Annotated in this window: 109 protein-coding genes, 6 pseudogenes, 1 riboswitch and 1 other annotated feature (1 of these 117 running past the window's edge); of the genes and pseudogenes, 26 read left to right on the plus strand and 89 right to left on the minus strand. The window is 34.5% G+C overall.

What is annotated here, in order from left to right:
* On the minus strand, positions 1-818 hold an 818-nt coding region (locus tag JFT89_RS04540), incomplete at its 3' end, for a D-alanyl-D-alanine carboxypeptidase family protein (RefSeq protein ID WP_201039530.1).
* A 219-nt stretch (positions 819-1,037) separates the two neighbouring features.
* Here JFT89_RS04540 and JFT89_RS04545 point away from each other — a divergent pair.
* The 3 genes from JFT89_RS04545 to JFT89_RS04555 all read left to right on the plus strand — a co-directional run bounded on the left by JFT89_RS04545 (position 1,038) and on the right by JFT89_RS04555 (position 2,914).
* Positions 1,038-2,039 (plus strand): S66 family peptidase, encoded by a 1,002-nt coding sequence (locus JFT89_RS04545; protein ID WP_016094248.1) that lies wholly within the window; start codon positions 1,038-1,040, stop codon positions 2,037-2,039.
* Between the two features lie 202 nt (positions 2,040-2,241).
* Positions 2,242-2,583: an EamA family transporter gene (locus JFT89_RS04550; protein ID WP_002086172.1), complete on the plus strand. Its 342-nt coding sequence runs from the start codon at positions 2,242-2,244 to the stop codon at positions 2,581-2,583.
* Positions 2,576-2,914 carry an EamA family transporter gene (locus tag JFT89_RS04555; RefSeq protein WP_002135751.1) on the plus strand — a complete coding sequence of 113 codons (339 nt, stop codon included), beginning with the start codon at positions 2,576-2,578 and terminating at the stop codon, positions 2,912-2,914. The genes JFT89_RS04550 and JFT89_RS04555 overlap by 8 nt, the downstream gene beginning before the upstream one ends.
* 35 nt (positions 2,915-2,949) lie before the next feature.
* On the opposite strand, the gene JFT89_RS04560 is transcribed toward JFT89_RS04555, so the two are convergent.
* The 12 genes from JFT89_RS04560 to JFT89_RS04615 all read right to left on the minus strand — a co-directional run bounded on the left by JFT89_RS04560 (position 2,950) and on the right by JFT89_RS04615 (position 14,466).
* Positions 2,950-3,399: a DUF6376 family protein gene (locus JFT89_RS04560; RefSeq protein ID WP_002064899.1), complete on the minus strand. Its 450-nt coding sequence runs from the start codon at positions 3,397-3,399 to the stop codon at positions 2,950-2,952.
* Between the two features lie 243 nt (positions 3,400-3,642).
* Positions 3,643-3,864: a hypothetical protein gene (locus JFT89_RS04565; RefSeq protein ID WP_002031341.1), complete on the minus strand. Its 222-nt coding sequence runs from the start codon at positions 3,862-3,864 to the stop codon at positions 3,643-3,645.
* A 195-nt stretch (positions 3,865-4,059) separates the two neighbouring features.
* A complete protein-coding gene (gene cydC / locus JFT89_RS04570) occupies positions 4,060-5,784 on the minus strand; it encodes a thiol reductant ABC exporter subunit CydC (protein WP_016094249.1) in 1,725 nt (574 codons plus the stop codon).
* On the minus strand, positions 5,781-7,502 hold the full coding sequence (cydD, locus tag JFT89_RS04575) for a thiol reductant ABC exporter subunit CydD (protein WP_016094250.1): 1,722 nt from the start codon (positions 7,500-7,502) through the stop codon (positions 5,781-5,783). The genes cydC and cydD overlap by 4 nt, the downstream gene beginning before the upstream one ends.
* Positions 7,502-8,518 carry a cytochrome d ubiquinol oxidase subunit II gene (cydB, locus tag JFT89_RS04580; protein ID WP_002141342.1) on the minus strand — a complete coding sequence of 339 codons (1,017 nt, stop codon included), beginning with the start codon at positions 8,516-8,518 and terminating at the stop codon, positions 7,502-7,504. The genes cydD and cydB overlap by 1 nt, the downstream gene beginning before the upstream one ends.
* Positions 8,505-9,908 carry a cytochrome ubiquinol oxidase subunit I gene (gene cydA / locus JFT89_RS04585; RefSeq protein WP_002012335.1) on the minus strand — a complete coding sequence of 468 codons (1,404 nt, stop codon included), beginning with the start codon at positions 9,906-9,908 and terminating at the stop codon, positions 8,505-8,507. Before cydA ends, cydB begins: the two co-directional genes overlap by 14 nt.
* A gap of 625 nt (positions 9,909-10,533) precedes the next feature.
* Positions 10,534-11,589: an LLM class flavin-dependent oxidoreductase gene (locus tag JFT89_RS04590; RefSeq protein WP_016094252.1), complete on the minus strand. Its 1,056-nt coding sequence runs from the start codon at positions 11,587-11,589 to the stop codon at positions 10,534-10,536.
* Between the two features lie 16 nt (positions 11,590-11,605).
* Complete coding sequence (locus JFT89_RS04595; protein ID WP_002064895.1) at positions 11,606-12,547, minus strand: ring-cleaving dioxygenase; 942 nt, start codon at positions 12,545-12,547, stop codon at positions 11,606-11,608.
* A 52-nt stretch (positions 12,548-12,599) separates the two neighbouring features.
* A complete protein-coding gene (locus tag JFT89_RS04600; protein ID WP_002012331.1) occupies positions 12,600-13,043 on the minus strand; it encodes a MarR family winged helix-turn-helix transcriptional regulator in 444 nt (147 codons plus the stop codon).
* A 101-nt stretch (positions 13,044-13,144) separates the two neighbouring features.
* Positions 13,145-13,468 (minus strand): carboxymuconolactone decarboxylase family protein, encoded by a 324-nt coding sequence (locus JFT89_RS04605; protein ID WP_002135743.1) that lies wholly within the window; start codon positions 13,466-13,468, stop codon positions 13,145-13,147.
* On the minus strand, positions 13,465-13,875 hold the full coding sequence (locus JFT89_RS04610) for a tautomerase family protein (RefSeq protein ID WP_002064889.1): 411 nt from the start codon (positions 13,873-13,875) through the stop codon (positions 13,465-13,467). Before JFT89_RS04610 ends, JFT89_RS04605 begins: the two co-directional genes overlap by 4 nt.
* A 24-nt stretch (positions 13,876-13,899) precedes the next feature.
* Complete coding sequence (locus tag JFT89_RS04615; RefSeq protein WP_002064888.1) at positions 13,900-14,466, minus strand: DUF4865 family protein; 567 nt, start codon at positions 14,464-14,466, stop codon at positions 13,900-13,902.
* 120 nt (positions 14,467-14,586) lie between these two features.
* On the opposite strand from JFT89_RS04615, the gene JFT89_RS04620 reads away from it, so the two are divergent.
* Positions 14,587-15,375, plus strand: a complete 789-nt coding sequence (locus tag JFT89_RS04620) for a LysR family transcriptional regulator (RefSeq protein WP_002064887.1) — start codon at positions 14,587-14,589, stop codon at positions 15,373-15,375.
* Positions 15,376-15,539: 164 nt separating this feature from the next.
* On the opposite strand, the gene JFT89_RS04625 is transcribed toward JFT89_RS04620, so the two are convergent.
* The 12 genes from JFT89_RS04625 to JFT89_RS04680 form a co-directional block, all read right to left on the minus strand.
* Positions 15,540-16,493, minus strand: coding sequence for a branched-chain amino acid ABC transporter permease (locus JFT89_RS04625; RefSeq protein WP_016094253.1), 954 nt, complete (start codon positions 16,491-16,493; stop codon positions 15,540-15,542).
* A 49-nt stretch (positions 16,494-16,542) separates the two neighbouring features.
* On the minus strand, positions 16,543-17,403 hold the full coding sequence (locus JFT89_RS04630; RefSeq protein WP_002064884.1) for a branched-chain amino acid ABC transporter permease: 861 nt from the start codon (positions 17,401-17,403) through the stop codon (positions 16,543-16,545).
* Between the two features lie 21 nt (positions 17,404-17,424).
* Positions 17,425-18,126, minus strand: a complete 702-nt coding sequence (locus tag JFT89_RS04635) for a branched-chain amino acid ABC transporter ATP-binding protein (protein WP_002165955.1) — start codon at positions 18,124-18,126, stop codon at positions 17,425-17,427.
* A complete protein-coding gene (locus tag JFT89_RS04640; RefSeq protein ID WP_016094254.1) occupies positions 18,104-18,877 on the minus strand; it encodes an ABC transporter ATP-binding protein in 774 nt (257 codons plus the stop codon). Before JFT89_RS04640 ends, JFT89_RS04635 begins: the two co-directional genes overlap by 23 nt.
* 91 nt (positions 18,878-18,968) lie before the next feature.
* Positions 18,969-20,186, minus strand: coding sequence for a substrate-binding domain-containing protein (locus JFT89_RS04645; RefSeq protein ID WP_000061988.1), 1,218 nt, complete (start codon positions 20,184-20,186; stop codon positions 18,969-18,971).
* Between the two features lie 234 nt (positions 20,187-20,420).
* Positions 20,421-22,217 carry a 6-bladed beta-propeller gene (locus JFT89_RS04650; protein ID WP_201040010.1) on the minus strand — a complete coding sequence of 599 codons (1,797 nt, stop codon included), beginning with the start codon at positions 22,215-22,217 and terminating at the stop codon, positions 20,421-20,423.
* 62 nt (positions 22,218-22,279) lie between these two features.
* Complete coding sequence (locus JFT89_RS04655) at positions 22,280-23,275, minus strand: 3-oxoacyl-ACP synthase (protein WP_002064881.1); 996 nt, start codon at positions 23,273-23,275, stop codon at positions 22,280-22,282.
* Positions 23,275-23,691, minus strand: coding sequence for a MaoC family dehydratase (locus JFT89_RS04660; protein WP_002064880.1), 417 nt, complete (start codon positions 23,689-23,691; stop codon positions 23,275-23,277). Before JFT89_RS04660 ends, JFT89_RS04655 begins: the two co-directional genes overlap by 1 nt.
* Positions 23,692-23,695: 4 nt before the next feature.
* Positions 23,696-25,186: an o-succinylbenzoate--CoA ligase gene (locus JFT89_RS04665; RefSeq protein WP_002064879.1), complete on the minus strand. Its 1,491-nt coding sequence runs from the start codon at positions 25,184-25,186 to the stop codon at positions 23,696-23,698.
* Between the two features lie 15 nt (positions 25,187-25,201).
* The gene (locus tag JFT89_RS04670) at positions 25,202-25,807 is read right to left on the minus strand and encodes a TetR/AcrR family transcriptional regulator (RefSeq protein ID WP_080001750.1); all 606 of its coding nucleotides are present in this window, start codon (positions 25,805-25,807) and stop codon (positions 25,202-25,204) included.
* Between the two features lie 130 nt (positions 25,808-25,937).
* A complete protein-coding gene (locus JFT89_RS04675) occupies positions 25,938-26,861 on the minus strand; it encodes a CobW family GTP-binding protein (protein WP_041868035.1) in 924 nt (307 codons plus the stop codon).
* Between the two features lie 117 nt (positions 26,862-26,978).
* Complete coding sequence (locus JFT89_RS04680; RefSeq protein WP_002064876.1) at positions 26,979-28,415, minus strand: flavin monoamine oxidase family protein; 1,437 nt, start codon at positions 28,413-28,415, stop codon at positions 26,979-26,981.
* 200 nt (positions 28,416-28,615) lie between these two features.
* Here JFT89_RS04680 and JFT89_RS04685 point away from each other — a divergent pair, with 200 nt between their 5' ends.
* Positions 28,616-29,560: an L-lactate dehydrogenase gene (locus JFT89_RS04685; protein ID WP_002064875.1), complete on the plus strand. Its 945-nt coding sequence runs from the start codon at positions 28,616-28,618 to the stop codon at positions 29,558-29,560.
* A gap of 110 nt (positions 29,561-29,670) precedes the next feature.
* Positions 29,671-29,955, plus strand: coding sequence for a YesK family protein (locus tag JFT89_RS04690; RefSeq protein WP_016094259.1), 285 nt, complete (start codon positions 29,671-29,673; stop codon positions 29,953-29,955).
* A gap of 46 nt (positions 29,956-30,001) precedes the next feature.
* Here the strand turns inward: JFT89_RS04690 and JFT89_RS04695 are convergent, their stop codons facing one another.
* Positions 30,002-31,021, minus strand: a complete 1,020-nt coding sequence (locus JFT89_RS04695; RefSeq protein ID WP_002064872.1) for an AI-2E family transporter — start codon at positions 31,019-31,021, stop codon at positions 30,002-30,004.
* A 284-nt stretch (positions 31,022-31,305) separates the two neighbouring features.
* Positions 31,306-31,440: a hypothetical protein gene (locus JFT89_RS30435; RefSeq protein WP_002064871.1), complete on the minus strand. Its 135-nt coding sequence runs from the start codon at positions 31,438-31,440 to the stop codon at positions 31,306-31,308.
* Positions 31,441-31,647: 207 nt separating this feature from the next.
* On the opposite strand from JFT89_RS30435, the gene JFT89_RS04700 reads away from it, so the two are divergent.
* The gene (locus JFT89_RS04700) at positions 31,648-32,064 is read left to right on the plus strand and encodes a GNAT family N-acetyltransferase (RefSeq protein ID WP_016094260.1); all 417 of its coding nucleotides are present in this window, start codon (positions 31,648-31,650) and stop codon (positions 32,062-32,064) included.
* A gap of 211 nt (positions 32,065-32,275) precedes the next feature.
* Here JFT89_RS04700 and JFT89_RS04705 read toward each other — a convergent pair whose 3' ends face one another.
* The 4 genes from JFT89_RS04705 to JFT89_RS04720 all read right to left on the minus strand — a co-directional run bounded on the left by JFT89_RS04705 (position 32,276) and on the right by JFT89_RS04720 (position 35,126).
* The gene (locus tag JFT89_RS04705) at positions 32,276-32,878 is read right to left on the minus strand and encodes a nitroreductase family protein (RefSeq protein ID WP_016094261.1); all 603 of its coding nucleotides are present in this window, start codon (positions 32,876-32,878) and stop codon (positions 32,276-32,278) included.
* Between the two features lie 73 nt (positions 32,879-32,951).
* A complete protein-coding gene (locus JFT89_RS04710; protein WP_002064866.1) occupies positions 32,952-33,602 on the minus strand; it encodes a DsbA family oxidoreductase in 651 nt (216 codons plus the stop codon).
* Positions 33,603-33,705: 103 nt separating this feature from the next.
* The gene (locus tag JFT89_RS04715) at positions 33,706-34,137 is read right to left on the minus strand and encodes an Rrf2 family transcriptional regulator (RefSeq protein WP_002148752.1); all 432 of its coding nucleotides are present in this window, start codon (positions 34,135-34,137) and stop codon (positions 33,706-33,708) included.
* Between the two features lie 119 nt (positions 34,138-34,256).
* Complete coding sequence (locus tag JFT89_RS04720; RefSeq protein WP_002168625.1) at positions 34,257-35,126, minus strand: LysR family transcriptional regulator; 870 nt, start codon at positions 35,124-35,126, stop codon at positions 34,257-34,259.
* 97 nt (positions 35,127-35,223) lie between these two features.
* Between JFT89_RS04720 and JFT89_RS04725 the strand changes: the two genes are divergently transcribed.
* Both JFT89_RS04725 and JFT89_RS04730 read left to right on the plus strand, forming a co-directional pair.
* On the plus strand, positions 35,224-36,129 hold the full coding sequence (locus JFT89_RS04725; RefSeq protein ID WP_016094262.1) for a DMT family transporter: 906 nt from the start codon (positions 35,224-35,226) through the stop codon (positions 36,127-36,129).
* 185 nt (positions 36,130-36,314) lie between these two features.
* Positions 36,315-37,091, plus strand: coding sequence for an alpha/beta fold hydrolase (locus JFT89_RS04730; protein WP_201039532.1), 777 nt, complete (start codon positions 36,315-36,317; stop codon positions 37,089-37,091).
* Between the two features lie 119 nt (positions 37,092-37,210).
* Here the strand turns inward: JFT89_RS04730 and JFT89_RS04735 are convergent, their stop codons facing one another.
* The 8 genes and pseudogenes from JFT89_RS04735 to JFT89_RS04770 all read right to left on the minus strand — a co-directional run bounded on the left by JFT89_RS04735 (position 37,211) and on the right by JFT89_RS04770 (position 45,712).
* The gene (locus tag JFT89_RS04735; protein ID WP_016094264.1) at positions 37,211-37,831 is read right to left on the minus strand and encodes a YcnI family copper-binding membrane protein; all 621 of its coding nucleotides are present in this window, start codon (positions 37,829-37,831) and stop codon (positions 37,211-37,213) included.
* 35 nt (positions 37,832-37,866) lie between these two features.
* Positions 37,867-39,516 (minus strand): copper resistance CopC/CopD family protein, encoded by a 1,650-nt coding sequence (locus JFT89_RS04740; protein ID WP_002064860.1) that lies wholly within the window; start codon positions 39,514-39,516, stop codon positions 37,867-37,869.
* A gap of 444 nt (positions 39,517-39,960) precedes the next feature.
* Positions 39,961-40,068 (minus strand): annotated as a pseudogene (locus JFT89_RS04745) (glyoxalase); the annotation flags it as partial.
* 60 nt (positions 40,069-40,128) lie between these two features.
* Positions 40,129-41,142: a CgeB family protein gene (locus JFT89_RS04750; protein ID WP_201039534.1), complete on the minus strand. Its 1,014-nt coding sequence runs from the start codon at positions 41,140-41,142 to the stop codon at positions 40,129-40,131.
* Between the two features lie 307 nt (positions 41,143-41,449).
* Positions 41,450-41,869, minus strand: a complete 420-nt coding sequence (locus JFT89_RS04755) for a VOC family protein (RefSeq protein WP_002012283.1) — start codon at positions 41,867-41,869, stop codon at positions 41,450-41,452.
* A 105-nt stretch (positions 41,870-41,974) separates the two neighbouring features.
* Positions 41,975-43,305 (minus strand): IS3 family transposase gene (locus JFT89_RS04760; protein WP_201039536.1). Its coding sequence is split into 2 segments (ribosomal slippage): positions 41,975-42,921 and positions 42,921-43,305, totalling 1,332 coding nucleotides; the frame shifts between segments, so codons are not numbered across the junction.
* A 117-nt stretch (positions 43,306-43,422) separates the two neighbouring features.
* Positions 43,423-44,781 (minus strand): branched-chain amino acid transport system II carrier protein, encoded by a 1,359-nt coding sequence (gene brnQ / locus JFT89_RS04765; RefSeq protein ID WP_016094266.1) that lies wholly within the window; start codon positions 44,779-44,781, stop codon positions 43,423-43,425.
* A 238-nt stretch (positions 44,782-45,019) separates the two neighbouring features.
* Positions 45,020-45,712 (minus strand): FMN-dependent NADH-azoreductase, encoded by a 693-nt coding sequence (locus tag JFT89_RS04770; RefSeq protein WP_201039538.1) that lies wholly within the window; start codon positions 45,710-45,712, stop codon positions 45,020-45,022.
* Between the two features lie 312 nt (positions 45,713-46,024).
* Here JFT89_RS04770 and JFT89_RS04775 point away from each other — a divergent pair, with 312 nt between their 5' ends.
* A complete protein-coding gene (locus JFT89_RS04775; RefSeq protein ID WP_016094269.1) occupies positions 46,025-46,990 on the plus strand; it encodes an arsenic resistance protein in 966 nt (321 codons plus the stop codon).
* Between the two features lie 122 nt (positions 46,991-47,112).
* Here JFT89_RS04775 and JFT89_RS04780 read toward each other — a convergent pair whose 3' ends face one another.
* Positions 47,113-48,360 carry a DUF4153 domain-containing protein gene (locus JFT89_RS04780; RefSeq protein ID WP_016094270.1) on the minus strand — a complete coding sequence of 416 codons (1,248 nt, stop codon included), beginning with the start codon at positions 48,358-48,360 and terminating at the stop codon, positions 47,113-47,115.
* A gap of 504 nt (positions 48,361-48,864) precedes the next feature.
* Entirely contained in the window at positions 48,865-51,009 is a 2,145-nt protein-coding gene (gene topB, locus JFT89_RS04785) for a DNA topoisomerase III (protein ID WP_002012275.1), read from the minus strand.
* A 438-nt stretch (positions 51,010-51,447) separates the two neighbouring features.
* On the opposite strand from topB, the gene JFT89_RS04790 reads away from it, so the two are divergent.
* Positions 51,448-51,993: a hypothetical protein gene (locus JFT89_RS04790; RefSeq protein WP_016094271.1), complete on the plus strand. Its 546-nt coding sequence runs from the start codon at positions 51,448-51,450 to the stop codon at positions 51,991-51,993.
* Between the two features lie 51 nt (positions 51,994-52,044).
* Here JFT89_RS04790 and JFT89_RS04795 read toward each other — a convergent pair whose 3' ends face one another.
* Both JFT89_RS04795 and JFT89_RS04800 read right to left on the minus strand, forming a co-directional pair.
* Entirely contained in the window at positions 52,045-53,694 is a 1,650-nt protein-coding gene (locus JFT89_RS04795) for a multicopper oxidase family protein (RefSeq protein ID WP_016094272.1), read from the minus strand.
* A gap of 118 nt (positions 53,695-53,812) precedes the next feature.
* Positions 53,813-55,096, minus strand: a complete 1,284-nt coding sequence (locus JFT89_RS04800; RefSeq protein ID WP_016094273.1) for an aminopeptidase P family protein — start codon at positions 55,094-55,096, stop codon at positions 53,813-53,815.
* A 223-nt stretch (positions 55,097-55,319) separates the two neighbouring features.
* Between JFT89_RS04800 and JFT89_RS04805 the strand changes: the two genes are divergently transcribed.
* Together JFT89_RS04805 and JFT89_RS04810 are read left to right on the plus strand one after the other, a co-directional pair.
* Positions 55,320-56,312: a F510_1955 family glycosylhydrolase gene (locus JFT89_RS04805; protein ID WP_016094274.1), complete on the plus strand. Its 993-nt coding sequence runs from the start codon at positions 55,320-55,322 to the stop codon at positions 56,310-56,312.
* 41 nt (positions 56,313-56,353) lie between these two features.
* Positions 56,354-56,668, plus strand: a complete 315-nt coding sequence (locus tag JFT89_RS04810) for an urease accessory protein UreH domain-containing protein (protein ID WP_229178773.1) — start codon at positions 56,354-56,356, stop codon at positions 56,666-56,668.
* Positions 56,669-56,722: 54 nt separating this feature from the next.
* Here the strand turns inward: JFT89_RS04810 and JFT89_RS04815 are convergent, their stop codons facing one another.
* Entirely contained in the window at positions 56,723-57,595 is an 873-nt protein-coding gene (locus tag JFT89_RS04815) for a LysR family transcriptional regulator (RefSeq protein ID WP_016094275.1), read from the minus strand.
* Positions 57,596-57,738: 143 nt separating this feature from the next.
* Here JFT89_RS04815 and JFT89_RS04820 point away from each other — a divergent pair, with 143 nt between their 5' ends.
* On the plus strand, positions 57,739-58,446 hold the full coding sequence (locus JFT89_RS04820; protein ID WP_016094276.1) for an alpha/beta fold hydrolase: 708 nt from the start codon (positions 57,739-57,741) through the stop codon (positions 58,444-58,446).
* Between the two features lie 71 nt (positions 58,447-58,517).
* Here the strand turns inward: JFT89_RS04820 and JFT89_RS04825 are convergent, their stop codons facing one another.
* Positions 58,518-59,432 (minus strand): hypothetical protein, encoded by a 915-nt coding sequence (locus tag JFT89_RS04825; protein WP_201039540.1) that lies wholly within the window; start codon positions 59,430-59,432, stop codon positions 58,518-58,520.
* Positions 59,433-59,678: 246 nt separating this feature from the next.
* Here JFT89_RS04825 and JFT89_RS04830 point away from each other — a divergent pair.
* Positions 59,679-59,908: pseudogene (locus JFT89_RS04830) on the plus strand (DUF896 domain-containing protein).
* 50 nt (positions 59,909-59,958) lie between these two features.
* Here JFT89_RS04830 and JFT89_RS04835 read toward each other — a convergent pair.
* The 12 genes from JFT89_RS04835 to JFT89_RS04890 all read right to left on the minus strand — a co-directional run bounded on the left by JFT89_RS04835 (position 59,959) and on the right by JFT89_RS04890 (position 73,596).
* The gene (locus JFT89_RS04835) at positions 59,959-60,441 is read right to left on the minus strand and encodes a CcdC family protein (protein WP_201039542.1); all 483 of its coding nucleotides are present in this window, start codon (positions 60,439-60,441) and stop codon (positions 59,959-59,961) included.
* Positions 60,442-60,456: 15 nt separating this feature from the next.
* Positions 60,457-60,852 (minus strand): DUF2871 domain-containing protein, encoded by a 396-nt coding sequence (locus JFT89_RS04840; RefSeq protein ID WP_201039544.1) that lies wholly within the window; start codon positions 60,850-60,852, stop codon positions 60,457-60,459.
* 146 nt (positions 60,853-60,998) lie between these two features.
* Positions 60,999-61,394 (minus strand): cytidine deaminase, encoded by a 396-nt coding sequence (locus tag JFT89_RS04845; protein WP_201039547.1) that lies wholly within the window; start codon positions 61,392-61,394, stop codon positions 60,999-61,001.
* Positions 61,395-61,427: 33 nt separating this feature from the next.
* Positions 61,428-62,729, minus strand: a complete 1,302-nt coding sequence (locus JFT89_RS04850; protein ID WP_063217817.1) for a pyrimidine-nucleoside phosphorylase — start codon at positions 62,727-62,729, stop codon at positions 61,428-61,430.
* Between the two features lie 36 nt (positions 62,730-62,765).
* Entirely contained in the window at positions 62,766-63,947 is a 1,182-nt protein-coding gene (locus JFT89_RS04855) for a NupC/NupG family nucleoside CNT transporter (RefSeq protein ID WP_002035026.1), read from the minus strand.
* Positions 63,948-64,048: 101 nt separating this feature from the next.
* On the minus strand, positions 64,049-64,720 hold the full coding sequence (gene deoC, locus JFT89_RS04860; protein WP_002012110.1) for a deoxyribose-phosphate aldolase: 672 nt from the start codon (positions 64,718-64,720) through the stop codon (positions 64,049-64,051).
* Positions 64,721-65,037: 317 nt separating this feature from the next.
* Entirely contained in the window at positions 65,038-65,985 is a 948-nt protein-coding gene (locus JFT89_RS04865) for a DNA-binding transcriptional repressor DeoR (protein ID WP_016094282.1), read from the minus strand.
* 723 nt (positions 65,986-66,708) lie between these two features.
* Entirely contained in the window at positions 66,709-67,335 is a 627-nt protein-coding gene (locus JFT89_RS04870; protein ID WP_002064832.1) for a LysE family translocator, read from the minus strand.
* Positions 67,336-67,569: 234 nt separating this feature from the next.
* Complete coding sequence (gene nheC / locus JFT89_RS04875; RefSeq protein WP_033706662.1) at positions 67,570-68,649, minus strand: non-hemolytic enterotoxin NHE subunit C; 1,080 nt, start codon at positions 68,647-68,649, stop codon at positions 67,570-67,572.
* Positions 68,650-68,757: 108 nt separating this feature from the next.
* Positions 68,758-69,966, minus strand: coding sequence for a non-hemolytic enterotoxin NHE subunit B (gene nheB, locus JFT89_RS04880; protein WP_002064828.1), 1,209 nt, complete (start codon positions 69,964-69,966; stop codon positions 68,758-68,760).
* A gap of 37 nt (positions 69,967-70,003) precedes the next feature.
* On the minus strand, positions 70,004-71,164 hold the full coding sequence (gene nheA / locus JFT89_RS04885) for a non-hemolytic enterotoxin NHE subunit A (RefSeq protein ID WP_002064827.1): 1,161 nt from the start codon (positions 71,162-71,164) through the stop codon (positions 70,004-70,006).
* A 605-nt stretch (positions 71,165-71,769) separates the two neighbouring features.
* Positions 71,770-73,596 carry an APC family permease gene (locus JFT89_RS04890; protein WP_002012122.1) on the minus strand — a complete coding sequence of 609 codons (1,827 nt, stop codon included), beginning with the start codon at positions 73,594-73,596 and terminating at the stop codon, positions 71,770-71,772.
* Between the two features lie 144 nt (positions 73,597-73,740).
* Positions 73,741-73,887: riboswitch (cyclic di-AMP (ydaO/yuaA leader) on the minus strand.
* 139 nt (positions 73,888-74,026) lie between these two features.
* On the opposite strand from JFT89_RS04890, the gene JFT89_RS30440 reads away from it, so the two are divergent.
* The gene (locus JFT89_RS30440) at positions 74,027-74,155 is read left to right on the plus strand and encodes a hypothetical protein (protein WP_000031870.1); all 129 of its coding nucleotides are present in this window, start codon (positions 74,027-74,029) and stop codon (positions 74,153-74,155) included.
* 61 nt (positions 74,156-74,216) lie between these two features.
* On the opposite strand, the gene panE is transcribed toward JFT89_RS30440, so the two are convergent.
* Entirely contained in the window at positions 74,217-75,161 is a 945-nt protein-coding gene (panE, locus tag JFT89_RS04895) for a 2-dehydropantoate 2-reductase (RefSeq protein ID WP_033706661.1), read from the minus strand.
* A gap of 175 nt (positions 75,162-75,336) precedes the next feature.
* Between panE and JFT89_RS04900 the strand changes: the two genes are divergently transcribed.
* Complete coding sequence (locus JFT89_RS04900) at positions 75,337-76,812, plus strand: hypothetical protein (protein ID WP_002064823.1); 1,476 nt, start codon at positions 75,337-75,339, stop codon at positions 76,810-76,812.
* A gap of 58 nt (positions 76,813-76,870) precedes the next feature.
* On the opposite strand, the gene trhO is transcribed toward JFT89_RS04900, so the two are convergent.
* Entirely contained in the window at positions 76,871-77,830 is a 960-nt protein-coding gene (gene trhO, locus JFT89_RS04905; protein ID WP_201039549.1) for an oxygen-dependent tRNA uridine(34) hydroxylase TrhO, read from the minus strand.
* A 491-nt stretch (positions 77,831-78,321) separates the two neighbouring features.
* Here trhO and JFT89_RS04910 point away from each other — a divergent pair, with 491 nt between their 5' ends.
* Positions 78,322-79,617, plus strand: coding sequence for an Nramp family divalent metal transporter (locus JFT89_RS04910; RefSeq protein WP_001030684.1), 1,296 nt, complete (start codon positions 78,322-78,324; stop codon positions 79,615-79,617).
* 59 nt (positions 79,618-79,676) lie between these two features.
* Here JFT89_RS04910 and JFT89_RS04915 read toward each other — a convergent pair whose 3' ends face one another.
* From JFT89_RS04915 to JFT89_RS04925, 3 genes are all read right to left on the minus strand, one after another.
* Entirely contained in the window at positions 79,677-80,537 is an 861-nt protein-coding gene (locus JFT89_RS04915; protein ID WP_002064819.1) for a M23 family metallopeptidase, read from the minus strand.
* 82 nt (positions 80,538-80,619) lie between these two features.
* Positions 80,620-81,687, minus strand: a complete 1,068-nt coding sequence (locus JFT89_RS04920; RefSeq protein WP_002168647.1) for a sensor histidine kinase — start codon at positions 81,685-81,687, stop codon at positions 80,620-80,622.
* Complete coding sequence (locus tag JFT89_RS04925; protein WP_016094290.1) at positions 81,677-82,375, minus strand: response regulator transcription factor; 699 nt, start codon at positions 82,373-82,375, stop codon at positions 81,677-81,679. The genes JFT89_RS04920 and JFT89_RS04925 overlap by 11 nt, the downstream gene beginning before the upstream one ends.
* 142 nt (positions 82,376-82,517) lie before the next feature.
* Between JFT89_RS04925 and JFT89_RS04930 the strand changes: the two genes are divergently transcribed.
* Complete coding sequence (locus tag JFT89_RS04930; protein WP_002126807.1) at positions 82,518-83,048, plus strand: GNAT family N-acetyltransferase; 531 nt, start codon at positions 82,518-82,520, stop codon at positions 83,046-83,048.
* Between the two features lie 64 nt (positions 83,049-83,112).
* On the opposite strand, the gene JFT89_RS04935 is transcribed toward JFT89_RS04930, so the two are convergent.
* The 9 genes and pseudogenes from JFT89_RS04935 to JFT89_RS04970 form a co-directional block, all read right to left on the minus strand.
* Positions 83,113-84,741 carry a peptide ABC transporter substrate-binding protein gene (locus JFT89_RS04935; RefSeq protein WP_016094291.1) on the minus strand — a complete coding sequence of 543 codons (1,629 nt, stop codon included), beginning with the start codon at positions 84,739-84,741 and terminating at the stop codon, positions 83,113-83,115.
* A 182-nt stretch (positions 84,742-84,923) separates the two neighbouring features.
* A pseudogene (locus tag JFT89_RS04940) lies at positions 84,924-85,183 on the minus strand (replication-relaxation family protein); the annotation flags it as partial.
* Positions 85,184-85,352: 169 nt separating this feature from the next.
* Entirely contained in the window at positions 85,353-85,517 is a 165-nt protein-coding gene (locus JFT89_RS30710) for an N-acetylmuramoyl-L-alanine amidase C-terminal domain-containing protein (RefSeq protein ID WP_369811979.1), read from the minus strand.
* A 99-nt stretch (positions 85,518-85,616) separates the two neighbouring features.
* Positions 85,617-86,126: pseudogene (locus tag JFT89_RS04945) on the minus strand (N-acetylmuramoyl-L-alanine amidase); the annotation flags it as partial.
* A pseudogene (locus tag JFT89_RS04950) lies at positions 86,126-86,402 on the minus strand (phage holin family protein); the annotation flags it as partial. The pseudogenes JFT89_RS04945 and JFT89_RS04950, both read right to left, overlap by 1 nt.
* Positions 86,399-86,554: a hypothetical protein gene (locus JFT89_RS04955; RefSeq protein ID WP_016094293.1), complete on the minus strand. Its 156-nt coding sequence runs from the start codon at positions 86,552-86,554 to the stop codon at positions 86,399-86,401. The gene JFT89_RS04955 and the pseudogene JFT89_RS04950, both read right to left, overlap by 4 nt.
* Before the next feature lie 256 nt (positions 86,555-86,810).
* Positions 86,811-88,136: a bifunctional S-methyl-5'-thioadenosine deaminase/S-adenosylhomocysteine deaminase gene (locus tag JFT89_RS04960; RefSeq protein WP_016094294.1), complete on the minus strand. Its 1,326-nt coding sequence runs from the start codon at positions 88,134-88,136 to the stop codon at positions 86,811-86,813.
* Positions 88,137-88,189: 53 nt separating this feature from the next.
* The gene (locus JFT89_RS04965) at positions 88,190-88,549 is read right to left on the minus strand and encodes a YunG family protein (protein ID WP_201039551.1); all 360 of its coding nucleotides are present in this window, start codon (positions 88,547-88,549) and stop codon (positions 88,190-88,192) included.
* Between the two features lie 27 nt (positions 88,550-88,576).
* Positions 88,577-89,020, minus strand: a complete 444-nt coding sequence (locus JFT89_RS04970; protein WP_002064805.1) for a GNAT family N-acetyltransferase — start codon at positions 89,018-89,020, stop codon at positions 88,577-88,579.
* A gap of 225 nt (positions 89,021-89,245) precedes the next feature.
* Between JFT89_RS04970 and JFT89_RS04975 the strand changes: the two genes are divergently transcribed.
* Complete coding sequence (locus JFT89_RS04975) at positions 89,246-90,226, plus strand: serine hydrolase domain-containing protein (RefSeq protein WP_016094295.1); 981 nt, start codon at positions 89,246-89,248, stop codon at positions 90,224-90,226.
* Positions 90,227-90,279: 53 nt separating this feature from the next.
* On the opposite strand, the gene JFT89_RS04980 is transcribed toward JFT89_RS04975, so the two are convergent.
* Together JFT89_RS04980 and JFT89_RS04985 are read right to left on the minus strand one after the other, a co-directional pair.
* Positions 90,280-90,885: a pentapeptide repeat-containing protein gene (locus JFT89_RS04980; protein ID WP_002031189.1), complete on the minus strand. Its 606-nt coding sequence runs from the start codon at positions 90,883-90,885 to the stop codon at positions 90,280-90,282.
* Positions 90,886-90,941: 56 nt separating this feature from the next.
* On the minus strand, positions 90,942-91,865 hold the full coding sequence (locus JFT89_RS04985) for an alpha/beta fold hydrolase (RefSeq protein ID WP_016094296.1): 924 nt from the start codon (positions 91,863-91,865) through the stop codon (positions 90,942-90,944).
* A gap of 209 nt (positions 91,866-92,074) precedes the next feature.
* On the opposite strand from JFT89_RS04985, the gene JFT89_RS04990 reads away from it, so the two are divergent.
* Positions 92,075-92,836 carry a DODA-type extradiol aromatic ring-opening family dioxygenase gene (locus tag JFT89_RS04990; protein WP_002012144.1) on the plus strand — a complete coding sequence of 254 codons (762 nt, stop codon included), beginning with the start codon at positions 92,075-92,077 and terminating at the stop codon, positions 92,834-92,836.
* A 55-nt stretch (positions 92,837-92,891) separates the two neighbouring features.
* On the opposite strand, the gene JFT89_RS04995 is transcribed toward JFT89_RS04990, so the two are convergent.
* The 3 genes from JFT89_RS04995 to JFT89_RS05005 all read right to left on the minus strand — a co-directional run bounded on the left by JFT89_RS04995 (position 92,892) and on the right by JFT89_RS05005 (position 95,860).
* Positions 92,892-94,106 carry a multidrug efflux MFS transporter gene (locus JFT89_RS04995; RefSeq protein ID WP_016094297.1) on the minus strand — a complete coding sequence of 405 codons (1,215 nt, stop codon included), beginning with the start codon at positions 94,104-94,106 and terminating at the stop codon, positions 92,892-92,894.
* Between the two features lie 167 nt (positions 94,107-94,273).
* A complete protein-coding gene (locus JFT89_RS05000) occupies positions 94,274-95,125 on the minus strand; it encodes a GNAT family N-acetyltransferase (RefSeq protein WP_201039553.1) in 852 nt (283 codons plus the stop codon).
* 18 nt (positions 95,126-95,143) lie between these two features.
* Positions 95,144-95,860 carry a DUF554 domain-containing protein gene (locus tag JFT89_RS05005; protein ID WP_002064796.1) on the minus strand — a complete coding sequence of 239 codons (717 nt, stop codon included), beginning with the start codon at positions 95,858-95,860 and terminating at the stop codon, positions 95,144-95,146.
* 213 nt (positions 95,861-96,073) lie between these two features.
* Here JFT89_RS05005 and JFT89_RS05010 point away from each other — a divergent pair, with 213 nt between their 5' ends.
* Together JFT89_RS05010 and JFT89_RS05015 are read left to right on the plus strand one after the other, a co-directional pair.
* Positions 96,074-97,177, plus strand: a complete 1,104-nt coding sequence (locus JFT89_RS05010) for a CapA family protein (protein ID WP_002064795.1) — start codon at positions 96,074-96,076, stop codon at positions 97,175-97,177.
* 52 nt (positions 97,178-97,229) lie between these two features.
* Positions 97,230-97,457, plus strand: coding sequence for a hypothetical protein (locus JFT89_RS05015; protein WP_033706654.1), 228 nt, complete (start codon positions 97,230-97,232; stop codon positions 97,455-97,457).
* Positions 97,458-97,556: 99 nt separating this feature from the next.
* On the opposite strand, the gene ilvA is transcribed toward JFT89_RS05015, so the two are convergent.
* Together ilvA and ilvD are read right to left on the minus strand one after the other, a co-directional pair.
* Positions 97,557-98,819, minus strand: a complete 1,263-nt coding sequence (gene ilvA, locus JFT89_RS05020) for a threonine ammonia-lyase IlvA (RefSeq protein ID WP_002012149.1) — start codon at positions 98,817-98,819, stop codon at positions 97,557-97,559.
* A gap of 32 nt (positions 98,820-98,851) precedes the next feature.
* On the minus strand, positions 98,852-100,525 hold the full coding sequence (gene ilvD, locus JFT89_RS05025) for a dihydroxy-acid dehydratase (RefSeq protein ID WP_201039555.1): 1,674 nt from the start codon (positions 100,523-100,525) through the stop codon (positions 98,852-98,854).
* A 612-nt stretch (positions 100,526-101,137) separates the two neighbouring features.
* Between ilvD and JFT89_RS05030 the strand changes: the two genes are divergently transcribed.
* A complete protein-coding gene (locus JFT89_RS05030) occupies positions 101,138-101,896 on the plus strand; it encodes an SDR family oxidoreductase (RefSeq protein ID WP_201039557.1) in 759 nt (252 codons plus the stop codon).
* A gap of 90 nt (positions 101,897-101,986) precedes the next feature.
* Entirely contained in the window at positions 101,987-102,523 is a 537-nt protein-coding gene (msrA, locus tag JFT89_RS05035) for a peptide-methionine (S)-S-oxide reductase MsrA (RefSeq protein ID WP_201039559.1), read from the plus strand.
* Between the two features lie 90 nt (positions 102,524-102,613).
* On the opposite strand, the gene JFT89_RS05040 is transcribed toward msrA, so the two are convergent.
* From JFT89_RS05040 to JFT89_RS05060, 5 genes and pseudogenes are all read right to left on the minus strand, one after another.
* Complete coding sequence (locus JFT89_RS05040) at positions 102,614-103,510, minus strand: RCC1 domain-containing protein (RefSeq protein ID WP_201039561.1); 897 nt, start codon at positions 103,508-103,510, stop codon at positions 102,614-102,616.
* 165 nt (positions 103,511-103,675) lie between these two features.
* Positions 103,676-104,317, minus strand: a complete 642-nt coding sequence (locus JFT89_RS05045; protein ID WP_016094304.1) for a FusB/FusC family EF-G-binding protein — start codon at positions 104,315-104,317, stop codon at positions 103,676-103,678.
* 114 nt (positions 104,318-104,431) lie between these two features.
* Positions 104,432-105,051, minus strand: a pseudogene (locus JFT89_RS05050) (DUF421 domain-containing protein).
* A gap of 163 nt (positions 105,052-105,214) precedes the next feature.
* Complete coding sequence (locus JFT89_RS05055) at positions 105,215-105,478, minus strand: CD3324 family protein (protein WP_016094307.1); 264 nt, start codon at positions 105,476-105,478, stop codon at positions 105,215-105,217.
* Between the two features lie 306 nt (positions 105,479-105,784).
* On the minus strand, positions 105,785-107,122 hold the full coding sequence (locus JFT89_RS05060; protein ID WP_016094308.1) for a sodium-dependent transporter: 1,338 nt from the start codon (positions 107,120-107,122) through the stop codon (positions 105,785-105,787).
* Positions 107,123-107,424: 302 nt separating this feature from the next.
* Positions 107,425-107,647, minus strand: a binding site (T-box leader).
* A 220-nt stretch (positions 107,648-107,867) separates the two neighbouring features.
* Between JFT89_RS05060 and JFT89_RS05065 the strand changes: the two genes are divergently transcribed.
* Positions 107,868-109,502 (plus strand): putative polysaccharide biosynthesis protein, encoded by a 1,635-nt coding sequence (locus JFT89_RS05065; protein WP_201039564.1) that lies wholly within the window; start codon positions 107,868-107,870, stop codon positions 109,500-109,502.
* Between the two features lie 40 nt (positions 109,503-109,542).
* Here JFT89_RS05065 and JFT89_RS05070 read toward each other — a convergent pair whose 3' ends face one another.
* From JFT89_RS05070 to JFT89_RS05095, 6 genes are all read right to left on the minus strand, one after another.
* Complete coding sequence (locus JFT89_RS05070; RefSeq protein ID WP_201039566.1) at positions 109,543-110,367, minus strand: DUF4037 domain-containing protein; 825 nt, start codon at positions 110,365-110,367, stop codon at positions 109,543-109,545.
* A 93-nt stretch (positions 110,368-110,460) separates the two neighbouring features.
* On the minus strand, positions 110,461-110,973 hold the full coding sequence (locus JFT89_RS05075; protein ID WP_002064773.1) for a GNAT family N-acetyltransferase: 513 nt from the start codon (positions 110,971-110,973) through the stop codon (positions 110,461-110,463).
* 77 nt (positions 110,974-111,050) lie between these two features.
* Entirely contained in the window at positions 111,051-111,968 is a 918-nt protein-coding gene (cysK, locus tag JFT89_RS05080; RefSeq protein ID WP_016094312.1) for a cysteine synthase A, read from the minus strand.
* A gap of 10 nt (positions 111,969-111,978) precedes the next feature.
* On the minus strand, positions 111,979-113,190 hold the full coding sequence (locus JFT89_RS05085; protein WP_201039568.1) for an MFS transporter: 1,212 nt from the start codon (positions 113,188-113,190) through the stop codon (positions 111,979-111,981).
* Positions 113,191-113,480: 290 nt separating this feature from the next.
* On the minus strand, positions 113,481-114,740 hold the full coding sequence (hflX, locus tag JFT89_RS05090; RefSeq protein WP_002012171.1) for a GTPase HflX: 1,260 nt from the start codon (positions 114,738-114,740) through the stop codon (positions 113,481-113,483).
* Positions 114,741-115,220: 480 nt separating this feature from the next.
* Positions 115,221-115,343: the final stretch of a cobalamin biosynthesis protein CbiN gene (locus tag JFT89_RS05095; protein WP_033706646.1), read on the minus strand. It continues 429 nt past the right edge of the window; the window shows 123 of its 552 coding nt (coding positions 430-552); its start codon lies off the right edge, out of view — the gene reads right to left on this strand; it ends in the stop codon at positions 115,221-115,223.

Here is a 115,343-nt window from a genome sequence, read left to right on the forward strand (position 1 = left end):
GCGCTATCTGTAAACCCTGTTTTTAAACCGTCTATTCCTTCTATATATAAAGCTTTATTATTTTTGTTTAACATCTCATTTGTGTTTGTAACATTAATATTATTAAATGCTAACTGACTTTGACGTAAGTGAGTCACTTCTAATATCTCTGGGTAATCTTTTATAAGATGATACGCTAATTTCGATACGTCAGCTGCTGTCATTTTTGTTTCACTTCCGTCGGGCTCCTGCAATCCGGAAGCATTCGCGAATTTAGCTTTATCTGACATTTCTAACTGCTTTGCTTTTTCATTCATAAGTTGAACAAAGTTTTTTTCTGTCTTAGCTACATGTTCCGCTAAAGCGACAGCCGAATTATTAGCCGATTCAATCATTAACGCATGATATAAGTCCTTAACAGTTAATGTATCATTTGCTTGCATCGGGATTTTTGCACCCTCTGTTTGTGCCGACTTTTCACTTATTTTCACTGGATCTTCCCAGTGGACTTTCCCATTATGTATACTCTCTAAAACGAGATATGCTGTCATCATTTTTGACATACTAGCAGGGGCAACAGCTTCATTTTCATTATTTTGATAAATAACTTCTCCATTACTCGCATCGATAATAATAGCTGCTTTTGCATCAATTTCTGGTGGTATATATTTTGGTGGAACTACTTTTTCAGATAGCCCTGTTTTAGGTAGCTCTGCCACTTGTAAAGGCTGAGTATCTACTTTTGTTTCACTCTTTTGAACCCCTTGGAAAAAGAACCAACATATACCCAGAATTACTACTAATAGGATTGTTAATCTTCCCCATTTTAACCGCTTCATTCTAAAACTCCTTTAGCAAACCTTTTATACACTCATGTTTAACCATATCAACAATTACTTTATATCGTCAAGGTAAAAAGTATATTTATTCATCTACAGCAATTATAATTTCAACCTCGTTCTCTTTTTCATATATGTTACACTAAAAACAACAAAATATAAGAATATTCAATAACATCGAACCACAAAAACACTATATAATAGAAAGGATTTATACAAATGATACTTCCAAAAGCATTAAAATATGGCGATACAATTGGCATCTACTCTCCCTCTTCACCAGTAACCTATACTTCTCCAAAGAGATTTGAGCGAGCAAAATTATACTTAGAACAGAAAGGTTTTCATATATTAGAAGGTTCACTAACAGGTCAATATGATTATTATCGCTCCGGGAGCATTAAAGAGCGTGCTGATGAATTAAATGACTTGATTAGAAACCCTAACGTCTCTTGTATCATGTCGACAATTGGGGGACTGAATTCAAATTCATTACTACCTTATATTGATTATGAGACTTTTCAAAAGAATCCTAAAATAATGATTGGCTATTCAGACACAACAGCATTATTACTAGGAATTTATGCAAAAACAGGAATTCCTACATTTTATGGTCCAGCACTTGTTCCTTCTTTTGGTGAATTTGAGCCTTTCGTAGATTGCACGTACAAATATTTTACGGATACTTTATTAACTGATCAACACCTTCCTTACAACATAAACCAGCCGTTATTTTGGTCAGATGAATTTATTAATTGGGAAGAAAAAACGAAAGAAAAAGATCTTCGACCGAACAATTGGATTTCAGTAATTGGTGGGAAAGCTACTGGACGTATTATTGGTGGGAATTTAAATACTATACAAGGTATTTGGGGTAGCCCCTATATGCCACTTATTCAAGATGGTGACATTCTCTTTATTGAAGATAGCTCAAAAGATGCAGCTACTATCGAAAGAAGTTTTTCATTACTTAAAATTAACGGCGTTTTTGATAAAGTTTCAGGTATCATCCTTGGAAAACATGAGCAATTTGATGATTGTGGTACAAATAGAAAACCTTACGAAATATTATTAGAAGTATTACAAAATCAAAAACTTCCTTTTCTAGCCGATTTTGATTGTTGTCATACTCATCCAATGATTACTTTACCTATAGGTATTCAAGTAGAGATGGATGCAACAAATAAAACGATACAAATAATAGAACAGTGGAAAATCTAACTCTACTAGCTCTATTATTTTCAGCTCTAAAGCTACGCATTGCCTTCTATTGTTTTACATTAGAAGACATGATACTATATATTTTGGAATGTGAAGAAATAAACAAAAATCATTTCAATATGCCTTTTATATATAATAAGAAGCTATTGATTATATACATCGAGTTTACATACGTGTATATAAAGTAAAAGAGAGTGAATATATGAAACCAACTATTAAAAACTATGTATTTTTACATGTAGCCTTCTTGATATATTCTATCATTATGGTTTACATGAAATGGGCATCTCAATTCCCTATTGCATCAATTTCATTTTTTATTGCTTACTTCGGACTTGTTGTACTTTTATTCGGATATGCAATTCTATGGCAACAAGTCATTAAGAACTTTGAAATTTCTAGAGCATATTCACACCGTGGGATTATCATACTATGGTCAATGCTTTGGTCAGTATTCCTGTTTGGAGATACGATACAGTGGAATCACATACTTGGCGCAGCTATTATTATCGTCGGAATTGTGGTGGTGACAAAAGATGAATAGTTATATGTTATTATTGATATTTGGGATAATTTTAGCCAATTACTCACAAATATTATTAAAAAAGGCTACTTTACAACAATACGATTCTAGAATAAAAGAATATGTGAATCCTTATGTTATCATCGGCTACTTTTTATTTGTAATTAATGCCGGATTAAATGTGATCGCCTTAAAGGGCATGGCATTAAAGCAAGCATCTGCATTAGAATCATTAAGCTATATCATCATTTTAATTTTCAGTTGGTACTTCCTAGGGGAGAAAATCACGAAACGAAAAATCATTGGCAACATTATTATTGTCATTGGTGTAATCATCTATTGTATTCAATAACAAAAAGATCCGTTTATGATAAACGGATCTTTTTGTTATTGCCCTAAATTTTGAACCTTATCTTTCAAATCACGAACTTGTTCTATCGTCTGCATAAGCTCAGAGTTTTTAAACTGCTCTACATTCATTTTTCCTTCCTCTATCTTTGTCATAGATGTATCAATTAATGTATTTAACTTTTCATTATAACCGACGATTTGCTGGTGAAGATCCTTCGCTACATCTGGTGGTGTTAATTCATTAAAAGCTGGTATATCTTGTTTAATTTCAGTAAGTTTCGTTTCTAGTTCTTTCCGGGCTTCCCCATCCTTAACAGCCTTTTCAGCTAATGTTGGCGCTTCATTTGCAAATGCACTTATTTCATTTACATAGTCTGTCGCTTTTTGAGCGTAATCTATGGAGTTCTTCCCTTCCTCTACTAGCGAACATCCCATCAAACCAATTGAAACTACAATTGAAAGTAACATTGTTTTTGTAAACTTCATTTTTACCTCCTAAATAATTTCCATACTTTTATTCATTTATAAACACTTTATTTTCTTCTTATACACTTTATCACATCATGTCTTATTTTTTTAATCTTCCTCTTATACATTCTAGAAAAATCATTATTATCCTGTTCAACATGTACCTCGAAACTATCTTCATTTAAATATAAAACAGACATACTTATTTTCAGTACGTCTGTTTTCCAGGTACGTATAACTCTCACTAATTAAAGTTTCTCTTTATCCTCTCACATGCCCTATTACTGTTATAATATCTATGTCTATATGTACACTAATAATATCTTCTATAATGTCCGTATATCCTTGGCCTAAAGGTGTTCCGTAATGTAATAAAATTTCTTTTTTTTCATAAACTGACTTCGGTACTGTAAAAATAAATTTCCTCATATTCCGCTCATCAGCAGGCTCCAGAATTAAAACAATGCCATCCTCTTCAAACATATAATCACGCCTTCCAACAATCCATTCACTATGGCTCAAGTATTGCCTTGAAAGGATAGGTTTTAAACACCCTTTCTAACAATATATAACCATTTCATGATCAAATAGCTTATACGGCTTATATGATTTCACCACAAATACAAAAAAACACGAACCTTGAACTACCAAGAATTTGTGGTTTTTTGCATTTCATTCCTATATACCTTTATCAAGCTCATATAACCTACGATATTTCTCATTTTCTTTCAGTAGCTGTTCGTGACTACCTTGCATAGCGATTTGGCCACTATCAAGGAAAATAACTTCATCTACATGTTCAATTCCTACAAGATGATGTGTAATCCAAATAACAGTCTTTTCTTCTGTTGCAGAAAACATTGTTTCTATTAAGGCTAATTCCGTTTTAGGGTCTAAACCGATAGTCGGTTCATCAAGTACAATAATCGGTGTTTCTTGCATAAGAGTTCTTGCAAATGCTACCCTTTGCCTTTCTCCGCCAGAAAACCTCTTTCCCATTTCATGCATTTTTGTTTGTAATCCATCAGGAAGAGAAGCAATGTGTGGTGCTAGCTGTGCTTTCTCTAAAGCTTTCCATATCTCTTCATCATTAGCCTCTGGTTTACCGATCCGCACATTATTTCCAATTGTCGTATCGAATAAATGTGGTTTTTGGTTTAATACAGAAATATATTTTGACAAAAAATCCGTACGAGCTTGTTCACCATTCAATATAATTTGGCCATTCACCGGACGTAGTGCACCAGTTAACAATTTTAGTAAAGTAGATTTCCCTGTTCCACTTCTACCTAAAATAGCAATTTTCTTTCCTGCCTTTATTTGCAATGATACATCTTTTAATACAGGTTCATTACTATCCGGATAATTATACGACACATTACTCAGTTCGATATCTACATGTTTTGATACAACGTATTCTTTATTTACAGGTAACTCCTTACCACCATCCAAAGCGCTCTCACTTTCTACGCCATTAAGCCGATGAGCAGATTCTACATAAGATGGAATTCGATCGATAGCATCTGATATAGGGATAAGCGCATTTGTCACAGATAATGTCATTAATACGAAAGCTGCGATAACTGTAGGTGCAATCTGTTCACTTGCCGCTGCATTTCCAGTCCATATAATCATTGAAATGACTACAATACCTACTGTTAAGTGAATGAGACTGTCTCGAATATGGTACCAGCGTTTCACTCTCTTTTCTGTCTTTAACAACTGGACATTTTGCGCTACATACTCATTAATAAATTCATCTTTTCTACCACTCGCCTGCCAATCAGATAACCCAAATACAGCATCTGTCAATTGTTGATACAAACGATTTCTTCCTCGCTTCAAAGCAACATGATGTCGTTTCATCAAAAGTAGTGATACTAATGGGAGAAGAAAAACAATAACAGCTAACATACAAGCTGCGATAAGTGCAAATACTAAGTCAAATGCACCGATAACAATTACGAAAATGCTATATACAACTAACGCTAATATACTAGGGAATATTGTACGTAAATATAGATTCTGTAAATGTTCAATATCCTCAGACAATACACCTAGTACATCACCAGTTTGAAAGCGAGAGCGTAAAAATAACGCCTGTGGTTCTACAATTCTATATAGTTTCGTTCTCATTTTTTCTAATATACGTAATACAACATCATGCCCAACTAAACGCTCTAAATAATGAAAGACCGCTTGTCCTATACTAAATGCACGCGTTGCGACAATAGGAACATATACAGCCATTACATTTTCCGGTCTGAGAGCAGATTTAGAAATTAAATAACCTGAAATGAAAAGTAACATCGCACCCGAACTAACTCCAAGAAGCCCAAGGAAAATAGTCAAAGTCATTCTACCTTTATTTTGCTGTATATAAGGCTTAATCCAGTTACTCATCGCTCTCCCCTCTCTTCGCTATAAAAATGTAATGTCTCATTCGTTAAAAGTTCTTCATATGTTCCGCTTTCTATAATTTTCCCTTTATTAAAAATAAGAATATGATCCATTTGCTTCATCCAATGCAGACGATGTGTTGCAAGAAATACTAACTTACCTTCAAACAGACGTAACATCGATTGCTTTATTTCAAATTCAGTTTCAATATCAAGATGTGCTGTAGGTTCATCTAATAAAATGATTGGCTTTTTACTTAAAAGTGCACGTGCCATAGCGACACGTTGTTCTTGTCCGCCACTAAGCATACGTCCACCTTCTCCAATTCTTTCGTACATCCCATGTGGTAATGATGCAACGAGCGAACGAAGACCAACTTCATTAATAACTCTCTCAACTTCTTCATCAATTATATTCGTTTCATAGAAACAAATATTATCTTTTAATGAAAGCGGAAAAATATAAGGTTGTTGCGGAATATAAGCAATATTTTTTTGCCAATCTTCTCGAGTAGATTCACCAATTTCCACACCATTTACTAACATCTTCCCACCCGAAGGAGGTAGAAATCCTGCTAACACATCGATTAACGTTGATTTCCCTGCCCCACTTTCACCAATAATGCCTATAGCACCGTTACCTTGCCAAGTAAAATCAATTCCCTCTAATATAGCCTTTGCAGATTCATCATTATTTACTTTTACATCTTGTAATTTCAAACTACTAGAAGAATTCCATACTATATCTACATTCGAATCTTTCTTTTCTATTTCTTTTTGTTTCTGTAAAATTTCTTCTATTTGCTCCATTGCCAGTTGTCCATCTAATGTAGCATGATAATTCGCTCCAACTTGCTTAATCGGCAGAAAATATTCCGGCGCTAAAATTAAAATCGTAAGAGCTGGCAACAGTATAATTGTCCCATCTATTAACCGTATCCCTAATCCAACTGCTACAAATGCAATTGATAAACTCGTAAAGAAATCTAATGCAAAAGAAGAAAGAAAAGCAACTCGCAAAGTACGCATCGTTGCTTTTCTATATCGTTTACTTACTTTTTCAATCTTTCCTTCGTGCTGTTTACTTTTCCCTAAATACTTTAATGTTTCTAATCCTTTTAACGTATCTACAAAATGATTAGAAAGTACACGATATGTCTCATATTGGCTATCCGCCATTTTCTGCGCTGCTAATCCTAGAAGGATCATAAATATGATCACAATTGGAATCGTTACAACTAATATGATTCCCGACTCAATGTCTAGTGTAAAAACATATAGAACAATTAGCCCTGGAACGATACTACTTCTAATCATTTTAGGAATTGTCAATTCAATATATGTTTTAAATTTCTCAATACCTTCTATCGATAAAGTAACCAGATGACCAGTCCCATTCGTTTGGACAAATCTCGGCCCTAACGTAAAATATGCTTCTATTAACTGTTTACGTAATGCAAATCCTGTTTTTTCAGCGAAACGCTCAACCAATATTTGCGATGTTCGCACTAACATTTGGCGTGCTGCAAACGTGATCCCAAAATAAACAGTTTCATTTAGCACAGCTTGCACTGTTTCTCCATGAAATAAAAATGTGATTGCTCGTGCTAAAAACACTGTCTGCGCAATGATACTACACGCCTCTAAAATGCTAATAAGACTTAAAGTTACATATAAAACTCGGCTACCAGGATACGACGGAAGTCCTCTTTTTCTTTTCATTAGTACTCCAAATCTTTGTCTGACTTAACAGGTTGTCTAAATACATAGAAACTCCATATTTGACTACCGATAACAAACGGTAAAATAGCAAGAGAAAAATAGCTCATCAGTTTTAATGCATAAGGTCCTGATGCCGCATTATAAATTGTCAAATCATTTACCGCTCCTAATGAGCTAATCATGACACGCGGGAACATACCGATGAACACACTTGCACTTAACAAAATGATTGTTAAACTCGTCATAAAGAAAGCCCAACCATCTCTTCTTCTTTTATTTAATAAAGTAGAAACAAATAGCGCTACAAAAGCTCCAATTGGAACCATTAGCCACTCTGAACCATGTGCGGTGAAAATATCTGTTTTCCATAACCCTACAGCTGCAAAAACAAGAAGTGTTATTAATGCAAAAGGTGCAATCTTTGTCGCGGCAATACGTGCGCGTTCTCGTAATTTTCCTGTTGTACGTATAGTAAGGAATTGCAAACCATGAACAATACATAGAAGAAGAAACATAACTCCCCCAAGTAACGCAAATGGGTGAAGTAATTTCATAAATCCGCCTACCATATTTTTACTTCCATCAATTGGTACACCTGTCATAAAGTTTGCGATTGCAACTCCCCAAAGTATGGGAGGTAGCAAACTTCCAATAAACATGCCCCAATCCCAGAAACTCTTCCATTTATGATTTTCTATTTTCGCACGGAATTTAAAGGAAACACCTCTTATAATTAATGCAAGAAGCATAAACACAAATGGAATATAAAACCCACTAAATAAAGTTGCATACCAGTGCGGGAATGCCGCAAACATAGCGCCACCAGCACAAACAAGCCATACTTCATTTGCGTGCCAAAACGGCCCAATTGTATTTAAATATATACGTTTTTCCAAATCGTTTTTCCCTAAAAACCTTGAAACAATTCCTACACCAAAATCGAAACCTTCAAGTACAAAGAAGCCAACGAATAAGGTTGAGATAATTAGAAACCACAACTCATTAAGAGATAACATACTCTTCCTCCTTATCAAATGGATCATGGCTTTGATAATCCTTTTTCGTTTTCTTATTCGCATGTCCTTTAATGATACGAACGAATAAGTAAACAGTAATTCCTCCAACAATTAAATATAGTGATGTGAATGAAACAAGAGAGAATAATACTTCTCCAAATGAAACGTTTGGAGATACAGCATCTTCTGTTTTCATAACACCGAAGACAACCCAAGGCTGACGTCCCATTTCAGTCATGATCCATCCTACTGTATTACCGATAAACGGTAGTGCAATTGCATATACCATTATTTTTAAATACCAAGGGTTTTCAGTTAAGCGATCTTTTCTTGATAAGAACCAGCCGTACATTCCTAAAAGAAGCATGAATGTTCCACTCATTACCATCGCTCTAAAACTCCAGAACATAGTATGTACTGGCGGAATATAATCTCCAGGTCCATATTTTTCTTCATATTGTTTTTGAATTTGGTTCATCCCTTCAACTTGACCGCTAAATTTATCGTATGACAATAGACTTAGCATATAAGGGATTTGAATTTCAAACGAATTTTCTTTCTTCTCTGTATCAATTTTTGCAAATACTGTAAATGGCGCTGGATCCTCACTCGTATTCCATAATGCTTCAGCTGCTGCCATTTTCATCGGATGTGTCTTAATTAAATTTTGTGCTTGTGCATGACCGAAAAATAATACCAATGCTGTTGTAATTGTTCCAACAACGATAGAAACTCGGAACGATTTTTTAAACACCGCAGTTTCTTGACCTTTTGATATTTTCCATGCACTTACACCTGCAATAAAGAATGCACCAGTTGCAATTGCCGCTGTAATTGTATGCGGGAATTGCACCCATAATTGTGGATTTTGAATAATCGCCCAAAAATCATTCATTTGCGCACGTCCATCTGCTGCCATTTCATATCCTACTGGGGCATGCATAAATGCACTTGCAGTTAAAATCCAAAATGCTGATAACATTGTTCCTATTGAGAGGAGCCAAATACATAAAAGGTGAACTCGCTTCGGAAGTTTATCCTCACCGAATACCCATAAACCTAGGAATGTAGACTCAATGAAAAATGCTAATAAACCTTCAATTGCAAGTGATGGTCCGAAAACATCACCAACAAAACGTGAATACGTTGACCAGTTCATACCAAACTGAAATTCTTGTAAAATACCTGTTACAACACCTACCGCGAAGTTAACAAGGAATATTTGTGTCCAAAACTTTGTCATCTTCTTATAAATTTCTTGTCCCTTTACCACATACAACGTTTGCATTAACGCAATGATAAAAGCTAAACCTATAGACAGCGGAACGAAAAAGTAATGAAAAATCGTTGTTGATGCAAATTGTATTCGTGCCAATTCGAGCGTTTCCATGCTAAAGTCACTTCCTTCATATTTTTTTATATCGTAATATCGATTGAATTGTATGAATTCACTTCATAACGAACAATTCAATCATTTGGAAATACAAAAAGATAAATTCGTTTATGTACTTTCTGAAAATATAGATTGTCAGTTTTTTAGATAATTACAAAAGAACTTTCTTCATACGATTTACCTTTTCACTATTTCAGTAGTGTTTTATTCGTTAATCGAATTGTATAATATACTTACATAATAAATTCAGGTGATTTTTGACGTATTATTGACAGGATTTTGTCTGAAATATGTCTTTTGTAATTTTTTTGAATTAGATTTCTCACATTTTAAAAACGTACTTTTCAAACATACAACACACTCTTATATCAATTGTTATTATGTTTTTCTCTTCATACGCTTGACTTTCCCCTCGAAAAATGTCCTCGAATCAAACCTGAAAGCATGCTAGATTTTTGTCAAGAGAAAAATGTATTTCCAAAATTCAAATCAACAATATTGTTATTCACAAATAGAAAAAAACTCCCCTTTCTCTAGACATAAAATTCGTTTTTTTGTCATTTTTCAAACAGACTAAATAAAAAAGTACCGAGAATAAATTATATTCCCGGTACTTTAATCATTATTTCGTTGTATATTTTCTAACAGCCGGCATAATTTCGGTAGCAATTAATTCAAGGTTTTTCTCAATCTTATCAAATGGTACACCGCCAAAATCAATCTGTGCCATAAAACGTTGCTGTCCAAATAATTCATATTGATAAAGCATTTTTTCAATAATTTGTTGCGGGCTACCAATCATTAACGCATCACGGTGATCTACTGCGTTAGTAAATTGTTGTTTTGGATACCCACCACCGCGTAGCGCAAGCATACCAGCATTAATATGAGGATAATATTCACTAAGTGCATCTTGTGAATTTTCTGCTGTATAAAATAAACTTGTTGTCGCAATTGGTAATGTTGCTGGATCAAAACCACTTTGCTCAGCTGCTTCACGATATGCATCAACCGAAACTTTAAAATTAACAGCTGGGCCACCAAGTGTCGTAAGCATCATTGGTACACCTGCGCGTCCTGCCTTAATTGCACTAGCAGGCGGTCCTCCAACAGCACGCCAAATTGGCATATTGTTATTTTTAGCTCTCGGTATAATTGCCGCATGTTCAAGTGGTGTTCTAAACTGCCCTTTCCATGTTACACTTTCTTCTTTATTTATTTTTAATAAAAGATCCATCTTCTCTTCAAATAGTTCTTCATAATAATTTACATCGTAACCAAGTAAACTATATCCCCCAATACGAGAGCCGCGACCAGCAACGATTTCAGCACGACCATTAGAAATTAAATCAATTGTGGCGAAATCCTCATATACACGAACCGGATCTGACGTACTTAATACTGTTGCAGAACTCGCGATTTTAATGTTTTTCGTAGCTTGTGCAATAGCTCCTAAAATAACAGTATGAGCTTGCGTTGTAAAATGCGCTTGATGACTTTCACCGACAGCAAACACATCAATTCCAGCTTCATCTGCTAACTTAGCTGTTTCAATTAGTTCATGAATTCTTTTTTCTGCACTTATTTTCGAACCATCATGCGGATTTAAAATATGATCTCCAATTGAATATAATCCAAATTCAATTCCCTTACTTGTATCAATACGGTATTTTTCCATAGTTGCTCTCTCCCTTTTAATAAAGCGGTATTAATTTCTCTTCAATCTCTTTTCTTCTCTCTTCTAAAAATGGTGGTAAATCCAGCTCTTTTCCTAATTCTTCAACTGTTGAATCTACTGTAAATCCTGGGCCATCCGTCGCAATCTCAAATAAAATGCCATTTGACTCACGGAAATATAAACTTTTAAAATAAAAGCGATCGATAATCCCTGTTGATTGGAACCCTTTATCTTTCACCGCTTCATTCCAATAACTCAGTTCTTCATCATTTTTCACACGAATAGCTAAATGATGAATACTTCCTTTTCCTGGTCTTTCACTCTCTCCATCTTGCTGTTTCACCAAAATTTCTCCAAAAGATTGACCATCAATAGATTGATAAATCCCCTCATCGTCTGAACGAGATACTTCTTTATAACTAAACAAACCTGTTAATGTTTTTGATAATTTATTTAAACTGCGCACTGTCATTTCAACTGTTCCCATGCCTAAAATACGATGATTCTGCTCTACAGAAGATTCATCCCATGCAGTCCAATATTCAGGCACCTCTTCATCTTTATTATTTAACAGCACTAACCGTAGACCATCTGGATCTTCAAAGTGCAGTGCGTCTCTTCCGGCGTAAGTTGTAATTTCCCCATGCACCACCTGGAGTGACTCAAAACGTCTCTTCCAAAATGTAAGACTTTCTATTGAAGGTACGAGCAAGCCTATTTGTGTTATTGCATTTGTACCACGGATTGTTCTACCTACATTCGGCATTTCAAAAAATGATAATTCAGTTCCGGCACTCCCTGTTAAATCACCATAAAACAAATGATACATAAATGGATTATCTTGATTGACTGTCTTTTTCACCCGCCGTAATCCTAAGACATCTCGATAAAAATTATTATTTGTTTTCGCATTTTTAGTCACCATAGAAATGTGGTGATGTCCTGGAATTGTATACATAAAACTTCCTCCTCTTTATCACTTGATTAGTCAATTGATTGAAAAAAAAAAATTACTCATTCGGTAATTCTTTTTTTTCACTATGCTTATGAACTTTTGACATCAACTCGTATAGTATTTTCTGCTCTTCTTCATTTAATACATCATCAAAAAATGATGATTGAAATGCAAGTTGCTCTGGCAATGCTCTTTCTAAAGCCGCTTCCCCTTGCTCTGTAAGACTAATTGTTTTCGTTTTCCAATCTTGTTTTCGTATAATATATCCTTCTTTTTCAAGACGTGTTAACATTCGAGAAATACCGCCTTGTGTAACGGTAACCTTTTCTGCTAACTCCATTTGTGTTAATGGCTGATAAGTCCGTATTTGCAAAAGCACATCAAATTGGGCTGTTGTTAAATCAAAACGTTTTAAAAACTCATTTGACATTTGATTACTTTGGTTCGTAAATCGTATTAAACGTAGCCATATTAACGATCCTATCGTATTTTCACGCATGTTTCATCACTTCCTAGCGTTGATCTTACTATCACTTTACCACTCAAGTGATAGTAATGCAAGTAGAAATATGTTAAAAATACCTCCCAAAATCATTATTCTTAACTTTCCATTTCATTCATTGCTATATTTAATGCTGCCACAGCTTTTGGCCAACCAACGTAAAAAGCCATATGTGTTATTAATGCAACTAATTCATTCTCCATTATCCCATTTTGTTTAGCTAGCTTCAGATGAAATGATAATTGTTCTGTATTACCAAGACTGATTAGTGCCGACAATGTACATAAGCTTCTTTCTCTTAATGTTAAAGCGGCATCCCGCCACACTTCCTCAAATAATATCTCTTCACTATAATGAGAAAATACAGGTGCTACTTCTCTCATTTTCTTTGGAATATAGAATTCAATTGGTTCATTCATCATTTTGTTCCCTTCATTTTTACCAATTGTGCCATCCCTTGACCAAATGACCAGTTTTCAGCAGCTGTCTCATGTAATGTAATAAAAATGTCAGTAACTTTCACATTAGAACATGCTGAAATTTCAAAGGATATAGATTGATACAAACCTTTTTTCTGTTGCACTGTTCTTCCAGGTCCACATGTAATAGAAACATGAATCATATTCTCAGTTCTCATTTCTCCTCTTTCCAACAAATAATATGGATTATACAAAAATTGATTTTGTTGATAAGGTAAAAATATTTGAAAATAATCATTTTCAGGGATGTTAAAATGTTCAATTAATGAAAGATGGATACATTCACCTATCTTTTTCAACTCTTCTTTATTTAATATATCTTCATGATAATAAACGTTCACAAAAGGCATAGATTTTCATTCCTTTTTCTTAATTTAGCATTCAACAACATATCCTCGTGAAATATGTAAAATCTCATAAATAGTAACATCGTCCATTACATCTATTTCAGGCTTTTCCTTATAAAAACTGAATTGACTATATCCCCACTTATCCGGATTATAAACTATTACATTTCCTAAACATTTTTCTATGTTTTGCACATTTTCATTTACTTTATTTAATTGCGTCCCAATCAGCGATTTACTTTGAGAAATACTCCCTGCATATTCAACAGCATATCTACTTTTTCTAAAATCATTACTTAAATTAACAACTAATGGAACACCTATATTTATTTGTTGCCACCCAAACGATTGCAAAATATTATCGTAATACCCTTCAAAGATAAATTTATTCATCCCTTCATGACCATTCCAAATATATAAAGGTGCATAACAATTATGGAAATCCCCATCCTTACCTGCCTCAGCAATTAAATAAGCCTTAAAATTCAACCCTTGAAAACCATCCGTTTTATAACCATTCTTTTTCACCCTTGCTCTAATAGTCCCCATATCATAATCTTTTGGCAAAATGACCTTATATTGCATACCAATCATGTTTATCACTCACTTTCGATCTTATATACATAATGATAAACCGATGATCGGCTGACGTAAAATAGGTATAAATTATGTTTGATATCATTTATAATGATACCGTATAAGGGGCTGAAATGAATGGAAATAAATGATCTTATCATATTTAAAACTGTAGCTAACGAAGGATCTATTAGTAAAGCTGCTAAAGAGCTAGGCTATGTACAACCAAATGTAACTGAGCGAATCAAAAAATTAGAACAAGAATTAGAAACACCTTTACTACATAGAGATAACAAAGGTGTTTCCCTGTTACCTTCTGGTGACATTTTATTAGACTACACGAATAAAATATTAGCTCTTTTAGAAGAAGCGAAAGATGAAATTAAAACCAGTGCTTCTTCTTATGTAATAGCGACGTCACAATCTATTTTGACTAATTATTTAAGTATGCGTATTAAAGAAAATTTCAGGAATTATCAAATATATATAGAAAGTAGTAGCCATTTACAAAAACTACTACAGCAACAAAAAGTTGATATGGTCATAACTTATGAGGATTATCCCGACGCAGCGTTTAAAAAAGTATTCACCACTTCAATTTCTGTAGGATTATTAAAAGTGAAAGAACAGTGTAACATTGACTTTTCAAAAGAAATTTTCTTTGTTAGTAACGATAAAAAGTGCCCTTTTAGAAATATGACAATACAATTTCTAAAAGAAAACAATCTATCTCAGCATCAACTTCAACAGTTAGATTCTTATTCGCTTATTGAAGAGTTTATTGTTGAGGGAAATGGGATAGCTTTTTTACCGATTAGAAATGATAAATTAGTTCCAGTTGAAAATGTCGCGGTTGAAAAACTACCTATTAACTTCTTTACAACTCGAGACTTAGATAAAGTGATTCCAGGTGAACTATTTAATTAATAAAGAGGCTACACTTGTCGTATTTTACGGGTAAATAGATATCCCTTTTCGGATCGCTAATATAACTTCATATACTATCGTACGGCTTAATAAAATAAAAAGGGATGTTACCTAGTTAATATGTTTAACTACTAGGACATCCCTGTTCATCTTGAAGACTTATTTCACACGTTCTGTTCCACCCCTGTACTCTTCTCCTTCTTACTTCTTTTAAAATTCTTCAACTTCTTAACCGTTCCAATTAATCCTTTTGGAAAAACTAATAACACGATAATGTATAATAAACCTAGAATAATCGTCCATCTTTCAAAAATCGGATATTCTGTGGCTAGTTCTGATAAATAATATTTTAGTGATTCAATAATACCGGCTCCCGCGATTGCTCCAATTAACGTTCCAACGCCTCCAATCATTGTCATCAATAATGCATTTAATGTCATTTCAATTGAAAATACAGTCGTATTAACAAAGCGCAATGTGATAACAAATAAACCACCGCTAATCGTAGCAACTCCCCCCGCAACAACACTAGCAATAATTTTATAATGAAGAACTTTATAGCCAAGTGCTTCAACTCGTTGTTCATTTTGTGAAATCGCCTTTAACACTTTCCCAATTGAAGATTTTGTGAAAAGACGTAACAAAATGAAAATACTGATTAGACATATAAATGTTATATAATAAAATGTAAAACGATCACGGAATATATCTGGTACACGAAATGTAAATCCATCTCCTCCGTGAGTCAGTGAACGCCATTTTTCAGCAAGTACAAAAAACAGCTGGGAAATAGCGAGCGTTAACATTGCATAAAAATGACTTTTCAAACGTAATGAAAGCATACCAATTATATAACTAACGATGGCTGATACAATAATTGCGGCTGCTATTCCTATGAAAAAGTTCATTATGGATACTCCTTGCCGATCAAACAAGAGTGCCACCCCATACGCCCCTATACCAAAGAACATACAATGACCGAATGAAACAATACCTGTATATCCAAGGAGAACATCAAAACTCATAGCGAAAATAGCAAAGATGAAGATTTGAGTGAACAAAATTAACAAGCTCCGTGAATCATTTACGAATGGAAATACACTTAAACAAATGAGCATAAATACTCCGAAGTATACTTTAATTCGATTCGATGTGCTGTTCACCATTTCACCCCTTTTCACCAACAAGTCCCGTTGGCTTCACTATTAAGAAAAATAGTAACATTAACATATTAATTGCAAGTGATAAATCCGGTATAAAATATGCTGTAAAAGCACCAGCTAATCCAACAATTAAAGAAGCGAGCGCTGAACCTTGTACGCTACCTAATCCTCCAATGATAACTACTATAAAGGCTAAAATTGCATACTGCATACCCATCTCAGCGAAAATAACTCCTGAATATGGTGCTAGTAGAAAACCACCTAACGCCGCCATCCCTGCTCCTAATAAAAAAACAAACGAGAATATCGCTTTTACGTTAATTCCGAGAGCTTGAACCATCTCTTTATCCATTACACCAGCGCGAATCATAAGTCCTATCTTTGTTTTTTTCAGCAGCAATAGTAAAGCGATGTAAATTAGTATCCCAACTAAAATAACGAATAGACGATATTTAATTAATATAACGCCTTCAAATGTATAACTACCTTGTAACCATAACGGTAATTTAGCACCAATTGGATTTGGCCCCCAAAATACTTTAATACATTCACTAAGTACAAGCATTCCTCCAAGCGTCACAAGAAGCTGGCGAACATGATTTCCATATACCGGTCTAATAAGGAATCTTTCTAAAATGAATCCAAGAAACATCCCCATAGCAATTGCTCCAATTAAAGCGAGTAAATAGCTTCCAGTTGTATTAAATATCCATACACCTGTAAAAGCTCCCCATGCAAATAACCCACCATGTGCGAAGTTTAGAACGCTCATTAAACCGAAAATAAGTGAAAGACCTGACGCTAATAAAAAAATGAGCATCCCTGTTGAAATCCCATTTACAAATAAATTGATTAACACATCCATCCTTCTCACCCCGGATTCATGTTAAGAGATTCCTAAATATTTGTGACACATTTCCTTATCCTCTTTTAATTCATGCATAAAACCGTTATGAACAATTCTTCCGTTATCCATAATATAAAAGTAATCACCAATTTGACTAGCCATCATAAAGTTTTGTTCAACAAGTAAAACAGTCGTTTTTTCCTTCATTTTCAAAATTGCTACCATTAATTTTTCTATCATAATTGGAGACAGCCCTTTACTCGGCTCATCAATAAGCAATAATCCATCACTATTAATAAATGCTCTTGAAATTGCTAGCATTTGCTTTTGCCCTCCGCTTAAGAGTCCGCTTTTTTTGTGCCAAAATTGCTTTAAATCTGGAAATAATTCAAGCATCCAGTCTATTTTTTCTTCCGCTTCTTCTCCCTTCCCCCTAGCAAGAGCGAATGTTTCTTCTACTGTCAGGTCGTGAAAAATACCTTGATTTTCTGGTACATACCCTATTCCTTTCCTTGAAATTAAATGTGTAGATAATCCATTTACTTGTGTACTATCATAATAAATTTCACCATGTGCGATATGGTGAAATCCCATAACCGAACGTAATGTCGTAGTCTTCCCTGCCCCATTTCTTCCAAAAAGTACAGTAATCGTTCCTTTCTCAACAGTAAGAGATACCCCTTGTAAAATATGAAACTGATCTAAATACGTCTCTATATTATTCACTTGTAATAGTGCCACTATATAATCCCCCTAAATAAGCACTTTGTACACGCTCATCTTTCATCATTTCTTCGGGCAAACCTTCAGCCAATAACTCTCCATGGAATAAAACGATAAGATGGTCTGACAAACCTAGTACCATATCCATTTTGTGTTCAATAAGTACAATTGTACTCTCTGGATGTTTCTTAATATTTTCAATCACTTGCAAAATAGCCGGTACCTCCTCAACTGATATACCTGCCGTCGGCTCATCAAGTAGTAACACATCCGTTTTTAAAGCTAATAACATCGCAAGCTCTAACTTTCGTTTTTCCCCATGCGCTAGATCTTTCGCTAATACATGTTCTTTCTCGTGAAGTAATACTGTTTTTAAGAAACGTCTCGCCTCTCCAACTTGTTGCTTAAATTTTGCCGAAATCGGAAAAAAACTATAGTAATCTTGCACAAATGATTGAACACTTAAACGGACATTTTCAAGTACCGTTAACTCTGGGAATATATTTGTAAGTTGAAAAGAACGACCAATTCCTAATCGAGTACGATCCGAAATTGATAAATTTGTAATCTCTTGTCCTTTAAAATATACTTCACCCTTTGTTGGAGAAATTTGTCCACTTAGTAAATTGAATAGCGTTGTCTTTCCTGCACCATTTGGTCCAATAATTGAAATGAGCTTTCCTTTTTGTACTGTTAAATTCACATCCTTAATAACATGATGCTCGCCAAAAGATACGCAAAGATTTTTCGTTTCTAGCAAATGTGTCACGAAATCCCTCCCTTTAAAGCTTTAAGTATGAAAGAAATACGTATAAAGAGGGTGTACTCCCTCTTTATACAAAAACAACAGAAGATTCAGTCTATTTATTCTGGACTTGGGGTTCTGTCTCTTTCATCGTTAATTCTCGCTCTAATACTGGCACCGGATAATCAACACCATCTTGCTTTTTCAATGTGATAGAATAAAGTGTCTGCATCGCTTGGTGATCTTTTTCTCTAAACTTCATCTTTCCTTTCGGTGTATCAAATTCCATTCCTTCCATTTTCTTAATCAATGTATCTACATCTGTATCACCTTTTGTTTTCTTTAAAGCTTCTACAATTGAAATTGCCGCTGACATTCCTCCTGCTGTAAATAAATCTGGCACCGCACCATTAAATCGTTTTTTATGTTCTTCAACTAACCAATCATTCACCTTATTTTTCGGAAGTGTGTGATAATAAACAGAAAAACCTTGCATTCCTACTAACGCATCCATCGTTTTTAATGCCGGTATATCTGGTGCACCGGTAGAAATTTTAATACCCTGCGCTTCCACATTCATATCTTTTAACTGTTTCCAAGGTGAATTTGCCCCTGCCCAAACGATAAATAAATAATCCGGCTTTGAGCTAATGATATTTTGAATATTTGCAGTGAAGTCAGTCGAATTTGTATCAGCATATTGCTCGTTTACAATATTCGCACCTAATTTCTTCGCTCCAGCTTTAAATGCCGCAATTCCCTCACGGCCGTAAGCATTATCTTGTGCTAACGTTGCTATTTTTACATCTTTTTTAGCAATTGCCGCAGCACCAGCGACTGCATCTTGAGATGAATTTCTACCTGTTCTAAAAATATATTTATTCCAGTTCTTCCCGGTAATACTATCAGCTACTGCTGGTTCTACAACCATTATTTTTTCATATTCTTCAGCTAGTGGTAAAACCGCTAATGTATCACTTGAACTAGACGATCCGACTAAAAAATCGACTTTCTCTTCTTCTAATAACTTCGTAGCTTTTTTAACCGCTACATCAGCTTTCGTTTCCGTATCTTCTACAACAAACTTAATCTTCTTCCCTTCCACTTTCCCAGTTCCACCAGTTGCATAGTCTAACCCTAATTCAAATCCGTTCACTGTTTGTTTTCCATATGATTCTAATGGACCTGTTAATGAAGCAAGAACCCCTACCTTAATCGTCTTTTCATCCTCTGTACTTGTTTTCTTTCCTGAACAAGCTGCCGTTATTAATAACGAACCTAAAACACAACCAGCAGCCACCATTTTTAGCCATTTACGTTTTTTCATCGACATTGTGATCCTCCCCATACTTTACTTTCTGATAGAATCAAACACGCCAAAGTTACCCATCCGTAATTATGACTTTTCCTTTGAATAATATAAACGAGATTGTTAGTATACATGTATCTTCTCCGATTTCCATTAAACACCTTTACAATTTCATATAAATATTTTATTCCTACCTATACCGCATTCCCAAACTATTAAACTTCTATCCTTTCTAACAAGCATTTTGAGTCTCCAATATTAATTAGCTTTCTTAAAAAATTGAATTCTTTGGAGTAAACCATCTGTAATAATGATATTCCCTTGACTATCCACATCTATTCCTTGTGGTGAGAAAAACTGCCCTGACATACCATTAAAACTTCCAAAAGACTTTAAAAAATCCCCATTTTCATTGTAAATATTCACACGATTATTAGAAGTATCTGTGACATACACCGTATTATTTATATCGATTTCAATTCCTATTGGCAAAAAAAGATCCCCTGGACCCTCTCTCCAATTTTCTAGTGGATCTAAGTTTCCAGCTCCATGATTTGTACCCCATTTTGTAAGAAAATTACCCTCATTATCAAATTTTTGAACCCTATTATTAATCCGATCAACAACATAAACATTATCTTTTGAATCAATTGCTAATTGCATAGGTTGAAAAAACTCTCCCTCTCCACTTCCTTTTCTCCCCCATTCTTTCATATATACAAAGAATGGATTAAATTTTTGAATACGATGATTTTCTGAATCAGCTATAAATATGTTTCCTTTACTATCAATAGCTATTCCAGATGGAAATTGAAAAAAACCTGGTAATGCTCCAAATGAACCATATGAAGCAAGCGCTATCCCTGAATTGGTGAATTTTTGGATACGATGATTTACAGAATCAGATACATACACATTATTGTAACGATCCGTTGCAATCTGTCTTGGAACAAAAAACTGTCCTGGAAGACTTCCGAACCCAAGTGGCCCACCAGTACCAAATAAACTTCCCCACTTAGCAACAATCTTCCCAGATATATCATATTTCAAAATTCGATGATTAAAAGAATCAGATACAAAAACATTTCCATTCGTGTCTCTTTCGACATCATAAGGTCCTGCATATTGTATATTTCCAGTCCTTTCATTACCTATGGTTTTCTTCATTACCGCTGTTAGGCCTACCTCATTATATAAAAGTACACGATTATTTCCCGTATCCGTTATATAGATATTCCCTTTACCATCCGGAAGAACTTGATTAGGATAAACAAACTGAAAAAAGTTACCTACTGTATATAAAAATTGATCTTTATTTGTAAATTTCATTATTCGATTGTTATATGTATCTGCTACATATAGCGAACCAGATGTTGAGTCAAAATTTATTCCTCTTGGATGGTAGAATTGATATGGGCCTAAACCTGCAATTCCTGTTCCGATTACTCGCTGAAACTCCCCTTTTTTATCAAACACTTGAATACGATTGTTATATGTGTCTGCAATATAGACCTCGTCTTGTTTATTTATCGCGATTCCTTGTGGTAAAGCCATTTCTCCATTCGCCTTTCCATAACTCCCTATTGTTTGAATATACTGCCCATCCGGGCTATATTTTTGAATACGATGATTGTATTCATCCGTAATATAGTAATTGTTATCGCTATCTACTGCAATTTCCCTAGGAAACGAGAACTGCTCACTTCCTTTACCTTTTGTGCCCCAACTTTTAATAAATTGAAACTCCTCATTAAATTTTTGAATACGATAATTCGCTGTATCCGCAACTAAAATATTACCTTCTTTATCAACAGCAATACCAAATGGCATATTAAACTGTCCCGGACCTTCACCTAAAGTTCCTATAGCATCAACAACTTCTCCATTCTTATCTATTTTCAAAATCCTATTATTCCCCATATCAACAACATACAAAAATCCTTTTGCATCCCTTGCCATCGCCACTGGTGTCCTTAATAACTTAGAAGTATCTAGCTCACTCCCCCATGATTTCACATATTTTACAGCAGAGGCACTTCCTACAGAAGCAAACATCCCTAGACTCACAGTAACAATGAAAAAACAACATATAATTTTTTTGATAAAATCCATGCTTACTACCATCTAATCACAGTAGCTGCCCAAGTATACCCAGTACCTGCACTAACCACTACTGCAATATCTCCAGGCTGTAATTTCCCTTGCTCATTTGCAAAATGAAGACCTATACATGGGTCAAGTGCTGACATATGCCCATAATGATCTAAATATACTACTTGCTCTTCTACTAAGCCCAGCCCCTGTAACAATTCTATTAGCATAGAGCGTTTTGTATGCAGTGGTAACAATACTTTAATATCTTTAGGGGTAAATCCACTTTTTCTTAACGCCTCCCGAATAACCTTATCAAAATTAGGGGTTGAAATTGGATCTAAACGTTCTTTCATACTAATAGGATCTATTACATCAATATAATGTTGTCGATTCTCAACTGTATCATAGCTCACAACCTGCTTCGATCCACCAGCTGGAATACGAACATCGTCATGAAATGAACCATCCGTTATAATCGCACTGCCTAATATTTCACCGTTGCTAGCTCCCTTTTTTACTAAAGCTGCACTTCCGCCATCAGCAAAATTAAACATAAAACGTGAGCGTGGATTATCATAATCTACAATTTGAGATTCTTTACATCCACCTACTAATAATATATTTTCAATTGAGTTATCGGAGTAGAGCATATCTTTTGCGACTTTAAGAGCAATGGGAAAGCAAGAACTAACATTCATAATTTCAAAAGCATAAGCATTTTTCAATCCAAGTTCATGCTGAATTTTTGGGGCACTAGACCATACGTGGTAATCTTTATGTGGACTGCCAAAATAAATGACTACATCAATAGATTGAGGATCTACTTGTAATAATATTGGCTTTGCAGCAGCAATAGCTAAATCTGATGCATGCATCGTTTCGTCTGCGACATGTTTTTCATATAACCCAAACTTTTCTATAATAATATTCTCAGGAATACCTGTTTTTTTAGATAAATCTGCGGCCGTCTCTACGTCTTTTGGGAAGAAAACACCAGTTGCTTCAATCCCAATTCTCATTAGACAATTCCTCCTTCTTTTGGCACCATCATAGTCGCTACACCTGTTAACACTAAATCTCCTTTTTGGTTATGACACTCAGTTAACAATTTCAAAACTCTCTTTTCTATCATAAATTCTTGTACTGTTGCCGTAGCTGTAATCGTATCTCCTATAAAAACTGGCGCTGTAAATTTAATAGTTTGTTCCATATAAACGGAACCCTTTCCTGGTAAATGAACGCCTAACAATTGTGATAATAAACTAGAAGTTAATAAACCATGTGCGATTCTTTGATTAAATCTAGTTTGTTTCGCATACTCATGATCAATATGAATTGGATTAAAATCCCCACTTAAACCTGCAAATAGTACAAAATCTGTTTCCGTTATTGTTTTACTACATGATGCCTGTTGACCGGAACTATACATCGTCATCTTTTCACCTACTTTTCAGTTGATTTGCTAACTGTGCTTTTTGAATTTTACCAGTTGCATTTTTAGGCAATTCCTCTAGAAACACAATTTCTTTTGGAACTTTATATTTGGCTAGAAATAAACGACAATGATCAATGACTTCCTTTTCAGTTAATACACTGCAACTCTTTTTCACAATAAAGGCGATTGGAATCTCTCCCCACTTTACATGTTGTGTACCAATTACTGCTACCTCACATACTTCTGATAGTTTATTAATAACTTGCTCTACTTCAAGGGGATAAATATTTTCACCACCGGAAATTATCATTTCTTTTTTTCTACCGACAATGTATACAAAACCATCTTCATCAACTCTAGCTAAATCTCCCGTATATAACCAACCATCTTGAATCGTTTCTTCTGTTGCATCTGGCCGATTCCAATACCCTTTCATTACATTTGGCCCTCTTATTAGTAACTCTCCAACTTTACCAATCTCAACTTTATTTTTGTTTTCATCAATAAGTACATAATCACAAAACAGAACAGGTTTTCCAATTGAGCCTACTTTACGTCTTGCATCTTCTTCTGAAAGCATAAATACGGTTGGTGATGTTTCAGTCATACCAAAGCCTTGACCAAATAAAAATCCTCTATCTATAAATTCTCTCATCAACTCTTCTGAACATGGTGCACCACCGTTATAAAACCAGCGAACTGATTGTAAATTTGTAGTTTCAAACTTTGCGCAATTAATTAATGCTTGGTGAATTGTAGGTACTCCCATTACAACAGTCACCTTATATTTTTCTATCATAGAAAGAGCTATGGTTGGCTCAAATTTTCTCGGAACAATGATTATTCCACCTGCAAATAAAGTTGGAAATGCGAATAAACCAATCCCACCAATATGAAATAAAGGCAATAACACAATGGAGCGGTCATGAACAGTTAGGTCAATCGCAAATGTATTATTAAGCGCATTCCAAAACATATTCTCTTGTGTAAGTACAGCTCCTTTCGGTTGTCCTGTTGTCCCCGAGGTATAACATATAATAAAGGATGCGCTTTCATTTATCTCTTCAAAGTTGTCAATTTTTCTATCTTCTATTTCTTTTAAACTTTTAATCGAAATAACTCTTTGTACATATGTTACATTCTGCATTGACAGTGCCATATTTTGAAATGTTTCCTCTACAAATAAAACTGTAGCTCCACTATCTTTTAACTGAAATATAAGTTCATTTTCTGTTAACCGTATATTCAGTGGAACAGCAATACATTCTACCTTTGCTATAGCAAATAAAAGTACAATATATTCCAAGCTATTTTGTGATAAAATAGCTATCCTCTCTCCTTTTTGCACATTTAAGTCGTAAATTAAATATGCTGCCACTTTACTTACATACTCATGTAACTGTTTATATGTCATTTCCTCCTCTTCTGTAATAATGGCAATGCGATCTGGATGTAAATAGGCCCGTTTTTCAATCCAATAAGCAATGCCTTGCATATTTTCCCCACTCCCTTATCTCTTTCTCAATCCTTCAAATATTAATGACATCGCTGCTTCAAATACATCTTCCGGAACATCTTTCTCTTCCCAATAGCCCCATCGCATTCCTAAAAATTGACCAATTGACATAAAACAATACGCAATTGTTTCTTTATCAAGTTGTTTAAATTCTCCCGCTTCCATGCCAGCCGATAAACTTTTTAAAAATCCATTTGCGAGCTTTGCATAATACCATCTATATAAATTATCATCAACAACTACCGCCTGTTGTACAATGTTATATAGATTAGGACGATCTTTCACCCATCGAAAAAAGGCCTGAAAACCTCTTCTTTGTGCCTCTTCATAACTTGATATCCCCTTCATTTCTTCTTTAATAATTAAGCGTAACTCACGGTTCAATCTGCGAATCAATTCATCAAATATATCTTTTTTAGATGGAAAGTAATTATAGAAAGTTCCGTGTGCTACCGTTGCTTCTTGTGTAATATTCACGATAGAAGCTTCGTAATATCCTTTATTACCAAATACCTCTTCTGCAGCACACAATAATTTCTCTCTCGTTTCTAACCCTTTTGTTGTTAGGTTTTTTACATCCATTATTATTTTTTCTGACACCTGAATCACCTCTTAGATTTGATTATAAATATATTTCTGAATTTTTCAATTATTTTCATTAGACAAAATCCGCAAGCGTTTTTCTACATACAAAAAAGGACTAACTTATTTTGAAGTTAGTCCTTTAATCTTAATTAGAATTAAGTTCTACTTTCTCTAACCCCTCAACCAATTGCTTCTTATCTAATCCTTCCCCTATTACTACCAAATTTGTCGGGAAACCGAAGTCTTGTTCCAGTAAAGTCGGTACCCCGAACGAATATTGGAATAAGTGAGGGTATTTATCTCCATGGAATTTCACAAATCCTTTTACACGATAAATGCTATCTGGTAAATTCGAAAGCCATTCGTATAATTTATCTTGATCAATCGATTTCGTAAATTGATACGTCATCGTTTGTATATGTAAATGCTGTTTGACATGTAGTGTCTCATGTTCTCCATCTCTCACAAATTCAGCTTCTTCTATATCTTTTAAAGATATATTACAATACTTTGTTTCAAACAATTTCGCATGATTATTTATTGCTTTTACGTCTTCAAGTACTTTGTTCTTATCCGAATCTGTTAATAAATCTGATTTATTAATAAGAATATGACTTCCATATTTCATTTGCTCATGTAATAGCTGTTGTACATTTGCACTTAATATACTTCGGTTTAACCATCTTACTGCATCTAATACGACTACTATGGATTTCACTTCAAGGAAAGGAGCTAAAATTGGTGATACACATGCATCTAACACTTCAATTGGATGTGCGACACCTGTTGTTTCTATATAAATTACATCTGGTCTTTCTTGTTGATATAAAGAATGTAATTGTATTTCAAGCTCTTCTTTCAACGTACAACAAATACATCCTTTCAGAAGTTCCCTTAACACATTCTCTTTTCCAATAATATCTGTATCTACCGAGTATTCACCGATTTCATTCATTAACACGGCAACTTTTCGATTTTTCTTCTTTTCTGCTAATAATAAATTTTGCAGCAATGTTGATTTTCCACTACCTAAAAAACCACCTAATATATGAATTTCTACTTTACTCATTCGACCGACCATCCATTTCTCTACTTCAAATTTCTTCAAAGCGTAATTATTACGATTTATATTTATCATTTTATTAAAAGAATACCTATTTGTAAACAAAACTGCTAGATTATCGTTTCATTTTCCATTCACTTCATGAGCAACTCTAATTCCAGACTCTATTGCTCCTTGCATCCATCCATGTGTTAATGTCGTATGTTCTCCTGCAAAGTGCACTCTACCCGCTGGCGGCGTAATATATGGAAACAATTCAAGCTCTTGCCCTGGTTCAAAAGCTGTAAATGCTCCACAAGAATACGGATTTTGACTCCAGCTAAAAGATTCTCCCGCAACATACTCACTATAAACCACATTTCCATATATTTGCGCTAAATTTTTCAACGCATAACGAATACGTTCTCTATTCGAGAGACTATCCCACGTTAACGCCTCATCTGCCCACGTATAACTCACTAAAACGATAGCCGCCCCTGGTGTATGAATGCCGTAGCTCGGATAATATGTAAAGCGGATAGGTAAATCTGTAATTGACTTACCGCCATATTGTCCTGCTCTTTCCCAAAATCTACTTTTAAACTCTATCGCAATTTTAGTTGAAGCAATATAATTTAATTCACGAATTGCCCGCCTTTTATAATAAGAGAATAAATGATATGGCTGAACTTCTACAAATCGCAAAGCTGAAAATGGAATTGTGACAATAGCGATATCACCCGTTACTATAAATTGCTCTAACGTATGTTCATGGGTTACTTGCAACATTACTTTATTATCTTCCTGTATAATTTTTTCTACTTTATATGACATAAAAATATTATCCTTTAGCTGCGGCAAAAATGAATTTGGTAATGCATCCATCCCGCCCGTTATCTCGTAATATTTCGCCGTTGAAGTAAAAAAAATCATTTCTCGTAATACTTCAATTAAAGACATTCCCATATATGCTTCCATATCAAGAAGTACTCCGATCATATCTATTGCTCCATCTGAATAATACTCGGTTAAAAATGCACCGAGCGAATACGTTTTATACTTTTTTTCAACGATAAGCCAGTTTTTATTAGGGTCCTTCTTAATATAATTTAGTATTGGTTCTAATACCTCAAGCATTAGCTCTTCTGCCGTTTTTCCTCTTTCTTTATCCAAAAGCGGATATTCAAGTACACTTGGATCATTTTCAAACACATTCAATCTCGTTTTAATGTTATTCGTATAAATTATATCTGAAGAAGTTTTATTAATAAAAAGATTTAACGGTAGTTTAAATTTACGAATATAGGCTAAAGTTAAATCATGAGTATCCGGAATACGCATAGGACCTGCGTTAAAATATAATCCTGCGCTAAATGGTTCACGAATCGTATACACCCTACCACCTATTCTGTTATTTGCTTCTATAATCGTTACCTCGTGCCCAGCCTCTTTTAATAAAGATGCTGCAACTAATCCAGATATCCCTGCACCGGCAACTGTAATTTGTTTGGGGTTATTCGTTTTGGCAAGCCCTTCATGAATAATTTGAATCATTTTTTCCATCGATAATGGATTCCCCATGCCAATTCCCCTTTTACGAAGGATTTTACTGAATTATATTCGTTTAGCAGAATTCCTATGTTTCATTCAAGTAATTGAGTGGATACATTTTCAATCACTTGAATATCTTTTATAAAATGTAATAAAATAGATATGAAACTATAGAAGTAAGACGTATTATCTTACATAATAAAATTTATGAAATAGCGAGGAATTTTGAAATGAAAAAAGGTATTAACCGTGTTGTATTAGTAGGAACAGGAGCAGTTGGATGTAGTTATGCTTACTGTATGATTAACCAAGCTGTAGCTGAAGAATTTGTTTTAGTTGATGTAAATGAAGCAAAAGCTGAAGGAGAAGCAATGGACTTAAGCCATGCCGTTCCTTTCGCACCAGCTCCAACAAAGGTTTGGAAAGGTAGTTATGAAGATTGTAAAGACGCAGATCTTGTTGTAATTACAGCTGGATTACCACAAAAGCCAGGTGAAACACGTTTAGATTTAGTTGAGAAAAATGCTAAAATTTTCAAGCAAATTGTTCGTAGCATTATGGATAGCGGCTTTGACGGTATCTTCTTAATCGCAACAAACCCTGTAGATATTTTAACTTACGTAACTTGGAAAGAATCTGGATTACCGAAAGAACGCGTAATCGGTTCTGGTACAACTCTTGATTCTGCTCGTTTCCGCTATATGTTAGGTGAGTACTTCGATATTGGACCTCATAACATTCACGCTTATATTATCGGAGAGCACGGTGATACAGAACTTCCTGTTTGGAGTCACGTATCAATTGGTATTCAAAAACTACAAACGCTTCTTGAAAAAGACAACACATATAACCAAAAAGATTTAGATGATATTTTCATAAACGTGCGTGATGCAGCTTACCATATTATTGAACGAAAAGGTGCTACATACTACGGTATCGGCATGTCACTTTTACGTGTCACGAAAGCAATCTTAAACAACGAAAACAGCGTATTAACTGTATCAGCATACCTTGAAGGTCAATACGGCCAACAAGATGTTTATATTGGCGTACCTGCTGTTTTAAACCGCGGCGGTGTTCGTGAAATTTTAGAAGTTGAACTAAGTGAAGAGGAAGAATTAAAATTCGATCACTCTGTTCAAGTATTGAAAGAAACAATGGCTCCTGTTCTTTAATCATATTTTCAATCAAAAAAGCAATCCGATTTATATTGGATTGCTTTTTTATATTTTTATAGTTCCCCTCAATTTAAACTGTAATATTATCTATAAAAAGGAGTGATTTCATGAATGATTCTTGGACGATTGCAATCCTCTTGCTAGCTGTAGCATCCTTAATACTTTTCCTCTTCTTAATCATCAGAACGCTATTTCCAACTAAAAAATATGATAAGAATCTCGGATTGATTCTAATTATTTTAAGCTTGTTAGCAATACCGATAAGTATCTTCCTTATAGGAGGATGGGCAGGTATAGGAGTTGGTGTAATCGCAGTCTTTATTTTTGCTGCTGTTATTATAGCTTTAATTGCAAATAGATTCATTAAACTACCTCCTCCAAAGAAAAAATAATAAATGACCGATGTTTTCATCAAGAGAAAACATCGGTCATTTTCTATCATTTATTATCTTTAATCGGTTCATCGTTATTTACGTCAAGTACATCTAATAAAAAGATAAAGATTGGTATTCCGATAATAAGCCCCCATATTCCGAGGAAATGCTCTGAAAAGATAAGAATCATAAATGTATAAAATACTGGTAAATTCGTTTTTGCAGACATAAATTTTGGATTTAAAAAATAACTTTCAAGAGCGTGGATTACTGTAATGAACACTAGTATGTATACAACATACATAACCCCGCCGACGTTATAGGCAATGATACAAAGTGGAAACAAGGAAATAATAACACCAGCAACTGGAATCAAGCCGAGTAGAAAGACCATGACAGCCAATACAAGAAGCTGTGGAAATCCTAAAATGACAAGTGCAATTACAGTGAGCACACAATTTACAACTGCAATTAAAAACTGTGCTTCAATCACTTTTCCGAACGATCTTGCAAATCTTTCACCGAAATATGCAATCTCCTCATAAAAAATCTTTAATTTACTATCTTTAAATTTAGACGTGAATGAAATAATTCGCTCTTTTTCCAATAAGAAAAATAAGCTTAGAATAAGAGACAATAGTATTTGCAAACTTACCTTTCCTATGTTTGCTATTGATTGATAAATGACATCCACACCTTGTTCAATATATTTTGATACTTCCATTTCATTAATTGCTGAAAGTACGTATCTAATCATCTCATTATCAGGTGGATGTTGAAAAAACAATTTAAATTGATAAATTAATTGTGAAATTTGTATCGTTAGCACAGGTAAATATTTATATAATGTAGTTACAATAAACGTCACTAATACAATATATAAACAAGCAATAACCACTTTCCTATTTACTTTCAATTTTTTTGAAATAAACTTTTGAAATCGATCCATCAAAAACGTGAGAATAAACGTAATTAATATTAAATTAATCATACTTTTTAATCCATATAATACAAGCACTAATATTATTAAAACGAGAAACCGTTGAAACCCTCTACTTCGAAAGAAATTTTTCACTTCATTCATTAAAAATTAACCTCCCCTTCAATGGATGGAAATTGAATATATTACATTTTATGAACTTCTATAGACAATCTTTCTTACTAATTGGGAAGAATCCTTTTTTCTTTTTAAATGTCGGATTTTTCATCTAATACTTTTCTAAAAACTATTTTTCCACTCTATATTTTAGGAGAACGTCTATTTTTAAACTGTTGCTCCTTAGTAGATTTTTCATATTGAAAAAAGAGAGTTATCTATTACTTAACTCTCTCTAGAAAAATGCTAAATGAAAGCTTAATTATTTCAATCTAATCATTTCTTTTTTGCAATTGCTTCGCTAACAATTCCTTCACTTGGTTATACGTTAACCCTGAATTTCTGTTTAAACGTTTTACTTCCTCGACATCAGTACCTACCACTGTATATTTTTTCGCATCACTCATATTTCCACTCCCTTTTTCACCAGATCATTTCTTATATTTCTTCCCTAAACTCTTATAAATTAACACAAATAAGCTGTACTAAATTAAATAGACTAAACAGAGGGTATTATGTTCAATAGCTAAAGGGAGTTTAGTTGCATAAGAGGAATAGATAAAAAAATGTCGAATTTATTTATTTGTTGAAATTGAGAACTTGGAGGATACATTTTGAAGAAATATGAGTTTAAAAATAACATTCCAACATTGGAAGAGTACAAGTATTTGTGCAAGTCTGTTGGATGGACTAATTTTATGAATTTTGAAGTGGTGGAAACATCACTGAAGAATTCTATCCACTGCATCACAGTCAAGGATAATGAACAAATTGTGGGTATGGGGAGAATTGTTGGTGATGGGGCTATCTATTTCTATATTCAAGATATAGTGGTCCATCCAGATTATCAGAAAAATGGTATTGGGAAAGAAATAATGCATATTTTGGTTGAATACTTAAATCAGAATGCCCCTGATAAGGCGTTTGTCGGTTTGTTTGCATCACAAGGTAAAGAATCGTTCTATGAAAAATATGATTTTAAAGATTACTCACCAAACATGACTGGGATGTTTACTGTCATTTCAAAATAATACAGTGAAACTTTGATCAGTGGGACTGCATTCAAATAGTGGGATAAACACAATAGATTTTTTATTTTAAGTCATCAATCCATATTTAAAAATTTGTTCCTATAACAACTTTTTCATTATTATGCTAAAGGACAGCCCATATTATAATATGGGCTGTCCTTTAAATTGGATAAGTATGTAACAAATCCCTTCTTGTTACATATTGAATTTCTTAATAAAATTTCACTACATCTTCAGTAGGTAAGAATGTTCTTTCCCCTGGTTGTTCATTTGGCTCACCAAATGGCATTTGTCCTACTAAGCTCCACTCTGCTGGTATGTTCCAAGTTGCTTTCACTTCAGCATCTACGATTGGATTGTAATGTTGTAATGACGCTCCAATTCCTTCAGCAGATAATAGCATCCATACAGTATGTTGTAACATTGCATTTCCTTGATGAGACCAGAATGGGAACTGATCTTTATATAATGGTGCATTTTCTTGCATTTTTTCTACTGTTGCTTGATCTTCAAAGAATAGTACTGTTCCTACACCTGCATGGAAGCCTTTTAGTCTTTCTACAGTCGCTTCAAAATTTTCTGCCGGCACGCGAGCTCTTAGTGTTTCTTTTACGATATCCCAAAACTTTTCATGCTCTCCATCCATTAATACGACCATACGGCCACTTTGCATATTGAAAGAAGTTGGTGCATGTAAAGCTGTTTTTAAAACTTCTTCAATTCTTTCTTTTGTAATTGTAGCGTTTTTTGTTACTTTACGAATTGAACGACGGTTCACGATTGCTTCTTTTAAGTTTGTTGTAGTTGCTGACATGTTAATTCCTCCAAATGTATAAGTTTTATAATTTATTTAAACAAATTGATTTGATTCTTTCATGCAAGACGAATTAGCAATATCCATCCGTCTTACATTGCATACCTTCAAATGAATTTGTTTTATCCTTTTCGATTTCTTTATCAATTACTCTTTCTAGCGTTTCTTTACTAGCAAGTCCTTGAATGACTTCATCTCCAATCATGACAGTTGGAACAGCCATAATATTTGCTTCATCATATGCATGCTGAATTGCTTCTTGATGTTTTTCTTTATATTTACGATTTACTAAAGCATCTTTAAATTCAGCTTCAGGAAGCCCTACTTCTACCGCTAATTTCGTTAATACATCAATATCTTCAATGTTTTGCTCTTCTTGGAAAAACGCAGTAAATACTCGGTGATGATACTCATTTCCAAGTCCACGCTCTTTCGCGAATTGGCACCCTTCAAAAGCTAAATGTGTATATGGATGCGGAGAAACGCGGGGCAGACGCATTTCAACCCCTAATTTTTTTGCAGTAGGAAGAATGAAAGAATCCCATGAACCTAACTTATCTGGCTCGTTCCAAGGATCTATTTTAGAATATGGACTTGGACGCAATTCAAATGGCATCCATTCGATTTCTACATCTTTCTCTTTCGCTACTTCATCTAATGGGCCTTTTGCTAAAAAGCAAAACGGGCATATAAAATCTGAGTATACTTTCATTTTTACAGTCATATCTTTTACACCTTACCTTCTTTTTATTTTTAGATGTAACTAAAGTAGTTACAATTTTAAGAAAAAAATATGCATTCTCTTTTAGAGACTTGCGATTATCATATTATGCATTCATTTTTTGTTGTAAAGATTCAAATAACTGCCCCATCGTAATATTTCTCAAAACTTCTTCCATCGCGGATTGTGCTTGAATTAAAATAACTTCTAACACCGCTTGAATATTTGCTCCAATTGGACAATCTGGATTTGGTTGCTCGTGAAAATGAAATAGTTTGTCTTCTTCCACTACATTCACTGCATGATACACATCTAATAATGTGATTTCATGTAAATCCTTTAATAATCCCGCGCCACCTGGTCCGCGATTTACGTAAACAAATCCAGATTGTTTCAAGTAAGACATTATTTTACGAATGACTACCGGATTTGTATTTACACTCTCGGCCATATAGTCTGAAGTGCAAACTGAAGATGGATTGTTTTTCAAAATAGATAAAATATGAACAGCTATAGAAAAGCGGCTACTAATTTTCATCGTGATCACCACCTCGATGTAATCATTATAGTTACAACATAAAAATAAGTCAATCCTTTTTACAAATTTTTTAAAGCAAATAAAAAAGTGCCCCATTACAATATATGAGACACCTCTTCTTATTCTGCAAACAAGTCTTGGAATTCTTCAATAAATAGCTGTACAGCGAGTGAAGAATCCTTTAATGAAGGAACAGCTAAAGCGATTTCTCTCCATACTTGTGGTTCCAATTCTCTCGTTTGTATATTCTTTGGTAAACTCGTTAAAGATAACTCAGCCAAAATTGCGATTCCTAATCCTTCTTGAATCATATTTAAAGCTGTTGTAACTGTGGAAATTATATATTCAGCCCGAAGTGGTACGTTCGCTTGTTTAAACATATCGATAATGGGTGGTTCGTACCCACCCTTACATAATATGATCGGTTCATTCTCTAAATCACCTATTGTAATAGAATCGTTCTTACAAAGAGGATGATCCTCTCTTAAGACAACAACCATTTTCCCCTTCGTTAAGGGCACGATCTCCATATCTTTATTAGGCAAAATAACAATTCCTATATCAACAACCCTCGATACTAACCAATCTTCAACTTCTTTAATCGTGCCTTCACAAAGAACGACTTCTAAGTTCGGATACTTCTCCTTAAAAAGATTTATCATTTTGGGTAAGAAATGTGCAGAAGCACTCGGAAAACTCCCAATTCGAATCGTCCCAACTTCGTGCCCTTTCTCCATCGCCACTTCTTGTTCAATCTTCTCAACGCCGTTTAAGATTTCTCTAATATGTACAAGAATTCTATTTCCAACATCCGTAACGATTAGCCCTTTTCGTTTATCGCGTATAAGAATGGTAACTCCTAACTCTGACTCAATGCTTGAAATCGCATGACTTACAGCTGGCTGTGTCATATTTAACATCCCGGCAGCCTTCGTAAAACTCCCTAATTCAACCGTTTTAATTAAAACTTGAAGTTGTGTAATGGTCATAACTAATCACTTATACTCCTTATAAAAAAGATTCATTTTATTTATCATAGTCGATATCATATCATAGTGAAATGGAATACAACAAGGAGGGATTACAGTGACACAGCTTTCTCGAACTAAGACGGCCATAATCCTTACATTTCTCGTTATTATGTGGGGAATTAATTGGCCGTTATCAAAATTCGCTCTGCATTACACACCACCCGTACTCTTTGCAGGGATTAGAACATTAATAGGAGGATTTATCTTACTTACTTTCGCATTACCGAAATACAAACAATTAAATTTAAAGGCAACTTGGCATTTATACTTTATTTCATCTTTACTCAATATTATTTTGTTTTATGGACTACAAACTGTCGGACTTCAGTATATGCCCGCCGGACTCTTCTCCGCAATCGTATTTCTCCAACCTGTCTTACTCGGCATTTTCTCATGGATTTGGCTTGAAGAATCTATGTACGGCTTGAAAATTTTCGGACTTATTCTTGGATTTATTGGTGTTGGGGTTATTAGCTCTAGTAGTTTAACTGGACATATTTCTATTATCGGTGTACTACTTGCTTTAGGGTGCGCTATCGGCTGGGCACTCGGCACAGTATTTATTAAGAAAACTGGACACCGCGTTAATGCCATTTGGATGGTAACACTTCAGCTTATTATTGGCGGACTTTGCTTAATCGGATTTGGTTCAGAATTTGAGAGCTGGTCTAATATCGCTTGGAGTATACCATTTGTAAGTGTACTACTATTCATCTCGTTCTTTGTTATTGCAATGGGATGGCTCGCTTACTTTACACTTGTAGGAGCTGGTGAGGCCAGTAAAGTTGGGGCTTATACGTTCCTTATCCCACTGATCGCTATTATTGTAAGCTCTATTTTCTTACATGAGGCCATTACAATTAGCTTATTCATCGGACTTTTATTTATTATCGTAAGTATTTGTTTTGTAAATATAAAGCCGAAAACACTTGCTGTAAGGCAGCAAGTTGAAGTGAAATAAATAGATATGAGAAAGAGTCTACCACTTGTAGGCTCTTTCTTTTTTACCATTTTATGAGTACAGTCACTTAACATCTTAGCAAAAGGAAAATTTTTCTTTTTTATTGTATGATGATAATTAAGTAGAAAATATTATCTCTAATACATATGGATGGACTAACAATTCTAATCATAAGGGGGAATTATATGGCTTTACAGTATAAAGAATTTGGAGATTCAAGCTCTCCACTTATGGTTTTTATTCATGGGGGCGGAGTCAGTGGATGGATGTGGGACAAACAAATTAAACATTTCACTAACTTTCACTGCCTTGTTCCTGATTTACCCGAGCAAGGGGAAAATAGTAGTAAGGATCATTTTTCAATACACTTTAGTGCTGAAAAAATCATTGAATTAGTTGAAAAAAAAGGAAAAGGTAAAACTGTTATAGTAATCGGGTTTTCGTTAGGTGCTCAAGTATTAATTGCAATGCTCAGCATGAAACCAAACTTAATTCAATACGCTATGATAAATAGCGCATTAGTTAAACCAATTCCTTTCGCTAAAACATTAATAAGATCCCTTGGCTTAACCTACCCACTTATAAAGAGTAAGACGTTTTCCAAAATACAAGCAAAATCAATGTACATAGATGAAATACAATTTGATAACTATTATCATGACAGTTGTCAAATAAGTAAAAATACATTTGTGAGGATATTAGAAGAAAATATGTCGTTTACAATACCAAAAAGCTTCGAGAATGCTAGTAGCAATATATTAGTGACTGTTGGAGAACACGAAAAAAGAATCATGAAAGACTCGATGACTGAAATCCTTGAAGGCAATCCTAATTGCACAGGTATTATTATTCCTAAAGTCGGTCATGGAATCTCTTTAGCGAATCCCAAACTATTTAATACTTTAATTGAAAACTGGCTTAAGCACGATAACCTACCAGAAGAAGTAATGACAGTCAATTGAGTTCCTTATCTTAATAAACCATGTTGTATTTGTGGCTCTAATCCCCCCTTGAAGCTGCTTAATCTCAAAATTTTATTAACAAAGGTCTCATTACTTTCAATGAGACCTTTCAATGTTCCCTACTTTTTACGACGTACTACAAAAATACACGTACCCACCGAAGATACAATCGCTAAAATAGATAAGACAATTGCTATTGTTTGCATATTACTTGTACCTTCATTTTTTTCCACACTAGATACTTCACCATGTTCTCCTGTTAATGATGTACCTTTTGCAATCGTAGTAAGTGAATGGGGCTTCTCAGCTTTCTCATCGCCTGTCCATTCAACAATTTCTCCATCTTTATATTGTTGATATGCATTCCAAGCTATTTGTTGCTCTTTATCTGGATTTTTAGCAACGAAAGTAAATCGTTGGAACTGACCAGGTAAAATCCCTTCTCCTGTTGCTTCCCATATTACAGTTTTAACTTTTCCAGCTGCATCTTTTTGTTCTTCCACTTTCCACCCTGGCACTGGCTCGTACTGTTGAAACTCGACTCCAGACGGTATTTTCAGTGTGACTTTTGTTGTTGCCATATTCTTTTCAACAGGTACCTTTATTGTATAAGTCTCCCAAGAGCTAACGTCAGAAGTTGCTGGTTTCACAGTTACGTGAGCACTAACAGGTAACGAAAAAATCCCCATTGCAATTATTGTTGCGATCATTGTTGTTCCTAATTTTTTTATACGTTTCATTTTGTATAAACTCCTTTTCATTTATAACGTCTTTTTTATCTGCCACCTACAATAAATTTATAATCCGTATCGAAACTATCAAGAGATTTTGTTAATCCGTGAACTTGTATATTCCAGTTTCCTGTCATGTTAATATACATACCTTCCGCTTCATATTCTCCCGGTGACACTGCCGAAACTTTAAATGAACCTTTGCCCATATTCATATCTAAAGATTGAGTCGTCAATACAATTTGTTCCATATCAGTAACAGGCTGTCCATTCTCATCCTTCAAAGTAATATGAAATGTATTCTGTCCTACCTTATTAGGACTTACATGTAAAGTAAGTTCATATCCATTATCTAATTGTTTACTCTCTGTAAAAGGTCCCGTAGGAGGCATCGGCGGCGTTTGTACATTTGTCATAAAAGCTACGATTACGAAAACGATAATTCCAATGATAAACTCTACTTTCACCGTAGCTCCTAACCTTTGCTGCGCTCGCATTCTCCCTTTCACATAATGAATAATTCCCAATATCCCCATACACACGAATAAAAGTATCTTTGCTAATAAGGCCAATCCATACTTCGTATCAAATAGGGAATGGATCGTGGGAATAAAAAATGTACTGTTAAAAAGACCCGTTAATAAAATCACAATGACAGCACCTGTTGCCCATGGCGAAAAACGCTTAATCGCATCCCAATACATAGTCCACTTGTCATCCTCTTTACGTAACAGAAGAACAATCGATGATAGCCCCCCCATCCATAACGAAGCTGCGAATAAATGCAGAAAGTCCATAACGACAGCAATTTCTTTAAACTTTAATCCATATGCATGACTATTGAAGGCTTTCATAACAAGTAACCCAATAAATAATACAATTGGAATGCTCCATACTTTAAACGACGAAAGCCTCTCACTCTTCACTGCAAAATATGTAACAATCATAAGCGTACTAATAAGAGCCATTTGAGTGATCCATACATACCCAAAAACAGATAGCTGTAATGTTTCTTTTAATAATAAAGGATCGAAGGCTTCTAGCCATGAAACATCAGCATTTATTTTCGCTTGCAACGGTAAATTGAAAAGTAAACTAATGAATATCCCAAATAATGATATCCATATTATTTTCTTACTCCTCGACTGAACTTGACTTGCACTTCCTTTATAAAGGATAAGATTAAATAATAGAACACCGATAAATAGAGAAAAACTTGTATATAAAATTCCGCGTTCCATAATCATATCGATTTGGGGAACATAGCCCATCTCTTCTACTTTTATATCATCTGTTCCCGCTTCTGCTAATCCAATACGGAATGGAATAACTCCTTGAATTGGATGTCCATCAGCTGAAATAGCTTTCCACTGAATAGAGTAAAGACCATTTTTGAGATTCTCTTTTAACCCAGCTTCTAATAATTTTTTGTTTTTCGTATCAATATGAGCATCTTTTAAATCTACTCTTTGACCTGAGGTATCTCTTACGAACAATGTATTAAAACTTGAAACTTGTATGTCCTCATCGAATTCAATTTTCACAATAGATGGTGCTTTCTTCAACGTTTCATTTTCAGTAGGATTTGATTTCACAACGTACGCATGAGCGGATGTGCTTTTTGGTATGAATATAATAAACACGCACGCAATTAATAGCCATGCCCCTAACCTTCGTATTACTTTCACAATCATTTCACTTCTTTCTTTTTCGTCACTACACTTTCATCACTTTTTACTTCCCAAGTTTTATTTCTTGATAAAATATTAACCTGATTAAGTATAAGAATTTATTTAGTATCACTCTCTATTTATTCCTCACCTCTATACTTCTAATATAATAGTAGCTACCTTCATAGATATTACTAATATTTTTAAAGTTGATTATCATTATAGCATAAAATATATTTATGTAAGTTCCCTAAGAAGAAAAGTTATCGTGAATCATTTGTGAAGAAAATGTGAAATACATAAAGTGAAACTTTAATCAGTGGGACTTTTACGAGCATTCGATCTCCCACCTAACTCTCTCGCATTCTCCGACTTTTGAAGCGGGAATCTTATTGCCAACAAATAGCGGGATAAATAAAAAAGGTATTACGTTATTACGCAACACCCTTTCTCCATAATACACTTCCTTTACTTCTCTTCCGGATAATCACAATAATTAATGATCGTGCCCTCTGTATCCGCTAGGTTAAGATAAATTAATCTTCTACCATGCTTATTCATTCGAAGTGTATGCTCTTCCATTCAAATACCTTGTTCTTTAAATATGTTGTGTTTCAACACATTCTTTCCCTATTTTTAAATTTCATTTTCTTTTTTAGGGTTCATTTCAATTATTTTTAACAGCTGTTGTACCCTTTTATCATATGTATGTTCGATTAGCGTTCTCTTCAGCCCTTCCATCGCAATTTTCTTTCTTTGTGCCGGGTTCGATAAATATCTTTCAGCTTTCTCTATAAAATCAACCGCTGAGGTAAATGTCTCAATTTGTACCCCTGGAATATAACACTTTTCTAAATCTGAACGAATATCCGTCATTTGAAAAGAACCTGTACTAGCTATTTCGAATGTACGATTATTAATAGAACAAGCATTTACTTTTACTCTATTTCTATTAAATGTTAAATCCTCTATCGAGCGATGTATATTCATGTTGATTTTACTTTTTTTGTAATATCCTATACTGTTTTCGTAAACCAAAAATGGTAAAAGTAAAATTTTATCTTTCAATAACTCATAACTTTTTAGTCTATCCCAATTACAACCTATAATTAGAGTATTTTTAGTCACTAAGTACTCTGCAATTGAATCAATAAATGCGAGCCTATTATCAAAAGCAGTCCCTATGAAACTAATATCAAATATGTATTCCTCTTCCCTAAGTATCGGCGTATATGCAGGAGGTTCTGCTGCTAAAGGCAAATAATATACATTATCACAACCTAAATCTTTATAAAAATCAATACATCCTGTATCTTGCGTAAACACATAATCATAATCAAGCACTAAGTTTTTCGTCACATCTGTAAAGTAAGGGTCATCTGTAAGCCAGAGTGCAGTTTTAAAGTCATATTGTTTTAAATCTTGAATTCCCTTAATTATCCCTTCTTCAAAACCATGAAATACAATAATGAGTGCCGGTTTTATCTTTAAAGCCGTTTTCACCAAATTTTCGTATGTTACCATCGTTACATTACGAATTGCCTTTTTCAAACTATTATATATAGATTCCTCTAGCACCGGAAAATAGACAGGAACACTAGATGTAACAAATAATACGTTAAAATTTTCAGCACTATTTGAAATCTCCACAGATAACCACTCTCCAATACATGAAATTCACAATTTATATTATATGTATTACATAAAATATATAGTTGGTTATAAAGCACTCTTTTTCTTTCATATATTACTGTGCAAAATGAGGATTTCTTACCCTATAGTCAGCTCCATTTGCTCGCAAATACTAAAAAAATCATGCCCACTCCTACAGGATAGTGGATAGCTTCTCATAATATATATTCAACATTCCGAAATACTTTCATCGAAATATTGAAAAGTATACAAATAAAAAGGCGTTACATTAGTACGTAACACCTTTCACAAAAATACACTTCCTTTATTTCACTTCCGGATAATCACAATATTCAATAATTGTCCCTTCCGTATCCGCTGGGTTAAGATAAATTAACCTTCTACCATGTTTATTCATTCGAAGCGTATGTTCTAACGTTCGAATACCTTGTTCCTTTAATTCTTCTAAAGCTACATCTAAATCATCTACACGATACGCAACGTGATGGACACCTTTCCCTTTTTGCTTTATAAATCGTGCTATTGGAGAAGTTGTATTATTCGTTGGCGCAAGTAATTCGATTCTATCACCATCAACTTCAAGAATGGCTACTTCACTTTCAACACCTGGTGCTTCACTTACGTAACGGTCGATTAAAGTTCCTGACAAAACCGTTTCATAAAAACGTATCGTACTATCTATATCACGAACTGCGATGCCGATATGATCAATTGTTTTTTTCATCTTATTTCCCCTACTACTTTATTTTTTCTATTCTTATCAATAGTAACAAAAAAAGTTATAGAATCAAATAATCTGTACCCTTTGTAAAGGACATTTTGAAAAAAGTTAGGCAACATCAAGAAGATGATTTCTGTATCCAACAGGAGTCATCTTTTTTAAATTCCATTGATATCTATAGTGATTATAGTACGTCATATATTTCTTAATCTCTTGTTTCAACTCAGTAAAAGACTCGCAAGGTTTTATATGTGCTTCATCTTTCAGATGACCAAAAAATGATTCTTGTGGAGCGTTATCCCAACAGTTCCCTCTTCTTGACATAGATTGTCCGAGCTTTAGCTTTTTGACTAATTTTTGGTAGGTAGGGCTTGTGTAGTGGGCTCCTTGATCTGAATGAATATATGCACCTTCAGTCAATCGAATCCTCTTATTCCGTTTTAGTTTATGAAGAGTTGTTGTTACGAGGTCTAATGTCATCTGTTCTGAAACATGGTAAGCTAAAATTTCATTGGTTGAGCCGTCTAAAATTGTAGATAAATAAGCTCTTTTATTCTTACCGTAAACTAAATAAGTGATATCTGTAAGAAGCGTTTTTCCTGGGGTGTTTTGTTTAAATTCTCGATTTAATTGATTCGGCACTACTCGATGTTCTTTTGAAGCTTTCAGCATTCTTTTATAAGGATTTGCTTTCCGAATCGGACAGACAATCTCATATTTTTTCATGATTCTACGGATACGCTTTAAATTGTAGACAACTTGAAAATGACCCACCAATGTCATTTTTATTTGACGAGCCCCTTTCTTTCGATTTCTAAATCGAAGTGCTTTTAATATGATTTCTTTCACGATTTCATCTTGATTGTTCTTTTGTTTCCGTTGTTCTTGAGATGAAATGGAAAAATAATTATAGTATCCCGAACGGGATACACCAGCTACTTTACACAAATAACTCACCATATTTCTTAAGTTATATTTTATGATGACAGAACGAATCAGGATATATTTCTGACTAGGTGATAAAGTTATTTCCTTCTCATCCTCCCTTCCATAAGTTTGATCTTTTTTAACAATTCATTTTCTGCCTTTAGTAAGTTCCGTTCGGCTTCTAAACGAGCATACTTCTCTTCTAACGTAAGCTCTCTCTCAAGAGTTCTTCCCGCGTTTTGGCGCGTATCTCGCAAACCAAATACACCATTTTTTCTGTAATCAGCACGCCATCTACTTCCTGATGACATAATTCGTTTCATTCCAATCATATCTATATCAAAACCACATTCTTCAAAAATATTTCGAGGTAGTTTTCCTTTCTCATTTTCCTCAATAAAAATACGCTTAAATTCATCTGTATAAGTGATACCTTTCTGACTTACAGATTTTATGTAGGGGTTATTTGATAGAATTTGAATGTCTCTTTCTGTAAATAGCTTTTTTGTCATTTTGAACTTTCTCCGATCCCAATTTTCTCTCATTATACAAGAAATACCCTATAGAATAGACTTTTTTTCAGTGTCTATTCTATAGGGTACATTTTAAAATTCTATAACTTTTTTTGTTTAACTTATTTTCTTATTTACATCAGCTGCTGGTTGCACTCCATTTTTCGTTTTTACAACGCTAATACCATAGCCGATAAATCCACCGATAATCGCTGGGAAGATCCAGCCTAATCCTACTTCCTGCATCGGAAGGAATTTAGTGAACACTTTGCTTACTACTTCAATGTTAACTCCAGCTGCACTTAATCCATCGAATAAGCTGATGATAAATGTTACGATTAAACTCACTTGATAAACTTCAGCTCTTCCTTTAAATAGTGAATGGAAGAATGTTAAGAAAATCAATACAATTGCTAGCGGATAAATTGCTGTTAATACTGGAACAGAAACTGCGATTAATTGTGTTAATCCTACGTTTGCAACAATTGCACTAAATACACATAGCGTGATTGCAATTGCTTTGTAAGGAATATTTGGGAATAACTTATGGAAGAATGAAGAACATGCTGATACAAGTCCCACACTAGTTGTTAAACAAGCAACTGTAATCATTAACCCTAATAATACTCCACCATATGATCCGAAATAGTAGTTAGAAACTTTCGCTAATACTTCTCCGCCGTTCTCTAAATGTCCAAGCTTCGCAACACTTGAAGCTCCCATATAAGAAAGTGCTGTATAAATAATTGCTAAAATAGATGCTGCAATGATTGTCGCTTTTGCACAAACGACCATAATTTGCGTTTTCGTTTTCGCACCTTTTTCTTTAATTGCATTAATGATGATGATTCCGAATACGAATGATGCGAGCGTATCCATTGTTAAGTATCCTTCTTGGAATCCTTTGAAAAATGCATGTGATGTATACCCTTCAACTGGTGCTTGCATTTCTCCAATCGGATTAATAAAAGCAACGACTACTAAAATACCGATGAATGTCAATTTAATTGGCGTTAATATTTTCCCAACAATATCGACAATTTTCGCAGGATTTAGCGAAAAAAAACAAGTGATGCTAAAGAATATAATTGTAAAAAGAATTAAAGGCGTAGAACCTAGTCCTTCTGGCATAAAAGGCTTAAGACCAATTTCATAAGATACATTTCCTGTTCTTGGTATTGCAAATAACGGACCGATCGCTAAGTATAAAACTGTTGTAAACACAATCCCGAATACCGGGTGAGCACGACTTGCTAATGACTGTAAATCATCTTTACCCGAAAAACCAAATGCTAGTACACCTAGTAATGGTAATCCAACACCTGTTACTAAAAATCCAGCGTTAGCAATCCATACATTCTCACCTGCTGATTGACCTAGCATAGCTGGGAATATTAAATTCCCTGCTCCAAAAAATAGTGCAAATAACATTAATCCGATAACTACTATGAACGAAAACGGTACTTTATTCGCCATAATATAACCCCCATTCAAATTTCCTTATTTCATTTTCCAATTTTAACTAATTGAATTTTCTGAATATTTAATTTAAGTATCAACTATTCTTGAACTTATTATAATTTGTTATATAATATTTTGCAATACTATTTTCAAACTTTTCATTTATTTTATAAATATACATTTTTTTACACGGAAAATAGACTAAAAAACCAACATGGTCATCCATGTTGGTTTTTCCATTTACTATCATTAATTAAAATTTCGCAGCTACTTTTTTAACGTTTTCTAAACCTTCTTCAACAATTTGTTGTGAGCGATCTGGATATTGATTGTGCCCTTCAATTACAACTGTCTCTGGATTTGTAATGCCCCAGAATCCAAGTACAGTTGTTACATAATTAACTGCCATTTCCATAGGAGCCATTTGTTCCGAAGAGTAATCTGAACCGCGAGCACCTAATACAACTACTTTCTTATCACCAACTAAACCTTCTGGACCGTTCGCTGTATATTTAAACGTTTTTCCAGCTTGAGAAAGATATGAAATGTAAGTAATTAATGGTGCTGGTACTGTAAAGTTCCATAATGGGAACGCAAATACTACTTTTTCAGCTTCTAAAAACTGATTTAAATATTGATCTACTGTTGCTACAGCCTTTTCTTCTTCTGCTGTTAGCTCCATTCCTTGACTACGTTTATACCCACCTGAAATAGCAATATTTCCGTAATATGGAAGGTCTAATGCAAATAAATCTAACTCCGTAATTTCTGTATTCGGATTTGCTTCCTTATAAGCACTTGCAAATGTTTCATACATCTTTGAACTAATTGCTTGCTCCGCTGGACGATCGTTCGCTTTTACAAATAATACTTTTGACATAGTTTTATTCTCCTCTACTTTTGTATTTTCTTCTTTTTTACCAAATAACGAGCTAAATAATCCCATTTTTTTCACCTAAACTTTCTTATCATATTCATTATTCATCATCATAAAAATTCTTATTCTAATAAAAAGTTCCAATAGATACCTTAACCTAAGTAACTCGAAACTTTTTGTTATTTAATTACCTTATGTAAGTGATTGTAATACATCAACTTACTTTAGTCAAGTAACTTCTCAAAAAGAAAAATATCTTGGATTAAAAATAATAAAGAAATATATTTCCTCATTCAAAATGATAAATTCGAAAACACATAAGTGAAATCCCTTGTATAATACAACTAGAGAGAGAAATTCATCTATAGAGAGGATTTATTAATGAGTACTTTAGAAAAGATTCAAACCTTTATCATTCTTGCAGCTGTTATATTCGGGGTTATATTAGGACAATTTAATATGATACATATGTATTCGGAAAAATTTATTGTTCCCTTCTTATTTTTCATGCTTTATGGATTATTCCTCAGCATCCCATTAAATGATATAAAAAATGGCTTCCGTAACTTAAAATTCGCTGGAACAAGCCTAGGTATTAACTTTATATGGACACCTTTTCTCGCTTGGGGATTAGGCGCATTATTTCTTTCAGATCACCCCGCACTTTGGGTTGGCTTTATTATGTTAATGGTTACTCCGTGTACAGACTGGTATTTAATTTTCACAGAGATCGCAAAAGGTAACGTCGCATTATCTACATCAATTCTACCAGTAAATTTAATTTTACAAGTATTATTGCTGCCAATTTATTTGTTTTTATTTGCTGGTGTAATGAAAACTGTAGCGGTTTCTGTTTTAGTAGAAAGTATTGTTATCGTAATCGTCTTACCATTTTTACTTGCGCACGCTACAAAATTCATTATGCATAAAATGAAAAAAGTTGAAACACTTGAGAATAAACTCATTCCATTTTTCAGCTCTGCTCAAATTGTATTTTTAAGTTTAGCAATAGTAGCGATGTTTGCCTCACAAGGTAAGTACTTATTACAAAATATGAATGTTGTTTTATTGTTACTTATACCAGTATTACTGTTCTTCATGATTAACTTTATACTAGGACAGTTTGTAGGACGTATGATGCATTTATCCTATGAAGACACTGTCAGCCTCAGCTTAACAACATTAGCGAGAAACTCGCCTGTTGCACTCGCTATTGCTGTAACAGCTTTTCCAGACGAGCCTCTTATTGCACTTGCATTAGTTATTGGGCCGTTAATTGAGTTGCCCGTTCTGACTTGTGTTTCACAAGTGTTATTGCTTATCAAGAAAAAGCAGCAATACACATAAAAAAACGTCCTACTTTGGGACGTTTTTTTTGTCGAGAAATTATAGAATTAACGCTACTTATCGGCTCTAAGGATTTTATACGTTATAGAAAATTAGCTTGTCGTTACATTAACAAAGCCTTTCTAATTAAACATTATAGGAAAAGTAAATATAACGAAAGCTGCCCAAAGTCCGTAGATTGGCAAATACTTCGTAACGGCGTCTTGGATAGCTGTCGGTCCTGATTTGTTTTGTAGAAAACGCATATAGGATAACATAATCCAAATGAGATTTGCCCAAATCAGTATGTTTACGCCTAAAACAGCAAGTCTATTAGGTGTAATCCCGTAAGAAGAAAGTCTGAATACGATAGCTGATAAAGCCACAGTGTCAATAATAAGCGCAAGAACAATTAAGGCAAAATTGATATAATCTGAAATGTTCTTTCTCTCGTCTGAATCACTCTCAACAATGGAAAATATGGTAACAGCCAATACACCAAGGAGTATTCCGTTGAAGGCCATTAGGAAATTGCGGTCCAAGAACGGATTTTTCCCGACCCATATAACCGTTATAAGATAAATCAACAATGTGATCAGTACGAGAGGACTAAAAATTTTAGATATGTATGGTGTAATATTCTTAGCAAGTTTAAGATTCATTGATGCCAAGTATGCAGCCACAATAGCGAGAGCGGCAGCACCAAATAAAATAACATTACTAAAATAGAAGTCTTCTATATTCAAGTCAACAAACCTAAATAACTGCATGGTTAATGCTGCTAGTACCATTCCGCTCACTGCCATGCTGGCGTAGAGAATACAATATTCCAAATTAAATTTAATATAAGCTAATCTCGTACTTCCTTTTGAATATTCATTTCCTGTAAACGCAAGCCCTACTAAGACCCATAAGAATATAGGAAGATGTAAATAAGCAAGGATACTGCTGTCTTTATAATTTAATGGCAACATATTAAGATACAACCCGGAAATTAGGAACAACGCCGCAAGGAAATAAATAATACTTTTTTTCGGAGTATTATTGTAAACAAAATAAGCAGCAATAAAGGGAATTACACCAAAAGCCAAGTTAATTGGAGCAATTGCTCCCTGTTCGACAAAATGGAAGATTACCCTGGTGCTTAGCCCTGCCAGAATAGCTAAAATGCCCATGAAGAAGAAACCTTTTTGAAACAATGAAGGTTTTTCTGTATTTGCCGTCTCCTTGAAATGCAATCTTTCATACCAAGCACCAAGAACCTGAGAATCAGGGTTTTCATCCCATGCTTGTGAGAATGACTTTTTAAAAGCTTTCGGGTCTTTTCTATACATTCTCTCCAACTCATGAGGGTTATCCATATTTTCAATTATCACATTGTTAACCTCCATATTTATACCTCCTCTAATTTTAAAAATAACGTTGTTACCTTTTCCATAAAAAGCACCACACTTATTTATTCTGATTTTGATTTTAATATAAATGTTATCGTTTTGCAATAAATTTTTATTATTTTAGATAATGTTTTTATTGTATTTTTTCATTCCAAGCGAAAACAAAAAGCATTCCTCATTCAAAGAAATGCTCTATCACTTTTTATAAACATCGGTGTAAGCTACTTTCAGCTGTTCTCTCCATTGCTTGTTTTTATTTTCTAATTTCTTATTTTTCCTTTATATAAAAGAAATGATCAAAATGATATAAACGTCCAATTTAATGACACCTTTTCAAGCAATTATTTCAAATAAATTTTAGTGCTAGTATACAAAATTCTGTAATTATAAAATAAAAAAGCATGACATAAAATTGTCATGCTTTTTCTTTTCTATCTATATTTTCAAACCTAATACAGCACATTTTAATCGGGAAAGAGCTTTTTCATTTGTTGAAACCACTTAATTCTCAAACACAAAATTAATCTTATTATCTTTCCACTCTAACTTCGCATCAAACGTTTTCTCGCCTTTTTTAAAGCCTTTAATTAAATCGGTCTTCTCACCTTTTAATAGCTTCGTCATGTTTTTTTGCGAAATAGCTTTGCTTAAAATCTTCTTCGAGATGGTAAAGTCACATTGTGTTGTATTGTAGTTAGAACAACCGTAAAACGTCGACTTATCAATAACATCGCCATCACATTTTTTACAGTTCCCGACCTTTTTACCTGTTGTAAATTTCGATCCTTTTCGTTCAATCGATTCAACATGTAATCCGGTGAAATCCCATTTCTCCGACATTTCTACCGCGTCTTCAATAATTTTAGCTGATAATTTTTTCGTTTGCTCCATAAATGTCGCTGGTGAAGCTGTACCTTCTCCAATTTCCGCAAGGCGTTGCTCCCATTTTGCTGTCATTTCTGGTGAAGCCAGTATTTTATCACCAATTGCTGTAATTAATACTTTCCCTTTATCTGTCGCGTACACTTGGTTTTTCTGTACATCTATATATTTACGGTCTTTCAGCATTGTAATAATACCAGCACGAGTTGCCTCTGTACCTAAACCTTCTGTTTTCTTCAATACTTTCTCAAGCTCTTCATTCTCTAAATACTTACCGGCCGTTTTCATTAACGTAATAAGTTGTCCTTCTGTATAGCGTTTCGGTGGCTGTGTTTTTCCTTCTTTCACTTTCACCTTTACAACTTTGCCTTGTTCACCTTCAGCTACAATTGGAAGAATCGTTTCGTCATCTTTATCGTCTTGGAAAATAACTTTACGCCAACCTTCTTGAATTTGCTGTTTTCCTTTCGAAATGAACGCAGCACGTTCGTCTACAAGAGTTGTAATCGTTGTGTAGTCAAAGATTGCTACTTCATAATGCGCCGCAATAAGTCTTCTTACGATCATATCGTAAATTTTCTTTTCATCACCTGATAGTTTGCTTGGATTTGTCACTTGCTCTGTCGGTATAATTGCGTAGTGATCTGTAACTTTCTTTTCATTCACATAACGCTTATTATTCATAATCGATTCAATTGGTGCTGGCAATAAACCTTTATATTCATCAAACTGACTTAACTTCTGTAAAATATCAGGGAACGTCGCTGCTTCTCCTTGTGTAACATAGTTAGAATCCGAACGTGGATAAGAGACTATCCCTTTTTGATATAGTGCTTGTGTTATATCAAGCGTCTTTTTCGGCGAAAATTTAAAAGCTTTATTCGCCGTTGCTTGCAGTGCTGATAAATTAAATAAAAACGGCGGCTGAAACTCTTTACGCTCCGTTTTCATTTCTTTTACTACAGCCGGTTTGTTTTGACAAAACGCTGCAATTTTATTTGCCAAATCAGGATCATTTAAGCGGGACTCATTATCTTTCTCCCATTTCCCCTCATACTTCTTTCCTTCTATATTAAAGGTTGCGAACACTTCCCAAAACGGCTCTGACTTAAAGTTCTCTATTTCTTTTTCACGCTTTACGATCAATGCTAATGTTGGTGTTTGCACACGACCAGCGGAAAACACATCATTCATTCCCTTTTTCTTTAGCAAAATGCTAAAGACACGCGATGCATTCATACCAACGACCCAGTCAGCGCAAGATCTTGTATATGCTTCATAATACGTATTAATCGTATCTGCTTCATCTAGTAAGTTTTTAAATCCTTGATAAATAGCTTGTTTCGTTAAAGATGAAATCCAAAGACGCTTCATTGGCTTTTGCACGTTGCAAAGATTAATAATGTTTCGTACGATCAATTCCCCTTCACGCCCAGCATCGCCCGCGTGAATAATTTCTGTTACCTGAGGATTATGTAACAGCTGTTTCACAACGTTAAATTGCTTATACTTTGACTTTGTTACCTCAAACTGAAAACGCTCTGGAATCATCGGTAATGTATTTAATGACCATTTCTTCCACTCAGCGTGATAATGTTCTGGATTACATAACTGCGTCAAATGACCAATTGCCCATGTACAGTACGCTCCATTTGGAAATAACTCATTTGCTTCTACTTCTAAATATCCATCTTTCCGGCGATATTTAAACTGTGAAACAAGAGCCAAACCTTGATCTGGTTTCTCGGCAATAATTAATTTCATTTTATAACTCCCTATCTGTATTCCAGTGTTACTTTTATTGTCTATATGTTTAGAGGCGATGATAATACAACAATCTTATTTATCATTCGCGGTTTGTCTCACAAATGGGAGACCTATAATATTATACGCTTATTCTTTATAGCTTCACAATAGAAACTCATTATATAACACTTTCTTTCGCATGCTCACAAACAAAAAAGACGCCCCAAAATCGAGCGTCCTTTCCATTCACTACTATTTGCGTTCATATATTCTATAAAATTTTAAATACAACAATTCCTTATGAAGCATCGTCTACTAAGACAACCATCATTATTTAAAAATTATATTGAACTTACCTTTTTTAAATTGTGCAGATAATTTGCAGATATATATTAGCATAAATACTCTCCATTTGAACATATGATGAAGTGAATGATAGGACAGGGAGGTATCATGATGTTTGCTTATACGTTAACTGCCTTAACACTTTGTTGTATCTCGATTATTATTACATCATATATTTCTAAATGTAAGGGTACCCTAATGGAGTATATGGTATTTATTATGTCTTTTAGTATGAGTATCGGTTTAAGTATAGGTTTTTATTTAGGTATTCTCTTTAAAGGAGAATTACTATATTCTACTTTACTTGCTATTTTGATTAGTGGTTTTATCGGTTTTTTAGTCGGTCTACGTTTTCACCTGTATACTGCCTTAGAAGGAATGTTCTCTGGTTTAATGGCAAGTATGATGGGAGCAATGATTACAGAAATGTTAAACGCTCAACAAGCTCATAGTATACTGTTTATTAGTCTTTTACTTACTATAACGATAACTATGTCATGTATGATTCAGCTTTTATCAGAAACCTTCTCTACTTATATCCATCGTCGGTTTCTATTATTACTTTCCATTAGCATAGTAATTGTTCTTACTGTATTCGTGACATTCCCCGATCATACTCCCCCATCTTCATCCGGGCACGATCAACATATGCATTAACACTTGCAACGAAAATGAATAAGCAGCTATCCATAGGATAACTGCTTCATATTATTCTGGCTTATTAGGAATGTTAGGGTTTGGAACATAATCAGATTTGTAATCTGTATATTTCACTTCTGTTACCATCCCGGCTGAAGCATGGTGTAAATCATGACAGTGGAACATCCATTCACCCGGATTGTCTGCTACAAAGGCTACTTCATATTCTTTTCCTGGTTTTAAGTTCAAAGTGTCTTTAACAATTGGAGAACCTTCTACCGGTTTTCCATCTTTACTTAACACCTGGAAGAAATGACCGTGTAAATGCATCGGATGATCGTCCGCTTTAGAGCGATTTACTAATTTTACTTTTACTAAGTCACCCTTTTTCACTGAAATTGGGTCAATATCTGGGAATACCTTTCCGTTAATTGTATATACCATTTCATTTCCATTCATTTGCGTATTCAAGTCCATATTATATGTGGCAGTATACTGTTGATCTAACGTGAAACTACCTAATTTTTTAGCGCCATATTTCGTCATATCTAATTTCGGTAATTTTTCTTTTTCATCTGCTTTGTCTTTCATCTCTTTGCTTCCATCATATTCAATAACAGCTTTCATTCCTTTTGCACCCTTATTTTCTGAATGGTCTTCAACGTACCATTTCCCAGGATTGTTAGCTGTAAATTCAACATCATAACGTTCACCCGGTGCAATTGAAATTACTTTGTCTTTTATAACTTTTGGATCATTAATTGGTTGACCATCTGTCGCAATTACTTTTATATCATGACCGTGAACGTGTATATCATGTGATAGATAACCCGCATTAACGAGTCGAAGACGAACTTTATCACCCTTATTCACTTTTAACAGCTCTACTAAATCTCCGCTTTTACCATTGATTGTGAATAAGTCATACATACTCATATCATGACCTTCCATCTTCATATTTCCATGGTCCATTCCTGCCATATTACTAGAGTCTTTTTTATCACTGTCCATACCGGAATGATTCATGCCTTTCATATCATCATTCTTTTTCGTATTTTCATTATCCTTACTAGATTTATTACCGTCTGCTTTTTCTGTTTGTCCTTTTGTCATTTCTTTTAACTGCTTATTAATTCCTTCTTTATCTGTTACCCATTCATCTAACATTAATGTGTAATCTTTATCATACTTTTCATTTGTATCCTCTACAATAAGAGCACCATACAAGCCTCTATCTAGTTGATTTACAGAATCTTGATGTGAATGATACCAATACGTTCCTGGTACGTTCGCTTCAAATTCATAGGTGAAACTTTTTCCTGATTCCACCGCATCTTGTGTCACGCCTGGAATTCCATCCATGTTATTTGGGACAGGATACCCATGCCAATGAATAGATACTGGTGCAGGTAATTCATTTTTTAATGTCACTTTAACCTTTTTACCTTTTTCCACCCTAATTTCTGGACCCGGGGATGAACCATTAAATGTCCAGACTGGAACAATAACACCGCTACTTAGCTTTTGTTTTTCTTCTTTCGCTACTAAAGTAACTTCTGGCCCTTTTACAACTTTCAATGGTTTTGTAGCCGTTTCAGTCTGTGTTGTTTTTTTGTCGTTCATATTTTTATGATCATTTGTTGTATTTGTGGTCGCAGAACATGCAGCAATTAAAGATATTACGGAGACTGTAACTGCTGTTAATACAAATCTCTTCATCGAAAACCCCTCCCTTTTCTTTTTCAAAATCATTATAAAAGATGATTTTCAAGAAAATATGGAGATTTAAAATGAACAAAATAAAAAGGCGCTCAAAATTGAGCGCCTCTTCTAATAATTATTTCGTAACAACTTCATCTTCTTTTACATTCACATTATTTTCACTCATAAACTCTTCAATCTCTTCAACTTCTCTAATGATATCTTTTGACAAGTTTTCATACCCATCTTTTGTTACAAGGATATCATCTTCAATACGAATTCCAATTGATTCTTCTTCAATATAAAGACCAGGTTCGATTGTTATAACCATACCTTCTTCTAACACTCTATCTTTGTATGTTCCTACATCGTGAGTATCTAAACCAAGAAAGTGACTGACACCATGATAATAATATTTAGATAGTTCCTCATCTTCTTGAATTAAACCAATAGCTTTACACTCTTCTGCTAGTACTTTTTTTGTATGCTCATTTAATGCAGCAAACTTTAATCCTGGCTTAATAAGCTCCGTTGTTTCTTTCAATGCTTTTAACACGATATTATATATTTGTTTTTGGCGACTAGAGAATGTTCCACTAGCTGGGAATGTGTAACTAATATCAGCGTTGTAGTAATCTTTTTGAGCACCTAAATCGAGCAGTACTAAATCACCATTTTGTATTTGTGCATCATTATTTTCATAATGAAGGACTGTAGCATTTTTACCGCTCGCTAAAATTGTATTAAACGCATGATGTTTAATTCCAGATGATTTAAGTGTAAAATCAAAATGAGCTTCTAATTCATATTCCATCACATCTGCTTTTGCATGCTTCAGCACGTTATAAATACCCTCTTTAGTTACAGCAATCGCTTCTTTAATGATTTCAATTTCTTCTTCCGTTTTAAACACTCGTAATTCACAAATATACGGATATACATTACCAATTAAAACGTGTGGATACTGTTCTCTTACATGTTTAGCAAACGCTAACGTTTTCGTCTCAGTACCCTTCCACTCTCGACGCTCTAAATCTAAATACAGATGCTTCACATTTTCTGTGAAAAGTGTATTTGCCATTGTCTTCTCAAAGCTTTCTATATACACAACTTTTTTTATGCCTGAAATTTGTTCTGCATCTTCTTTAGAAACTGTTTTACCGTCCCATTTTTCCATTACTGGATCTGATTTTTCAATGAAAAGAGTTTCTTCCACACTATTTCCAAACTTTTTCAACATGAAAATAACATTTGGCTCATCGATTCCCGTTAAATAGTAAAAATTTCGATTCGGCACAAATTTATAATGTGCATCGGCTGACATATGAGGTGCTTGTCCAGCAAATAAAATAGTAATAGATTCATCCGATAATGTGTTTACTAATCGTTCTCTATTTTGAGCAAAAAATGTTGATTTCATAATAATCCCCCTAGCGTTCTATGTATAATTTTGAAACTGATTATCCAATATAATTCATTCTATTATTGTTATAATTTTTCGTCAATTAATAGTACTCATAGAGAAAAGAAAATTTTCATTACTAGGGCCCCTTCCGCTCTAAATTATGCATACCACTCCACAATTTCTTGACATTTATTCCATATACTTAAAATCTCATATATATAGAAAGGAGTCTACAAAAGTGAAACATTATGTAGCAACAGGGTTAGCAATTACTTCTTTATTAATAATTACAGGATGTTCTAGCAATGTCGAAACAGCACCAGTAAAAAAAGAAACCGTGCAATCTCAACCCAAAAATACAGAAACAGCAAATACGATTCCGCAAAACTTCTATAAAGAAATTACATCCGGAAAAATCGCGCACATTCATGGAATTGGCTATGCAGGAAATATGCCAGGGATTTCTATCGCAACTCATAGTGGTATAAAAGTTTATCAAAATGGCAAATGGCTTGAAACTACGACTGAGCTACATGATTATATGGGATTTCAGGCAACGAAGAACGGATTCTTTGCCAGCGGGCATCCGGAACTGGGTGCAAATTTAAAAAACCCTTTAGGATTAATGAAAAGTTCTGATGGCGGCAATAACCTTGAAAAGCTAGCATTCTATGGAGAATCTGATTTTCATAACCTTGCTGTCGGATATAATACGGAAGCGATTTATTTATACAATGAGCGTCCTAATTCTAAATTAGAACAAGGTTTTTATTTCAGTACGGACAACGGACAAGAATGGAAAAATAGTAAGTTAAACGGTCTTTCAAGTACAATCCATTCCTTTTCAGCACATCCAGATCAATCTAGTGTAGTCGCGGTAAGTGCTAAAGACGGTGTATATTTGTCTACAGATTACGGGAATACTTTTAAATTATTCTCTAAATCTCTTGAATCGACAGCAGTTACATTTAGCGATGAAGATGTCATTTATGCCCCTATTAATAAGGAAAACAAACAAATGATAACGAAGAAATCGATCGCTACAAATGAAGAAACGAACTTACAGATTCCATCTTTAGATTCTAAAGATACAATTATGTACATATCACAAAATCCTCAAAATTCAGCTGAAATAGTTTTTGCTACAATGAAAGCAAATGTGTTCCTCTCTACAGATGACGGTAAAACGTGGAAACAGCTTACTAAAAATGGAACTTATCAGGTATTATAAAAGGAAGAAGTTTCTTCTCTACCATCTTCCCTATCAAATTTATACGAAAACAAAATGAGGTTGGCTCATTTTTACTTGGATTCTTCTTCTCTTTAGCTTTCTGTCCAACTATGTTCGTTCTGTTTTTTGGAACGTTAATCCCTTTATCTTTATCATCTAATTATGGGTATTTGTTTCCTACATTCTTTTCGATAGGGACTGCTCTCCCTATCGTTATATTAATGTTCATCATCTCCTACCTTGGATTAAATGGGAATTTACTGAAAAAGAGCCGAAAAATAGGAAAAAACATTCAGCATATAGCCGGTGTTCTCCTTATATTAATCGGGCTTTATGATACTGTCCTATATTGGTAATACACACAAAAGGTAAGCTTCAGTGAAATGAGCTTACCTTTTGTATCATTTTATTCATTTTTTCTTTTGTTGTAGTTGGCTTAATAAATTCGTAACAAACGTCAGAAACAATGGGTCATTTTCTTTTTTAGGTGACCATTGCATAATAAGTTGCCGTGGAATTTTAATTTCAATCGGTTGCACGATGAAGTCATGAATAATTTGTTTATGAAGTCCTGATAACGGAACGATTGTTATACCGTTAACTTGTAAAGCCAGTGCTAACGCCGAACTAATTGTCTCTGATTCCATCACTTTATTAACTACTATTTCATTTTTTATCAAATATGGTTCAAGTACTTCTTTACAACCAGAGAGCGGCATTATAAAAGGATAATTTTTCAACTCTTTCATTGTAAGACCAGATGGAACTGACTTAGAAGAAACCATAACATACGGATCTTCACCAATTACATCATAATGAAATCCTGGTATTAAATTTTCTTTTATAGAAATAGAAAAATCTGCACTTCCAGAAGACAGCCAATCTAACACTTCTTGATAGCTTCCTTCTCGAACTGCAAGCACATACTGACTTTGATCAAAATTACCTAGTTCGATACACTCCGCCAAACAATATACAGTAACTGAAGGATATGTAGCTAATACAATCTTATACAAGTTATTATTTTTTAATTGTAAAGCTGTTTCTTCAAGGTTTTCATACTCCATTAGAAGTCGATCTACACAAACTAAAAATTCTTTTCCATTTTCAGTTAAAACAGTTCCTTGTCTAGAGCGATCAAATAATGTTATAGCATATCGTTTCTCTAATTTGTTTACGATATGAGTTATAGCCGGCTGTGTCATATGTAACTCCTTAGCTGCTAAACTAATGCTGTTCAAACGAGCCACGTATTTAAAAACTTTAAAATCAAAAACGTTCATTCTGTTCTCCTTATATAAAAGTTATTTATATCATCTATAAATAAGCTTCATTATATTTATCAACCCACTTCATATACACTAATTATACATCATCAATATCACGAAAGAATAAATCTTATAATCATTAGAGGAGTGTTGGTTAAATGAGTACTTACGTTTTAGTACATGGAGCATGGCAAGGCGAATGGGCATGGGAATTTGTAAAACCTCAGTTAGAGGCTTTCGGACATACAGTTATTACACTAGACTTACCTGGAAGCGGTAAAGATACGACTCCTTCTCAGAATGTAACGTTAGATTCCTATGTTAATGCAGTAACGGATGCGATACATCAACAAAATGAAAATGTTATTCTCGTTGGACATAGTATGGGCGGCATTGTTATTACACAAACAGCTGAATATATACCAAATAAAATCGATAAATTAGTTTATCTTTGCGCATTCTTACCACAAAACGGTGAAAGTCTTGGTAGTAAATTAAATGGAGAAAACGGACCACAATTCTCTATAAATGAGAAAGACTTGACTGCAGAACTTATACCAGAGTTGATTGAACAAACATTTTTAAATGCTACAGAAGACGGTTCTATTAAAGAAGCATCTTTTAATCAAATGCGTCCTCAACCGCTAGGACCGTTCCAACAAGAGCTAAAAATATCAGAAGAGAACTTTGGAACTGTAAATCGTATTTATATCGAAACAACTCTAGATAGAGCGATTCCGATTGATTTTCAGCGCCGAATGAATACAGAAACTCCTTGCACGAAAATAATTACTTTGGAAGCTGATCATTCACCATTCTTTTCTAAAGCTACAGAACTTGTTAATTACTTAAATGAATTAAGCTAAATTTCATTTAATGAAAATAGACACCCGCGGGTGTCTATTTATTATGCTAACTAAGGATTGTATTTTCTTCTCTACATTTGCATTCCCTTTTGCTTCATCTCCCACTTTTTATACAGTAGTACTGCCCCAAATAAAAATACCCCCGCAATGAATGAGCCTACTGGTAACATCTTTATCATTTCATCAGGAAATACGAGCGGTAATAATGGGAATGCATATGTTGCTGGAATGCGTACTCCAACGATTTTTAATAAAATAAGCATTAAAATCATATTTAATAAAGTAACTAGAATCCATGAATCGATTGCAAAGTACAATAAAGTTCCAACAGTTGCCGATATAGTTAATACTAGTATTTGTTTAAATGCCATTTTTTCATTGTACATCGGTTTTTGAAGCGATTCATACACAACAACTAATATTGGCGGAATAGCCGCTAATTGTTCATAACCAGTGATCCAACATATACTTATCCATACAAAATTTAGTATTAAAAATACAACCATATATTTATATTGTATCTTCACTTTTCTCTCAAGACCGTTATTCAGTTTAAATATAAGAACACCAATCATTAAAATAAATGTCAAAACGAAGACTGAGATAACAAATGACCATTCCGTCGCATTTGTTACTAATGGTAATAAACCTGTCGCAATAGATGGTGCTAAATTGGATTGAATAACACGTAAAAACAACATCATTAATATAAGTGTTAAGCTAACTTTTCCTATATAGGAAATGTCCATTTGATTCACTACAAAACCAATAACAGCTGTTATTGACGGCGCAATAAAGATTTTTTCTGGTTGTCTTAGCCATCCCGGCTCACGATATGCCCATAAAGCTATTGCCATCGCAGCTATTTCCGGCAAAATGACTTCTGGATCATTTAATAACACACCTGCTGTTACCATAGCTACAATAAATAAAATAGCAATCGTATATGAGATGATTGTTTCTTTCCTTGAAATTACTGAATTCATTATTACATACTCCTTTTTGCTTATTACTCTCATAAAGTAAAACAATACCTTATATACCCTACTAAGGTATTGTATATTAACATCTTTTCTATTTCAAGTATTTGTAGTTTTTTCATTCTTTATCACCCCATACACTTACAAAACAAGGAATGTTTATAGGCATTGACACTTATTAAAAGATACGTTAAAATAACTATAAATTAGTAAGTAACTAATGTAATTAAATCTAACTAGAGGTGAAAACAAATGAAAAACATTTTATTCCGTATTAACGAATTATCAAAAAAGAAAGAACATCTGGATTAACAGTTGATGAAAAACAAGAACAACAAATGTTGCGTCAAAACTATACAAAAACATTTCGCGGGAGCTTAGATTCCATTTTATTAAACACAAAAATTGTTGATCACAATGGTCTTAACGTTACACCAGTTGCATTACAAGATGCTCAAATACGTTTGAAATTAAGCAAATGAAATCAAGGCTAAAAAAACGATCGTATAAAACATAAAAAGAGCTGGATTTCCTATATAGAAATTCCAGCTCTTTTTATTGTCTTTTCTAATTTAGTAAACGAGCGATACATCGCAACTCTCCACGATACAATCATCGCAAATGCGAGTAAGAAAAACATTCCGCTTAACTGCGATAAATCAATCGATTGACTTAAATATGATTTTAATGCTACTCGTACTGCTAATAATCCAACTAAAATAAATATAAATGCTTTAGACGGTTTCATATATATATGTTCGCCTCTTATTTCGAACTTAGTTGTTTTAATTAGAAATATAGAGAAAATAAGTCCTACACTAATTGCCTCTACTATTTCTAAAGATGTTAATCGAAACTCTGGTAAGAAGTACATCATTGCACCCGTACTCATAAAAATTGGTGGTAATATAATTTTCTTTTTCACTATCGGTTTTTTCGCTGACTTAAAGCGAAGAAACATTACACCAACAGCCATACATACTGCTACGATACTTGATAAAAGTGCTAAACTCATACTCTCCACCCCTATCTATTTAAATGACTTTTTGAGCAAAATCATAAACCAAACGAGCCCGACACTTATAATAACATGAGCTAATCCAGCCATATGGCTTAAACCATTAAAGTCTGTTCCATTTACTTGTAAAATACCTCTAAATACCATTGTAACGATTGTAAAAATTAATCCTGCATTATAAACAATAAACCACGCGCGAAAGCTTTTTGTTTCTTGTACTTGAAACACTTTAAATAAAGCTAATGCCACCAAAAAGAATATGAATCCTAATACTAATACGTGTGTATGCACTAGCTGTAGCATAGTGGATCCTTTAATTCCTTGTGCTTTTGTATATTCTCTTGCAAATACTCCTGATAATAAACCAATTATTAAGTAAATGAATGCTGCATTATATAATTTCTTCATCATATTCCTCCTGCTGTAAACTTTCCATATTCGATGCAATCATTTTACGCAAAGTTTATGAACGGAATATGAACGGAATATTACATTCTATTTTTAAAAATAAAAAAGCCATTCCACAACTATTCATTGCGGAATGGCCTTTTAACTTATTTTAAATCTTCAATTGAGAAAGCACCTGGCAGTAACTGTTCCACAGTCACTTCTTTTTCATCACCTTTTACATTCGTTAGTAATACAGGCATTTTCGGATCACAAAATTCAGCAATAACTTGTCTACAAGCACCACATGGTGAAATCGGTCTCTCAGTTTCTCCTGTAATGACTAAGTAACTAAAGTCGCGCTCACCTTCTGATACTGCTTTAAATATTGCTGTTCTTTCTGCACAGTTACATAAACCGTAAGAAGCATTTTCTATATTACAACCAGTATAGATTTTACCTTCTTTCGTAACTAATGCTGCACCAACAGGAAATTTAGAATACGGAATATACGCTTTCGATAACATCTTATTTGCTTCTTCAATATATTTTTTCTTATCCATATTATTTCCTCCTCAAAGTAAATGTAATTATGATTAATCAGTAATAACTGTATGAACTAATTTAGGAGCCACTGCTGTTTCAGAGATAGAAATGTTTTCGTAAATTTTAGCTTTTACATCTTCTACATTTTCACGATTTGCGTAAATCGTTACGAATGGCTCACCTTCTTTTACTGCATCGCCAACTTTTTTACGTAACATTAAACCTACAGCTAAATCAATTTCATCTTCCTTCGTCGCACGACCTGCACCAAGTAACATAGCTGCGATACCGATTTCATCTGCAACAATGTTTGAAATCACACCTGAAGTTTTTGCAGGTACATCAATTACATACTTCGCTTGTGGCATTTTTTCTGGATTGTCTACAATCGAGCTGTCTCCGCCTTGGTTGCTTAAGAACTCTTTAAATTTCTCAGTTGCTTTTCCATTTTTCATCACTTCAATTAGCATTTCACGAGCTTCTTCTAATGTATTTGCTTTTTTCGCAAGTACAACCATTTGGCTACCTAATACAAGTACTAATTCTGTTAAATCTTCTGGACCTTCGCCTTTTAAAGTATCAATTGCTTCCTTCACTTCTAGAGCGTTACCAATCGCAAAACCAAGAGGTTGTGACATATCTGAAATTACTGCCATCGTTTGACGTCCAACATTATTTCCGATACGTACCATTGCATGAGCTAATTCTTTTGCATCTTCTTCGGTTTTCATAAATGCACCAGCACCTGTTTTTACATCAAGTACGATTGCATCAGCACCAGCTGCAATTTTTTTACTCATAATTGAACTTGCAATTAGAGGAATTGAATTTACTGTTCCTGTTACATCACGTAATGCATAAATCTTTTTATCAGCAGGTGTTAAGTTTCCTGTTTGTCCGATAACAGCCACTTTGTCACGGTTTACAATATCAATGAACTGTTCTTTCGTAATTTCAACGTGGAATCCTTCTACCGCTTCTAATTTATCAATTGTCCCGCCCGTATGTCCTAAACCACGACCAGACATTTTTGCTACTGGTACATCTAAAGCAGCAACTAATGGTCCTAATACTAATGTTGTTGTATCACCAACACCGCCAGTTGAATGCTTATCTACTTTAATGCCTTCAATTGCTGATAAGTCGATTGTTTCTCCAGACTCAACCATTGCCATCGTTAAATCTGCACGTTCACGATCCGTCATATCTTTAAAGAAAATTGCCATTGCAAGTGCACTCGCTTGATAATCAGGAATACTTCCATCTGTATATCCATTAATAAAGAATTTGATTTCTTCAGTCGTTAATTCTTTTCCATCACGTTTTTTCGCAATAATATCTACCATTCTCATTGTAATCACCATTCCTTTTTATATTATATGAATCTGTTAAAATAATAAGCCAACGATTGTTGCTGATAAGAAACTTACTAATGTTGCACCGAAAAGTAATTTCAAACCAAATCTTGCGACTACATTTCCTTGTTTTTCATTTAAGCTCTTAACTGCCCCAGCAATAATTCCAATTGAAGAGAAGTTTGCAAATGAAACTAAGAATACAGATATAATCGCTGTCGTTCTATCTGAGAAATTAAAGTTTCCTTGTGCTAAATCTGTCATCGCAACAAATTCATTTGATACAAGTTTTGTCGCCATAATATTCCCTGCGTTAACTGCTTCATGCCATGGAACACCCATAATAAATGCAAATGGTGCAAATACATAACCAAGAATTTCTTGGAATGAGATACCGATTACACCTTTAAATACTGCATTAATGAATGCGATAAGGGCAACGAAACCGATTAACATAGCTGCTACTGTAATCGCAACTTTAAATCCATCTATAATGTATTCCCCTAATACTTCAAAGAATGTCTTTTTCTCTTCTTCTTGTACTTCTAACATATCTTCTTCTTCAGTAACTTCATACGGGTTAATGATAGAAGCAATAATGAAGCCACCGAATAAGTTAAGCACTAAAGCGGTTACAACATATTGCGGTTTTAATAACACCATATATGATCCAACGATAGACATAGATACCGTAGACATTGCAGATGCACATAATGTATACATTCTTTTCTCTGGCAATAATCCTAGTTGTTTCTTAACTGAAATAAACACTTCAGATTGTCCTAAAATCGCAGAAGCTACCGCGTTATATGATTCGAGTTTCCCCATCCCATTTACTTTACTTAATACTAGACCGATAGATTTCACAATAATAGGTAATACTTTAATGTGTTGCAAAATACCTATTAAAGCTGATATAAATACGATTGGCATTAATACACTTAAAAAGAATGAAAACTCTTTTTGATTTACTAATCCACCAAATACGAAATTCACACCATCAGCGGCATATTTTAATAATTCTCCAAAACCATCTGCTATTCCGCTAATTAATATATTCCCTACGCTTGTATTTAATAATAAAAACCCCAAAATGAATTGTAATATAACCATCGTTATGATTGGGCGATATTTGACTTTCTTTCTATCATTACTAGCAAGCCAAGCGATACCTAAAATCAATACGAGGCCTAAAACACCGATTAAGTATTTCATAAGCCGTCTCCTCCCATTCGTATCCGCTTACATTTTTTTCAATTGTTAGAGCAATAGATACACTATACGTTGTGTATCTATTGCTCTTCACTCTTTATTGATTAGTAGTTATCTGTAGCACCTTTTGCATCATTTAATACGATTGCAACACTAGCACTTGCTCCAACGCGAGAAGCTCCAGCCTCTACCATTTTGTCTGCATCTTCACGTGTACGAACGCCGCCAGATGCTTTCACGCCAACATTTGGTCCAACTGTTTTACGCATTAATGCGATATCTTCAGCAGTTGCTCCGCCAGTTGAGAATCCAGTTGAAGTTTTTACGAAATCAGCGCCAGCTTTTACTGATAATTCACAAGCACGAACTTTTTCTTCGTCTGTTAGAAGGCAAGTTTCAATGATTACTTTTACAAGAGCTTTTCCTTTTGCTGCTTGTACTACTTCATAAATGTCTTTTTCAACGAACTCATTGTCGCCATCTTTTAAAGCACCTACGTTGATTACCATATCAACTTCAGTTGCACCTTTTGCGATAGCATCTTTTGTTTCGAATGCTTTTGTTTCAGTAGTGCTTGCTCCTAATGGGAAACCGATTACAGTACAAACGTCTACATCATGTCCAGCTAATTCTTCAGCAGCTAGCTTTACCCATGTAGGATTAATACAAACTGAAGCAAATTTGTATTGCTTTGCCTCTTCGATTACTTTCATAACATCTTCTTTTGTAGAATTTGGTTTTAAAATTGTATGGTCAATTAACTTTGCAATGTTCATTATCTTCACTCCTCATATCTTTTAACAACTTCATTCTAACTCTTAGTTGAACAAATGTAAATACACTTTTGAAATTTTGTTCACTCTTTTCCGAAAGGAATTTTCTTATAGTAACTGAAACGTATTCTACTGAGAAACAATTCATATACATCACAAGTTGAAATCAAAATTTTTATGTTAACACTGGTAGTATGTATCTCAATATCCATAATTATTTTTAAAAAGGAAATTTGTGTTCCAAGAAGGACTCTTATAATTTATACATAACAAAATAAAAGGCTTTCTCAAAATATTAATTTTGAGAAAGCCTTTTATTTCTAATCTTTTTGATAATGTAACAATTCTTTCGCCGTATGCTGATCTATAATTAATACATTTGCATACCCGCCACGTAACGCACCATCAATTGCTTTTATTTTTCTCTTACCACCTGCAACTAAAATAGAACGTTTCTTTAACTTCAATTCTTCTAGCTCAATTCCAATTGTGCGCTTATTAATTTCTTCGCTACTAATATTTCCATCTCCGTCAAAGAAACGTGAACAAATGTCACCGACTGCTTGTTTTTTCAGTAAGCTAGTTTCATCCTTATCTAAATATCCTAATCGGAATAATAACGCTTCATCACGCACTGTTCCGACAGTGAAAATTGCAATATTCGCTTGTTTTCCCATTTCAATAATGTGATGAATATGTCGATCCTGCTCCACTAATTCTTTTGTCACCGCATTATCAAATATAACTGGAAGAGGTAGATTTCTTGGCGTCGTTTGAAAAGCATCTGCAAATAACGCGATCGTTTCATTCGCATATGTATTTACACTTGAGTGACTAATTCCACCTTTTAACTGGACAACCTCTACACCTTTTACATGTTGCGGTACAATTTTCCTAGCGATTTCATACATCGTCATTCCCCAGCTTACACCAACGATATCACCAGTTTTCACTGTCTTTTCCATATACTCAGCTGCATATTTACTAATATACTCAGTAATCGTTGCATATTCTGGCACTGGAGAAAATACAACATGCGCCTCTAACAAGTTGTACTTTTCTTTAAGTAAGTTCCCGACGTTATCTAAATCAGCAAACGGATCAGCTATACTAATTTGAACAAATCCTTTTTCTTTCGCGTACTTTAATAATCTTGAGATTGTCGGTCTTGAGATATTTAATTTGTTAGCAATTTCTTGCTGACTATAATCTGATTGATAATATAATCTTGCAACTTCAACGCTTAATTGTTGTTTATCCTTATCCATAGTAACTCATTACAAACCCTTTCCTGTATTTCCCTTTCGTTACAAGCATTATACAGCTTTATGCAAGAAATTTCGACTCCCTAAATTTCTCTGCCTAAACTTCTACTCCAATTAGTATATACAGTGAAGCTTTATTGCGTAGCTCCATAAACTCGATACAAATGATCTTGAATCAGATAAAGTGAAACTTTAATCAGTGGGGGTTTTGTCCATCCTCCACTGATTATTAGCCTTCACCAATCGGGCTTTTAAGGGCAGTCCGACTCCCACCTAACTCCCTCGCAATCGCCGAATTTTGAGGTGGAAGTCTTACTGCCCGCAAATAGCGGGATAAATCTCATATGCAATTCATTCTTTTTGTTCTTTCTGTAGTAACGATAACAAAGCCCTTCAATAACAAACATTAAATATCGTTTATGGAACTTCCTTAGCGTACGGTAAAACCAAGTTTTTTAACATAGAAATTCCTTAGCATACGAAATTCGCATTTTGATGGCGAGACCCCCTCGCCATCAAGCTAAGATTTTGAAGTAACCCCTAATATAGGATTTTTTCTTATTAAGCAAACGGGACAGATTGTTAAGGACCTCATTTTAAAAGCCCATGTTAGATAGGTATATAAGATTAGTATGAAGGTGTGAAGTCAATTGTAAAATGGTAATTTTAGAATAAATGAATAAGAGAAATAACCACCATTGATTATTTCTCTTTTCATATACATATTTATTTTTGGAAAAATAACCTAACTCCAAATACTAACAATACTGCGCCAGTAATACCTTCTATTGTACGGTTCACTTTTTCTTTTCTTAAAAAAGTTCTTAATTGACGTATTAGTGAGATATAAAGTAAATACCATATTGCTGTCAAAGTCGTAAATGTGAGTCCTAACAAAAGAAATTGGAAGAGATGACTTTGATTGCTCACAATAAATTGGGGTAGAAAACTAAGGAAAAATACAGCAGTTTTTGGATTTAAGATTGCCGTGGTAAATCCTTGTCTAAAACTTTTAATCGTTCCAATATCCTTAGAGCTCATTCCCACTGAACCTGACATATCTCCTTTTTTAGAAAAGGCACTTTTAATTGACTTTACAGCTAAGTAAATTAAATAAAAAGCCCCAGCATATTTTATAAATGTAAATAACATAGAGAATTTCATTAGGATGGCAGAAAGTCCTAGTGTAGCCATTATTGTATGAATCATCATTCCAGATACCGTTCCTAAGACGGTCTTTATCCCACCATTTTTACCATGCGAGATAGTGTTTTTTGTAACTAAGGCAAAACCGGGACCAGGCATTATTATGATTAGGATTGCTGTGAGGATAAATAACAAATAATTTTCCATGTTCTAGTATTTCCTTTCCAATTTTTAGTTTTGCCTATAGTATAGCTTTTTTACTTAAAATATTAAATATAAAAAGCGTGATCAGGAGTTTATCGAGGTTATTAGTATCAATTTGACCAAACATTATCCTAAAGTTACATTGATAAAACACACGGCAAACTTATGGGTAAAATTACAAACTCGGCTCTCACAAAAAACGGGATAAAAAAATAAACAGCGGAACTAGTCCACTGTTTATTTCGTCACACCCTCATGTAATTTTTCTGTATAATCTTTTACATCTTTCCAGCTATCTTTCGCTGTATTTAAATCTTCTTTTATAAAGGTAAATTCTTCAGGGCTGATTCCTTTTACGTTTTGTAGTAAATTATTATATTTCGCACCTACCGTATACCACTGATTTGATATGTTTTGCAGTGCTGTAATTGCTGCATCAATTGTTTCTGTCATATTTGTTGTTTTATTTTTCACATCTGTCAAAATTGCCACTTCTGCTTGTGCTCCAGAAATTCTATTCTTTAAACTGGCTATTTCTCGTTCTGCATTTGCAATATCTTTTTTCGCAATCGCAATCATCGGTCCGCCAGCAAGACATGTTATTAGCGCTACGCAAAGTACACCACCAGCAATCACCATATCGTTACTCTTTTTGATCGAATCGTTATATGTATTTATTTGTTGCTCTAGAGCTGGAATACCCGCATTCGTACTTGCCAAAATCGCTGTTAATTGATTTGTATCCTCTTTAAAACTATTTGTGTCTTTCGCCATTCTATCGCGAAAAGCTTTCAAATTCCCTAATAATACATCTACCTCATTTTGATTCTTTAAAATGTCCGCATACAACTTTTCTAAATCCGCTTTTAACTTTACGCTATCTTTTTGATCAATCGCTAATAGCATGTCACTATAGTACGCTTGAAAAGTATTGTTGTAATCAATAATATTTTGATCCGTTTTCATAATTTGAGGCTTCATATTATTTAACCAATATGCCGCATTAATTTTTGCATCTTTTTGATGCTGAATCATATTCCCTCTTAAATTACCATTAATTGAACTTATTTTACTCAAATCAGTCTCTTGTTGATTTTGAATTAATTTTGCATATGAATCCATCGCAAATATACTTGATGTCGTTTGCGCCATTACATCTTGGAACCCTGCTGGTCCGAGAGAATAATTTTTTGCACTCTCTTGCAATGTTTTTACGTTTTGTTCCGCTGCAAAAGGATGTAAAGGAAGCACATTACTCGTTGCCACTCCAGCAATCATGATCGTTAAAAGACATTTTTTATAAAATCTTTTCTGCATACTTTTCACCCATTCTCTTTATAAGGATATAAAAAAGCTCCTGCTCACAACTGAACAGGAGCTTCAACTCATTCATCAATACTTAACGCTCTAACGATTCGTATTCGATTATGCTTTTTTCGTATCTACTACTTTAATATCTTCAGCATAGATTTTTTCTGCATAGTCTTTAATGTTCTTCCAGCTATCTTTCGCAATGTTTAAATCTTCTTTAATGAAAACAAGGTCATTTGGACTAATTGAATCTACATTTTGAAGTAAAGAATTGTATTTTGATCCCATTGTGTACCATTGATTTGAAATGTTTTGCAGTGCTGTAATTGCAGTATCGATCGTATTTGTTAAATACTCAGTTTGTGTTTTAATGTTTGTTAATCCTGCTACTTCTAGTTGAGCAGTTGTAACTTGTCCAGTTATTTTTTGAATTTCAGATTGTGCATTATCAAGCTCTTTCTTCGCTAATACGATTCCAGCTGTACCACCACCTACAGCTGCTGTACCACCTGCAATTAATGCGATTCCTAGCGGAGTTCCTGCTCCCGTAGCAATTACAACCGCACCACCGATAATTGCAATTGGGCCTAAAGCTGTCGCAACAGATGAACCGATAATAATTGCATTATATTTACTAATTGCTTCATTATACGTTGTAATTTGATTTTGCAATAGCGGAATTCCAGCATCTTGACTAGCCAAGATAGATGTAATTTGATTTGCATCTCCCTTGAAATTTTGAGTATCCGACGTCATTTTATTTCGGAATTTCTTTAAGTCTTCTACTAACTTATCTACTTGCGCTTTATTTTCAGTAATACTACTTGATAATCTAGTTAGACCTTTCGTAAGAGTTGCTTTATCCTTTGCATCAACCGCAGCAACTAAAGTATCATAATAGTTTTGGAATTTCGTATTGTAATTAATGATATTTTGATTTGTTGAAATAAGCTGTGGCTTCAATACATCTAGCCATTGTTGTGCATTCCCTCTAGCTGTATCTTGATGCTGAATCACTTTACCTTTTAAAGATGTATCAACTGACGTTACGTTCCCAAAGTTAACATTACCTTGTTTAATAATTGTTAAAGCGTACAGATCCATTACTAAAGCGTTAGAACCTGTTCTTTCCATCGCATCTTTAAGGCCTTCTGGTCCTAATGAATATTCGTCATAATCATTATATGCTTTTGCTACAGCATGAACTGGAGCTTGTTTCACTGTACTTTCAGCAGCATACGTATGGGCTGGCATAATATTCCCTGCTGCAAATACTGCCATAAGTGCTGATAGAGCCATTACTTTATATGGTTTTTTTGTCATTTTTCTTCTCTCCCTATATCGCTAATTATTTTTCTGTTTAATGTACTTCAACGTTTGTAACGTAATCTTCAAATTGATTTGTTTGCTTATTCATTTCATCACTTACTTTTTTAAGTTGATTGAAATGTTTTTGAAGTAAACTACTGTCTGTATACGTGCCTTCTTCAATATTTGTTTGAATTTGGATCATATTATTGTTTAAAACTTTCCAATCCGTTAATAACGTCTCTAAAGTTGTAATTTGGCGATCAATTAGTTCTGTAAAGCTACTTACTTGATCTTCAACGAATGTAATTTGTGTTGCCTCTGATTCAGTTTGTGATAACTTTTGAATAAGTGGTAATAACTCTTTTTGCTTTTGTTGAATACGAAGAGCAGCTTCCCTCGTTTGACTATCTGCAGCATTTACAATTTCATTACTTAAAGTACCGATAGAAACAAAATCGATTGTTTTCGTTTGTGCAGTTTGATTTGTGATTGTAAATACTTGTTTACCGATATTAATAGAACCTTTAATAATTTCTTGTGGTCTATTCAAAATAGTAGTTAGTTCAGCTTGAATTTCCCCTTGAATTCTTTTAATATCTTCTCTTAATTTCACAATATCTCCACTTGATCCTTGCAGTGTTTTTATTGCTTCATCAGCTTTAATTGATAAGTTATTACTATCTTTGTCTAATACCGTTTTAAATCGATTTAACTCTAATAAATCTTGCTCCATACTCTCTTGGATGCTTTGTACTTGCACTTGCAATTTTCCATATGCGCTTGTGAAATCTGCTTTTGCTTGTTCATCTTCATTTACTTTTCCTGCTAGTTCATATAGCTTACTATAATAGCTATTAAATCTAGTGCTATATCTCATCATCTCTTGATTTAGGTCGATTAACTTCGGATTATATTCATCAATCCACTCTCGTACATTCGCCTTTGCAAACTTTTGATGATTCGTCAAACTACTCATAGCGTTTACCTTAATGTCTGGTTGTTGCAAAATAACTAATCCGTATGCTTGTATAAGTGGTGACTGTGACCCTAACATTCTAATTGAATTTGATAATGTATTTGGAGCAATTACATTTTGTGCATATACTGTTTTCACTTCTGTTTGCCCCTCCTTAGCGTAAGCGCTTACAGGAACAAAACAACTCGTAGATACTGCTGTAACCAATAACCCTGTAATTAAAGTCTTTTTCACTTTAACTCCTCCTATGTATTAGCAACTATTACTATCGCATTTTATTATTCTATTTTCTTGCAATTGATTTGAGATGGTTAAAAATAGAGAACGTTCTCACCGTGAGTCATGTACGAACCACCTCTCTCAAACTTTATTTCTACAGTACTTACTTATTGTTACAAAACAATTCATAACTTTTCATATGTTCTTAGTATGAATAAAACTGTATAAATTTTCTGTTTTATTGCGAGTTCCACATTCACACAGTGAATATATTACATGAAAATATTATTCATTTTAAACTAATTAACGTATGAAAGTATGAAATTTCGTTTTGTTTTCATGTAAGTTTTGTACTGTAAGGTCATTTAAACACAGCTATTTATATAACGTAAAGAAGTATTTTAATTCCCTTTATTTTCAAGCTCTCATGTCCTTATCCCAAAATAAAATTCAATTCACTTTCTCGATTAAACTATCTATATACCACAACAGAAAACACTACATATTCATAATCATTAAAATTATACTAATATACTTTTTTAGATCCATATGCAATTATGCATAGCATATACACAAAAAGGATAACTTCACTTTCGTGAAGTTATCCTTAAAAAATTTCCTTACTTTTTCAAATGATACGGTACTGTCGTAATAACAACATTTCTTTTATAGAGTAAATACGCACGAATGAGTAAACTAGACTGATTATGAAGAATGTTATGCCAACCTTTTTTCGGAATAAACTGTGGTATAACGACCGTAACTCGGTAATTTGATTCACTCGCCTTATATTGTACTGTATCAATAAATTTTGTTAGCGGCTGAATAATACTTCTATAATGAGAATGTAATGTAACAAGCCTTACTTCAGGTTGCCACTTCTCCCATTTCTCTTCAAATTTCTTTTCCTCTTCTCTGTCAAAAGCAACATACACAGCGATAACTTGATCTGCAGAAAGAGCTTTAGCATAGTTCAGTGAATTTTCTACTACATGAGTCATACCTGCTACAGGAACGACAATTACATTCCCTTCAATCGGAACAAGTGGTTCACAAGTTTTTAAACTTAATTGATCCCCCACTGCATCATAATGCTTCTTTATTCGATGGAACAAGAAGATAATGGCAGGTAAGAAAATAAGGATCGACCAAACTTGTGCGAATTTAGTTAAAAAGAACATACTCATTACGATAAAACTAATGACTGCACCAATTAAATTGACCGTTAATCTTAAAGCCCATCCTTCAGGCTTTTCACGAAGCCATTTTAGTACCATTCCAGTTTGAGAAAGTGTAAACGGAATAAATACCCCTACTGCATATAGCGGAATCAAGTGTTCTGTTTTTCCCTGAAAAGCTACAATTAAAATAATCGAAGAAATCCCAAGTATAATAATACCGTTTGAATAACCTAGGCGGTCTCCTCTAATCGTAAACATTCTCGGTATAAACTTATCTTTTGCAAGGTTAACTGCTAATAGCGGAAATGCAGAATAACCTGTGTTAGCAGCAAGAATTAATATTAAAGCTGTTGTACCTTGAATGAAATAGTACATGAAATTACGTCCAAATGTTTGTTCAGCAATTTGTGAAACAACTGTTACTTCCTTACTTGGATTAATTCCGTAATAATAAGCTAAAAAGACAATTCCTGAAAATAAAACTGCAAGTAATGCACCCATTGCAAGCAATGTTTTCGCTGCATTGTTAGGTGCAGGATCTTTAAAGTTTGGAATTGCGTTAGATATCGCCTCAACACCCGTTAATGCAGAGCTACCTGATGCAAACGCTCTTAACAGTAGAAATAAACTAATTCCCGCAACTGGTGTTCCAATTGGCGAATGTAGCGTGGGTGAAACGTGACCAGTCAAAATATTATATATTCCTACACCAATTAATATAAATAATGCTACAACGAATAAATAAACCGGATATGCTAAAACGGAAGCTGATTCCGTTACGCCTCTTAAATTTAAGATGGTAATCAATATGACAAATATAATCGCAATGATTACATTATGTGCATGTAAGCTAGGGAAAGCTGATGTGAGCGCATCTGTACCTGCAGATACACTTACTGCAACCGTTAAAATATAATCGACTAATAAAGATCCTCCAGCTATTAATCCCGGATTCATCCCTAAATTTTCTTTTGATACTACGTATGCACCCCCGCCATGCGGATAAGCAAAAATAATTTGTCGATAAGATAAAATAAGAGCTGTCAATAATACTAATACCCCAACAGCGATCGGAATAGAATACCAATAAGCTACCGCTCCAAGGCCTGCTAGTGCAATTAAAATTTGCTCTGGTCCGTATGCAACCGATGACAATGCGTCAGAAGATAAAATTGCTAGCGCCTTCGTTTTATTAAGCTTTTGCTCTCCTAACTCAGTTGATTTTAACGGCCTTCCAATTAAAAACCTTTTGATAGATGAAACCAACGCTGTCCACTCTCCAATAATTTTGCACGAATTTTTCTGCTAATTACAGCGGATAAACTATTTCTTCAGAAAACAAAAAATGTCTACAAGCCATAACGAAATAGACTTGTAGACATTATTTTTTTTGTCGCACAAGCTCCACCTTCCTTCTCAATATAACGCTTACGAGGTTAGCTGTCGGATTCGGGCCTTTGAGTAGCCCTACCTTTTTCAAGGATTCACCCCATTGAATTATGCACTAATTCATTAAAACGGGTCCCCCGCACCATGCGGCTTCAGCGATTTAGAAAATTGAAACTGTGGATTATAATACTCCTTTATTTTCAAAAAGTAAACAAAAATTTTAAAAAAGAAAAAAATTAAAACGATTGCGCATAATCCACCGAAAAATATACATAATGAATACTAAAAATCCACAAAGGAGACCCGTATGTCTAAAGAAAAGAAGCCTATTTTTTCCGATTCCTATTTAGATGCATTAGCAAATGAAATTAATCAGTTGTATGGGAAACGCGAACAAGAAATAAACTTGACAGAAAGAGTTAAAAGAAATAAATAATTTGTCATAAAAAATAAAAAAGAAAGCAATATATTTATATATTGCTTTCTTTTTTATTTTTTCATACATCCAATTCTATTGCCGATTTGTTAAAGACCATTTCTTCATACACTTTTAAATTTTGATATACTGCTCCTAATAATGGTGCTTCTTTAGAAAATTGCTCTGCTAAATCCAGTAAATATCCTTGTAAGTGCTTCGCTTCAATGGACGAACCTTTTTCCATATCACGCTGCATCGATGACTTCATATCATACGAAATTTTATCAATTGTTTTCATATGTTCCTCAACAATGTTTTCCTTTACCGGAGCTCCTAATGCCCTCATGATTTGCACAGATTCTTCAAATAAGTTTTGGATAAAATCGCGTCCACCTTCGCTTTCGCGAATCGGTCCTATTGGTGCACGCATTAATGTTGTCACACCTGACATTACAGTAATAAATAAATATTTATGCCACATATCTTGCGTAATATTTTCACTTAAAACAAAACTAGATTTCGTACCTGCAAATGCTTTGGAAATATGATTGATTCTCTCTGAATCTTGAGACTTAATTTCTCCAAATACAAGTCTGTTGGCAGCACTCGTTTGTACAATTTCTCCCTGATCGTTTAATGTCGTCTCGATAAAGCATAGACCGCCAATTACTTTCTCTTCACCGAATTCCTTTTGTAATAGTGATAAATGAGCGATACCATTTAACAATGGGATTATTACAGTATTTTTACCTACAAACGGCTTTAAATCTATGGTCGCCTCGTGTAAATGATACGCTTTTGTTGAAAATAAAATCACATCAAATGGAGTCGTTCTATCTTCTTTCGTTACCAATTTCGGTTGAAATGAAAAATCTCCATTAACACTACGAATAACAAGGCCTTTTTCTTCTAATTGCTGTTTTCTTTTGCTGCGAACGAGAAATGTAACATCTTCTCCCTTTTCTACTAATCGGCCACCGAAAAATCCGCCCACGCCCCCAGCTCCTAATACTAAAATACGCATACAACATCCCCCTTTTTCTAACACAATTATACTAATTTTAGTATACATAACATTATACATGTCCCTTGTTAAATAAGCTGAATTTTCATTCTTAATCTAATGAACAAGAGAGGTTATTTTCAAGGGAAATTGGGCATGTTGTTTCTATAGCTTATATGGAAAGGAAACAATGTAAATGGAGGCAATACAAACAATCGAGGAAAAAGATGTAACAACAGCTATATTTCAATTTATATTCCCGTTTTCGTTTAAAACTGGATATGAACAAAATATGTTCCCTTTCTTACAAAAAAATGATTTTCGGCCTTTTCGACTCGATCATCTTGAAGATGAAAATACATATTACGGGAAATTTCAAGTTTCACATCAAAATATGGAAGCATACTATCTTTCCTTTACAAATAAAATTCTCTTTCCTCATTCAGAACATCAAAAAGGATTACAGCGCTATTCTAAAGACCTTAATTTAAATGGACATTTAACAACTAACCTTATTTCCGTTCCATTCAAGATACATTCTATTGATGTAACACTTTGTCCTTATGAGCTTGGGTTCTTAACAATTCGGACAGAAATAAAAACCGCTCCTAACATGACATTATCAGAAGCGATTGAATTCGCGGCTCGCTTCCGTGTACTTGAAACTAAAAGCGATACGACTGAGACTATTTGTATTGAATGTGATGGAAAAAAATATTCACAAGTAGAAAAACTTATATTCGGTGATTTATTTCATGGTTTAACAGACTTCTTTGAGAACAAGAGATTGCGGAGTTCTTACTTTCAAACATTCCCTTTCTTTGAAGACCAGCGAATGTATGTACAAACTCTATTATCCATAAACAAAGAGTCAGACCTTCATATAATCGATGTATATCGAGCTTCCAGTCTTTCCGGATTATCAGATGATGGTAAGCCATATATTAGTGCAAATAATGTTCCTTATATTCACGATTATTTAACAAAACATTCTTATCAAAGATGGGCTCCTAACCGTTACTTTATTATGGAAGAACATATTTTCACATGTATTACAAATGAAGGTGAACAAGCAGTCACTAAACTTGCTAGTCAAATGTACGGGGAGTTTTATTACGCTTTATTATTAAATTTATTTCATAAAGTTGTTTTATTAAAGATGGCAAACGCCTATGCTGAATTAAATATTGAACAAGATACAAATGAGATAGAGAAATTAATTTATTCAATAAATTCGTTTACAGCTAATTATTTTTCTTTAGAATTAGTATCCCAATCACAAAGTGAAGATATTTTCTTTCGTCTAAGAAAACTTTTTAACATTGAAGTACTGTACACGAACGCGAAACAAAATCTCGATAGTTTATTTAAATATCAAGAAAATGTTGCTTCAAAAAAAGATAGCCTCTTATTATTAATTTTAACGCTCTATTCTGTTGTAGGCCAAATGTTAGGGTTTACTATGATTGATCTTTTAAGAAACACCGATTCAAACAAAATATCATCGCCTTTTGAATTTTTCGCTCTATTAATAGCGATTAGCGGTATAGTCATTTCCCTCATTTTAGGTGCACAAGGTTTATACCAATGGGCTATACAGCATAAAAGAAGAAAAGCATGGGTAAAACAAACTGTATTATCTGCTGTTAAAGAGAAAAAAGATACAAAGTAAATAAAAAACAGATGGCAGCACGATGCTACCATCTGTTTTTTTATTTAGCTAATTTTGCTTACTTACCTGCTTCGATTTTTTCTAATGTAGCAGCTACTTGCTCTTCTGTTAATTCGTGTTGCACGATATAACGATTACGTGGGTGTACACGACATTCATGAGAACATGCACGTAAATGTTTTGCTTCACTTTCTTCAGAACATAAAATTTTCTTGTTACATTCAGGGTTTGCACAGTTTACATAGCGCTCACAAGGTTCACCTGTAAAATGATCTTTACCAACGATAACATGCTCTTTTTGGTTTACTGGTACAGCGATACGCTCATCAAATACGTAACATTGGCCATCCCAAAGTTCACCCTGTACTTCTGGGTCTTTTCCGTACGTTACAATACCGCCGTGAAGCTGACCTACATCTTCGTAACCTTCACGAACTAACCAACCAGAAAACTTCTCACAACGAATTCCGCCTGTACAGTATGTTAAAATCTTTTTACCTTCAAGTGTTTCTTTGTTTTCTCTAATCCAATCTGGCAACTCACGGAATGATTCAATATCCGGTTTAATCGCACCTTTAAAGTGACCTAGATCAAACTCATAATCATTTCGTGCATCAATGATAACTGTATCTTCTTGTTTCATTGCTTCATAAAAATCTTTTGGTTCTAAATAATTTCCAGTTATTTCTTTTGGATTAATGTCGTCTTCTAGACGAAGTGTAACTAACTCTGGACGAGGGCGTACGTGCATTTTCTTAAATGCATGTTCATCAGCCTCATCAATTTTAAATACGATTCCAGCAAAACGCGGGTCATTGTTCATTGCTTCCACATATTTTTCTGTTTGCTCAACAGTTCCAGAACAAGTTCCATTAATTCCTTCTGTCGCTACAAGAATTCTTCCTTTTAACTCAAGTGATTTACAAAATTCTAAATGCTGTTCAGCAAATTCTTCTGGATTTTCAATTGTTGTGTACATGTAATATAGTAATACTCTATATGGTTTTGTAGTTGCCAATGTATTTCTACCACCTATCTAATTTTTAAAATCATGTATAAGTTAACGTTCATATCAAAACATATATAATAAGAAAATATATACAAAATTATACGTAGCCTATTTTCTTCTATTTACAATTTTTTCTATAAGTTAACAGAAATAAAAACAAGATTACAGAACAAAACACTACGGTTAGGTTGTAATCCCAATATATTATATATCATACAATTTCATTTCCATCAATTAATATGCTGTATTATAGGCTTTATGTTCACATAAATTTCAAAATTAGCCCTTTAATTCATTATGTTTCCCCACGTTATCACACCATAAACTCCCAATTTTTTATAACACCACACCATTCATTGTGTAAAGGCATATAATTTGCACTAAGGAAACATTTATGTTCAAATAAAAATAACACCTAACACATTTAAATGTATTGAAATAAACAATAAGAATACTTACAATAATTTCATCAAGTTAACATTTTAAAGGGGAATACTACTATGAATAAAGATATAACAAAAGATGAACAAGTCCCTTCTCAAAGTACAACAGTTCAATCAGCCCATTTAGCGTTAAGTGGACAAACAAAAGGCTTTAAAAGACTGTTACCATTCTTAGGACCTGCTTTTATCGCATCAGTTGCTTATATTGATCCTGGGAACTTCGCTACAAATATCGCAGCTGGATCACAATATGGGTATTTATTGCTTTGGGTAATACTCGCTTCCAATTTAATGGCTGTATTAATTCAAACTTTATCAGCTAAATTAGGAATCGCTACTGGGAGAAATCTTCCTGAAGTAGCTCGCGAAAACTTCCCCAAACCAGTTTCCATCGGTTTATGGATACAAGGGGAACTCGTTATTATGGCTACAGATTTAGCTGAATTTATCGGGGCAGCACTTGGCTTATACTTACTATTTGGAATTCCGATGTTACCAGCTGCTTTAATTACAGCAGTTGGATCATTTATTATTCTTGAATTTCAACGCAGAGGCTTTCGTCCATTAGAAGCTATCATAACAGGTATGATTTTTATCGTTGTTATCGCTTTTGGTATCCAAGTCTTTTACGCAAAACCGGAATTAAGCCCTCTACTCTCAGGACTTTTCACTCCAAAATTCCAAGGTGTAGATAGCATCCTTTTAGCAGCTGGAATTTTAGGTGCGACAGTAATGCCGCACGCGATATATTTACATTCGGCCTTAACGCAGCGCCGTGTAGTCGGAACAAATGATGAACAAAAGAAAAAGATTTTCCGCTTCGAATTCATCGATATTATTATTGCAATGGTTATCGCTGGAGCAATTAATGCAAGTATGTTAATTGTAGCAGCTGCACTATTCTTTAAAAACGGCTTGCACGTTGAAGACCTTGATGTTGCTTTTAACCAGTTCAGTAATTTAGTCGGTCCTGTATCGGCTGCATTATTTGGAATTGGACTTTTATCAGCAGGTTTATCTAGTTCTTCTGTTGGTACGATGTCTGGTGATATTATTATGCAAGGATTCATTCGAATGCATATTCCGTTATACTTACGCCGATTTATAACAATGATTCCGCCTCTCGTTATTATCGCTTTAGGTGTAAATCCAACTTACGCTCTCGTTATGAGTCAAGTTGTCTTATCGTTCGGTATTGCCTTTGCATTAGTACCACTTATTATGTTTACAAGTAATAAGAAGATTATGGGCGCACTCGTCAACCATCGCATTACAACATTTATCGCGTGGTTAATCGCTGCACTTATTATCGTTTTAAATATTTTCTTACTGTATCAAACATTTGTAGGGTAATGAAGAAGGGTATTCCAAATTTGATTTGGAATACCCTTTTTGTATGAAATGCTTTCCTTCTACTTACCACTTATGTATGTCCCTCTTTCCGGCATCATCACACCTTTTTCAGTTCGAAAATAAAGTGGTAATCCTTCCGAAAGAAATATGCTCACCTTAGATGGATCCTGCCTTTGATGATGAATATGTAAATGCGGCTCACTTGAACTTCCTGAGTTACCGACTTGGGCAAGAAATTCTCCTTCATTTACATGTTCGCCTTCCCTCACTTTAATTGATCCTTTCTTTAAATGGGCAAGAAACAAAAATGTACCTGTTTCATCCAGTCGTAAATAAATATGATTTCCCGCCATCGATTGAAAATCATCCGATCCCGGAACTAAATCTATTTCATCATTTTTAATTGATACAACTGTCCCAGAAGCTGGTGCCATTACTTTCGCTCCATATATTCCATAATCCTCTAACTTACTACTTTTCACTTCAGCAGGTGGAATGAGAATATCGTATGCCCATCGTTCATTTGGTTTTATAACGTGATAGTTCGTTTCTAATTTATCGCCGCCCCAACCTATCAATGCTCGTTCATTCAAAGGAAAACGAACGACTACTTTAGGACTCATAGACTGTACATCTACTGGGTATGCAATTCTCCCAATGTTAGCGAACCACCCCACAGGCCAAGCTCCAATGGTAGAAAACAGAACTATTAATAGTAGCGTTCCATCTATCCGCTTTCTAAAAATGCCTTTCCAAACAAACATTACTGCTGAGCCTATTAAGAGAAAAACTGAAATTACACTAAAAGCCTGTATAATCCACCACACAAAGACTGATGTAACGCCATTACCTAAATAAACTAAACTCCAGCTTATAATTAAAAAAGCAACTATAATCGCTAATAAAAATCTCTTCCACATGCTGTATCCCTACTCTCCTATCTTTGTTCCCCATGATACGAAGTAAAAATTACGACATATGAAAGAAATACTTACGACTTTCTTACATTTCTTTATACTGCGGTAAAACGATAGTGAAAACCGTTTCTTTATCGTTACTACGTACAGTGATATCTCCTTTATGAAGTTCCGCTATACTTCTCGCAATTGCAAGCCCCATTCCTTTTCCACCCGTATGAGAGCTACGTGATTTTTCACCACGATAAAACTTTTCAAAAACGTAAGGAAGGTTCTCATTCGGAATGCATTGTCCAAAATTTTTAATTTCTATTTCAACATTCATATCTCTTTTAGAAACTTGAATTAAAAGCTCCTTTCCGTCTTTCCCGTACATAATACTATTACTAATTACATTTTCGAATAGCCTCACCATAACCGCTACATCCATTTCCACATGTAACACCTTATCACCTTTAATACAAAAGCTCATATCGGCATCATCTAGTTGTGGTACAAAATCAATCATGATTTGTTCAATGAACGCTTTCATATTTACTACACTTTTATGTAATTCGATCTCTCTATAATTTATTTGACAATATTCTAATAAATCATCTACTTGATTTTTCAATTCATAACTTTTTCGCTTTAATATACTTACATACTGTTCACATTCTTCTCTATTTGAATGAAGCTGATTTCCTAACAGGTCCGCGTAACCTATTAGGGATGTTACAGGTGTTCGTAAGTCATGAGAAATATTACTAATCATTTCATTTTTCATTTCTTGCGATTTTTTTTCATTCTCTATAGACTCTTTTAAACTTTTGGCCATTCTATTAACATTCGCTGCTAATTCACCAATCTCGTCATTTTTTGAAATAAGTATATGTATTTCCAAATTACCATTACTTATTTCCTTCAGACTCTTGTTAATTTCAGATAATCTTTTCATCATTGTTTTTGTCATGAATGCAAAGTATATTGTAGTAAAAATTAAAAAAACTATTAAATATAAAAATGAATATTTTTCCTCTAACGCAGTAACATGACTATATATATTTCCAATTGCAATTTGAAACGCTATTATACTTACAGTTGCTAACAAAATGCTACATATGAATGCGATAAAAAACTTAGCTCTCATGCCTTGTAATGATTTAATCTTCAATTTTATATCCGACTCCCCAAACATTTTGAATAAACTTCGGCTCTTTTGGATTCTCTTCAATTTTATTTCTTAATCTTGCAATATGAACCATTACTGTATTATTACTTTCATAGGCCCTTTCTTTCCACACGCTTTCATATATTTCTTCAATAGTAAACACACGATTCATTGCAGCGGCCATTAAGTACAAAATATCATATTCAGTTTTCGTAAGATTGATTGTTTCTCCATATAACATTACTGTTCTCGACATTTCATCTATTTCTAAACCTCTAATGTTTATTTCCTTTTTTATTACTTGAACAGCATTTTGATTGAAATATGTATACCTTCTTAATTGAGCTTTCACTCTTGCTATAAATTCAATTGTACTGAACGGCTTCACAATATAATCATCTGCCCCAGTACTAAAGCCAATTACTTTATCTACGTCCGATGATTTCGCGCTTAAAAACATAATTGGTAAACTATGTTTCTCTCTAATCCTTCTACACAATTCTATCCCATCCATTTGCGGCATCATAATATCCAGAATAGCAAGTTGAATACCGTTATTATTTATTATTTCTAAAGCCTCTTCTCCGTTATGAGCACTAAAAACTTTAAAACCTTCTTGCATTAAATTTGCGTTCACAAATCGAACAATATCTCGATCATCATCTACAATTAAAATTGAGTTTTTCTCCATATCTAAACCTCTTTTTGAAATATATTCAACAATCAATTTTATCACAAATCAAAACCATACTTCCCTCTTGAATAATCTTTATTTTCAGATTAGATTATATAATAACAACACATTCTAGTTTCAGAAGAAATGGAGTGAAAGCATGTTTCCTATATTAAAAACCAACCGACTCATTTTACGAGAACTTACCGACGAAGATGCACCGAGTATATTACAGTGCTTTTCTAATACCGATGTCCTGCGCCATTATGGCCAAAAACCATTGCAAAATTTGGATCAAGTAAAACAAATCCTTACTAATTTTAAGTTGGGGTACAACGCAAGAAGCGGCATTAAATGGGGAATCGAATTAAAAGACAAGAAAGGGCTCATTGGAACAATTGGTTTTCATGATTGGTCTTCTGAACATAAACGAGCAAATATAAGTTATGCCTTTTTGCCTGAACACTGGGGAAATGGATATGCTACTGAGGCAGTTTCTGAAATTATATCTTATGGCTTCCATACGCTTCATTTAAAACGTATCGGGGCAATTGTATTTCTTGAAAACGAAGCTTCAAATAAAGTGCTATTAAAATTAGGATTTGAAAAAGAAGGGATTCTAAAAAACTATATGTATCAAGATGATATCCCATATGATACGAATTTTTATTCTTTATTAAAATCCGTTTAATAGATATAATTCCAAAAAAGAAACCTCACTTTTAAAAGTAAGGTTTCTTTTTTGATTAATAGTTTTACTTATTATCGATATAAGCATTCTTATAAGTATAAACGCCACCAAATTGATGCTTTTCAATTCCTTTTACATAATCCTTTTGTACATAAGCGGAACCAATATGATAAAGCGGTGCTACCGCAGCGTCCTCTAACAGAATTCGCTCGGCCTCTTGTAATGCTTCCCATCTTTTCTTCTGATCTAGTACTAGATCGCTTTTCGCTTTCTTTATTAATTCATCGTAGTGAAGGTTAGAATAATTCATTTTGTTATTCGGATTACCCGTCGTAAATAGTTCTAAATAACTAATTGGGTCTTTATAGTCTGGTCCCCAATTTGCCATAGATATATCGTAATCTCCCATTTGTTCTAACTGTAATTTTTGCTTAAATGGCTGTTGTTTAATTTGTATCGTTAATCCTTGCAAATGCTTTTCTAAGTCACCTTTTATATATTCTGCCATACGTTTTGCATTATCTTGTTCATATGTTAAAAATTCGAGTTTTACTTCGTCTACTCCCAGTTCTTTCTTCGCTTCTTCCCAAATCTTTTTCGCATTTTGCAAATCATATGGAGAAAGATCTCCGTTTTCTTTTCTAAAATCTTTACCAGTCTCTTCATTTACATGACCAACTGGTACAAGTCCACTTGCAGGTTTTGCCCCGTTATTAATAAAGTGCGTAACAAAATCCTTCTTATTTAACGCTAATGAAATAGATTGACGTACTTTCTTATTTGCTAACGCATTATTTTTCTCATTAAAACGTAGCATAGCAATTCCAGGATCGCTTGACATATGTAATTCCTTATTCCCTTTATACTTGTCTACAAATTGCGAATTAATAGGCACTCGATCCAAATCACCAGCTTCGTATAAATTAACAACCGTCATTGTATCTTTTACAATTTGAAAGTTTATTTCGTCTAATTTCACTTTCTTTTGATCCCAATATGTAGCATTCTTCTTTAATTGAAACTCTTGTTCATGCTTCCATTTCTCTAATACAAATGGCCCATTATATATGAGATTACTAGGTTCCAATGCATAATTCTTTCCTTGTTCTTTCAAAAATGATTCATGCTGTGGTAAGTAAATAGGTAGTGCTAACAACTGTAAAAAATACGGAATTGGCTGTTCGAGTTCCACTTCTAACTTATAATCATTTATAACTTTAACCCCAAGTTCATCAAGAGGCATTGTTCCCTTATTTATCTCTTTCGCATTTTTCACGTAAAAGAGCATGTACGCATATTGAGACGCTGTTTCAGAATTAATTGCACGTTTCCATGCAAACATAAAATCATTTGCTGTCACACTGTCTCCATTTGACCATTTTGCATCTTTACGCAAATCAAATGTATATTTTTTACCATCTTCACTTCTTTTAAACGATTTTGCTACTGCTGGAATAGGTTGATCTTGATCATCTAATACATACAATCCTTCAAATATGTTTTGCATAACGTGTGCTGATGTACCATCCATCGTTTTCGCAGTATCAAGAGAAGGAATTTCTTCTGATACCGTTACATTTAATACTTGTTTTTTTGCCTCTGTTTCACTTTTATTCGCTTTATTATTACAAGCTGTTAATAATAAAGTTGTAACAAGTGCCATTACCATTAAATGGCTCTTTTTTCGCTTCATGAGTTGTTCTCCTTAAGTATAAAATATTATAAAACGTTATATTTTGTTACTCCCATTATAATAAACTATTATTCATTATTAGTGGTTAATTATTCTCATTTTATTTAGCGACATATCAGCGATATTTTATGTCTATTTCGTATAGGTGTTAGCAAGTTCGTTTGCAAAATTGTTAACGCTTTTTATATTTCTTCTATTACATACACTTTCACAAACACATCATACTTAGCTGCTAACTCTTCCAGTTTTCCCCTCTGTATTTTGTGACTGTAAAGAAATTCATGACTGGCATCTTCCCGTTATATTTCTGCTTATATATTTGTGTGAACTCTTCATACTTTTTTAACTTCTCTCCATTTACTTTCATTTTCTTTTTCTGTGACCGATCTACTTTAAGTGCATGAAGTATCCCTTCTTCGTCACGAAATATCACATCGGGAATATAAAAAATACGTGGTAACATTGAAATCATCATTCCAGATGAAGTAAAGAAAGAACACGAAAAAAGAATAAAAGAGAATGGAGATAGCTCATCCTCAAAAATATAAATAAAAGCCGTAATTAACGACTTTTATTTTTTGGCACCAAACTATTTTTTTGTTAAAAAATTATTAATTCACTTTAATATATTCGTACCACCACTTACCACCTGGTCGAGTATCCATCCACCAAGTAATTTTATCTAGTTCTGAATTAGGCAATACTTCAGTTTGGATATAAGCAAGACCTGTTAATGGATTAACAACAACTTTTCCCTTTGTTCCTCGTTCAACCATAGCTTGAATCGCTTCATTTAAATAGTTTATACCGAATTCACCAGACTTAACATATTGATATCCACCATTAGAACCGCCGTTTCCTCCACCATCCCCAACGGTTTGTCCCGTTAGAGCATATACGATAGAATTTGCGATTTTATCAACATTCCATTTAGCCATGTCGGATTCGTTATCGATGAATCCTAATTCGATAAGAATAGCTGGTGCTTTAGTTCCATTCAATACGGCTAAATCAGTACGTTGTTTCGCACCACGATCACGCCATCCAATATCTTTTGCCAGTTGAGCTGAGATTTTAGCCGCCAGGTCTTTCTGATCATAATACAGAACTTCCACACCCTGCCCATTCCCATCACTTGCATTAAGATGAAAAGAAACAACCAAATCCACATTATGGGAATTACTATTACGAACGATATTATTTAAATTTTGCGCTTGAGTGCTTCCTACTTCGTCTGTATCATCATAGACTGTGTGTCCTAAAGCTCTTAACTTAGCTGCCACCGCATCTTTCACCTGACGATCCATAATATGCTCTTTTCGATTTCCGGAATTAGCCCCTTGTACAATACTGTTGTGCCCTCCGTGTAAACTATAACGTGTCATTATTCAACATCTCCCTTCTTATTATCATATTCAGAACTTGTCTTATTGCTCTTGCCACCTAAAATTTCAACTGCATTCGTTAGCGCTGAAGGTAGCGGAATTCCCATACGACCAGCGTTTTCTAAAAGTGAAAGCAACTCATTTCCGATAAAAAATTGTCGCTTCACGAATAGCACTATTACCTCCAAGTGCTGTACCTAATTGGGTTTCCACTCCACTCAAAAGAAAAAGCACCACCTTTTTGGCGATGCCTTTGAAGCCAACTTTACTTTTTAACCTGCACACAGGACGTTCAATGCTCCGTAAAAAGTACCTGTATCTACAATGTTTATTGTTCCCAGTGTAACCGTATTCCCGTAATCATTTGTACCTCCGAAAACAGTAATGATATCTGCGTCATCGGTCATGTTTGCATATCTTGTACACATTGGCTGGTCGTGTCCTTCCCACACTGCTATACGAAACCCCGAAATACCATAGTAATTATATTATTAGCATTACTAATCACTTTCCAATAAGGAATGTCTGCATAATTTAGTGATGTAATACTATCTCCTAATACAGCCCATATTGCAGCAGAAATACCAATAGAAAGATGCGACGTTCTTTTGAATATTTATTCGTTCAAGAAAAAAAGCTACCCTTTTAAAAAAAGGATAGCTTTCTCAACTGGTATATAAATACCTATCTTTGTAAACCTCGTTTATAACGACTTGCTTCGAATATAATACGCTCTTCATCTAATGTTTTACATTCACCATTCCAAACAACACGTTTACCGTTAATAATTACATCGCTTATATCTTTCCCACTAGCAGCATATACAAGATGTGATAACACTTCATCTGCCGGTTGTAAATGCGGCTTATTAGATGGATCAATCGTAATAAAATCAGCGCACTTTCCAACCTCAAGTGATCCCGTTTGTTTCATGCCAATTACTTCCGCAGCTCCTTTTGTCGCAAGTGAAAGAGTTGTTTCAACTGGTAATGCTGTTGCATCTTGATGAATACCTTTTTGTAATAATGTTGCTATGCGCATTTCTTCAAACATATCTAAATTATTATTAGACGCAACACTATCCGTTGCAATTCCTACTTTCATTCCTGCTTCTAGCATCGCTTTTACATTCGCTATACCAGAACCTAGTTTTAAATTACTATTCGGATTATGAGCTACTCGAACATCATGTTCCGCTAAAAATGTACGCTCATTTTCATTTAACACTACACCATGTGCAATAACTGTTGGGCGTTTAAACAATCCGCAACTTGCAGCATATTCTACTGGACGTTTTCCGTACTGCGCTTCAATATCACGTACTTCACGATCTGTTTCAGAAAGATGAATATGAACCATCGTTTGATTTTCTACTGCAATACGTGCGCACTCTTCTAATAATTCTGTGGAACATGTATATGGACTATGCGGTGCAACCATCGTAGTTAACATACCACTTTCGTTATAATAACGCTTCACATATTTCTCGGCTTCTTCAATCGCTTTCTTTTCATCTTCTTTTGTTCCGAAGCTAAATAAAGTTCTTGAAACAGCAGCTCGCATTCCACTCCTTGATACCGTTTCCATAATTGCGTCTTGATCTACTCCAATAGGATTAAACATATCAGAGAATGATGTTGTACCACTTTTCACCATTTCAAGTAATCCTAATTCCGTGCTAGCGACCGCAAGCTCTGGCGTAAACTGACTTTCAAGTGGCCAAATTCTCGTCTCAAGCCATGGCTGCAATAACATATCATCGCCAATACCTCTTAAGAGACTCATTACAACGTGTGTATGTGTATTGACAAGCCCTGGTAAAACCCACTTTCCTTTCATGTCAATTACTTCATCTACTTCAAAATCGTTAGCGAATTCTCCGCTATTTATATCTATAATTTGATCATTTTCTACAATGATATATCCATTTTCTATCACTTCATTTTGTTCATTCATCGTTACAATTGTAGCGTTTACATAAGTTGTTTTCAAAAGTATTTCCCCTTTCAACTCTATGAAGTTCCCTTTAATAAGTTACCACCATTATAGTAACTTATTAAAGATTAAGAGTCAAAAGATAATTTTAATTCTTTCATTATCTTTTCCTTTAAAATGTCATATTGTTTGTCATTTGTATCTGCAAATGCTTCTTCACGGCTCGACTTCACGTCCATATAGTTTAATTTTTCATGAAATTGAGTCCAAGTACAATCATGCCTTTTCCCATCTACTGTATTGTAAAAATGCCACACTTCTCCTACTTTCGTCTTTTTTATCTCTCCCCCGCATAATTCTTGAACAATAAGGGCCGTTATACCACATTGTCCCTTTGTTGGGTTTTCGCTCGTCCACTTAGAACTCGTTTCTATTGACCAAGATTTTATTAACGCTTCATATATTGGTTTTATCTTTTTATTATCCATTCTCAGTTTCCCCTGACATTGGTAGTTTTACACATCATATTGCAAAAGAGGTAAAAGGCGATTTTTAAAAACCGTTGATGGTGTCTCACCGATTAGTTTTGCCCCCATTTTCACGTAAAATCCTTTCGCATTTGGATCACTATCAATCGTAAAACTTTTCAATCCTAGTTCATTTGCTTGCTCTACTACAAACCTCCAAAGTATTTTCCCGTATCCTTTTCCTTTATAACTAGGATAAATGTATAGGAAATCGAGAGTATTTTCATTATGTAAAAATGAGAAAAATCCAATCTTCGCATCATCATTTTCTAAAACATATACAAAATTATTTTTTATGTAATCCTCTGAGATCGTTAATTCTTCCTTACAAGCTAAAATAAATTCTTCACTATAACCCCAAGTAGCTTTTGAATGTAGTGCCAGTTGACTTAGTTCATTTGCTTCACTTACTACTGCTTCTCTTACCTTCATGATTCTTTCTCCTCACCTTCGATATGTAAACTACTAAAGTGATTCGGAAAGTAATTCAAAAAACCTTTAATTTTCATAGATTAGAAATCCACTTGCTTCTTTTATAACTTGCATTATAATATAGAAAAGTATTCCAAAAAATATTTCATTTAGGGGGAATTGCTTATGCCGTTGGATTACATTTCAGGTAACTAATATTCCAAAATTTGAAGGAGTGCCTGAAATTTGCTAAACTCATATATCAATTTATTATTATATAAAAATACCGAAAAATTCAATGGTACAATTTTAGTAGCCCATAAAGAACAAACTCTTTATAAACAGTCATTTGGAAAAGCTAATTACGATTGGGACATACCCAATACAGCTACAACAAAGTTTCGTATCGGATCAATAACTAAAATCTTCACTGCAGTTGCTATTTTAATGCTTGTGGAAGAGAAAAAATTACAGCTACATGATACATTGGATCAATTCATTCCAACTTTCCCAACAGGAAATCAAATTATGATTGAGCATCTATTAAGTCATACTGCTGGTGTTGGGAATATTACTGCTCAACACAACTTTTTAATACAGTCTTACCAGCCTCGAACACCGGATGAATTAATACAATGGATTATTACATGTCCTTTTGAATCTAGCCCTGGTGAAAAATTCAATTATTCGAATTCAAGTTATATTATATTAGGACACATCATTGAAGTTATAAGTGGGATTTCTTATGAAGAATTTCTTAAAAAGAAGATTTTATATCCACTCTCTATGATGAACACAGACGTTGATCTGAATCACACCATTCAAAAACATAAAGCAACTGGGTATGAGTTACATCCAATTCATGATTTACAGAACACATCATTTATTCATATGTCAAACTCGTATTCAGCTGGTGGATTATTTTCTACAGCCGAAGATTTATATATATTTGATCAAGCGATAAAAGAAAATCGTTTGCTTTCAAATAGTATGACGTCTCGCATGTTTACTGCAGGATCTTATGGATATGGTTACGGCTGGAACATCGCTATGGCAGGCGAAAATAGTAAACTTGTATTCCATCACGGCGGCATTAACGGCTTTACATCCTCTTATTTACGGTTAATTGACAAAGAGGCTACAATCATCATTTTAAGTAATGTATCTACACTATTAACATCGACTCTTGCTAATGACATAGCTTCTTATATAGAGAATAACTATTAAAATTATTAATAGTTGTAGCACCGTTCAATATATTGAACGGTGTTACAACTGATTTAATTCACCTTTGCTCCATAACATCTCGCAACTGCAACCGCCTGCGCTATATCTAATTTCACGTTTTTTAAATCAAAAGCTTTAAAATCAACTCTATCAACTACAGCTCCTCTTAAATCCGCCCCACTAAGTTTCACCTTACCTAATTGTGCGCCCGTTAAATCCGCTTCACGCAAATCTGCTTTTTCTAAATTACATTCATATAGGTCAGCTTCAATTAAACGAATACCCTTTAACATTTGTTTACTTAAGTTCGCAAACCTTAAATTCGTATATGACCAATCGCCTGATATAATTGTTATTCCGTCTAAATTCGCCTCTTCGAAATCCGAACCAGTCATTTTACATTCTTCAAACTTAGATACAAATAAATTCGCACCAAAAAACCTACAATTAGCAAACGTAGTTCCTTGATGGATAGAAGCATTAAAAAGAGTACCAGTAAAATCACATTCTATGAAATTACAATTTTTAGTAAAAACTTCTGATGCATCTATCCCTCTAAAACGGCATTTTATGAAGGTACAATTTTTCAATTCCTCGTCTTTTATCCAGACATCTTGAAAATCTATTTCTACATATTCTTTATTTACAAATTCACTCATAATCAATCCTCCAATTTTTCAAAAAACCTCACTTCAGCATGAAGTGAGGTTTCTTCTTATACAATATGCTCATCTAACCATGAAATCAAATCTTGAAATACATCTTCTCTATTCACTTCATGGAACATTTCATGTCTACCATTTTCATATAAACGAAGTGTTACATCTTTCACACCACATTTTTTATAGTTTTCGTATACTTCTTTTACACCTTTCCCCATATCCCCAACAGGATCACGATCACCAGAGAATATATGTATTGGAATATTTTTTGGTGTCTTCTTGTATTCTTCTATTTTATTTACTTCTAGAACTCCATGAAACAATTCTCGGTAAAAACTAGTCGTGCAAATGAATCCACATAACGGATCCGCAATATACTTATCAACTTGATGAATATCTGAAGATAACCAATCAAATTTCGTACGATTTGGCTTAAAGTGTGAGTTGAAGTTTCCGAAAGATAAGAAGTTCAGCATCGGACTTTTCGTTTTCTTTCCGCGAAGTTTCATCTCAATTGTCGCTACTTTATGACCGATACTTCCTAAAAGCCCTGGATTTCCACCAGTTCCTGAAATAAGGAATCCATCATATAATTCACCTTTAAGTTGTACAGCACGTCTTGATAAAAAAGAACCCATACTATGTCCAAGTAAAAATAACGGGCATGTCTGCTCTTCTTTTATCATTTCCGAAACAAAGATAACATCAGACACAGCCTGATTCCAACCTACATTTGGTTCAAAATGACCATAGTCCTCTTCTCTTTTTACTGTTTTTCCATGCCCTTTATGATCATGAGCATAAACACCATATCCTGCTTCTAATAAAGCATCAATAAATTCTGTATAAACACCTGCATGTTCTGTCATACCATGTGCAATTTGAACAATTCCCCGCGGATTTCCTTCTGGTAACCATTTACGCAAGTAAATTTCCGATTTATCCAATGCCGTAACGAAATTTTCCTGTATGCTCATTCCGACAGCCTCCAAATCTATTATGTATATCTTTTTTTATAATGAATAAACATTCATTATTCTTATTATATATTATATGCAATTGCTTTCATTATGACAAATGATCTATTTTTCCGATTACATATTAAACTATTATCTTGACGAATTTAAAATAAAATTATATAGTTACTTACATAAAGTAATTAATATATTTTTAGGAGGTTTTAATCATGATGCCCTCACTATTTTTAGCACATGGATCACCTATGCTTGCTATTCAAGATACAGACTATACACGCTTTTTAAAGACACTTGGAGAAACATATAAACCGAAAGCTATTGTTATTTTTACCGCTCACTGGGAAAGTGAAGTATTAACGATTTCCTCTTCAGATGAAGTATATGAAACAATTTATGACTTTGGAGGTTTTCCTCCTGAGTTATACGAAATCAAATATCATGCGAAAGGCTCTTCTAGCATTGCGTCTATGCTAGAAACAAAATTTAAAAACAAAGGCATTCCAGTCCATCATAATATGACGAGAGGTTTAGATCATGGCTCATGGACACTCCTGCATCGTATGTACCCAGAAGCCAATATTCCTGTCGTACAAATATCAGTAAATCCATTCCTTCCTGCAAAAGAACAATTTGAAATTGGAGAAGCACTAAAAGGACTTGGACAAGAAGATATTTTAGTAATCGGCAGCGGAGTTACTGTTCATAATTTACGAGCATTAAAATGGAATGAAACAACTCCGGAACAATGGGCGATTGAATTTGATGATTGGATTATAAATCATATGCATACTAGCGATAAAGATGCATTGTTTAACTGGGAAAGAAATGCTCCTCATGCACAATTAGCTGTACCAAGAGCGGAACATTTTGTTCCTCTATTTATCGCGATGGGTAGTGGTGAGAACGACGGTACGGTCATTCACCGTAGCTACGAGCTTGGTACATTAAGTTATCTTTGCCTTCAATTTTAATGAAAAAGGATGAAGCAATATTGCTTCATCCTTTTTCTGTTTTTCATTCACATAGTTAACTAACTTCCAAATGTCGTTTCTCTGATACCTCTTCGTTCTTACTATGAAAATAAACCCAAATGCACGCAATAAATAATAGTGCTGATGTAGAGAAGAAAACATATTGGAAGCCTGCATGAGCTGCAATTTGTCCACCAAGTACTGGCCCAATCATATTTCCTAAAAACTGAAACGATTGATTATATCCAAATATTCGTCCCGTTACATGGGTTGGCGTATGTTGTTTTAGTAGAGTTTGTACGGAAGGTAATAGTCCTGCTTGTGCAATACCTAATAAAAAGCGAAGAATTAATAGTTGCCAAGCTGAGGTTACAAATGCTTGCGGAATAAAAATAATTCCTGCAGCAAACAACGCTACAACTAACGTTTTTTGAGGTCCAATATGATCTGATAATCTTCCTAGCTTAGGAGCTGCTAAAATTACTGCTAATCCTGTCGCAGACATGACTGCACCTGCAATCATTTCAATATGATCTGTTCCTGGTCCTGCCAAATGCTTTACGTACAACGTAATAATAGGTTGAATCGACATATTTGCAAGCTGAATAATAAACGTTGCTACAAATAAACTTATTATTAAATGTTTTGCAGGGACCATCGTCCATACTTTTTTCGGCTGTGCTTTTTTTGCTTTAGCAGAATGTTTCTCCTCATGTAAGAAGAAAAAGACGATAAGAAAGGACAGGAATAAGAAAGCTCCTGTAACTAGAAAAACATGGCGCATTCCGATTAACTCTGACAAATAACCTCCGAGTATCGGCCCAAGTAATGAACCGCTCACGCCTCCAGTTGAGATTGTAGAAATTGCCCAACCTGAATGTTCTTGCGGAGTTTCTGCAGCAATAAGTGTCATCGCTGTAGAAAGGAAACCTGATACCGATCCCATTAAAAACCGAAGTGCGACTAATTGATACACATCTGTCACAAACCCCATAAGCGTCATAATTATCGCCATACCAAGGCTAGCACGTATAAGCATCAATTTCCGTCCATGTATATCACCGAGCTTTCCCCATATTGGTGATACAATCGCACCCATTAAAAATGTTACACCAAATGCAAGTCCCGACCACTGTGCAATACTAGCAGTGCCGGTCACCCCTAATTCCTCAATATAAAAAGATAAAAAAGGAATTACTAAACTCATACCGGCTGCAGTGGTAAAACAACCTAGCCAACAAATCATTAAATTTCGTTTCCAGCTGGCCATTTTCACACCTTCTTTCATTAGATACCCATTCTACACCGTTTCCTGGAAAAAGTTTAGTAATTTGATTTATTTGTAAGATTTACTACAAAACCCGCTATTTTCTAGTAAAAATCACTACATCTCTACATTATTTTCATAAAAAAACCAACTCCCATATATGGAGTTGGTTACTTATTCTCTAATGGTATTAAACGCGCATCACAATTTCGCTCATAAAACTCAATCGGGCCTGCTTGTCCAATAATTGCGTATTCATATCCTTCTTGCTTCATACTATGTAAACAACGATGTAACAATTCCTTACCTACACCTTTCACGCGATTTTGTTTCGCTGTGCCCATTGGACCAAACAATCCCTTCTTTCCTCTCACTACATCATAACAAGCGAAACCTACTATCACTTCTTCTTGTTCTGCTATATAAATAGGTAAATTTTCTTTATATGTACGAAATCCATACTCTATTGAATGTAACCAACGTTCACCAAATTCCTCATTAACAAAACTTGCTAATTTTTCAAAATCAGAAGGGTTAGCCTTTCTAACAGTACAAATTAAATGATTATAAGTAGGAACAAAACATTTTAGATCGACCGCTAAATCTCTTGGCTCAGCTATAATACGTAATATATCTTTTTTTATTTGTGCATTTCCAATAAAGGTATCTACACGAAATAGTGCATATATAACATGCCCTTCATTTATTATTACTTGCTGGAAACGTTCCATACGTTTCTTCGCTATTTGTAAAATTTCTAGCACCTTATAAGATACCTTATATTGTCCTATTTTTTTATACTCTTGATACGATGAATCGTATTGTTTTCGTATTGAAAGTTTTTCTAAAAAATCCGTACCCAAGTTACGAAACAAATACATATACAACTCGCTACAAACTCCAGTGCCTTCTTTACTCATTCCGATAAACAGATGAGTTGGTTGAATAATATTATTTCCCGCCTCTTCTGCTGCAATCTTCAATATGTTATGAACACGTTTTGTATATTGAAATTCCTCCATATATATCTCCATCCCCTACTACTTTACTATTAAACCGTAACCATAAATAAGTGAAACGATTATTCCAACTACCAATATACCTGGCAGTAAATTTGCCACCTTGATTTTAATAACACCCAGTAAGTTCAATCCAATAGCGGCTATCATAATACCACCTGTAGCTGTCATTTCCACTATAAATTGATTCATTAATTCTTTCGGGACCACACTATTAATTTGTGTTGCAAAAACCGCAATCCCTCCTTCATATAAAATAACTGGAATCGCCGAAAATACTACGCCAATTCCTAAAGTTGTCGTTAATATAATAGAAATAAACCCATCGATAATCGCCTTTGTAAATAAAATATCATGATTTCCGCGAATCCCACTGTCAAGTGCACCAAGTATGCCCATCGCACCAATTGCAAAAATTAAAGTAGCTGTTACAAACCCTTCTGATATGCTCCCTTTCCCTTTCGATCCAACTTTATTTTCTAGCCAATCTCCTAACAGCTTTAACTTTTCCTCTAGTTGTAGCCATTCCCCGATGACGGTACCAATAACTAAACTTAAAATGACAACAAGAAAATTTTCACTTTTTAATGCCATTTGAAGTCCAAGTACAGTAACCGCTAAACCAATTGCATGCATAATTGTTCCCTTCATACTTTCTGGAATCGCACTAAATAATTTACCAAGTAAAGTACCAAATATAATACAAATCCCATTTACAACTGCTCCTAATATAACCATTTCTCATTCTTCACCCTTCGAATTCTTTATTTCTATATTTTGGTTTATACATTGATTTACAGGTTACCTATATGTTAACGTAATATTGTGAATATTAACAAATGTTTTTCACTACATAACCCGCTATTTTTTTGTAACTATACAAAGACCGATTGCCTTTAGTAGATTCATTGTTAATCTAATTGCGGGATAAACTCAAAAGGGAAGGTATTTATGAAAACTTTACTAAAACGATTTCTGTTAATAGCCTTTTTCATTACACCAATTGTTTTATTAATCAACTACTCTTTTATTTCAAAAGCGAAAGACAAACCCGATTTGCAAAACAAATCTAGTAAAACAGCTTCAACAAGTGAAAAGAAAATAGAAGACCCTGAAATCACACTCACCTTCTCTGGCGATACAATGTTCGATTGGCAATTACGTCCCGTAATCGAAAAAAATGGGGCTGATTATCCATTCCAACATGTAAAAGAAGAAATAACAAAAGCTGATATTTCTTTTGTTAATTTAGAGTCAGCATTTACAACGAGAGAAAAAAAAGTACCTGGGCAACAATTTTGGATTAAAAGTGATCCATCCACTCTACAAGCCATTAAAAACACCGGATATGACGTCGTGAACATTGGCAATAACCACACGCTTGATTATGGACAAGATGGACTACTAGACACCATTTCTCACATCGAAAAATTAAAACTACCTTACACTGGAGCCGGAAAAAATGCTGAAGATGCTTATAACGCTCGTGAACTAACTGTAAAAGGAAAAAAGTTTAAATTTCTTTCCTTCGTACGCTTTATGCCTAACTTTAATTGGGTAGCTGGTGACAATAAACCTGGCGTTGCAAACGGATATGATCTAGATCTTGTAACAAAAACAATTCAAGAGCAAAAGAAAGATGCTGATTATGTAATTGTCTATATGCATTGGGGCGTCGAAAAATCAAATCGCCCAATAGAATACCAGAAACAATATGTTCCGAAAATGGTTGAAGCCGGAGCTGACGCTATTGTCGGCAGTCATCCACATTGGTTACAAGGGTTTGAGTATTACAATAAAGTTCCTATCGCTTACTCATTAGGAAACTTCTTATTCCCAAGTTATGTAAATGGAAAAAGCGCCGAAACTGGCGTATTAACTTTAACCTTTAAAGGTAAGGATGTCCAAATGTCATTCAATCCTTACATCATTCGCAACAACCAAGTTTCTCCTGTAAATGAAGAAGAAAAGAAAAAAGCACTGCAATATTTACAAACGGTTTCAACTGATGTAGAAATTGATGATACTGGGAAAATAATAAACAAACGCAACTAAACAGTACGAGATTCATTTCTCTGTAACATACATTACGGGATAGGTGATGAACATGCTGAAAAGCTTATTAGAAAATATAAGTCTGTTAGAAAACGTGTATAAAATATCTATAGCGATCCTGCTTTTATGTTCATTTTTTTCTGTTAGACTTCTAAGAAAAGTAAAGCGAGAGAGAAAACTTACTCCCTTTGAATTCACAATATATGTAATCATTCGTATTGCAATACTTTTTTGGTTAACTAGCTTTATCCTTCTTGAATATGGAGCGTATTTCGTTTAACTTTCAAAGAATAAAAAAGATAGAACAAGCAGGATTTCCCTCCGCTTGTATCTATCTTTTTTATTTCAAGTAGAATTGTATGTTAACTCTTTTCTTTTATTAAATAAGTAAATCAAACAGCACAGGATTTTTATTAAGCTCCACGAATTGAATGTTATTTTCTTGAAAACGAGTAATTAAAGCTTCATAGTCTTCCTTATGCTTTAATTCTACCCCCACTAAAGCTGGACCATTTTCTTTATTATGTTTCTTAATATACTCAAAGCGAGTAATATCATCTTCCGGTCCTAATCCTTTATCAAGAAACTCTCGTAGTGCTCCTGAACGTTGCGGAAATTCAATGATGAAATAGTGCTTTAATCCTTCATGAATAAGGGATCGTTCTTTCATTTCTTGCATTCTATCAATATCATTATTTCCACCACTTAACGTGCATACAACTGTTTTTCCCTTTATTTCATCTCTGTATAGATCAAGTGCCGCAATAGAAAGCGCACCAGCTGGCTCTGCTACAATCGCATTTTTCTTATACAGTTCTAAAATCGTTGTACAAACCTTTCCCTCCGGTACTAAAACAATGTCATCAATTACATCTTTACACGTTTCAAATGTTAACTTTCCTACCTTCTTAACTGCTGCTCCATCAACAAAACTATCAATCTTTTCTAATGCAACATTCTCATTTTGAAGAAAAGCTTCTTTCATAGATGCAGCTCCCATCGGTTCTACACCGATTACCTTTGTAGTAGGACTAACCCCCTTTACATATGTACCAATACCAGATGCTAATCCACCACCGCCAATTGCTGTAAATATATAATCAACTGGTTTCTCCATATCATGCATAATTTCAACAGCGACTGTTCCTTGACCAGCAACGACATACGGATCATCAAACGGATGTACAAATGTCATCCTATTTTCTACACAATAGCGCTGCGCCTCTTGGAAAGAACTATCAAATGTATCACCAACTAATACAATGTCTGCGAAATCACCACCGAAAAATTCAACTTGTGATACTTTTTGCTTAGGTGTCGTTGTCGGCATGAAAATTTTTGACGGAATCTTCAATAAATTGCATGTATAAGCCACTCCTTGTGCATGATTACCAGCACTTGCACAAACAACACCATTTTGTAACTTTTCTTTCGGTAAACTTTGAATTAAATTATACGCACCACGAATTTTGAAAGAACGAATAACTTGTAAATCTTCTCGCTTAACATATACGTCACATTCATATTTCTCAGATAAAACTGAATCTCGTTGTAACGGTGTTTTAATAACGATATCTTTCATGCAATTATGAGCCATTAAGATATCTTCAATTTTCACTCTCTCCTTTACATTTTGCACCATTTTATATCATCCTTATCTCTTTTTATATTGGCTCAATCAAAATTCGGGATTTTCAGAACTGCACCTGTATTCGCCGATGTTACCATTTGTGCATAACGTCCAAGCCACCCAGTTTTCACTTTTGGTTCTGGTCGTTTCCATCCTTTTTTACGCTTCTCTAATTCCTCATCACTAACTCTCACTTCTAACAAGCGTTCCTCAACATCAATACATACAATATCTCCTTGTTCAAGAAGTGCAATCGTTCCGCCAGCAGCTGCTTCTGGTGAAATATGCCCTACTGAAATACCACGTGAAGCACCAGAGAAGCGACCATCAGTTAAAAGTGCAACATCTGCTCCTAATCCCATACCAGCAATTGCTGATGTTGGTGCTAACATTTCCGGCATACCTGGTCCGCCTCTTGGTCCTTCATAGCGAATAACAACTACATCCCCTTTCTTAACTTTCCCAAGCATAATGCCGGCAAGCGCCTCATCTTGTGAATTAAAAATAACGCAAGATCCTTCAAATCGTTTTACTTCTGTTGCCCCGCTTTTAATAACCGCTCCGTCTTTCGCAAGGTTTCCTTTTAATATACGTAATCCTCCTTCTTCACTATGAGGATTTTCTAGAGAATGAATAACTTCCTTATCTTGAATCTCTGCATGAGCAATGTTTTCTCTTAATGTTTGCCCAGTAGCAGTTATACGATCAAGGTGAAGTACCCCTTCTTTTCGGCTCATCTCTTTCAAAATTGCACTAATCCCGCCTGCGCGATCGATATCTTCCATATGCCAATTAGAAGCTGGACTTACTTTACATAAATGCGGTACACGCCTTGAAACTGCATCAATGCGGTTCATATCGTAATCTAATCCCGCCTCTTGTGCGAGTGCTAACGTGTGTAATACTGTATTCGTTGATCCACCCATCGCCATATCAAGTGCAAACGCATCATCAATTGCTTCTTCTGTTACAATGTCGCGTGGTTTAATATCTCTCTCAATTAAAATTTTTAATTTTTCTGCTGCTTGTTTAATTAACTCCTCACGTCTTGGATCAATTGCTAAAATACTCCCGTTACCAGGAAGAGCTAAACCTAACACTTCGCATAAACAGTTCATAGAGTTCGCTGTAAACATCCCAGAACAAGAACCACAAGATGGACAGCCATGATCTTCAATGTCCTTTAATTCTTCTTCTGAAATTTTCCCAGATTGATAGGCTCCTACCCCTTCAAAAACAGAACTTAAATCGACAACTTCCCCTTTAGATGTTTTCCCAGCTGCCATCGGACCACCTGAAACAAAAACAGTTGGAATGTTTATGCGAAGTGCAGCCATCATCATACCTGGTGTAATTTTGTCACAGTTTGGAATACAAATCATTCCGTCAAACCAGTGTGCATTTACAACCGTTTCTACTGAATCTGCAATGATTTCACGACTCGGAAGCGAATAACGCATACCGATATGACCCATCGCAATACCGTCATCTACTCCAATTGTATTAAATTCAAATGGAACCATGCCTGCTGCACGTACTGCTTCTTTAACAAGTTTCCCAAACTCATTTAAGTGCTTATGACCTGGAATAATTTCAATAAAAGAATTACAAATTGCTATGAATGGTTTATCAAAATCTTCATCTTTTAAACCAGTTGCTTTTAATAAACTACGATGCGGAGCTTTATCAAAACCTTTTTTAATCATGTCACTTCTCATCTTGTCAAATCCCTTCTTACACATTTTTTCTCTTACTTAATCTATTTTTTAAAATAAAAACTCTCACCTCAGCAATCAACTACTACTTAATAGTAGCTTTGATTGCTGAGGCGAGAGTTTCGCGTTACCACTCAGCTTCCTTACACTTCTCACGAAATATAAGCTTTGTAGGTCCAACCAGACCCCCGTCCTTTTACCGGAGACGATACCGCTGCCCTCTACTCAGTTTCCCTTTCGCAAGCGATGCTCCGAGGTGATATTCAATGATTCGATGCTTACTACTCTCGCAGCCTTGGAGTAGCTCTCTGAAACGATCATAATCATCTACTTTCCTCTTCTTTGCATATTACATAATATAAAATCTGAAAATTCTTAATTCATTTTTATTTGTTAAACGTATTATAGGGCTTTGTTCTTTTCATTGTCAATATATTTTTTTGTGAATTTTTCGAAATCTCAATCCACATACTAAACAGTTATTTATTTTTTCTCAAAACAAAATTGGAATGCACTTCTTACACGTACTCATATATTACTTAAGTATGTTTGCTTTTCTACATAGAGAAAAACAACTTAAAACATATAAAAAAATTATGAGGAGATGAGGGAAATATGTTAAAAGGTAAAATAGCATTAGTTACTGGAGCAAGCCGAGGAATTGGACGTGCTATCGCAAAGCGTTTAGCAAACGACGGTGCATTAGTTGCTGTTCATTATGGTAACCGAAAAGAAGATGCTGAAGAAACTGTTCATGAAATTCAATCAAATGGCGGATCAGCTTTTTCTATCGGTGCAAATCTTGAATCTTTACACGGTGTAGAAAACCTATATAATTCTTTAGATACTGAATTGCAAAAGCGAACTGGTGGAACGGAATTTGATATTTTAATAAACAACGCTGGAATTGGACCTGGTGTTTTTATTGAAGAAACGACTGAACAATTTTTTGATAGAATCGTTGCAGTAAATGCAAAAGCACCATTCTTCATCATCCAACAAGCTCTACCGCGTTTACGTGACAATAGCCGGATTGTTAATATCTCATCAGCCGCAACTCGCATTTCTTTACCTGATTTCGTTGCATATAGTATGACGAAAGGTGCAATTAACACAATGACTTTCACTCTAGCAAAACAACTTGGCGCACGAGGTATTACTGTAAATGCAATACTTCCAGGCTTCATTAAAACAGATATGAATGCGGAACTCTTGAGTGATCCAGTGATGAAACAGTACGCTACTAACATTTCAGCTTTCAATCGATTAGGTGAAGTAGAAGACATTGCCGACACTGCTGCATTTCTCGCTTCTCCTGATAGTCGCTGGGTTACTGGACAATTGATTGATGTTAGCGGAGGATCTTGTTTATAAAAAACATATATTTTCAAATCTTTTTTATTGCGCAATAAAACAATTTATATAATACTATATAAAACATATAAATTTAGGAGGATTACAGCAATGTCAGAAAAAACATACGAACTCGCAACCTTCGCAGGTGGTTGTTTTTGGTGCATGGTAAAGCCGTTTGATGAACTTCCTGGTATTCATAAAGTGCTTTCCGGCTATGCAGGTGGTCATGTAGAAAACCCAACATATGAACAAGTAAAGGCTGGAACATCTGGACATTTAGAAATCGTTCAAATTACATTCGATCCTTCTATTTTCCCGTATCAAAAATTATTAGATTTATATTGGCCACAAATCGATCCGACTGATGATGATGGACAATTTTTCGATCGTGGCCCCTCTTACCGCACCGCTATTTTCTATCATAATGAAGCGCAAAAAGAGCTTGCAGAAAAATCGAAGCAAACTCTTGCAGAAAGCGGTATGTTTAAAGATCCAATCGTGACTGACATTCGTCCGGCTGCACCTTTTTATGAGGCTGAAGAATACCATCAACACTTTTATAAAAAGAACCCAGAGAAATATGCTACCGAGCAAAAAGAATCTGGTCGTGAAGATTTCATTAAAGAAAATTGGCAAAAAAAATAATAAAAACGCATCGTGCTTTCTTTTCAAAGTGCGATGCGTTTTTATCTTTGAAAAAAGTACCATACAATAAAAAAACAATTGCTGTTAAAACTAATTACCAGGCAGTCGGATGCCGCGCCAACTGCCTACATCACATTGGCCATATTCGTTATCACCCACTGCTACCACCGTGCCGTCTGATTTAAGACCGACTGTATGGGCACAACCCGCCGCTATCGCTACAATATCGCGCCAATCACTTACATCACATTGACCATGTTTATTATTACCCACAGCCGTCACTATGCCGTCTGATTTAAGACCAATTGTATGATTACTCCCTGCCGCTATCGCCACAATTTCACGCCAGCCACTGACATCACATTGGCCGTGTTTATTATTACCCACAGCCGTTACCATGCCGTCAGATGTAATACCAACTGTATGAAGATATCCCGCCGCTATCGCCACAATTTCACGCCAGCTACTTACATTGCATTGGCCATATCGATTATTACCCACAGTCGTCACCGTTCCATCTAATCTAAGACCGACTGTATGCCAGTCACCCACCGCGACCGCCACAATATCACACCAGCCCCTTACGTTGCATTCACCTTCTTTATTTCGGCCCACTGCTATCACCGTGCCATCCGATTTCAGGCCAATGGTACGGCGCCACCCCGCCGCAACCGATACAATATTATACCAATCGTTTACATCACATTGGTCATGCTTATTCCAGCCCACAGCTGTCACAGTACTGTCTGATTTAAGACCGATTGTATGAGCATTACCCGTGTTCGTCGCCATATGAACATTACCCGCCGTGACCGCTTCAATATCACGCCAGCCGCTTATATTGCATTCACCTTCTTTATTTCGCCCCACCGCTACCGCCGTGCCATCCGATTTAAGACCAACGGTATGACCACGACCAGCCGCTATCGTATCTTTAGGCCACCGTTTCACCTTTAACACCTCTTCTTTCAGTGAAATGTAATTCATGTTTTACCTCCTTGCATATAAGTAACTGTATCCAAATAGATATTTTTATCAAATTTCATTATAAATGACCTGACTTTTTTTATAAATCTACAGCTACAAAAGAAGCCCATTATTACTTCTTCAAAAAATAAAAACCTCCAGTTTAAGTACTAGAGGTCTTCCATTTTATTTCTTTAATCTCTCGATAAAATCCTGTAATTTATCAAGCGATTTCATATTATGATTACAAGCTACACCATCTTTGCAAATATAGTTTCCCTTTCTAACGAAAGTTCCTGGTACATCACCTTTAATTTCAACTAAAAACATTCCTACTTCTTCATGCCCATGACATAATGAACAAATACTTTTTTTATTTAAACTTTGAAATGTTCCTTGCAGACCAACAAACTTATTTTTATCATTTTTCGCTATAATAAATTTCCTGCTTGATCCCTTGTCAATCCAGCTTAAATAAGATAATTCTTTCATATCCAGTTCTTCCATATCAGGCAGTTTTAATTTTTTTGCTTTAGGGAATAGTTTTTTTAACGTTTGTGCTGTAACTTCCTGAAACGGAATTACATACGGATTTATTTTCAGTAAAAACGATTCTGCATCTTCTCTATTTTTAACTGTTAATACCGTATCAATTAAATCTTTTTGTTCATCCGTTAAATTCTCAAATACATGTATTATCTTTTCAATTGCAAGTGATTTTAACGCTTGAATTACTCCTCTATCATTTGCCGTCGCATGTCCATTTGCTAAAATATAAGCTTGTGATTTTATAAAATTATATTGATCACTTCTAATAAAAGCTTCCATCTTTATCACTCCATACAAATTGTTGATCTAGTTTTATTGTATACAATGATTCAACTTTTTGATATGTAAAAGATAACTTAGAAATGAAAATTACATAACTACATCAATTATTTCCTACCGATTCATCTCCTGACAAAAGAATCCATCATCTGTTTTCCATTCTGCATATAGTACGTCCTCAAATTATCCTTAACTACTTTCCCATCACTAATTAATGAAATCGGTAAGTATACAGGCTTATGTTTTAAACTTAAATCATTTATAGTAGGAGATTCAAATTTACTTTTTTTCAATACACTTATATTTCCGTTAGGTTCCAATATCATATACTCAACTTCTCGGATTGAAAATATATCTTTTTGTTGCCTAAGTATTTGTTGTAATTGGTTAATATCTAAATGATTTACACTTAATTGTTCTCGGTCAATATACCCGTTGCGAATAATAATAGAAGGGTATCCTTCAAAAAACCTTCTTGTTCCTCTTATTTTTTGTGTTATCACTTCTATAGTATAAATTAAAATCACCCAAACAAATACTGAATATAAAATAGACCACACTTTAATTTTAGGATCGTATATTGAATTTCCAACAAGCTCACCAAGGACGATAGCAGAAATAAAATCAAAGGGTGTTAGCTGAGATATTTGTGTTTTCCCTAATATTTTTGTAGCAATTAATAGAACAAAAAAACCAATTAAAAGCTCTATCGTTATTTGTCCAATATGATTCATATACGTCCACCTTTCTGCTTTTCACTCAAATACTATATATCCTATTTAGTAACAAATGGCACATTTTGGCTATTATCGTGCCCATTCACACCCAATATATCCAATAGGTGCAAAGCAAAAAGAGTCTGATTCAAAATAATATTTGAACCAGACTCTTTTATTTTCATTTAGAATACACAATCTTTTTAATCGTTTCTCCAGAAAGAAAATATTCTTCTGCAAGTTGATGAATAGCACTTCCGCTTTTAAATGCTTCTTTAATTGCTTTATTTCTTTCATCCAGTTGCTCTCTTCCTCCAGATTGTGTACCCCATTTATAATGTTTCGTTTCTTGTTTTGGAATGTAAATTGTTTCACCTTGTATATACTTTTGAATTTCAGCAATTAAGCTTTCTGGTAAAACAGCCGTAGCCTTTACGTATTTCATTTCTGCTCGCCCCTTATTTTTTAACTTTCATTCAATAAGGTGCAAAGCCAAATATAGAAATGATACGAGCTCATTTTAGCGATTGTAAATTACTTGTCTACCTCACGCAAAGTATCGCCATTTCCATACTTGGCTTTGCATGAGACGTTGCAGTGTCTGGCAATTGAATTGTAATCGCCATTATAAACACCTCCTAATATACCTTTTGTATTTTATTATATGCTAATTTTTCTCGCCTTGCATCTTCATAATCTTTTAAAGAAAAAGCGCTAGCCTTTCGTTAAAACGATAGACTAGCGCTTTAGACTAAATGATTCCTAATACATTTAAGAATACGATAATAATCGCAATTGGTGCAATATAGCGAAGTAAGAATAACCATAATACGAATAATTTATAGCCTTTATTTTTACTTACACCAAGCTCTTTCATTAATACATCTTTCTTCATTTTTAAAGGGACAAAGATGGAAACTAATAAAACACCAAGTGGCATTAGTATGTTACTAACCGCATAGTCTGCTAAATCAAAAATTGTTTTTCCAAATGGTTTCACATCGCTTAACAAACCGAATGATAATGCTGATGGCACCCCAACAACGAAGATTAATAATCCTACGATTAAAGCCATTTTTTCACGTTTCCCTTTACCTTTTGCAGTTAAAGATGCAACGCTAATTTCTAACATCGAAATTGCTGATGTAATAGTAGCAAAGAAGAATAGTAATAAGAAAACAATGAAGAATAATTTTCCGAACGCCATTTTACTGAAAATAGCTGGTAATACGATAAATAATAGTCCAGGTCCTTGAGATGGTTCCATTCCAAATGCGAATACAACTGGGAAAATTGCTAGTCCTGCAAGTAATGTAATCACAAGCGTTAAAGCTACGATAGAAAATGCTGAACGCGGTAAACTTTCTTCTTTCGGTAAGTACGAGCTATACGTTACCATAACGGCTACACCAACAGATAGTGAGAAGAACGATTGCCCCATTGCATATAAAATGATTTCTGATGTTACGTTTGAGAAATCAGGTTGTAAGAAGAAGCGAACTCCTTCTCCAGCACCGTCTAATGTAAGTGCACGAACAATTAATACAAAGAATAAAACGAATAGTGCTGGCATGAAATATTTATTTACTTTTTCAACACCATTTTGCACGCCTTTACTTACGATAAAAATAGTAATAAGGATGAATAATAGCTGTGATCCTACTGCTAAATACGGATTGGAAATGATTTCACCAAACGTAGCTTCGTATGCACCATTTCCTTCCCATAGTCTACCTGTAATTGCATTCCATAAATATAGTAAAATCCATCCCCCTACAACACTGTAGAAAGAAAGTAGTATGAAACAAGTTACAATCCCTAATTTACCTAACCAAGGCCATAGTGTTTTTGGTGCGATTTCGCTATACGCATCAACAGCCTCTTTTTGTGTACTTCTTCCGATAACGAATTCAGCTAATAATAGCGGTAAACCAATTAATAATGTGAAACCGATGAAAATAAGGAAGAACGCGCCGCCTCCTCCAATTCCGGCCATATACGGGAACTTCCAAATCGCTCCAAGACCAATCGCTGAACCTGCTGCAGCTAATACGAAACCTAATTTCGATGTCCATTGCTGTGAATTCATTTGTTAATCTCCTCTCTTTATCTTTTTCTGTTTTACAATCCGGTATTTATATTGTTTTATCCATACTCTTTTCTAATACGTTCACTTCCTCCCTAATAATAAAAAAACGCCCCTACGTAAATACGTAGGGACGACAAAAATATCGCGGTACCACCCTAGTTATGAAGATACACCAAAGTTAGGACCTAAATAAAAAACGTCCCTACGCAAATACGTAGGGACGATAAAATATCGCGGTACCACCCTAGTTATGAAGCCACACCAAAGTTAGGACCTAAATAAAAAACGTCCCTACGTAAATACGTAGGGACGATATATATCGCGGTACCACCCTAGTTGTGAAACAATCTTCACCACTTTATTTGATAACGGTATAAACTACCGTCTTTCATTTCCTCAAAACATGAGATTTATGAAAGATGCTCCAGGACGAACTTCATGAATAATCTATATACTGATTCACACCAACCATCAGCTCTCTGAAATAGGGAGATTTTCACTACTATACCCTTTCATTGCCCAAATATTATTTTCCGAATTGATTACTATCATTTTTATCATACATTAAAAATAGTGTCAACTTATATTTTGAAATTTTATGCATTACATTCTATTTAAAAATTCAAAATATGACTTTTGTATGAATAGTATTAGAACATTTATGGTTTATACTGTATTAACTTCTCTAGCAGGTTTATAGTAGTATACGATAAATGCAAGACAGCACGAGTAGGAGGAAAGAATTTTGTCTACTTCAAAAGTTTTAAAAGGTACCGCTTTATTAAGTGGTGCAACAATGATTTCACGAATTTTAGGTTTTATATACTTTTTCCCCTTTCAATTATTAGTTGGAACGCAAGGGGTCGCTTTATATGGATACGCATACTCTTGGTACGGTATTTTATTAAGCTTTTCAACAGCTGGTATTCCTATTGCCGTCTCAAAATTTGTTGCAAAACATAATGCACTTGGTGATTATAGTACAAGTAAAAAATTGTATAACTCGAGCGTAAAATTAATGATGTTTATGGGCTTTTTAGGATTTTCAACTTTATTTATTGGAGCACCGTACATATCACAATTTATTATTCGCTCGAAAACACCAGATCCACAATTTATCGCAGACGTAACACTTACGATGCGAGCATTAAGCTTCGCGCTTATTATCGTACCAGCTATGAGTGTTACACGTGGTTATTTCCAAGGTTTTCAACATATGAAACCAAGTGCTGTTTCTCAAGTCGTAGAACAAATCGCACGTGTCGTTTTCATTTTAGTTGGTAGTTTTATCGTCTCAAAACTATTAGGTGGTTCAGTAGCTTCTTCTGTTGCGGTTGCTACATTTGGTGCTGTTATCGGGGCACTTGCAAGCGTCTCTATTTTAATGATGTACTGGAAAAAATATAATGGATTAAAACCTCCTGAAGGTGAGCTGAAAACGAGATCATCAAACATTCCGTTAAGAAGTATTTATATGGAATTACTACGTTATGCAATTCCAATTGTATTTGTAGGCATTGCAATCCCGCTCTATACGTTAGTAGATCAATATACCGTAGCTGATGTCCTTAGAGCGATGGGAGAACCTTTAGAAACCGCGAATGCAGTTTTCGCTTATATAACGAACTATGCCCAAAAGTTAATTATGATTCCGGCTTCACTTGCAACTGGATTCTCATTAACAATTATTCCGGCTATAACGAAATCATTTACAAGCGGGAAACTAGAAGAATTACAAGAACAAATTTCAAAGATATTCCAAGTATTGTTATTCTTCACTATCCCAGCCGCATTCGGTCTAGCAAGTATCGCTTACGATGCATTCCGCATGGTTTATGTAAATCCTGAAATTGCACTTGGTGGATCACAATATTTAATTTCATTTGCACCTTCTGCTGTATTAAGTGCAATTTTCACAGTTTCAGCCGCTATATTACAAGGAATTGATTATCAAAGAAAAACAATGATTGCATTCTCAGCCGGTATTCTCGTTAAAATTGTGGTGAACACACCGCTCTTACATTTATTCGGTGGACATGGTGCTGTACTTGGAACAATTCTTGGATATCTCGTTTCAAATATTATTATGTTGTACTGCATCGTTAAGTTTGCGAAATTTAAAATTGGCGAAACAGCAAAAACAGTATTTCTTATTACGATTTACTCCGCAGCAATGTCTGCTGTTGTAATTGCATTAAGAGCAATTATAAGCTGGATTATTCCTGGACAATCTTATATAGAATCACTGATCATTGTGTTTATATGCGCCGCAGCAGGAGGACTTGTTTATCTTTTATTCGTATTAACAAGTGGACTTGCTTCGCATATTCTCGGTAATAGGATTCAACGATTACCTGTATTAGGAAAGTTAGTAAAATAAAAAACAAGAGATGTAACGCGTTGTTACATCTCTTGTTTTTTTACTTCGCATATTGAATGCGCTTTTGTTGTTCAGCAATATTTAATTCTGGAGCATATTGTTCTACTAAATGTAATACCTCTTCGATCAACGCTTCTAACTCCTGTACACTATACTCTGGTTCCCCTATCAGCGTATTCGCCATACGCTCATATAGATTTTCAGGTTTAATATTCATACGCTCTACATTATAAGCCATCCATTTAAATGCAGGATGGTGCACATACATTCTATTCAAACCGAATAAAACACCGAATAAATCCCTTTGTACTTCACAAATAACATCATAAAGCATAAGCCAATCTTTCCGTTTTAAAAGCGCCTCTCGATTATGCCAACGATTGCTTAACCAAAGGTTTTCTGAAATCATCCTTTTCGCCAGTTCTTCTGGATATACTTCAATCCTATCTTTTAGAGCATGTACTTTTACTTCTCCATACAAACTCACACCATCATGAACCGATGATACAATACATTGTTTCTCATAATTTGTATCATACTGCTCTATAACTTCTGAAATAATTTTTTCTACTGTTAATGTTAAAAAGTTACTAATCTCTAGTTTAATTCCTTCTTTCGTCAAATACGTTTCCGACCATTCTTCGTCCTCGTAAGGATGATATGACAAAATCGTTCCACCAATATTATTAATTGGACCTAGACGCTCTTCATCCTCTGGTGGTTCTGACCATAAAATATGTAATTCAATATCTGAATGTTCATCTTCTAACTTTCTCGCTACAGATCCTGCTAAAATAATAGCTTCGACTTTCTGGTTTTGCCTATAAATCTCCGACATCTCTATCGCTTTCTCTTTTAATCCCATTGCATTTCCCCCTAAAACTGCAGTACTCCCCTTACTTTTCATTTATCTATTTCGATATTAAACATTATATTACCTTTTCAAATTCCCACTAAATCATATTTCTACCCAATAACGCTGAACAATTTCGCCAGAATTAGAAGAAACTACTTCATTTTCTAGCACACCGCCAACCTTTTGAATCGTTTTAACCGAACCGATATTAGCTTTATCACAAGTTATTAACACCTTCTTCAACCCTAACTTTTGCGCTTCACTTAATGCAAGTTTCAATTGTTTTGTCGCGTAACCTAGGCGACGTTTATTCGGATGGACACTATAACCGATATGACCGCTTTCCAGTAATAATTCTGGATTTAATCGATGTCTAATATTCACAAAACCAATAAGTTCTCCTTTTTCAATACTTAAAAACTGACTAGACGGCACTCGATTAGATGGTAAGTTTTCTCCTACTTCTTGTATACTCACTTTTGCAAACCATTTATCAAGAGAAGCAAAATTTTGTAGAGAACTACTACCGTGTGGTTGTTCATCAGTATGTAAAAATACCTCCCGATATTCCATAATTTGTTCATTATATTCATTTGTTGGTTTTAATAGTTTCATTGTGCTTCCCCTCTCTTAATAACCTAGAACAAACCCCTTAATAGCTCTATTTCACCATTAAGGGGTTTCTATCATTTTCATTCAAATAATCCCATACTCAAATAACGCTCACCTGTATCAGGTGCAATACATAAAACTTTTTTACCAGCGCCTAAGCGTTTTGCAATCATAATTGCAGCGTACACAGAAGCTCCTGAAGATGGTCCAACTAATAAGCCTTCTTGTCTTGCTAAGTTTCTCATTGTAGTTAATGCTTCTTCATCCGCAATTTGAATAATTTCGTTATACACTTCTGTATTTAAGTTTTTTGGAATAAAACCAGGACTTGTTCCTACTAGTTTATGAGGGCCTGGAATACCACCAGATAAAACTGGTGATCCTTTCGGTTCTACTACTGCAATATATAAGTTTGGTAGTTTCTCTTTTAATGTTTCACCGGTCCCTGTAATTGTTCCACCCGTTCCCGCCGTTGCTACAAATGCATCAAGATCTCCATCCATTTGTTCATAAATTTCAAGTGCAGTCGTATAACGATGAATATTCGGATTTGCTGGGTTTTCAAATTGCTGCGGAATAAAACTATTTTGAATTTCTTTTTGTAACTCTATCGCCTTCGCAATTGCTCCTGGCATTCTTTGTTCCGCTGGTGTTAAAACTACTTCTGCTCCGTATGCTTTCAATAAATTAATACGCTCTTTGGACATATTGTCTGGCATAATTAAAATAGCTTTATATCCTTTAGCTGCTGCATTCATCGCTAAACCAATTCCTGTATTGCCACTCGTCGGTTCAATAATTGTATCACCCGGCCTAATGAGGCCGTGTTCCTCGGCAATATGAATTAAATTATAAGCAGCACGATCTTTCACACTGCGTGACGGATTAAACATTTCCAGTTTTACATACACATCCGCCGCGCCTTCTGGAATAAATTTAGATAATCGAACGACAGGTGTATCTCCTATTAATTCTGTAACGTTTTCACATACTTTCATAGCACATCTCCTATTCTATCGTTTTCTTATCATTTGGCAGTAACAATGAAGTCAGTCCAATTAATGGTAAACAACTACATAATAGCATAATAAATTGAAGACTATACATATCAGCTAATTTCCCAAGGACTACAGCACCTAATGCTCCAAGACCAAACGCAAGGCCAACAATTAATCCTGACACCATTCCAACTTTCCCTGGAACAAGTTCTTGTGCATATACAACAATTACACTAAAACTACTAGAACTAATAAAACCAATACATAAAAATAATGGTACAACCCACACGAGCGAAACGTGAGGTAGTAAAAGTGCAAGCGGCGCTGAACCGAGCATTGAAAATACAATTATCTTTTTCTTACCGAATTTATCTGCTAACGGACCACCAAAGAAAGTACCTAATACACCAGCAATCATAAAAGCGAAGACGAAATACTGTGCATTTTTTATAGATAAACCGTAATGCTCTATTAAATAAAATTGATAGAAATTCCCGATACCAGCACCGTACCAAGAACGTACGAATGTTAGAAAAACAAGAAGTATAATAACAAATTTAATGTGCGTACTTACAATCGTATTTTCAGCCTCAAGTGCAGCCCTCTTTTTCCTTCTTACAGCACCAGTGGCTAATTCATTTTTATACCAATTTGATACGAAAATTAGTAATACAATTCCTACTGCTGCAAAGGCTGTAAAACCTAAAGAACCAATTTGACCGAGCGGAACGAAAATTAATGCTGTAAAAATAGGTGCTAGAGAATTCCCTGTATTTCCTCCCACTTGATAAATCGCTTGTGCTAAACCTCGTTTTGCACCGGCTGCCATGTAAGCAACACGAGCGCCCTCCGGATGAAAGACCGCGGAACCTAATCCAATAAATAAAACAGAAATAATAACAACTATAAAGTTCGGTGCAAATGCGAGTCCAATCATCCCAAGCATACTCGAAAACATACCGAGCGGTAATAAAAATGGTGACGGCTTCTTATCTGAATACATCCCAAAAACCGGTTGCATAATCGATGACGTCATATTTAACGCGAACGCTATCCACCCTACTTGCATATAGGATAAATTCATCGTTTTTTCCAAAATAGGAAACAACGCGGGTACAACCGCTTGCATCGAATCATTTAAAAAATGTCCGAAACTAATCGCAAATAATATTCGATATATCGTCGGTGTTTCTACTGTATTTTTTTGTGAAACTGCCTGCATATGTGTATTTCTCCTTCCTGTACAAAATATATATTTATTACAGTTAGTGTAATAAATTTAGACTTTAATCAGAATAAATTCTGAGTTTTGAAACATTTCTATTCTATACTGGTTTCATTTCTTTTTCCAGAAATTCAACTTCTAAAAAAATATATTTTTTCCATCTGCTTTGTCGGATTTATTTATATGAACTCTTTGTATTTTCTTTTATACTAAGGCAGGATGAAAGGAAGGCTTGCAACTATGAAGAAAAAGACGATCCTAAAACATATTAGGATCGCCTTTTTTTATTAAATAGAAAAACGCTTATATTTCTCATAATCACTCGTCTTACATTCTAGTGCCATTTTCGTACCTTCGTTTTCATAACTCGTAGATAAAACGTGTGCATGATTGTTGAAATACGAAACTACCTGTCCTTGATCATACGGAATTAACATTTCACACTTCGTATACTCTTTATAAATGTGTGAACGAACTACTTCTACAAGCTCTTCAATTCCAACATGTTTCTTCGCAGATAGATAAACGCGATCTTCTTGCACTTTCGGAATTTCAACATCTACCAAATCTGATTTGTTGTATGCATAAATCGTCGGGATATTTTCCACGCCAATTTTCTTTAACGTTTCATTTGTAATATCAATTAATTGCTCATAATTGGGATTTGAGTAATCTACAACGTGAATAAGTAAATCTGCTTCCGCCACTTCCTCTAGCGTTGAACGGAATGCTTTCACAAGATGATGCGGTAACTTACTTACAAATCCAACAGTATCCGTTAATAAAAATGATTTATTATCCGGCAAATCAATATTTCGTACAGATGTCTCTAACGTCGCAAATAACATATCTTTTTCAAATACTTGTTTCTCTACAGTACCATTAAAAATTTCAAGCATTGTATTCATTATCGTTGATTTACCTGCATTCGTATATCCTACTAATGACACAACTGGAATTTCATTTTTCTTACGTTGTTTACGCTGGGTTTGGCGCTGTGCAACAAGTGCTTCTAATTCTTTATTTAGAGCCGCAATTTGTTCTTCAATTTTACGACGATCTAATTCCAACTTCTTCTCACCGACACCTTTATTTTTCGTGCCAACTCCCCCGCTTTGTCTTCCTAAAGATTCACGAAGACCGATTAAACGAGGCATCATGTACTGAAGATGGGCCACTTCTACTTGCAACTGCGCTTCTTTCGTTTTCGCACGTTGCGCAAAGATATCTAAAATTAAAATGGTACGATCAATTACTTTACAATCTAAATCCTCTTCTAAATTTCGAATTTGTGAAGGAGATAATTCGTCATTAAAGATGACCATATTTGCATCTGCTTCTTTCACATACGCTGCTACTTCTTCAATCTTCCCTTTTCCAATATAATGCGACGGATTTACTCGTTGTAAATTTTGTGTCACTTGACCGATTACTTCCACATCACAAGCTTCCGTAAGATTTGCTAACTCTTCCATCGAATATGCAAAATCAGCTTCCTTACCTAAATTTACTCCAACTAATATTGCTCTTTGTAATAATTCTTCCATATATTTATTCCTCCATTTCGATTACGCAAAATAAAAAACACAGGTCACTGCCTGTGTTTTCGTAAACGGATAAGGGTTCACCAAAGAAATAGAAGAAAGCAGTGCTTTCGTCCTATACATGGTCAAAAAGTCCTAAGATAGTATACGTATCCAACAAGTGTTCACCTATACTATCCCATTCTATTTATAAAGGCAAAACAAAAAGAGGGCGTATTCGTCCCTCCCTCTTTTTCACATATAAGCTTAATAAAGGGTTCCTTTAAAATAGGCAGACCAATCCCGTTCACTCTGTACACAGACAGAGCCTTTGAGCGCTATTCAATTATCGGCACAAAGTATTGAGACGTAATCTGATTAAGATCAAAGGAAGCCCCTCCGTTCATTTTAAGTTAAATAAAGTGTAGCATAAGTAATTCGCTTTCACAAGATTAAACCACCTATAGAAACAGAAAGAAAATCTTTGTATTTTTACTTTAATCGTCATTTTTTGCGAATTCTTCTCACAATAAAAATAACAACAGCAATTATCAATAACAGACCTATAGAAATGATAACAAGCTGTCCCCATCTAAAACCGTTAACCATACCCCCTTTTAAATCCAC

This window comes from Bacillus sp. TH25, assembly GCF_016650935.1.
GTDB classification, from domain to species: Bacteria; Bacillota; Bacilli; order Bacillales; family Bacillaceae_G; genus Bacillus_A; species Bacillus_A mycoides.

Coding starts and splice junctions, on each gene's coding strand:
- JFT89_RS04545 (WP_016094248.1), top strand. CDS start 1,038: ATGATACTTCCAAAAGCATTAAAATATGGCGATACAATTGGCATCTAC.
- JFT89_RS04550 (WP_002086172.1), top strand. CDS start 2,242: ATGAAACCAACTATTAAAAACTATGTATTTTTACATGTAGCCTTCTTG.
- JFT89_RS04555 (WP_002135751.1), top strand. CDS start 2,576: ATGAATAGTTATATGTTATTATTGATATTTGGGATAATTTTAGCCAAT.
- JFT89_RS04560 (WP_002064899.1), bottom strand. CDS start 3,399: ATGAAGTTTACAAAAACAATGTTACTTTCAATTGTAGTTTCAATTGGT.
- JFT89_RS04565 (WP_002031341.1), bottom strand. CDS start 3,864: ATGTTTGAAGAGGATGGCATTGTTTTAATTCTGGAGCCTGCTGATGAG.
- cydC (WP_016094249.1), bottom strand. CDS start 5,784: ATGAGTAACTGGATTAAGCCTTATATACAGCAAAATAAAGGTAGAATG.
- cydD (WP_016094250.1), bottom strand. CDS start 7,502: ATGAAAAGAAAAAGAGGACTTCCGTCGTATCCTGGTAGCCGAGTTTTA.
- cydB (WP_002141342.1), bottom strand. CDS start 8,518: ATGTTATCTCTTAATGAGTTGTGGTTTCTAATTATCTCAACCTTATTC.
- cydA (WP_002012335.1), bottom strand. CDS start 9,908: ATGGAAACGCTCGAATTGGCACGAATACAATTTGCATCAACAACGATT.
- JFT89_RS04590 (WP_016094252.1), bottom strand. CDS start 11,589: ATGGAAAAATACCGTATTGATACAAGTAAGGGAATTGAATTTGGATTA.
- JFT89_RS04595 (WP_002064895.1), bottom strand. CDS start 12,547: ATGTATACAATTCCAGGACATCACCACATTTCTATGGTGACTAAAAAT.
- JFT89_RS04600 (WP_002012331.1), bottom strand. CDS start 13,043: ATGCGTGAAAATACGATAGGATCGTTAATATGGCTACGTTTAATACGA.
- JFT89_RS04605 (WP_002135743.1), bottom strand. CDS start 13,468: ATGATGAATGAACCAATTGAATTCTATATTCCAAAGAAAATGAGAGAA.
- JFT89_RS04610 (WP_002064889.1), bottom strand. CDS start 13,875: ATGCCTTTTGTGAACGTTTATTATCATGAAGATATATTAAATAAAGAA.
- JFT89_RS04615 (WP_002064888.1), bottom strand. CDS start 14,466: ATGATTGGTATGCAATATAAGGTCATTTTGCCAAAAGATTATGATATG.
- JFT89_RS04620 (WP_002064887.1), top strand. CDS start 14,587: ATGGAAATAAATGATCTTATCATATTTAAAACTGTAGCTAACGAAGGA.
- JFT89_RS04625 (WP_016094253.1), bottom strand. CDS start 16,493: ATGCTCATTTGTTTAAGTGTATTTCCATTCGTAAATGATTCACGGAGC.
- JFT89_RS04630 (WP_002064884.1), bottom strand. CDS start 17,403: ATGGATGTGTTAATCAATTTATTTGTAAATGGGATTTCAACAGGGATG.
- JFT89_RS04645 (WP_000061988.1), bottom strand. CDS start 20,186: ATGTCGATGAAAAAACGTAAATGGCTAAAAATGGTGGCTGCTGGTTGT.
- JFT89_RS04650 (WP_201040010.1), bottom strand. CDS start 22,217: ATGTTTGCTTCTGTAGGAAGTGCCTCTGCTGTAAAATATGTGAAATCA.
- JFT89_RS04655 (WP_002064881.1), bottom strand. CDS start 23,275: ATGAGAATTGGGATTGAAGCAACTGGTGTTTTCTTCCCAAAAGACGTA.
- JFT89_RS04660 (WP_002064880.1), bottom strand. CDS start 23,691: ATGACGATGTATAGTTCCGGTCAACAGGCATCATGTAGTAAAACAATA.
- JFT89_RS04665 (WP_002064879.1), bottom strand. CDS start 25,186: ATGCAAGGCATTGCTTATTGGATTGAAAAACGGGCCTATTTACATCCA.
- JFT89_RS04675 (WP_041868035.1), bottom strand. CDS start 26,861: ATGAGTAAAGTAGAAATTCATATATTAGGTGGTTTTTTAGGTAGTGGA.
- JFT89_RS04680 (WP_002064876.1), bottom strand. CDS start 28,415: ATGGGGAATCCATTATCGATGGAAAAAATGATTCAAATTATTCATGAA.
- JFT89_RS04685 (WP_002064875.1), top strand. CDS start 28,616: ATGAAAAAAGGTATTAACCGTGTTGTATTAGTAGGAACAGGAGCAGTT.
- JFT89_RS04690 (WP_016094259.1), top strand. CDS start 29,671: ATGAATGATTCTTGGACGATTGCAATCCTCTTGCTAGCTGTAGCATCC.
- JFT89_RS04695 (WP_002064872.1), bottom strand. CDS start 31,021: ATGAATGAAGTGAAAAATTTCTTTCGAAGTAGAGGGTTTCAACGGTTT.
- JFT89_RS30435 (WP_002064871.1), bottom strand. CDS start 31,440: ATGAGTGATGCGAAAAAATATACAGTGGTAGGTACTGATGTCGAGGAA.
- JFT89_RS04705 (WP_016094261.1), bottom strand. CDS start 32,878: ATGTCAGCAACTACAACAAACTTAAAAGAAGCAATCGTGAACCGTCGT.
- JFT89_RS04710 (WP_002064866.1), bottom strand. CDS start 33,602: ATGACTGTAAAAATGAAAGTATACTCAGATTTTATATGCCCGTTTTGC.
- JFT89_RS04715 (WP_002148752.1), bottom strand. CDS start 34,137: ATGAAAATTAGTAGCCGCTTTTCTATAGCTGTTCATATTTTATCTATT.
- JFT89_RS04720 (WP_002168625.1), bottom strand. CDS start 35,126: ATGACCATTACACAACTTCAAGTTTTAATTAAAACGGTTGAATTAGGG.
- JFT89_RS04730 (WP_201039532.1), top strand. CDS start 36,315: ATGGCTTTACAGTATAAAGAATTTGGAGATTCAAGCTCTCCACTTATG.
- JFT89_RS04735 (WP_016094264.1), bottom strand. CDS start 37,831: ATGAAACGTATAAAAAAATTAGGAACAACAATGATCGCAACAATAATT.
- JFT89_RS04740 (WP_002064860.1), bottom strand. CDS start 39,516: ATGATTGTGAAAGTAATACGAAGGTTAGGGGCATGGCTATTAATTGCG.
- JFT89_RS04755 (WP_002012283.1), bottom strand. CDS start 41,869: ATGAAAAAAACAATTGATCATATCGGCATCGCAGTTCGTGATATAGAT.
- brnQ (WP_016094266.1), bottom strand. CDS start 44,781: ATGGCGAATAAAGTACCGTTTTCGTTCATAGTAGTTATCGGATTAATG.
- JFT89_RS04770 (WP_201039538.1), bottom strand. CDS start 45,712: ATGGGATTATTTAGCTCGTTATTTGGTAAAAAAGAAGAAAATACAAAA.
- JFT89_RS04775 (WP_016094269.1), top strand. CDS start 46,025: ATGAGTACTTTAGAAAAGATTCAAACCTTTATCATTCTTGCAGCTGTT.
- JFT89_RS04780 (WP_016094270.1), bottom strand. CDS start 48,360: ATGGAGGTTAACAATGTGATAATTGAAAATATGGATAACCCTCATGAG.
- topB (WP_002012275.1), bottom strand. CDS start 51,009: ATGAAATTAATTATTGCCGAGAAACCAGATCAAGGTTTGGCTCTTGTT.
- JFT89_RS04790 (WP_016094271.1), top strand. CDS start 51,448: ATGTTTGCTTATACGTTAACTGCCTTAACACTTTGTTGTATCTCGATT.
- JFT89_RS04795 (WP_016094272.1), bottom strand. CDS start 53,694: ATGAAGAGATTTGTATTAACAGCAGTTACAGTCTCCGTAATATCTTTA.
- JFT89_RS04800 (WP_016094273.1), bottom strand. CDS start 55,096: ATGAAATCAACATTTTTTGCTCAAAATAGAGAACGATTAGTAAACACA.
- JFT89_RS04815 (WP_016094275.1), bottom strand. CDS start 57,595: ATGAACGTTTTTGATTTTAAAGTTTTTAAATACGTGGCTCGTTTGAAC.
- JFT89_RS04820 (WP_016094276.1), top strand. CDS start 57,739: ATGAGTACTTACGTTTTAGTACATGGAGCATGGCAAGGCGAATGGGCA.
- JFT89_RS04825 (WP_201039540.1), bottom strand. CDS start 59,432: ATGAATTCAGTAATTTCAAGGAAAGAAACAATCATCTCATATACGATT.
- JFT89_RS04835 (WP_201039542.1), bottom strand. CDS start 60,441: ATGAGTTTAGCACTTTTATCAAGTATCGTAGCAGTATGTATGGCTGTT.
- JFT89_RS04840 (WP_201039544.1), bottom strand. CDS start 60,852: ATGAAGAAATTATATAATGCAGCATTCATTTACTTAATAATTGGTTTA.
- JFT89_RS04845 (WP_201039547.1), bottom strand. CDS start 61,394: ATGGATAAGAAAAAATATATTGAAGAAGCAAATAAGATGTTATCGAAA.
- JFT89_RS04850 (WP_063217817.1), bottom strand. CDS start 62,729: ATGAGAATGGTAGATATTATTGCGAAAAAACGTGATGGAAAAGAATTA.
- JFT89_RS04855 (WP_002035026.1), bottom strand. CDS start 63,947: ATGAAATACTTAATCGGTGTTTTAGGCCTCGTATTGATTTTAGGTATC.
- deoC (WP_002012110.1), bottom strand. CDS start 64,720: ATGAACATTGCAAAGTTAATTGACCATACAATTTTAAAACCAAATTCT.
- JFT89_RS04865 (WP_016094282.1), bottom strand. CDS start 65,985: ATGGATAAGGATAAACAACAATTAAGCGTTGAAGTTGCAAGATTATAT.
- JFT89_RS04870 (WP_002064832.1), bottom strand. CDS start 67,335: ATGGAAAATTATTTGTTATTTATCCTCACAGCAATCCTAATCATAATA.
- nheC (WP_033706662.1), bottom strand. CDS start 68,649: ATGCAGAAAAGATTTTATAAAAAATGTCTTTTAACGATCATGATTGCT.
- nheB (WP_002064828.1), bottom strand. CDS start 69,966: ATGACAAAAAAACCATATAAAGTAATGGCTCTATCAGCACTTATGGCA.
- JFT89_RS30440 (WP_000031870.1), top strand. CDS start 74,027: ATGTCTAAAGAAAAGAAGCCTATTTTTTCCGATTCCTATTTAGATGCA.
- panE (WP_033706661.1), bottom strand. CDS start 75,161: ATGCGTATTTTAGTATTAGGAGCTGGGGGCGTGGGCGGATTTTTCGGT.
- JFT89_RS04900 (WP_002064823.1), top strand. CDS start 75,337: ATGGAGGCAATACAAACAATCGAGGAAAAAGATGTAACAACAGCTATA.
- JFT89_RS04910 (WP_001030684.1), top strand. CDS start 78,322: ATGAATAAAGATATAACAAAAGATGAACAAGTCCCTTCTCAAAGTACA.
- JFT89_RS04915 (WP_002064819.1), bottom strand. CDS start 80,537: ATGTGGAAGAGATTTTTATTAGCGATTATAGTTGCTTTTTTAATTATA.
- JFT89_RS04925 (WP_016094290.1), bottom strand. CDS start 82,375: ATGGAGAAAAACTCAATTTTAATTGTAGATGATGATCGAGATATTGTT.
- JFT89_RS04930 (WP_002126807.1), top strand. CDS start 82,518: ATGTTTCCTATATTAAAAACCAACCGACTCATTTTACGAGAACTTACC.
- JFT89_RS04935 (WP_016094291.1), bottom strand. CDS start 84,741: ATGAAGCGAAAAAAGAGCCATTTAATGGTAATGGCACTTGTTACAACT.
- JFT89_RS30710 (WP_369811979.1), bottom strand. CDS start 85,517: ATGGTTGAACGAGGAACAAAGGGAAAAGTTGTTGTTAATCCATTAACA.
- JFT89_RS04955 (WP_016094293.1), bottom strand. CDS start 86,554: ATGTGTACAAGATATGCAAACATGACCGATGACGCAGATATCATTACT.
- JFT89_RS04965 (WP_201039551.1), bottom strand. CDS start 88,549: ATGGATAATAAAAAGATAAAACCAATATATGAAGCGTTAATAAAATCT.
- JFT89_RS04970 (WP_002064805.1), bottom strand. CDS start 89,020: ATGAAGGTAAGAGAAGCAGTAGTAAGTGAAGCAAATGAACTAAGTCAA.
- JFT89_RS04980 (WP_002031189.1), bottom strand. CDS start 90,885: ATGAGTGAATTTGTAAATAAAGAATATGTAGAAATAGATTTTCAAGAT.
- JFT89_RS04985 (WP_016094296.1), bottom strand. CDS start 91,865: ATGAGCATACAGGAAAATTTCGTTACGGCATTGGATAAATCGGAAATT.
- JFT89_RS04990 (WP_002012144.1), top strand. CDS start 92,075: ATGATGCCCTCACTATTTTTAGCACATGGATCACCTATGCTTGCTATT.
- JFT89_RS04995 (WP_016094297.1), bottom strand. CDS start 94,106: ATGGCCAGCTGGAAACGAAATTTAATGATTTGTTGGCTAGGTTGTTTT.
- JFT89_RS05000 (WP_201039553.1), bottom strand. CDS start 95,125: ATGGAGGAATTTCAATATACAAAACGTGTTCATAACATATTGAAGATT.
- JFT89_RS05005 (WP_002064796.1), bottom strand. CDS start 95,860: ATGGTTATATTAGGAGCAGTTGTAAATGGGATTTGTATTATATTTGGT.
- JFT89_RS05010 (WP_002064795.1), top strand. CDS start 96,074: ATGAAAACTTTACTAAAACGATTTCTGTTAATAGCCTTTTTCATTACA.
- JFT89_RS05015 (WP_033706654.1), top strand. CDS start 97,230: ATGCTGAAAAGCTTATTAGAAAATATAAGTCTGTTAGAAAACGTGTAT.
- ilvA (WP_002012149.1), bottom strand. CDS start 98,819: ATGGTGCAAAATGTAAAGGAGAGAGTGAAAATTGAAGATATCTTAATG.
- ilvD (WP_201039555.1), bottom strand. CDS start 100,525: ATGAGAAGTGACATGATTAAAAAAGGTTTTGATAAAGCTCCGCATCGT.
- JFT89_RS05030 (WP_201039557.1), top strand. CDS start 101,138: ATGTTAAAAGGTAAAATAGCATTAGTTACTGGAGCAAGCCGAGGAATT.
- msrA (WP_201039559.1), top strand. CDS start 101,987: ATGTCAGAAAAAACATACGAACTCGCAACCTTCGCAGGTGGTTGTTTT.
- JFT89_RS05040 (WP_201039561.1), bottom strand. CDS start 103,510: ATGAATTACATTTCACTGAAAGAAGAGGTGTTAAAGGTGAAACGGTGG.
- JFT89_RS05045 (WP_016094304.1), bottom strand. CDS start 104,317: ATGGAAGCTTTTATTAGAAGTGATCAATATAATTTTATAAAATCACAA.
- JFT89_RS05055 (WP_016094307.1), bottom strand. CDS start 105,478: ATGAAATACGTAAAGGCTACGGCTGTTTTACCAGAAAGCTTAATTGCT.
- JFT89_RS05060 (WP_016094308.1), bottom strand. CDS start 107,122: ATGAATTCACAGCAATGGACATCGAAATTAGGTTTCGTATTAGCTGCA.
- JFT89_RS05070 (WP_201039566.1), bottom strand. CDS start 110,367: ATGGGATTAAAAGAGAAAGCGATAGAGATGTCGGAGATTTATAGGCAA.
- JFT89_RS05075 (WP_002064773.1), bottom strand. CDS start 110,973: ATGAAACTATTAAAACCAACAAATGAATATAATGAACAAATTATGGAA.
- cysK (WP_016094312.1), bottom strand. CDS start 111,968: ATGAAAGTATGTGAAAACGTTACAGAATTAATAGGAGATACACCTGTC.
- JFT89_RS05085 (WP_201039568.1), bottom strand. CDS start 113,190: ATGCAGGCAGTTTCACAAAAAAATACAGTAGAAACACCGACGATATAT.
- hflX (WP_002012171.1), bottom strand. CDS start 114,740: ATGGAAGAATTATTACAAAGAGCAATATTAGTTGGAGTAAATTTAGGT.